Source organism: Algoriphagus sediminis (genome assembly GCF_030403435.1).
GTDB classification, from domain to species: Bacteria; Bacteroidota; Bacteroidia; order Cytophagales; family Cyclobacteriaceae; genus Algoriphagus; species Algoriphagus sediminis.
The window spans coordinates 1-115,343 of record NZ_JAUEPH010000002.1 but is presented as its reverse complement, the minus strand read 5'-3'; the positions used below and the strand labels follow the sequence as shown (position 1 = coordinate 115,343).

Genomic DNA, 115,343 nt, shown 5'->3' with positions numbered 1-115,343 from the left:
CGTAACATCACATTGGCATATAATCTTCAACCTAGCGTAATAGAGCGGACGCCATTCAGAACAGCCAGAATCTCACTAGCTGCCAATAACATCATTCTTTCTACACCTTGGGATGGGTTTGATCCAGAATCATTCTCAGCCGGTGCAGGTGGAAATGCAGTCGGATTTACAGGTCTGGGCTTCCCTGGAGTACAGAGCTACTTTGTGACTTTGAATTTAGGACTGTAAAACTCTAAACTAACGAACAGATGAAATTCAAAAATAAATTATATACCATACTGGGTGCTGGAATCTTACTTACCACATCCGCTTGTGATTCCTTTCTGGATGTCAATGAAAATCCAAACAGTCCGGAAGATGCTCCTATCTCCGGTCTGCTGACCAATAGCACTTACGAGACATCACTCAATGTGCAGCGTATTGGGAGTACTACCAGTAACTATGTTCAGTATTTAGCTTCTCCGAATCCAGGATCATCTTCAGATACGATGGATCCAGTGAACTTTAGCGGAACATGGTTTAGCCTTTACAATGTCATGACGGATTTGAATGAAATAATCCGAAAGGCAGAAGAATCAGGGGCAAATCATTATCTGGGTGCAGGCCAAATTTTAATGGCTCTGAATCTAGGTATGACAGTGGACATTTTCGGGGATGTACCTTTCTCAGAAAGCTTCAACTTCGAAACAGTTACTCCATCCTATGATAATGATGAAGAATTATACGTGCAAGTAATTTCTCTTTTGGATCAGGGCATTGCCAATCTTCAGGAAGAAACATCTATTTCAATAGGTGCTGATGACTTTATCTATGGAGGAAGCATTGATAACTGGATTAAACTCGGTCATTCGCTTAAAGCTAGATTTTTGCTACATACCAAGGGAACCTCCACTTATAATGAGAATGAGGTTTTGGCGGCGGTAGCTTCCGGGTTTCAGTCCAATGAGGATGATGCTACGGTTACTTTCTTTGAGCAGCGTTTTAATCCATGGGCTCAGGTTGCCATCAACAATGCAAACCTTTTATTAGGTGGATGGATTTCTGAGCAGTTTGTTCAGGCATTGGATGGAACCTCCTATCCTACTGTGGATCCAAGGCTTCCTTTGATGATTGGAACTACTGATGAGGGCGAATTTGTAGGAACAGTGAATGGTGCTGGACGTGGAGACGCTCCTGAGCAAGGTGCACGCTCTACCCTGATTCCAGGACAATACTACACTTCCACGACTTCTCCTCTTTTGATCGCAACTTTTGCGGAGCTAAAGTTCATCGAGGCTGAAGTAGCTTTGTCTTCTGACCCAGGAAGAGCTTATGCTGCTTACCTAGCAGGAATCGAGGCGCATATGGATATGTTAAATGTTTCTGAAGAGGATAAGCAGGCATATCTTGCCGATCCAAGTGTAAGCGTTGGAGCCGGTGCTTTGACCCTGGATGATATCATGAAAGAAAAATGGGTAGCAATGTTCCTGCACCCAGAAACCTGGAATGATGCCCGAAGATTCGATTATGCCTATAAGGATATGACAACCCCTGAGAATTTAAATCCTGATTTGAACGGGAATTATATTCGTAGGCTAGCCTATCCTGATAGCGAAGTAAGCCGAAATGGAGCAAATGTTCCTGAGGTTACTCTGCTAGACAGAATCTGGTGGAATCAATAAATAAACTAAATTCGAAGAAGTCTCCCGCGGTTATTGCGGGAGACTTTTTTATTTTCAGCTATGAAGAAAACTCTTTTTGTCGCGTTTGCTCTTGTGCTTGCATTCAGCTCCTGCAAAGTCCAGAAAATTGAAAAATCCTTTACCAAATCGGAAGTCTTTGATCAAGGACATCTTGGGTTTATGCTAGTGGATCCCGAGAAGGATAAAACTCTGGTGGATATCAATTCTGATAAATATTTTATCCCCGCCTCAAATACCAAACTTTTCACCTTTTACACATCCTATACCATTCTTGGTGATGAATTAGTGAATGGGCTAAACTATGTGGAATCTGGCGATTCACTGATTTTTTGGGGAACGGGTGACCCAAGCCTGCTTCACCCGGATTTAAAAAATGAAGTGGCTTTGGACTTCCTGAAGAATACCCAGAAAGACTTATATCTGCTCGATAATTTCGATCAAGTGGAAGCTTTTGGGCCAGGCTGGTCATGGGATTGGTACAACTATTATTTTGCCACCGAAAGGTCTGCCCTGCCAATTTATGGTAACATAGTTCGCTTCGATAAACCTGAAGAAGGCAAGATTTTCGAAATCATTCCATCCATATTCAAGAGCGCGCTAGAAGCAAACGAACCGGAAGAATGGACTTCCTATGATTTCCGTCGAGATCGTACTACCAATCAGTTCAGCTATAATCTACCCAAAGAATGGACAGGTACTTTTGAAAGGGATATCCCATTCATTACCTCTCCTGAAATGACCGCAGTTTGGTTATCAGAAGAACTTGACAAGCCGGTGATTCTACTTAAAGGTAAAGACGTCCAAAACTACGAACCTATAAAACTTCAGACAGCCGCGGCCGATAGCATCTATGCCCAAATGATGAAAATCAGCGATAATTTCCTCGCTGAGCAGCTTTTGCTTTTGGTCTCTGACCAACTCAATAACTCTCTGAGCACTCGTGATGCCATCGATTATGCTAAGGAAAATTTGCTTGCAGACTTACCGGATGAACCGATTTGGTATGATGGCTCGGGCTTATCAGCCAGGAACATGTTTACTCCTAGGTCTATCATCGCTCTTCTCGACAAGATTCGCGCGGAGGTACCTCTTGAAAAAATAAAAGCCTATTTCCCAGCTGGAGGAGAATCCGGGACGATTCGAAATTGGTATCCTGCCGATGAAGGCCAGCCCCCTTACATTTATGCTAAAACTGGAACCCTCAGCATGTCCAATGCACTCTCAGGTTTCTTACTGACCAAAAGTGGCAAAATCCTTCATTTTTCCTGCCTAATGAATAATTATGCCATCCCCTCCAGCGAATTGAAAACCGAGCTTCAGAAAGCCTTATACTTCATCCACGATAACTATTAAGCCATGCAACTTCGAAAAATCTTCATCCTTATTTGTCTTTTTCTTTCCACTCAGGCCTTCGGCCAAAGCTTTTCCATGGAGGACATCGGAAGCTTCACTTTCCCCTCTGAGCTAAAAGCATCCCACAATGGAGAAATGATCGCCTGGGCTATGTATGAGCAAGGAAAGCGAAATATTTTTATGGCAAAAGCCCCGGACTTTGAACCCGTGAAACTCACTGCATTCAACAACGATGATGGTCAGGAAATATCAGGAATCACCTTCTCAAAAGATGGGAAATGGTTGGCTTTCGTCCGGGGTGGAGATCATGGTGGCTGGAGATACTCTTCCACGGTAAACGCGGACAATCTACCCACTTTACCAAAAGTCGAAATCTGGAAAATAAATCTGGAAAGTAGGAATGTGGAGGTCGTGATAGAAGGTGATGATTTAGTAGCAGGTCCGGGAAGCACAATGGCATTTTTAAAAAACAACAAAGTCTGGACAGTGGACTTTTCAGCGGATAATGATCCTAAGCAGCTTTTCGATATCAAGGGAAATGTCAATGGAATGAGCTTTTCTCCAGATGGTAAAAAGTTGGCTTTTACAGTAAATCGCGATGGCCATCAATTGCTAGGCGTTTATCATGATCAGAACACTCCTATCCAATTCATTTCTCCCTCCTTCCATAGATATTCCAATCCAAAATGGTCACCAGATGGGAGTCAAATTGCTTTTATCAAGACCCTAGGAGGAGAAGGAGCAGCTTTTCCGGTTTTGGAACCAAGACATTCCCCATGGGAAGTATGGCTAGCGGATGCCGCTACTGGCGAAGCAGAAAAACTATGGAAGGCACCTGAAACCCTAAGAGGGTCATTTCGAGGTGGATTTTTTGAGTTGACAAGTGATGAGGAACTCATCTTTGAATCCTATCAAGATGGCTGGCAGCATTTATACAACCTGGATATCGAGACCAAAGAACAGACCCTACTTACCCCCGGTGATTACATGGTGGAGCAGATAAAGCTGAGTCATGACGCCAAGAGAATCGTCTTTTCAGCCAATGCTGGAGAAGAGAAAGAGGACATCGACCGTAGACATATTGGATCTATTGACTTAGAGTCAAAAGAATTGAGCTGGGAAACCTCTGGAGAAGGAATCGAGGCATATCCGGTTGCCCTCGGGGACTCTGATCTGGCTTATTTCTCTGCCACTGCCCAAAGACCTCATTTGGTGACGCTTGAGCTAGGGAACCAAACCAGACTACTACAGGAGAACTTAATCCCCTCCAATTTTCCCATGAAAGATTTGGTCACACCAAAACAGGTTACTTTCACGGCTCCGGATGGAACCACGGTTCATGGACAGCTCTTTGAACCCAAAAATAGTTCTGGAACCAGCCCTGGGGTAGTTTTTGTCCATGGAGGCCCACAGCGACAAATGCTTCTTGGTTGGAGCTATATGGATTATTACTCAAATACGTATGCCATCAATCAGTATTTGGCTTCACAGGGATTTGTGGTGCTTTCGGTGAACTTCCGGTTAGGTATTGGCTATGGATATGAATTTCATAGACCTGCTTATGGCTATTATCAGGGCGCTGTGGAATACCAGGATGTAAAAGCTGGCGCTGAGTATTTAGCGAGTTTAGCTAATGTTGATGGGGACAAAATTGGAATCTATGGAGGAAGTTATGGAGGGTATCTCACTTCTTTGGCGCTCGCCAGAGATTCAGACCTTTTCAAGGTTGGGGTGGACATCCATGGGGTTCATGATATGGATGGCAGATATGATTTTAATGGCAACTATGAGCAGGCTCCTGACCTTGAAAAAGCTAAAGAAATCGCATGGACGTCATCCCCTATTGCTGATTTGGAAAAGTGGACATCCCCTGTCCTATTCATTCATTCTGATGATGATCGAAATGTAAATGTGAGCCAGACCACGAACCTGATCCGTAGATTCGATGAAATGAAAAAGCCCTATGAATTCATCATGATTCCTGGAGATACGCATCACTGGATGAAATGGAAGAATTTGATTCGAGTGGATCAGGCGACCGCGGATTTCCTTAAGCAACACCTGATGGAATAGTGTATTATGCAATTATACATCTCCATTTCTCGGAGTAGCTTCAATCGAAAATTCTCTTTTTTTTATCAAACTGAGATTAAGCAAACCTAATTAGATTGGAAGCAAACTATTAAATATTTTTTCAACTAAATCAATATTTTTAAGTAAGGCGGTGCAAGCCAAAAACCAACAATAGCTGATAATTAAGGTTTTCTTATATCTTATACTTTAGTTATTTGATTAGGATTGCCACTTTTAGTTAAAAATTCTCAAATACCCCCAAAAAATACCCATTGTAGGGTATTTTTTTTTATACATTTAGTTTAACGAAATTCATGATATTAATATTTTAGTAAACAAAACAAACTTTTATGAAAAGATTAAGCGTATCAATTTTTGCATTATTGAGTATTTTTGTAGTAGCTATTTCTTCTTGTGATCTTAATCAAGAAGAACAGCAACCACCTGAGGCAGATCTGGATTTGAGCAAGCTAGATTTGTCGGGCTTAAAGATGGATTTCACCAGAGTCATTGACCTGAATGAGCATTCACTTGAAGATATTGCTGAGGAACTTCAGGATGCACTTACAGAAGTGGATTATGAAGAAATGGCTATGCGAATGGGGTTAGCCGAAAATATGGAAGCCTATCTAGAAATGAGCTTATTGGTGGATGAAAAAGAGAATACTGCTACTCTAATTGTCACAGAGCAATTTCGTGAGAAGTCTGATGAGAATGGTAGAATTTTACAAACAGACAATGAGAAATGTGGCGGTCAGAATGGAGATGGCTGGACAGTTTTAGATAACCGATGCCTCAGTAGCGATTGTGTCGCTGCGGCAATTTTGGCGGGCGCAGATCAATTAGGTGAGCCAGGATCAGGTGAATGTTTGGATTTTAGAGTTGTCGGACTTTTAGCAGGAGCGAGAGTATGTAGGAGGAAGATATCCTGCTAAGTAAAGACTTAACTATAAAAGTCCATTGATTTCAATGGGCTTTTTTTGATCTTATCCCATTCTATTTAAGGGTATGCTGTTTGTCTTTCGGAGTTTCTATGATCCCGAACTTCTAGTGTGCATCAAATTCCTTAAATTCAAGTAAACCCAACAAGAAGAGCTATGAGTGAACTCAAAACAAAAGCCACAAACGCATCTGTTGAAGATTTTCTAAATGCAATAGAGCATCCCACCAGAAAGGCCGATGGATTGAAGCTGCTCGAGATTTTTAAGGAAGAGACTGGAATGGATGCCGTGCTCTGGGGTCCAAGTATCATTGGATTCGGAAGCTATGATTACAAGTACCCGAATGGCAAAACCATGACCTGGTTTCCTGTGGGCTATTCGCCAAGGAAAGCTTCCATCTCACTTTACCTGATGCGTAGTCATGAAGAAATGAAAGATGAGTTGGATAATTTTGGCAAGCACAAAAGAGGAAAAGGCTGTATTTATGTGAATAAACTCGTAGATATTGATGAGTCAGTGCTGCGCAAAATGATTCGTGAGACCTACCAAAAATTAGTCGGTTAATTGAATTCGAAAATCCATATTCTCAATGGGGACGCACTTGGTGACAGATTTCCTGCCACGATCCCTGGTGATAGGATTATTCTGCGGGAATGCCTCTGTTATGGTCCCACCGATCATGAAAATGAGGATGAGCTTTTTGAAAAGCGAGCCATTTTCCTGGAGAAACTAGACCCAGCCTACGATTACAGTTCTTATGTAAGACCAGAACTCAATAAACTAACTGAAATCCCTAATGATTCTGAGGTTTATTGTTGGTTTGAGGAGGATCTGTTTTGTCAGGTAAATTTTTGGTTTAGCGTCCATCAGGTCTCTAAGAGAACCCAAAATATTTCTCTAGTTCTTCCTCACTCGGATCTAATTTATGGCTTTGGAACCCTTGACAGAGATGGTCTGGAAAAAGCTTTTGCAAGAGCTCAAAAATTAAGCGAGTCTGAAATCCAAACCCTATCAAACCTTTGGAAAGCATTTTCCAGAGCTGATGTAAGTTCAGCACTTTCCATATCCAAAACCCAGAGTGAACCTCTCCCATTTCTTCTAGAGTCTGTGTTAGCATGGAAGGATAGCCTGCCATCCAGTGATTCTCAAGGAAAACCCATAGAAGCTATGCTGGAAATTTCGGCAGAGTTCGGAACTGAAGACTTTAGGAAGATCTTCCCTGTATTTCATAAAAGATACCCCATATATGGCTATGGAGATTTGATCGCCCAGGATATTTGGGAAAAGAGGAAGAAATAATCTGAAATTATTTAGTTTTTGAACTAGGGTCAAAATCAATAATTCTGCATCTCATTAATCCTGTCAATCCATTTCACTATTTTCAAAAGATGAATTGGCACGACACCTTTCCTATCTCTGAGTCTAACTCACCCATTTCATATGATTCAGGCATCCTTTGCCTGGGTTCTTGTTTTGCAGAGGTTATGGGTTCAAAACTTTTTGAAAGGAAGTTTAATGCTCTGGTGAATCCTTTTGGCACCATATTCAATCCCATCACCCTCTCGAAAACTCTACTCAATGCATTAGAAAACACCCCTCCGTCTGAGGAAGATTTGATTTCTGAAGCAGACCTTATTTTAAGTTTTGAACACCATTCAACTATTCGTGCGAAAACCCAAAAGGAGATTATTGAACTGATCCAGAGTAAAAACCAGGAATTGAAATCCTTCCTTCAGGATGCTTCTCATTTGATTCTCACCTTTGGTACGGCCTGGGTTTATGAGAAGAAAAAAACAAGAAATATCGTGGCTAATTGTCATAAACAAGCTGCTGACCTCTTCGACAAACGCTTACTTACAATTCATGAAATGACCCAAAGTTTAGAGGCATGCATTTCTAAGATTAAATCAATCAATCCTGAAATTCACATCATTTTGACCGTAAGCCCGGTCAGACATACCAAAGATGGGATTCCTGAAAACCAGCTCAGCAAAAGCCTCCTAAGGGTCCTTTGCGAGGAACTGACCCATAAGTTTCCTAATTCATTGTATTTCCCTGCCTATGAAATCATGATGGATGAGCTCAGAGATTACAGGTTTTATAAGCAGGATAGAATACATCCCAGTGAGGAGGCCGAGGACTATATCTGGTCACGATGGACAGCAGCTTGCATGAGCAAATCAACCTGCAAAAAGATGGCTGAAATTGAAAAAATAAATCTGGAGCTTGCTCATAAACCATTTAATCCTGAGACTGACAGGCACCAGCAATTTTTGAAGAACTTGCTTCAAAAGATGGAACGATTAAACTCGGAATTCGATTTTTCTCAGGAGATCAATTTGGTCAAAAATCAAATACACTTTTAGATTCATGCCTACCAACAGACTAATCAAAAGCCAAAGCCCCTACCTTCTTCAGCATGCCGAAAACCCAGTGGATTGGTACCCCTGGGGTGAAGAGGCTCTCAATCGAGCCAAAGCTGAAAATAAGCCAATTATAGTCTCTATTGGCTACTCCGCTTGTCATTGGTGTCATGTGATGGAGCATGAATCTTTTGAGGATGAAGCTACTGCTCGTCTCATGAATGAGAATTTCATTTGTGTAAAAATAGACCGGGAAGAGCGTCCTGATCTGGATAATATCTACATGGATGCCGTACAAACCATGGGGCTAAATGGAGGTTGGCCGTTAAATGTTTTTCTGATGCCTAATCAGAAACCTTTCTACGGAGGCACCTACTTCCCTAATGATAAGTGGAAAGGACTTTTATCCAATATTGCAGATGCTTTCGCAAAGCATGAAGATCAGCTGGCAGAAAGCGCAGAACAGTTTGCTTCAGCCATCGGCAGAAAGGAAATCGAGAAATACGGTATCACAAGCAATGATGCTGAATTAGACGCTGATGAGCTGACTGAAATCTATTTCAAGCTCAGTGCTCAGTTTGACGAAGAATGGGGTGGAATGAGTCGTATTCCGAAATTCCCTATGCCAAGTATCTGGAATTTTGTCCTGAATTATGGACTTCTTTCCAGATCGAGTGAAGTTCAGGATAAGGCATTTTTCACCCTCACCAAAATAGCTTGGGGAGGCATTTACGACCATCTTAGAGGAGGTTTTGCGAGATATTCGGTGGACGGTGAATGGTTTGCTCCACACTTCGAAAAAATGCTTTATGATAATGGACAGCTGCTTGAGCTTTATGCCAAAGCCTATCAAGTCAGTAAAAACCCATTATTCAAGGAGAAAGTCCTGGAGACCATAGCTTGGCTTTCTAATGAAATGCTCCAGGAAGATGGTGGTTTTCATTCGGCTCAGGATGCTGATAGCGAGGGAGAAGAAGGAAAATTTTATACCTGGAAAATGGATGAAATCAATGCTATTTTACAGGAGGATACAAACCTTGTCTCAAAGCTCTACAACTTAAAAGCTCAAGGCAATTGGGAAGCAGGGGTAAACATTCTTTTTCAAACTGAAAGCTATACAGATGTCTCTGCCGAATTAGGGATGGATGAGGATGAATTTACTCTCAAACTAGCCCAGCAAAAAGCCCAACTTTTAAAAGTTAGAAACAATAGAATCTATCCGGGAAAGGATGACAAAGTACTGAGTGGCTGGAATGCCTGGATGTCAATAGGTCTAATCAGAGCATACCATGCCACAGGAGAAAAAAAGGCACTGGAGCTGGCAGAAAGGAACCTTACTTTTATCAAAGAAAAGATGACAGAGGATGGTCAACTTTATCGCTCATTTAAAAACGGACAAAGGTATACACCTGCTTTCCTTGAAGATTATGCTACCTTGATCAAGGCAAATATAGACCTCTATCAAGCTTTAGGTAAAAACTCATGGATACTTGATGCTCAGGAATTAATGGACTTTTGTATGAATCAATTTTTTGATGAATCTGATGGCTATTTCTTTTTCAACAATCCAAAAAGTGAAAAGCTCATTGCCAATAAAAAAGAACTTTTTGACAATGTGATTCCTGCTTCGAATTCCATCATGGCAGAGAATCTTCACCGTCTCGGATTACTGGCTTACCGGGACGATTGGTCAAAGAGAAGCCTATCCATGCTTCAGGGAATAAAAGACCTGATCGTAAAGGAACCGGGCTTTTTGACCAACTGGGCAAATTTATACCTGAGCAATTTAGTGCCAAGTGCAGAGATAGTCATCATCGGAAAAGGGGCTCAAAAATTAGCTTCAGAAATTTTGGGCTCCGACCAAATGAACTTTGTCATCGCCTGGTCAGAAACTGTCACAAATGAACTCATAATCTTCGATCATAAGGTTCCTGATCAGGATGGAAATGCCTTAATTTATGTTTGCTTCGATCGGGCTTGTCAGAGACCAGTAAAAACCGCTTCGGAGGCTTTGGAACTACTACCCTATCTCGGTTGATTTTTGGAAAGTCTATTTGGAAATCTTGAACCACTGACCCACACCCCGAATAAGTTCGCGGACATCATACTACCTGTGCCCATTCCCAGGATGTTTACTTATGCCATACCCAGGGAATTTTTGGAGCAGATTTCCATCGGCTCCCGAGTGATTGTCCAATTTGGGAAGAAAAAGATCCTAACCGGAATAGTGGGGAAGGTTCATGCAAACCCTCCTTCAGCCTATGAGGCAAAGCCAATTTTTGATGTGCTAGATGAGCAGCCCAGCGTCAACCCTATGCAAATCCAGTTTTGGAGCTGGATGGCTGATTACTACTGTTGTGATCTTGGAGAAGTTATGCATGCGGCATTACCAGCAGGCTTGCGTTTGAGCAGTGAGAGCAGAATCCAGCTAAACCCGGAGTTCGATCCTGAAAACAGCCAATACCCCATCGATCCGCGAGAAAATAAAATTCTGGAGGCTCTCGAAAATGCCGGAGAAATTTCCTATTCGGATTGCGAAGTTATTCTTGAAACCAAAACCATTCTCCCCATTATAAAAAGTCTGGTTGCCAAGGAGGCCATTCTTGTCTTTGAGAAAATCCAGGAAAAGTATACTCCGAAAAAGGTGAGCAGAATTAGAATTCAACAAAAGGTACTCGAGGAAAAAGGAAAGCTTCAGGAAATCTTTGATTCTTTGGGCAAAAGCCCAAAGCAGGAATCTATTCTATTAAAATATCTGCAGGAAGTACCGGTTTTAAATCAACCTGAAAGGAATAATCGGGGTATAGAAAAGTCAAAACTACTGTCGGAAGGAGATTCCCCCAGCTCACTGAAAACACTTATCAAAAACGGGATTTTCGAAGCCTTCGAAGAGATAGTCAGTCGGATTGATTCCATAGAAGCAACCCGTGAATCCGTGGAGCTTTCGAGTGAGCAAAAAAGGGCCCTATCCGAAATCAAGGATCATTTTGAAGACAAGCAAACAGTTTTGCTTCAGGGGATCACTGGAAGCGGCAAAACTGAGATTTATGTAAAGCTAATTCAGGAAGCAATTGAAAGTGGGTCACAAGCTCTGCTCCTACTGCCGGAAATAGCACTGACCACTCAGATCGTATCCAGGCTTAAGCAAGTGTTCGGAGACCGAATGGGAGTTTATCATTCCAAATATTCGGACAATGAACGTGTGGAAGTTTGGAATGGAGTGATTCAGGGGCGGTTTCCATTTGTGGTTGGGGTTCGCTCCTCGCTTTTCCTTCCTTTTGATAGCCTGGGGCTAATCATCGTGGATGAAGAGCACGAGGCAAGCTATAAGCAATTTGACCCTGCACCTCGTTTTCAGGCAAGGGATTCCGCCATCATGCTTTCCTATTTCCATCAGGCAAAGACAATTTTGGGATCTGCCACTCCATCTTTTGAATCCTATTCAAATGCTAGAAACGGGAAATATGGTCATGTGATTTTGGATAAAAGATATAAAGATGCAAAGCTCCCTGATTTTCATCTTTCCAGCCTGAGTGAAGACAAGCGAAAGAACCTACTGAAGCTGGACACCACCAGACTACTTCGCGAAAAAATACAGCAGGCCCTGGACAGTAACCAACAAGTACTGATCTTTCAAAATCGGCGGGGCTACTCTCCATATATCCAATGTGAATCCTGCGGCTGGACCGGTCAATGCATTCAGTGCGATGTGAGCCTGACCTATCACCAATTCACCTCAGAGCTCAGATGTCATTACTGTGGCTACAAAGAAGAGGTGCCAACTGCCTGCCCGCAGTGTGGAAGTGGAGATTTGAAAACTATGGGTATGGGCACGGAGCAAATTGAAGAATCGCTAAGTCTTTTATTTCCAGAGGCCAGGATTGGTAGGATGGATTTGGATACTACCCGCAGCAAACATGGCTACCAAAGAATACTAGATGAATTTGCCCATGGGCACTTGGATATACTGGTGGGAACCCAGATGATTTCCAAGGGGTTGGATTTTGAACGGGTAACGGTAGTCGGTATTTGGGATGGAGACAGAATTCTGAATTTTCCTGATTTCCGTTCGGGAGAGCGGGCTTTTCAGCAAATCACTCAGGTGGCAGGGAGAGCAGGAAGAGGAAACGCAAAGGGTGATGTAATTATTCAATCCAGAAAGCCGGATCAACACATCTATGATCAGATCATCAAGGGAGATTTTGATGAGTTCTACTTGCAGGAAATGCATGACAGAAAGCAATTTTTCTATCCACCCTACGTCAAATTAATCAAAATCACGGCTCGGCACCAAGACTATAAAACGGCGGAACAAGGGGCCATATTCCTGCATAACAAGATGAGTCAGATTGATGCCAAGAAGATTCTTTTGGGACCGGAAAAAGCTTTGATAGGAAAGATAAAAAATCAATATCAGTTCGAAACATTGATCAAGCTGGATCGCTCTGGAGCCATACAGAATCATTTTAAGAAAGAGTTGAGACGAATAATCGACCAGATCAAAATTGACTCTCCCTACAAATCCGTTCGATACGTGATCGATGTGGATCCAAACTAGGGTTTTCCCAAATACTGATTCACTAAAAATCCTCGATGAAAAGTCTATCGTGCTTGAATTTTTTCGGAAAAGCTTCAAAAATATGCATTTTCGTAATGTTGGCAGTTTCAAGTTAGAAACTGATAAGATTATTTACTTAATGCCACTCCCTCTTTAAAATAGGGATAAAAGGGCCGAAAGAAATTGGCACGAATACTATTCAGCATTCGGAGTAATCATATCTAAATAACTGCGTATATTATACTTTCAGGAGATATATACGTAACTTTTTACTTTATCGAGTATGATTTCTTCCCCAATAGAAATTCGGGTATTAGGAAGAAAAATCTTCCTGAAAATGCCCAAAAACGATACTGACATCCATTTTGTGAAAGGCATCTTATATTCCAGATGGAATCAGACTAAGATAGTATGGGAGGTGCCAAACTATCCAGGAAATTTAGAGAAACTAGTTGCTCATTTCGGAGATCGGATTTCTTTGATAACAAAAGACGAGAAGATCATAACAGGGCATACAAACAAGTCAATTGTGGCAAAAAATGAGGTTTTGATAATCAAAACTCAAACCAAAAGACTTAGGCTTCTTTTTGGCTTTATACCAGAGCTGATCAAGCAAGTCAAAACAATCCCCTACGCGAACTGGGACGGGAAAAACAAGTGGTGGACAATCCCTTTTAGCGAACAATTCTTAGAAGAAATCAATCAAGTGGCTGAAAGACTGAACCTAAAAATCATTTATGAAATTGAGACCAAAAAAGAACAAGGAATTAAAAAGCTAAAGTCAAGCGAAACCGCCTTTTATAAATCATGTCCAGCTGACTATGTAAATAAACTAACCGAACTTCGTTACAGTGCAAATACGGCAAAGAGCTATATTCCCCTTTTTGAAGAGTTTATCAATCATTTTCCAACCGAAGATTTAGACACACTGAATGACAAACATGTGATGGAATTTTCAAGATTTCTAGTCACAGAGCGGAAGGTTTCCACCTCTTATCAAAATCAAGCGATCAATGCTATCAAATTTTACTTTGAGAAAGTATTAGGAGGGAAAAGAAAATTGTACTTTGTGGAGCGTCCCAGAAAGGAGCAAGTTCTGCCGACGGTATGCAGCGTAGAAGAAATCCAAAAAATCCTTTCCAGTGTGAAAAACATTAAACACAAGGCTATTTTGAGCGTGATTTATTCTGCTGGTTTAAGAATCAGTGAAGTCATAAATCTTCCCATAAAGGCCATAGATTCAGGTAGAATGCAAATCCATATCAAAAACGCCAAAGGCAACAAAGACAGGTACACTATCCTGTCCAAAAAGGTCTTGGAACTTTTGAGAGTATATTTTAAGAAAGAACAGCCCCATTATTGGCTATTTGAGGGAATGGGAAGTACAAAAGAAAATCCAGTGCAATACTCAACTCGGAGTATTCAAAGTATCTTGAAGGCCGCCTTAAAAAAAGCAGGAATAAAAAAGCATGTGACGGTGCATACCTTACGCCACAGTTTTGCGACCCATTTGCTTGAGAATGGGACTGATCTCAGGTATATTCAGAGTCTTCTTGGGCATAGTAATCCGAAAACCACGGAGATCTACACCCACATCACTACCAAAGGATTTAATCAGATCATCAGTCCCTTGGATAAATTAGATATATAAAAAATATACGCAACCAGTTGCGTATAGCAACTCGTTGTGCCCCATTTGAAGAAAGACAAAATCAAGTCTTGATAACTTGGACTGACCGACCTTTTAATTGGTCTGAACATTAGGTAAATTTGAGAAGCAAAAAGATTTCGACACAATGAAGGTAGAAGAACCAATTGAAGAGATAATAAATGAACTTTACAAGTCTGAATCACAAATGATTAAGGGCGACACCTTTAAGACCCTAAAAACATTTGAAGACGGTAAATTCGACCTCGTAATTACTTCACCTCCCTACAATGTTGGTAAAGAGTACGAGACAAAAAAATCCATAGAGAAGTATTTAGAAGAACAGGAAGCTGTTATTGAAGAACTCGTTCGAGTTACTTCTGAAAAAGGAAGTATCTGTTGGCAGGTAGGAAATTACGTTGACAAGGGTGAGATTTTTCCACTCGACATTTTTTATTACCAAATCTTCAAGAAGCACGGTATGAAATTGCGAAACAGGATTGTTTGGCATTTTGGTCATGGGCTTCATGCGTCCAATAGATTTTCAGGACGTTATGAAACTATTTTGTGGTTTTCAAAAACAGATGACTACATATTCAACCTTGATGATGTAAGAGTTCCTGCAAAGTACCCAGGAAAAAGGCACTTTAAAGGGCCAAACAAAGGAAAACTATCAGGAAATCCGAAAGGAAAGAATCCTTCGGACATTTGGGAAATTGTGATCAAAGATTGGGAGAAAGGACTTTGGGACATTCCGAACGTAAAATCTAATCACCCAGAAAAAACAGAACACCCTTGTCAGTATCCAGTAGAGCTTGTAGAAAGATGCATTTTAGCCCTGACTGACAAGAATAGTTGGGTGCTTGATCCATATGCAGGTGTAGGCTCTGCCATGCTTGCCTCTTTGAAAAATGACCGTAATTCAATTGGAATAGAACGTGAGCCAAAATATGTTTCGACTGCCGAGCAAAGGATAAAAGACTTAAAAGAAGGAACGTTGAAATTACGACCAATCAACAAACCAATTCATAAGCCTAAGGCAAACGATAAAATCGCAAAAATGCCAAAGGAATGGCAGGAAAACTCATTGTTCAACGGTAACGGCAAGCATTAATGAAAATAGCACAGACCTATTCACACCTAAATGGAGAAGAATACTTTATAGTTCACCATAACAAGCTCTACAAAGAAATAAAGTCGGTTATCTCTAACATTGACGCTAGCAAATTCAGGACAAAGGTTAGCAAAGAGAAAACCATGAAAGGCAATAAACTCTTTAGTCCAGTTGACCTCAATAAAGAATTTGACCGTCAATTCCAAAAACTCGGTTGGAGCGAAAGTAGATACTCCTACTATATCACGCTTGACAGGGAACTCATGGACAAGAGTGTTTTAATGCCGACCAAAGAGCAAAAGCAATTTCTGATTGATAACGGTGAAAAATCTCCAATTTTCAGCTACAACCAAACCGACTTTGTAAAGGACAAAATTGCCGTTGAAGTTCAATTTGGTAAGTACTCCTTTGTTGCATATGACCTCTTTGTAAAGCACATGCTATTTTATTCAGGTGGTGTCATAAACCTTGGAATCGAAATCTTACCGACCAAAAAGATGCAGTCTCAAATGTCCTCGGGAGTTGCATATTACGAAGGTGAAGTTTACAACGTAATGAGACAAGGTCGAAACAGTCCACCAGTTCCACTTTTGATTTTGGGAATAGAACCATAAAAAAGAAAAAAAACGGGGCACAACAACGCATATAGTGCATACCCTGCGGGATACGCACCATATGCAAACCGTTGTAACCAATTGACGTAAAGATGACGTTAACTTGACGTAATCAGTAAATATGTTTCCAATTTACATTTGCTGAAACAATAAATAACATTTAAAATGGAAACAAAAAATTTAGCACAAAAGTTAAAAGAATTTAGAACAATCAGAGGAATGTCTCAAGAATATTTGGCTGAAGAATCTAGAGTAAGTTTAAGAACAATCCAAAGAATTGAGAACAACGAATCTGAACCAACTGGAGAAACGGTTAAAAGAATTGCTAATGCTTTAGATGTACAATTAACAGAACTGACGGATTCTAATTTAGTTGCAGAAACAAACGATTTAAAGGCAACCATAATTTATCTAAAAAAGCAACTTTCTAAAACCAAGGAGAAGTCGGAAATCAAAACTTTTGAAAAATTCATCGGACTATTGGATAGATTAAAGGAAAAAGATTTAAGCATCGAACAGAAAAAAGTAATTGAAAGTTATATTCAATATTTGGAACTCGAAAAAATTCCATCGTTCAGTAACGAAATTTACAAGCAGAAACTAACAAAATTTAAAAAACACTTAAAAAACAATTTAGGATTTGTTCCTAAAAACTATTACACAACTTGGACAGCTAGTTTCGGAATTGCATTCGCTACAGCTTTTGCTGTTCAGAGAAATATAGATGTTTACATTAAAATTGGTGTGATTTCTGTTGCTTTATTACTAATTGGAGTTGCAATGATGATAGATTTGAAAATTAAAAGACAAAATCGTTCATTTAGCTTCTAATAACAACTGGTTACAACAACGTGTAAGCGCAATAACGGCTGAATTTCCTAATCGGAAATTCAACTCGTTTTGCTAAATTAGGTGCGTCAGCAGAAAGTACTTGCGCACTTTCCCGTTACTGACGCTTACACAAAACAGTTGTATGCCATGCTGAAAAAGCCGACCGCACAAATAGCACATTTGGTTTTTGCCGACACGCAGACCAACGCAGAAAAACCAAAAGAGCTATTTTTTGCCAACGCTGACTAATAAGAAATTGAAGAATGAAAAATGAAGCTCATGCAAGAATTAAAATAAACCAACTGCTCGAAGAAGCGGGATGGAGATTCTTTGACAATGAGGAAGGGAAAGCAAACATTCTGCTTGAAAACCATGTGAAGATTACCCAAAAGGAAATTGACGCTTGGGGAAATGATTATGAAAAGACTAAAAATGGTTCGCTTGACTTTCTATTAGTTGACACCAACAATAAACCAATTTGCGTATTAGAAGCAAAAAAGGAAAGCCTGCACCCTCTTGTTGCCAAAGAACAGGCAAGAAAATACGCCAAGACCGTTGATGCTCAATATGTGATTTTATCCAATGGCATCGTCCACTACTTTTGGGATGTTACCAAAGGAAATCCAAAACCAATTTACAAGTTTCCTTCACCTTCTGAAATCGGTGCAATTAAAGCATGGAATCCTGACAGAAATGCTTTAGCAAATGAAAAAGTGGCTATTGACTATATCGCTTCCATTCAAATGCCTGACTATGCAGAGCGACCTGAATGGAAAGGAACACCAGAAGCCAGTAAAGACTTTGTTTGGACAAACGGACTTAGATTTTTAAGACACTACCAGCTCAAAGCCATTGAAGCTTTGCAAAAGGCAGTTGCGAATGGTAAAGACCGTTTCCTTTTTGAAATGGCAACAGGAACAGGAAAAACCTTGACTTCTGCTGCTGTAATTCGATTATTTCTAAGAACACAAAACGCAAGGCGTGTTTTGTTTTTGGTTGACCGTTTGGAATTGGAAGACCAAGCTTGGAAAGCATTTACCCAATATCTCAAACCTGATTACAGCACTTTCATTTACAAAGAACATAAAAGCGATTGGCACAAAGCCGACATTGTGGTTACTACCATTCAATCGTTGATGTTCAATGACAAATACCGCTACGATTTTTCGCCAACGGATTTTGACTTGATTATTTCGGACGAGAGCCACCGCTCTATCTCAGGAAACGCCAGAGCGGTTTTTGAATATTTCCATGGCTACAAATTAGGTTTGACAGCAACACCAAGAGATTATCTAAAAGGTGTTGACCCTGAAAAGGTAAAAGAAAACGACCCGAGAGAAATAGAACGAAGAATGTTGCGAGATACCTACTCAACCTTCGGTTGTGAAGGTGGAGACCCAACTTTCCGTTACTCGCTTTTGGATGGTGTGAAAGACGGTTATCTCATCAATCCAAAAGTTTTAGATGCCCGAACTGAAATCACCACTCAATTGCTTTCTGACGAAGGTTATGCAGTTGCAGTAACCACCGAAGAAGGTGAAGAAAATGAAAACTTTGTTTCGCGTGATTTTGAAAAGAAGTTCTTTTCAGAAAAGACAAACAGCGTTTTCTGCCAAACATTTTTAGAAAATGCTTTGCGTGACCCGATAACTAATGAAATTGGTAAGACCATCATTTTTGCAGTGAGTCAAAACCATGCTCGTAAGCTCACAGAAATCCTCAATGAATTTGCTGAACAACTTTATCCAGGCAAATACAATTCTGATTTTGCGGTTCAGGTAACATCCCAAGTTGGTGATGCTCAACAAATGACCATCAATTTTACCAACAACAACTTAAGCGGAAAAACAACTTGGTTAGAAGGTTACAAATCTTGTAAGACAAGAGTTTGCGTAACCGTGGGCATGATGACTACAGGATATGATTGCCCTGATTTACTAAACATCTGCATGATGCGACCAATTTTCAGTCCTGCGGATTTCGTGCAGATAAAAGGTAGAGGTACTCGCAAAAACACCTTTGAATACACTTTCAAAAACGAGCTGAACGAAGAAGAAACCCAAAGACATGAAAAGGAAGTTTTCAAACTCTTTGACTTCTTTGCCAACTGCGAATACTTTGAAGAGAAATTCGACTATGACGAAAAACTAAAACTGCCCAAACCTAAAAAAGGTGGCGGTGAAGGTGGTGGCGGTGGAATCGACATTGATAAATACACCAGTTATCGTCCTGACCCATTGGCAACTTTAAATGAAGAACAGATTGGTTATGAAGGGATGAAGATTGACCGCAAGCTGTTCAAGAAATTTGAAGACCGCATCATCATGGATGACATCATTAAGAAACATGTGGAACTTGGAAATTGGGAGCATGTCGTAAGCCATATCCAACATGAGATTTTCGACAAGCCCGAAGAATACTTTAACCTTGAGAAAATCAGAAAAGCAGCCAAGATTGACCGCAAGGTTTCCATTCGTGAAGTGGTAGAAAAGATTTTTGGAATCATTCCAAAATTCAAATCAAAAGATGAATTGCTCGAAGAAGAGTTTGACAAATTTATTTCCATTTATCCACCTGAGGAAGATGTAAATGTGAGAGCCTTGAAATATTTTTTTAAAGCATATATCGTTGACCAAGATATTCGGAAAATAATTTCTTCAAAAGATTTCCATGCCTTGCAAACACACCCAACACTTACCATTTCTCAATTCAAAGAAGTGGCAGCCAAATACCGTAAAGTGATACCGGTTTACATAAAAGATTACGTGAATTTAGAACGATTCGCTGCTTAAACAATAGAATATATGTTAGATACATCAACAAAAAAAAGAATAGACGATTGTCGAGATATTTTAGTCGGTAAGCTACCTGACCCAAAATCACAAATTGAGCAAATTACCATTGGATTGATTTACAAATTCATGGATGACATGGACAAGGAAGCCATAGAATTAGGTGCTTCGGCAAAGTTCTTTTCAGGTGATTATGAAAAGTACGCTTGGGACAGACTTTTTGATACCAAGGTAACAGCTTCTGAAATGCTAAATCTATATTCTGAAGCTATTGAAAGCATGGAAAAAAATCCAAATATTCCACAATTATTCAGAAACATTTTTAAAAACGCCTATTTACCGTATAAAGACCCAGAAACTTTAAAACTTTTCTTGAAAACTATAGATTTCTTTGAGTATTCTCATAGTGAAAAATTGGGCGATGCTTTTGAGTATTTACTTTCAGTAATGGGCAGTCAAGGTGATGCTGGGCAATTTAGAACACCTCGTCACATAATAGAATTTCTTGTTCAAGTTGTTGAACCAGACAAGAATGACAAAATATTAGACCCTTCTTGCGGTACAGCTGGTTTCCTTGTTTCTGCTTACAAGTTTATTAAAGAACAAAATAAAGATGGTTTTACACCTGATGAGCAAAATAAACTTTTAAAGAATTTTGTTGGGTATGACATCTCACCAGATATGGTTCGTTTAAGCTTAGTTAATCTATACTTGCATGGCTTTATTGACCCTCACATTTTCGAGTATGATACATTGACAGATGAAAGCCGATGGAATGAAAACTACGATACAATTTTAGCTAATCCGCCATTTATGACCCCAAAAGGTGGTATTCGACCTCATAAAAAGTTTACAATAAAAAGTAGCAGGTCGGAAGCTTTATTTGTTGACTATATTATTGAACATATCACACCTAAAGGAAAAGGAGGAATAATAATTCCTGACGGTATTGTCAACAATAGTTCATACACTACATTACGAGAATTATTAATTGACAATGGACTTTACTGTGTTGTTTCACTTCATCAAGATGTGTTTAGACCATACGCAGGTGCAAAAACGTCAATACTCTTTTTTGATAAATCAATTTCTGGTAGAAAAGGAAACATACTTTTTATAGATATCGAAAATGATGGACACCAAAGAGGTTCACAGCGTTACAAAATAGATAAAGATGACTTACCTTTTGCTATTGAATTAATAAAACAATTCAAAACATCAAATAAGGCTCTAGAAGTTAACCCCAAAGATTACGATTTCAACGCGAGAAGCATCAACATTTTTGATTTAGATGAAAAGGTTTATCCACATTACAAGCAAAATCTAACTTTGTTTGCAAATACATATATCTTCAAAAATAGTTCAACTGAATCTGCAAATAGATTGCGTATTAAAGACTTATTCAAAATTGAAAAAGGCACTTTACAAAGCACCAAGGCAGAACCTGGGGAATTCAGATTCATTACGGCATCAGATGAACTACTTACCCATGAAGAATATACTCATGAGTGTGAAGCAATAATTATTGCAGTAGCTGCAGGAGGTTCACTTGGAAAAGTACATTATGCGAATGAAAAATTCATAGCAAGTGATTTATGCTTAATCCTTACCCCAAAAAACAAAAAGACCAATGTACTTTTCTATTCTTATTATTTTAAAAACATTCGGTCACTACTCGTTAAAAGCCTAGCAAAAGGTGTTGGCAAACAATCTATTAATAAAACAGATTTTGAAAATTTTTATATCGATAATTTTAATAAGGATATTCAAAGCGAGATGGGAATTACAATCTTAAATTCAAAGGAGAAGATTATACAACATCAAAAAATAATTAATGAACTTGAGGAAAGTATGATTAATCAAATTGAATTAATAAAGAATGATAACTTATTTGCCAAAATATAAAGTCACACACATTGCCAAGCCGCTTATGCCAACGCTCAATCCAAAGCTTGTCAAAGAGTGTGTCTTTCCCAACGCTGAAAGAAAAAGAAAGCACGGGCATACAACATTGTGTATAAGCAATAGCGGGTGTAGTGCTATTTTGAAACGTAAAACTATAAATCAAAGGTCGGTGCTATCTGACAGTTTAGTGGCTTGAAATCCGCTACTGCTCATACACGAGACCGTTACCCACCATACCTAAAGTCGGTAAAATGAATCACAGCCATAGGTTCTTTTTGTCCTGACTTAAACCACTCGCAAAAGTCCTCAAAACTTAAACCGTCATTATTTGCCAATACTTCCCAATCTATTTTCTTTCCCTCAATTGGAGCAAATACAAAGTTGTCAGGCTGTTCAAGTTTTTCAACGCCAACTCTTTCGAGTCTGCAAATCTCGACTTGCTTTGAGCGGTAAGGCATTTCAGACCAGTACCTAATTGATAGTATTGCTTTTCCCTCGTTAATCTCTTTTGCTCGTTTCTGCCATAGTTCATAATTTGAGCGAATGGTGTGTATCTTTTCACTACCATTAGTGAATAATCGAGATATATTTTCTACAAAGCCAGTTGATTTACCAGCCTTTTCGTGTGTTTTTGGAAACTGCTTTGAAACAGTCAAGACAAAAGTTTTCATTTTTAATTAATGTTTTTCGTTATCAAATCGGTACAGGTGGGTAACAACACCTATACCCCATATTCCGCTATGCTTCATACGGTGCATAGCCAATCCGTTGCAAACCATTTAATCAGCGATAGTGGGATTAATAAGTAAATATTAAAATGTTATGAAATTTAAAAAACTATTTATAATAAGTATGGCAATTCTTAATTGTACATGCTTTACAGTTTTTGCACAAGATGTAAACCTGGGAATAAAAAAACTTCTACCAGAAATACATAAAGCAGTCGACAAAGACGCCAAAAGAGTGCATGAAATATTTAAAGATATTCATCAACATCCTGAATTAGGATTTATGGAGTTTAGAACTGCAGGAATTGTTGCCAAAGAGTTACGTGAACTTGGTTTTGAGGTTAAAACGGAAATAGGAATAACAGGTGTAGTAGGCATTCTCAAAAATGGTGATGGCCCTACCTTTATGTTTCGGGGTGATATGGATGCACTTCCAATTAAAGAAGAAACTGGTTTGTCTTATGCCAGCCAAGAAAAGGTTTACAATTTAGATGGAGTTGAAGTGCCTGTTTCTCATATGTGCGGACACGATGCGCATACTGCATGGACAATTGCGCTGGCTAAGTCTATGGTGAGATTGAAAGACAAATGGTCTGGAACATTGGTTATAGTAGCACAACCGGCAGAAGAGCCAATTGAAGGAGCTATTGCCATGATTAATGATGGTATGTACACAAGGCATAGTGTCCCCAAACCAGATTATTACCTGACATTTCACTCTGGTCCTTTCTCTGTTGGGACAGTGGTTTTAACAGGTGGGCGACTGAATACTGGCTCACAACATATTGATGTGAAATTTCATGGTTCTGGTGGTCATGGTTCATCACCACACCATGCTACGGATCCTATTATTATGGCAGGAATGGCAATTGTGCAATATCAAACTATTGTATCACGTATGGCAGACCCAACTGAAACCTCTGTGCTTACTGTTGGTATGGTTCAAGCAGGTGCTACATACAATGTAATTCCAACAGAAGCGAATCTTAAGCTTAAATTACACTATCCAACAATTGAAGCGGGAGAGAAAATGATTAATGGGATTAAACGAATAAGTGATAATACTGCTAAAACATATGGCATTACTTCGAAAGAAATGATGCCTGAGATTAGTATAAAAGGCTACGCACCGCCAGTTGTAAATTCTGAGGAATGGATAAAACAAATACGAACTGTCCTATCAGAATCTGAAGCTGCTGATAAAATTATTAACGATGAAAGAGTTACTGAGGGTGTTGCGGTTCATGATCTTGAGATTCCTGGCTCAGATGATGCTTTTGTATTAATTGAAGGCATGGAAGCTGTTAAGGGTGCTTATATCGGAATTGGCACTGCAAATGCGGATTTGGTGGCAGCAGCTCGGAGTGAAGGAAAGGAATTTCCATTCTATGCACATGAACCAAATTATATAGTAGATTTAGAAGGTATAACATACGGAACAAAGGTTGCAACAATTATTGCTCTTGATGCATTAGGAAAATAATTAGGATTGATTATTAAAAAAGTGATACTAATTGAACTGTTTTAGATTAAAGGCAAATAAAGGAAAGAATAATTATGATATGAGCAAAAACGGTTTGCAACATTTTGTATAAGTAATGGCAGACGATGTGGTAAATATCGAGGTTTGTAGCCCGCTCAAACAGCGTAACGGTTTGACAGGAATGTACCACGCAATCTGCCACTACTCATACAATTTACCGTTATGGGCAAAACTGAAAAATCGGATTAATGAATAAAAATGACCTTGAAAATAATTTTTCTGCGGTTGTTCAGTTAATTGAACAAGACATTTCTCAAGGTAACTTCCAAACGACTAAAACAGAAGACTTTTTCTTAAGGGTTCTAAGCACCATTTACGACCTACCTTCTCTTCAGAATCTTGCTTATGACAAAGTAAATACTGAAGCAATTGATCTAATTGATCGAAGTCGAAGATTGGGCATTCAAATAACAGCTCAGAAATCAAATGAAAAAGGGAAAATAGACCATACAATAGATGGTACTCTTAAATATTGGAAAAATGAAGGTCTGAATAAGGTATGGATATTCTTCATCACAGAAACAAATTATCTTAAGAAGAATATTGACACCACAAAACCTTATACCTCAATAGATGGAATTGACTTTTATATCAAAACTGTAAACAGACTAATTGGTGATACCAATAAATCACCTCTGGAAAAAAGGCTAAGATTAACAGAGTTATTAAAACAAGAAAGTTCGGGCGAATATTCGGGATTACATTCTTTAAATCTCTTTAGACAAATCAAGAAGGGAGAACCATTCATTTATGACAATTTCTTTAATCATAAAGAATCAATTTACTTAACCGAAAAAGAACTGAAAACCATAAAATACATCACGAAGGGTGTTGAAAATGGATCGCTAAAAGATTATTGCATATTAGGAAATCCTTGTAGTGGTAAAACCACAATAGGCTACTCAATTTGTCAAAAAATACAAACTCGAAAAATATTCTATTTGGATCTTTCCAACCCCAATATTCAAATGGGGTTTTTAAATCAAGATATAACACAAATTTCTCATAACTATTCATTACTCGTCATTGACAACATCCATGAGAACATTGAAATCTTTAAACGATTAAAAGAAAAGGTTGCTGGTCACGCATGGATATCAACTTTATATCTAAGTCGGTACTATAAAACGTTTGATGAATACGACTTGGAGAATATCTATAAATTGATTGAAGGTATTCCGTACTATAGAATTGACAAACACGAAGACTTTAATGAAAAAGTCTCTGGTATAATCAAGAAAAGAATAAATCGACATATAAAATCCGATTCTTCTATAATCTGGAGAAAAGGTGATTTTCGTCAAATACTAAAAAACACCAATAACAACTTACTTAAACTTAATATTGCATTAAGACTCTGGGAGAAAAAAAACAAGGCTGACTCAATAGTCAGTTTGGACAAGATTGATTCTAACAAAATACTTCAACAATTCTATGAAGAACATGAAATAGATGATATCAAGTCAGATGCCTTGTACATTTATACCCTATTGTTTAAAAACGATATTCCTTTTATTCCAATGAGGAATTATGTGAAAGAAAATCGCACCCTACGTGAAAAAGGAATTATACTTCAGTATTTCAACAGTGATTTCACTTTCTTTCCACATAGAGAATATGCCTTACTAATATGGGATTCACTGAATTATATTAATGGAACCCTATCAAATACTGAAAAGTCGAACCTTCTTTTAGATTACATTGAAAAATTTGAAACTGAAGAAAACAGCATAAACATATGTTTGACAATAATTCAACTTAATAAGTCAGTTGATAATGAAATTATTCCTAGTCTAATCAATTCATCAAAAGTAAATCGGATAATATCCGAGGAGATAAGAAATGAGTACTTACATCCTTTTCAGGTAGATCAAATTTTACTAATAGTATTTCAATCATTTGAGCTATTAGAGCGTGAACTAACTTCATCGCTGTTTGAATCGTTTCTTACGTACTATAAGACTAATCACTTAAGCCTTTATGTTTATGATGATTACATGACATATACTCGATTAGAACAATTAAATCAACTTCTATTTAATTGCTCTTTATCCGATACAGTCCATAAAACTCTTAGGGTAAATGAAGTTGCCAACACAAACTCAATTGTTGAATTAACACACAGGATTGGACGAAAAAAGTCTCCAGAAACAGTAAGTCGAATACTTCATTCTTTCGATTTTCCGACTTGGTTAGAAAAGATTAACTCATTAAAAAAGCTATCCAATATTACAAATTCCCTTTCTGAGCTTAATAAATCAACAGAAACAAGGAAGTTGTTAATAGGCTTAATTCGCAATATAGACTGGGATAAACTAATTGATAAATCAGTACAATTGAAGACTGATCAATTTTGTAAATCAGTTAGAGAACTTCAAAAAATTGATTACGCTATTGGAACATCTATTTCTAAAAAAATATTTTTTAAAGCAGTCGAAAACAATTTCATAGATAGTAATCTGGATAAAGCAGAGTTATCAGAATACTGCAAATCCGTGTCAGACCTTTCCAAATTAAATCCTGATTACGTAAAAAAAAGAATTTCAACTGACTTTAGAAACGGTCTAATCAAGACGAAATTCCTAAATGAGAACAGCGTTTCAAATTTTACTGCAAGAGCAATTGAAATTAGAAAACTGTTCAACAATACTCATGAATACTTTTCTATAATAGCTGAAATAACATCAACTGACAGATTTAAAAAGAGACTTAATTCAGTTAGTGACTTGAATCACCTACTGATTTATTACGAGTTTCAAAAGACATATCTTAGCTATTCTTCCTCTGAAATAGTATCATACACAAAAGACAGAATATTAGACCTTATTACTAGAAATAGTAATACACTTCAAGTACTTTCTAACCCAAAGATTCTCAACCTTGAAGAAATTACAAGTGGTCTAATAAAAAACGTCAAGCCTAGTGATATTCAATTGTTCTTTACCGAAAATAAGTTTACTTATTCAGAAGATTTATTTCGTGTTTTAACTTCAATTAACAAAGCTTTTACTATTGACCTTTTTCAAAAGGTAAGTAATAGCGTAGTTCAAAAAGCTTTACAACATAAAGAGCTAAACTTTAGTCAGGCTTTAGAAGATCTAAACAAACTAAAAAACAAACTTTACAAGGACGAATCTTTGAATTGCAATTCAAAAATTTCTACAATACTTGATCAATATTTAGTCAGTCACATAGCTTCTGAAAGCAGTTATAATAAACTAGGTATTACGGACTATATCAAAGGTTTCTATTATGGCTGGCTAATGTCTCCTTCGGTAATCAAAAAGCATTGTGAAACTGAGCTTAAAAATAGACTCAATACCGAATCGTATAAGGTCTTTAATATCTCACCCCTTTTTCAGTCGATTAGGTTTCTTTCTAAATCAACTGACAATTACTACGAATCAGACATTACCAGTTTTCTAAACCGAAACAAGCATAATATAATTGACACCATTAAGAATGAAGATATTGACAAAACTTTGTCAGCTCTTTCCGAATTACGACAGATTGCAGCTTATTCAAATTTTATAACTGACATTCTTTTGAATTCAAAGAAAGCTGTTATTACAAAAATGAGACAGAAGAAAAAGGAAAGAATATATCAAGCTAAACTGCTTCCAGATTTGCGGAAATTAGCAAATGAAAAGACAAATTCAATCATACGTGAACTGGAAAAAAGCCCATAACAACACCTATGACACCATGTCGTGTCAGTGGGTTACGATAGGTTTGTGGTTACTTGATAGCCCGCGAATTCTTTGAATTCGCACAGTGTGAAAAAGAAATTACTATGCGAATTCAAAGAATTCGCTACTTAGATAAACGAAACTAAATACGAACTAAAACACGCCACGGTGCATAGCCAGAGCGTTGTGTGTCATAAAAACAGAAAGCAGTGAGATTTAAAGGTCAGGAGTTTGAGAATTGGTCGGAGTACTTTCGGTGGCTGTTTTCGACTGACGGACGGTTTAATCCGCCAAAGACTACGACCAAAAATCAAGCGAACATAGAGACTTATACATTCCAAGACGATACGATCCAAACGGAAATCGTGGTTACTTTCTTAAAGAAGAACGGCAAGTTAATCCATTATGAAATCATTAATCCATTGACTATTGGCTATACCGCATATCAAAAGAAATCAAGCCAGTATTTTGAACAAGGTCATTTCGCAGACCCTCCTGAATACGGTGATCCAGGCCTCGATTTTGACTTGAGAAACTTAAAAGGAATAGATAAAGAATTGAATGCGGGATTAGATGGTCAAGAGGTTCAATATATTGGTGAAGGAAAAATAATTAAGTCAACAGTAAAGCTATCAAAGTTCGCTTCGGAATACACTTATAGATTCGATGATAAAGGCTTTTTTAAACGACTCGGAGAAAAATTGCGTGGAATAGACGAAGAAACAGAATTGGTTAAAAAGACTATTGACTTGAGAGACATATTTAACGGAATTAACAGAGAAAACCATAAACTTTGAGAACAGCAGGTGATAGAGAAAATAGCAGAAAGGAACAAATGACTAATGTATTTGGTCTAATTATCCTTTTGTCTATGGGTCTCATTTTTCTTTATGTCTTCTATAGACTTGACAACTCTAAAACTGTAGCCAATTATCTTGACGTTGGTTCAGGAAACTTAAGATTTATAGCTTTTGTTGGAATTCTGAAATATGGAATCCTGATTGTTGGGACTGCATTGACAATAATGACACCCATATTTCTAATCAAAAAAATGAAAACCCCACACAACAATACCTAAGAAAACATGCCCTTCGGGACACGTTTCTTAGCTTAGGCGTTACAACCTCTCCATTTTCCACTAAAACCTAATCCAAATTCTCCATAAAATCGATCACATCATCATAGCCCTGAGACCAGGTCCAGAAAAATTGCGTGATCATGGGGATATGCTTCTTTTTCTTATAGAGTGATACCTCCACATCGGCATTTAAGGAGTCAGCTTTTTCCATAAATCGATCTACCGTATAATCAATCCCCGGATAAGTGTTCTCCCCTTTCAATACCAAGATCGGAGGTTCATCCCCATCCAGGGCATAAATACTGCTGTACTCCTCCCACACCTCTGGATCTTCAGTGAAGGTTTTGTAATACTTATCCCCTTCTCCTGTGCCCTTAGTGACTTCAAAAAACCAGGGCATATCCACTCCTCCCGGATCATTGAGAATAGCAGCTGCAATAGGATTCTCGATTCCGAGTGAATCCCAAATATCATTTTTCATGGTAACCAAGGAAGCTAAATGAGCCCCTGCTGAGTGGCCACTAGCCACAATCCTATTGGGGTCACCTCCATACTCCTGGATATTATATTTGGTCCATAAAATAGCTTCAACCGCAGATTTCTCCATTTCCTGAATTTGGTACTCCGGAGAAAGTGGATAATCTGCGATGACCACCACCAGATCCCTGCGCGCCAGACGCCTTCCTAAAAACCCATAGGTTTCCTTCTTTCCACTCTCCCAGCTTCCACCATAAAAGAAAACCAAGACGGGGAGATTGTCTGCGAATTTGGGAGCGAAGACATTCAATTCCTTTTTGGGGAGTTTTAAATCCAGGATTTTACTTGTGTATTGAATGTCTTTCTCCTGCTTAACAGCTTTGAAGGCGCAGCCGCCTGTGAAAATCAGAAGAGCTAACAGAAGTGATGGGGCTTTCATGAGTTGAACTTTCATAGAATAATCAAAACCTGGTTCGAATGTTCAGCGACCTTCGACACGAACCCAGAAAAAGGTTAATACCCAAAAATGATAAATATCAACTTAATTCCTCCCTTAAATGCTTTAATTTAAACCAACCAAAGCAAATGAAGTGAGTAAAAAAATAAGCCATTTTCTGGTTCTAGGTCTGATCATCTCAAGCCTATGCTTCTGGAGTTGCTCAGGATCTGAAGAAGAAAGTATACAGCCAAATAAAGGAACCATCACTGAATCAGTTTATGCATCAGGTAGAGTCAAGGCAGTCAATCAATATCAAGCCTTCACTTCCGCATCTGGTCCGATTCAGGAGATTTTTGTAGAAGAAGGAGATTCTGTCAGAATCGGTGATCCCATTCTAGCGGTCTTTTCTGAGAGAGAAAAACTGAGCAGAGAAAATGCCGAATTAGCCAGGGCATATGCAGATCAACAGGCGAACGAAAGTAAACTTCGGGATCTACAGCTGAATACCGACTTTGCGAAAAGCAAAATGCAAAATGATTCGATGCTTTATGCTCGTCAGAAGCGGCTTTATGATCAAAATATAGGCTCGGCGGTGGAATTTGAGCAAAGACAGCTGGCGTATGAAAACTCCAAAACCTTGTATGAAACTGCTTTGCTGAAGTATGAGGATTTGAAAAAAGACATAGAATTCAATGAGAAAAGTGCCCAGAAAAATCTTGCCATCAGCAGGGTGTTGGAAAGTGAATACGTGCTGAAAAGTAAAGTCAATGGAAGAGTCTATGCTTTGCTAAAAGAGAAAGGAGAAATGGTAACGCCTCAGACTCCACTTGCCGTTTTGGGCAGCGCGGATGAATTCATCCTTGAACTTGAAGTAGATGAATATGACATTTCAAAGGTGAAAACAGGTCAAGAAGTTATCGTAACCATGGATAGTTATAAAGAAGAGACTTTCCAGGCAATGGTTTCAAAAATCTATCCTTTGATGAATGAGGCTACTAAAACTTTTACTCTCGAAGCCCTTTTTACCCGAGCGCCTGAAGTTCTCTATCCCAATCTCAGCTTGGAAGCAAATATCATCCTAGCCATAAAGGAAGATGCCCTCATTATCCCAAGAACGTATTTGATAAATGATGAATACGTCTTGTCTGAAGATGGAGATTCTATACAGGTCAATGTAGGAATCAAGAACTATGAATATGCTGAAATACTCCAGGGCTTGGACGAAAACACCACGCTGGTAAAACGTGGTCAATGAGCTGGAAACTGATCATAGAGATTGCCCAGGCTTTAATGCTTGCCAGGATGAAACAAACCCTCATTGCTGCCATCGGGGTGACCTTTAGTATCACCATGTTTGTCTCTCTCCTGGGTTTTATGAATGGATTGAATACTCTTTTGGATGGATTAATCCTGAACAGAACACCACATGTTCGCTTTTATAATCAAATTAAACCCAATCCTAATCAGCCGATTGATCAGGTTATTGATCCAGAATCAACATGGAATGTGATACGGTCGATCAAGCCGAGTAATTCACGCTTGTCAATTTATAATTCAGAATCCATCATCAAAACTCTTGAAGGAGATTCAAGAGTGAAAGGAATCAGTACCAAGGTTTCTGCGCAAGTTTTCTATAATGTAGGAAGTATCGATCTAAATGGCTTGGTGAATGGTATAAATCCCGAAAAGGAAACTGAGCTTTTCTTTTTTGATGATTATGTAACCACCGGTAATCCATTGGATTTAAACCAAAGCAACAGTATAATTCTCGGGAAAGGGGTAGCTGATCGAATTCTCGCGGATATAGGAGATGTGATTCAAGTGACCACAGCACAGGGAAGTCAGTTGCGGCTAAAGGTTGTGGGCTATTATCAATCTGGATTGGCCGATTTTGATAATGTAAATAGCTTTGCCTCCATCTCTACCGTCCAAAAAATGCTTGGTGAGTCAAATTCTTATCTCACAGATATACAGGTGAAACTTTGGGATTTTAATGGGGCTCCCGAATTTGCGAATGACTACAGGGATATTTTTGGAATAGAGGCAGATGATATCCAAACGGTTAATGCACAATTTGAAACAGGTTCGAGTATCCGTTCTCTTATTAGCTATGCCGTTGGAATCACTCTCCTTGTGGTTTCTGGCTTTGGGATTTATAATATCCTGAACATGATGATTTATGAAAAGCTGGACACCATCGCTATTCTTAAAGCCATCGGCTTCAATAGCAGCGATGTAAAAAGAATTTTCATTAGCATTGCTCTGACTATTGGGATTCTTGGAGGGGCCATAGGATTGATTTTAGGCTATGTGACCTGTCTGGGAATAGACCAGGTTCCTTTCGAGACAGAAGCTTTGCCAACGGTTAAAACCTTCCCTGTAGATTATAATCCCAAGTATTATAGCATAGGCGGAATATTCAGTGTGATCACCACTTACTTGGCTGGATATTTCCCTGCCAGAAAAGCCAGTGGTGTAGACCCTGTAGATATCATCAGAGGAAAATGACGAATCCGAAACCAGTCCTTGAGGCAAGAAATATCGATAAGTATTTTTACAATCCTAAGAAGGTTCAGGTACTTAAGAAGGTGAACTTTGTGATCAACCGGGGTGAATTTGTGTCTGTTGTGGGTAAAAGCGGCTGTGGCAAATCCACTTTACTTTATATCCTATCGACCATGGATACGGACTATGATGGGGAGCTATTGATCGATGAGGAATCCATTAGCGGAAAACCCCAAAATCAGCTGGCTAGGCTTCGAAATGAGAAAATAGGCTTTGTATTTCAGTTCCACTATCTACTGAATGAATTTTCTGTTTTGGAAAATGTCCTGATACCAGGTTTAAAGCTTGGCAAATACTCCCGTGAAGAACTGGAACATCGGGCGATGGAAAAATTGAAGATTTTCGAGATGGAAGACCATGCCCTGAAAAAAGCCAATCAACTTTCTGGAGGGCAAAAGCAGCGTGTAGCCGTAGCCAGGGCCTTGATTAACGACCCATTAATCATCATGGGTGATGAACCCACAGGCAATCTGGACAAGAAAAACTCAGATATCGTTTTTGAGGAGTTTAAAAAATTAGCCAAGGAATTTGGTCAGACCATGCTAATCGTGACCCATGATCCGGAATTCGCAGAGGGTACAGATCGAACTATAGAAATGGAAGATGGAAGGGTGATTTAAATTTAAACTGCATACTGCATACTAAACAGTCGGTTCCTGCTGACTCAGACAGTGAAAAGATCCCAAGCCCCAGATGATATCCGTACTGTCAATTCCAATCACTCTCCTTCCCGGAAAACAGTCTGAAAGGATATCTAAAGCCTTTTGATCGTTTTTATCGCGGAATGTAGGTACGATGACCACCTCAATTCCTATATAGAAATTAGCGTAGGACGCGGGAAGTCGCTGGTCTTCCCAAATCACAGGACTTGGCATAGGAAGCTCCACGATATTGAGTTGCTTGCCATTTTCCAGACGCATTTTCTTTAGCATTGTTAAATTTTCAGCTAAGATCTCGTGGTTTTCATCGGCCTTATTTTCTTCCACCACGGTCACCACGGTATCTTCATTCACAAAACGCGTGATGTCATCAATATGCCCATCGGTATCATCTCCGATAATGCCATCCCCTACCCAAAGAATATGCTGCACTCCGTAATAATCACAAAGGTATTTTTCGATCTGTGCTTGGTTGAGATGTGGATTTCGGTTTTTATTGAGTAAGCAAGCGGTGGAAGTCAGGAGTGTTCCTTTTCCATTAAACTCAACCGAACCGCCTTCCATGACGATACCCGGCTTAAAGCAGGGAAGGTTTAGCTTTTCGGCTATTCGGATGGGAATCTGATTATCCAAATCATAAGGAGGATACTTATCTCCCCAGGCATTGTAGTTCCACTTGACGATGGCTTTTTTTTGTGCTGCTTTGGGATTGATCACAAAGGCAGGACCATGATCCCGACACCAGGCATCATTGGTTGGAAAGAAATGAAAATGGACTTTGCTTAAATCCACCCCTGCTTTTTCCAGATTTGCTACCGCAAAGCTTTTCATGGCTTCATCGGCCACGTTGATATTTACTTTCTGCCCTTTAGCTACTTCTCGGATAAACTGGGAGTAGGGCGCAAAAACCTTCTCAATTTTGCCCGGCCAGGACTCTTCTTTATGAGGCCAAGACAACCACATGGATTCTTGAGGAGCAAATTCCGCTGGAAAGTAATAGCCTAATTCCGCTGGAGTTGATGCTCCAGATCGAGCCAGTTCGAATACATCAGCCATACTTAATCCTCGTCCAGGTAGCGTTTGGTTATTGGCTCATAACTATCTATTCGGCGATCCCGAAGGAAAGGCCAGTGAGTTCTGTAGCGATCTGAGCCATCCAGGTCAATTTCTTCCACATGAATTTCCTCCTCCAGGTGGGAAGCCTTGTAGGTCACCCGACCGAAAGCATTGGCAACAAAACTTCCTCCCCAAAACTGCATATCGCCTTCCACTCCTGTTCTGTTTACAGAAATGACCGGAACTCCATTTGCGACAGCATGTGAACGTTGGATAGTTTGCCAGGCTCCATATTGCTCGTCATTGGTGAGCTGGTCCTGATCCTTGTGCCAGCCGATGGCGGTAGGGTAAACCAGAAAATCCGCTCCTTTTAAAGCAGTTATCCTTGCCGCTTCCGGGTACCATTGATCCCAGCAGATCAAAACACCTACTTTTCCAAATCGAGTTTGAAAAACCTTGTAACCCAAGTCTCCGGGAGTGAAATAAAATTTTTCAAAATAGCCGGGATCGTCTGGAATATGCATTTTCCTGTATTTCCCAAGATAGGAACCGTCGGCATCCAGAACAGCTGTGGTATTATGATAGAGACCCTCCGCCCTTTTCTCAAAAAGTGAAGCCACGATCACCACTCCAAGTTCCTTAGCCAATGCTCCCATACTTTCCGTGCTAGGACCGGGAATAGCCTCCGCCAACTTGAAATTTTCGTAATCCTCCACATCACAGAAATAAAGGGATCTGAATAACTCCTGAAGGACAACAACCTGCGCACCCTTGGCGGCAGCCTTTCTGATACCGGCTTCAGTCTTTTGTATATTCTTAGCCACATCTTTGCTGCAGCTTAATTGAACAAGGCCGACTTTTAACATTTTGGAATTCATGGTGTAAAGATAATTGATCTCTAGGATTGCTATCTCCTACCCATTCGTTTTTATCAACAAAATCCCTGAGATACAGACCTAATTTTTATATTTAAGAAAATCCAAGCACATGAAATCAACCTTATTAGTTTTTCTCACCTTTCTCAGCTTTCAGCTTTTTGCCCAATCCAAAATAGAGGATCAACTGCATGGTCACAGCTTCCGCTTCATCGGCCCTGAGGGCAATCGAGCTATCGCGGTCATTGCCGAAGCGAATAATCCCCAGGTTGCCTATATAGGAGCTGCTTCTGGTGGACTTTGGAAGACTGAAGATATGGGCATCAGTTGGAACCCTATCTTCGATGAGCAGAGTGTTTCTTCTGTAGCGGCCATTGATTTGGCACCCTCTGATCCTCAACAAGTTTGGGTGGGTACAGGAGAAACTTTTGTAATCAGACCTGCACATGCGATGGGAAATGGCATCTATTTTTCTCCTGATGCCGGAAAAACCTGGGAACATAAAGGCTTGGAAAAGACAGGAAGAATCGGTCGGGTGATCGTACATCCAGATGATCCCAACACCGTTTTTGCAGGTGCTTTAGGCCACACCTATGGTCCCCAGAAAGAGAGAGGAGTGTATAGAACGAGGGATGGCGGTGAAACCTGGGAACAGGTTTTGTTTATCGATGAGGGGACAGGAGTTTCCGATATGGCGATAGACCCTGAAAACCCAGACATCATTTATGCTGCCATGTGGTCGGTGCATATCAATACCTGGGGACTGAACTCAGGAGGAGAAGGAAGCGGAATTTATAAGTCTATCGACGGTGGAGATACTTGGGAACCTTTGAATAAATATGGCTTGCCCTTTGGAGCTGAGCGTCCAGTCGGAAAAACTTCAGTGGATGTGTCACGAAGTAATCCGAATATCATTTATGCACTTTTTGAGGCAGAAAGCCCAGAAGTTTGGAGATCAGAGGATAAGGGCATGAGTTGGACTCTGATGAGCCAGGAGCACGACTGGAATGAGCGTGCCCCGTACTATACACGGCTTAGGGTGAATACCGGAGATCCAGATGAAATTTATTCAATGACCGTAAGGTTTACTCATTCACTGGACGGTGGCAAAACCCGTAACCCTAATCCACCTCGAGGTGGGGGCGATAATCATGACATCTGGATAAACCCAACTAATCCGGATCACTATATGGTGGCTCACGATGGTGGGGTCAGTATTACTTATAATCATGGCAAATCCTTCCAGCGAGTAGTCTTGCCCATTGCCCAAATGTATCATGTGGCGGTAGATGATCAGATTCCATACAATGTGTACGGAAACCGTCAGGATGGATGGTCTTATATGGGTCCTAGTAATTCCCTCGCAGGGTACATTCCCTTAGGTCTTTGGAAAGGTGTGGGAGGTTGTGAATCTGGCTTCGCAAAGCCTGATCCCAGAGACAATAACATTATCTGGTCGGGATGTTATGATGGGGGTCTAGACAGGCATGATTTGCGAACAGGACATTCCCGGGACGTCCGGGTATGGCCAGAGGCTGGCTATGGCTGGGCTCCCGCTGATATGAAATATAGATGGCACTGGAATTTTCCATTGAGCCACTCTCACCATACTCCGGGACGAGTCTTTGTAGGTTCTCAGTTTGTGCATATGACAGATGATGGAGGACAAAGCTGGCAGGTGATTTCTCCTGATTTGACGCTAAACTTAAAATCCCATCAACAAAATTCGGGTGGGGTAGCCATCGACAACCTAATGACTTTCGATGGTGCAACGCTATTTGCCATAGAAGAATCCAAATTCGAAGCTGGTGTGATTTGGGTAGGAACCAATGACGGTCAGGTTCAAATTACCAAAGATGGTGGAGAAAACTGGGAAAATCTTACGAGCAATATTCCTGACCTTCCAGAGTGGGGTACCATCGCTAATATCGAACCTTCCAGATATGATAAGGCTACGGCCTACATCACCGTGGACTTACATCAGATGGGAGATTTTGACCCATACATTTTTAAAACCACAGACTATGGGCAAAGCTGGACCAAAATCTCCAATGGCATTCCAAAGTCCGAATCTTCATTCGTGCATGTGGTTAAAGAAGATCCCAAGCGTGAGGGAATGCTCTACGTAGGTGTGGACAATGGGGTTTTTATCAGTCATGATGATGGAGACACCTGGAATCAAATCAAGTTAAACCTTCCTCCTGCACCGGTTTATTGGCTTGAGATACAAGAGCGTTTTGATGATTTGGTGGTAGGCACTTATGGTCGTGGATACTATATTCTGGATGATCTTTCTGCTATTCGAGGTCTGGACCAGAAAAAGACACTTGCCTTCTATGATGTCAGGGATGCCTGGAGATTCAATAACAAGGAAAACATCAAGACAGATGGAGTAAGTTTTAATTCAGGAAGAAACCCTAGCTATGGGGCTAGCCTAAATTACTTCATCCCCAAAGGTACCGATGGAACTGCCAAAATAGAAATTCATGATGTTCATGGGGAACTGGTCAGGAGCATGGAAGTAAAAATAGAGGATGGGGCAAATCGCGCTCAATGGGATCTACGCTATGAGCCTACCTACACCCCAAAACTTCGAGTAGCTCCTCCTGGAAGACCTTGGGTTCAGCTAAACGGGGAAGGATGGAGACCGCTGGTGCAGTGGGATCTTGATCTGATGGCGGGGCAATTTGGACCCAGAGTGGTACCTGGGATATACGAAGCCTCCTTGATTTTAAGCGATGAAGAAGGAAATGTTTTAGAACGAACTTCTACTGAATTCGAGGTACTTAAAGATCCACACGCGGAGGGATCCCTGAAAGACATCAGAGCTCAGGTAGCTTTTTCCCTTCAACTTCGAGATGCGATGAATCTTGCGGTCAGCAATATAAATACAGTAGAAGTTCTTAGGTCTGAGTTGGAAGCTATAATTTCTGAAGGGTCCAATAATGCGACCACCAAAGAAGCAATTCGATTAAAAGAAGCGGCAGAAGAAATCGCAAATAAACTTTATGATATCCAACTGACTGGAGCTCGCGAAGATGCCTTTCGCTCCCCAATCAAGCTATATGGACGGCTAAGTGCCCTTGCCTCAGACATCAATTCCAGTGGAATCGACTTCAGACCAACGGATCAGCAAGGAGAGGTTTATGAAGTTTTAGATGAGAGACTACAGGCAGCTATTAAGCAGTTTGATGAACTCATTAATACTGATATTGAAAAGTTTAACAAAGCTCTTCAGCAGCAGAATAGAAAGATTGACTTAGAAGGGACTGGTGGGGAAGAATAAAATGTGATTGGTCAACCCATCAAGATGGCTTTACCATCAATAAGCCTTAACTTATAGGAAATCAGACACCTATGGCAAAAAATAAATGGATCTCATTTCAAAAATTGACGGACAGGTTTCGGACCACCAAAAAGGCTACAGCCAAGCAAACTAAATCCTACCAGATTCCTGGTGTTTATGTAGAAGAGATCTCTAATCTCCCCAAATCCATAGCGCAAGTTGAGACAGCTGTACCGGCTTTTATAGGCTATACCGAAAAGACCGAAATACAAAACGGTCAAAACTTGACCACCAAAAGGATTAATTCTCTTTTTGAGTATGAATTATATTTTGGCTCTTCTCCCAAGGAAAGTGGCATTAGCATAGACGCCACTAACCACGATGACCCTACGGTGGACTTTCATTCTCCATCAAAGTATCTGATGCATTATGCCATGCAGTCATTTTTTGCAAATGGTGGCGGTTCCTGCTTCGTAGTCTCTTGCGGCATTTACAGTGATGGGGTGATCAATTATCAGGATCTGGAATCAGCACTTCTGAAGACATCTGCCATCGATGAAATCACTCTGCTAGTTATCCCTGAAGCTATAAATCTTGATAACCCTCAAAAGCATGCCGATCTGATCAACCGAAGTCTTTTAGAATGTAGCAAGCTGAAAGACCGATTTTCAATTTGTGATGTGTATACCCATGGTGGTAGTTACTCCGATGACATAAGTTTATTCAGAAACAAGGTAAGTGGTGCAGGCAGACTAAAATATGGGGCAGCTTATTACCCTTTTCTGGAAATGAGCTTAAATAAATCATTTGACCCGGCGAAAATAACCGTAACCACCAGTGCAGGCGAAACTTCTATGGCCTCCATCGAAAGTGAAAGTCCCTACTTGTACCAAAGTATCAAATCTAAAATTGAGCGTATGCCTGTATTGATGCCTCCCTCTCCGGCAGTCGCGGGACAATACACCTCCGTGGATATGAGCAGAGGGGTTTGGAAAGCTCCTGCAAATGTCTCCCTGAATCAGGTGATCAAGCCAAGTGTTTCAATAAATGATACCCAACAGGGAAGTATGAATATCGATCCGGTTTCAGGAAAGTCTATCAATGCGATTAGATCATTTAGCGGACAGGGAGTGCTAATCTGGGGTGCAAGGACACTGGATGGAAATAGTAATGAATGGCGCTATGTGCCTGTTGTAAGGCTTTTTATGATGGTAGAAGAATCCATTAAAAAGGGACTGGAGCAAGTGGTTTTTGAACCGAATAATAACAACACCTGGGTCACGGTTAAATCTATGATTGAGAATTATTTAACCATGTTATGGAAACAAGGAGGAATTATGGGAGCTACACCAAATGATGCATATTTCGTGAAGGTCGGTCTAGGTAGCACCATGACTCCAGATGATATTCTTGAGGGTAGGATGATCATTGAAATTGGTATGGCTGTGGTCAGACCAGCGGAATTTATTGTTTTCTCTGTTTTACAGAAGATGAAATCTCCTTGATATACTTTACATTTCCAGTATTTACACCAGGTATATCTTCCAAAATCCAGCCCATTATAGAACCGCCTAGACTCAAAAAAACATCCGTCTCCCACCCCAAAAATCCATCATTCTAAAATTAATAGGATTTAAAAGTCCCATTACCTACTTTTTATCCGATTCAGACCATTAAACTCAAAATCATGAAAAAACACCTACTTCTCACACTTATGATGCTACTTAGCATGGCTCATCTGGGATGGGCCCAAGAAGCCCTCTTTAGTGCCAGGAATATTATATCTCCGGAAATTAATCCCGATAACACGGTAAACTTCCGACTCTTTGCACCCAATGCAGAAACAGTTGAAATCACCGGTGATTTCCTTCCTACAGAAAAAATGGAAACGCCTATGGGGGAAATGGATGGGCCTGGCAAGGCAGAATTAACCAAGGATGAAAACGGGCTCTGGACATTCACCTCAGATAATCTGGGACCGGAACTTTATAATTACGCCTTTATTATTGACGGCTTTCGTACGAATGATCCTAACAATCCCTTTTTAATCCGGGACGTCGCCAGCTCAACCAATATTTTTATCATCGGTGGTGGTCATGCAGACTTATTCAAAACCAATGATATTCCTCATGGGTCTGTGACGCGCAGATGGTATGATTCTCCTGGATTGGATATGGATCGACGAATCACCATTTATACCCCTCCCGGATATGAGTCTTCCAGCGAGAGCTACCCGGTACTTTATCTCCTACATGGTGCTGGCGGAGATGAAGAAGCATGGATTTCTCTTGGGCGTACCGCCCAAATCATGGATAATCTGATAGCTCAGGGGAAAGCGAAACCCATGATTGTGGTGATGCCTAATGGAAATGTGATTCAGGATGGCGCACCCGGAGAAGGAAGCAAAAACTTCTATAAGCCCCAATTCATGATTCCAAAAACCATGGATGGAACTTACGAGGGGTCTTTTGAAGATATTATCAGTTTCGTAGAAAGTAATTACAGAGTTAAGGCGAATAAAGCCAACAGAGCAATTGCAGGTTTATCCATGGGCGGATTCCACACCATTCATATTTCACGTTACTATCCTAATACCTTTGATTATATGGGTGCCTTTTCAGCTGCGATCATGCCGAGGGAAGATGCTACCGCAAAAGTCTATAGCGACTTCGATGAGACTTTGAAAACGCAAATGGACAATGGATATGAGCTCTATTGGATTGCCATAGGCAAAACAGATTTTCTCTATGATGCCAATCAGGAGTTCCTGGCAAAGCTAGATTCCATGAATATGCCTCATGAGTACGTAGAAAGTGAGGGAGGTCATACCTGGAGAAACTGGAGGGTTTATCTCACACAGTTTGCCCCAAGATTATTTCAATAAAACTCAGCCCCGGGAACAAAACCCGGGGTTATTTTTTCATCAGCCCAAAAACTGACCTAAAGCAGATGGCTGCTGGAGGAGCCAACCGGTCAGACTGTACCGAGGTTTATTCGATGCCAAAACCGCATGAGGAACGTCTGCACTTTTGAACATCACACAGCGGGCTTCCAGAGGTTCTACTAACACAGTACTTCCATCTTCTCTGAAAATCTCAAGCTCTCCCCCATCCCCTTTCTGCCAATCCTTATTCAGATAGATCACCATGCTAATTGTCCGGTTGCTTCTATTGTTGAACTGATCCAGATGCTTGTCGTAATGCCCTCCTTTCGGGTAATGTGCCAAATGGAATTCGTATCCCGATAAGCCCAGGTAGCAATAGCGATTGTAGATAAACATGGTCTCATCGACCAAATTCCAGAGCTCCTCCAGTTCTATATCTCTTTTTCTATCAAGCCAGTAGGTGTAATCTCCGCGAATGTCAGGTCTAACCATATTATCCGCCAGTGCGCCTATTCCAGCTTTGGTGAAGTTATCCAGATGAGAGCGGAAAAATGATTGAATGATATTTAGCCTTTCCGGGCCTAAAAAATGATCTACAACGACGTAATTTTTTTCGGCCAGCTCATCCATCCAGGAGAGCCAGTCCTCAAGCTCATGGCAGTTTTTCAATTCATTTCAAATAGTCGGCAAATATAGATGTTTCCGAAGTAGAATAATTGAAATTTTAACCTTGGGACTTTGTGGTAAACAAAAAAGGAGCACTAGGCTCCTTTTAACTTCACTAATATTGCTGGTTTAGTCTTCAGTTGAAGTTTGATTTTCTTTATTCACCCAATCCAGAATGAAAGTCCCTGTTCTTCCAATGATAAAAGTAAGGATACCAAACAGAGGAGAAAGAAGTGCAACTTTTAACCCGCCTGCCAGCATGGCTGGTGGAATATCCCCTGCTGCCTCTATGGCATCAAAGGCTTGTATTAACCCTAGCACTGCATTGAATAAACCTATGACAAGTCCAAGTAGTGCTACTTGTTTGGCAAGAGATTTAAATTTTTCAAAGGAGATCTGATTCGATTTCATGTGCTTCCCAGCCAAAGCGATAAATACAATGGCTAGAATAAGACAAACCAAGACAAGAGTCATCCCAAAAGGCCCTCCTTCTCTGAATCGATTTATGATTGCGAAAGTAGAGGCAATAGAGTTTAGCTGGGTGGCGATTGTGAATATCATAGTTTTTAATTTTGATTATTCACCGAAGAAAAGGCAAAAGTTCTAGGCATATTATTCAATGCGATGGCCGACCGATTAAGTAGGTAAGATTGCATATTTAGCGGTGCTTTTGAAATTCAAAGTAGCTTATTTGTTGAGAAGGCCGCTAAATCGGTTGTTCACCGATTATTCTTTGTGAATCTTATTTTTTAGCTAATATTTAAGCATTCATGAATATTAAAAAACTTGGAAAGGTCTTACTCATCGAGTTTATCAAGCAAGCTCTGCTTTGCGTAGGTATTCTTCTGTTTTTTACTTTCTACTTTGGGATCACTCTTTCGAACCTAGCACCATCCTTCACATTTGGCCTCTTCCTTCTTCCGGTCACTTTCGTCACGGCAAATATCTTTAGTAAAAAGCTTATTCCTAATTATTTGATTAAAGAAAAATATGGATTGTTTGCATTGTACACGGTTTATGCCCTGGTGATTTCAATGTTTTTCATTGTGATTTCCTGTTTTTATGCTTTGGTTTTTTCTCAGGCCATTCCAGATTGGGACCGGGAGTTTTTAGCTACTAAAAATCTCTATCTGATCATGATTGGTGTTTACATGGTAATTTTGGTTGTATCCCTTTTCGCTGTCTATCGAGAGGGATATCAGATTAGTCTGAAAAACAAGGAACTTCAATATGCTTTGCTGGATGGGGAGCTGCAGCTAAAAAAGGAAGAGCTCTCCTACCTGAAAATGCAGATTCATCCTCATTTCCTTTTTAATACCTTAAATACCATTTATGGTTCGGCTATTGCCAAAAAACAGAATACCCCAGACTTGATTCTGAAACTTTCTAACCTCTTGGATTACATTCTGTATCAAACCAAAAAGTCTTTGGTTTCCCTTGAGGATGAAATCAATCATCTGAAAGATTACATGGCATTGGAAGAGTTAAGACATGGAGAAAAAATGGAGGTAGTTACGAGTTTCCCTGAGGGAACAAAACATGTAATGGTTCCTCCAATGCTTTTGCTTCCTTTTTTGGAAAATAGCTTCAAACATGGAAAGGTTTCAGGCAAAAAGTCTTTCATTGATCTTAAAATTCAGACTTGGGAAAACAGGATAGATTTCTCCATTAAAAACTCATTTGAGAAGAAGGAAAAGGACAGTAACTCGCAATCTTCTGGAATAGGCTTATCGAATATTCGAAAGAGGCTTGAAATGCTTTATCCGGAAGCCTATGAACTCGAGATCACGGAGAATGAGGGTATCTTTAGGGTACTGCTTTCCCTGCAAACAAATAAAATCAAAAAACATGAATTGCCTGATCGTAGATGACGAACCTATAGCCCAGAATATTCTAAAGGACTTCGTTTCCCGGCTGGATTTTCTGAACCTGGTCAAGACTTGTTCTGACGCGAATGAGGCGTTTAATTGTATTCAGAATAATTCCGTGGATCTTGTTTTTCTGGATATCAATATGCCCGGAATTGATGGAATGGCACTGGCCAAGATTATCCCTAAAGAGATTCATGTAATTTTCACTACTGCCTATCGGGAATTTGCCATAGAGGGCTTTGATCTCCAAGCCGCAGATTACCTGCTTAAACCCATTGCTTTTGACCGTTTTTTAAAGGCAGTTTCGAAAGTTAAAGCCGAGCAATCTTCTCCCTCAGACCGGGATTCCGATTTTATTTTTGTACGCCAGGACCGGAAAATGGAAAAGGTGGCTTTTGATGAAATCAGCTATGTGGAAAGCTACTCGGACTATCTGAAAATTCATTTGCGTGAAAGAACATTGATTGTCCGGGAAAGTATGAACAACTTTTTCCAGAAGCTTCCGCAAAGTAAGTTTATCCGTTTCCATCGCTCCTTTATTGGAAGGCTGGGAGCTATCGAATCCTATACCCATGAATTCATCCAGATAGACGGCAAAGCGCTGACGATCAGCCGATCTTTCAAGAATGAGGTACTCGAAAGATTAGGCCAATTCGAATAAGTAACTGGAGGATAAATAATGGATTAGAATGGCCAGGAATCCTGAAGTTTCTCGCCTTTTGCCATCTTATTCAATTCATCTTCCGTCATCAGGCATTCATCCAGCTCTTTCAGGATTGATTCCTGATCCAGAAATTGACCAATCAACACAAGTTCATTCATTCGATCCCCGAATTTTTTATCCCATCTGGATTCGATCCATTTTTGATTATCCAAGTAGGACGCATATCGAATTCTTTGCTGAAATGGCATGGAAGCCCACCATACACCCGCTGGTTCAGCTTTAAGACTTCCTCCTGCCTGCGACCAGGAAATAGCTTCATTCATTCTAGAACCCAAATAAAAAAGCCCTTTGCTACGTATGATGCTTGCTGGCCAACTCGACTGAATGTAATTCCAGAATCTGTCAGGATGAAATGGTCGCTTATCTTTAAAAACAAAGCTACTTATACCGTATTCCTCCGTTTCAGGAGTATGCTCTTTTTCTAACTCCTCCATCCATGCTTCAGATGCCGACTCCAAATCTTCATCGTATAAACCTGTATTTAGGATTTCTTTGAGGTCCACATTTCCCTTTTCTGTCCTAATTACTTTAGCCCTGGGATTCAATTTTTGAAGTATCGCTTCCAACTCCTCAGCATGCTCTTTTGAGACCATGTCCACTTTATTCAAGAGGATCACATTGGCAAATTCAATTTGATCAGTCAGAAGATTCACGATGGATCGGGTGTCCTCAAGATCATCATTCATCCCTCTTGATACGATAGTATCCGGGCTTCCAAAATCCTTGTAAAAGTTAAAAGCATCCACTACAGTGACCAAAGTATCAAGTTGGCTCACATCTCCTAGGATGGCCTTCTCATTCTCATCTACAAACGTGAATGTTTGTGCAACAGGAAGCGGTTCTGAAATTCCAGAGCTCTCAATAAGCAAGTAGTCAAACCTGCCTTCCTGAGCCAATTTACGCACCTCAATCATCAGGTCCTCTCGAAGAGTACAACAGATACAGCCGTTACTCATTTCGACCAGCTTTTCTTCCGTTTTAGAAAGGGTATTGCCTTGCTCGATGAGTTGAGCATCAACATTGACTGCCCCCATGTCATTGACTATTACAGCCACTTTTAATCCTTCTTTATTATGAAGAACATGATTTAAGAGGGTGGTCTTTCCTGCTCCAAGAAAACCACTAAGTACAGTAACGGGTAGTTTTTTCATGTATTTAGTCTAGTTCAGCTTCTTTAATGATGAAGGTCATTTCCTCTACATTGTCTGCATTGAGCTCCAAAATGCCCCTAACGGTGACGATTTCATCTAATTTCAATCGTCTTGGTTTTTCTTTAGTATAAACCACAGCCACCGATTCAGGGCCAGCGGCTCCGCAAAAAAAGCACTCTGCCATGGGATATTTGGATAGAATTATTATGTCATTTCTCTCGAGATCGAGAGGAATGTGAAAACCTTTGAGCTCTACTTCCTTACCCTCCAGTGCAATCAATTCATCAGTAAACTCTGGGTAATAGAAATACATACCAAAGTCTCTATTTAGCTTTTCCTTGAACGGCACCTGCTGAAAAAGTGCCCAAAGATTCTTCTCCTCAGGCACGGCAGACCAAGCGATATGAAAAATTAAGCTGGAAAGTAGGGCTAGTGTAAGTGTGGAAAACTGTCTCACGCTAAGAAAACTTAATAAGTTGCAATATTGTTGCATTTTTACGCAATAATCAACCAGGTCCCGGATTATTTTCTATTGGATTTCTATTCCCTTTTCATTTGGGCCTTTATCAAAATTTAACCACTCCTAAAAAAAACTTTGGCGGGCACGCTTCAGTGCTTAATTTCAAAATATCCTAAAAACCCCCAACATGAAAATTAGAACCCTTATTGTGCTCTTAGTTTTGAGCTTCAGCTCCATTCAAGCACAGGAACTCACTAGTGAACTACTTAATGGCCTCCCTCTGAGGAATATCGGACCTGCTACTATGAGTGGTAGAATTGTGGACCTAGCTGTTTTGGAATCTGATCCATATACTTTTTATGCTGCCACAGCCACGGGTGGCGTATGGAGAACTACTGATAATGGAATCACCTTCGAGCCTGTTTTTGAAAATGAGGGTACTCATTCAGTTGGTGCGATTGCCTTAAATCAAAATCACCCAAACATTATCTGGGTAGGAACTGGTGAGCGGGCTAACCGCCAAAGTTCATCTTGGGGAGATGGGGTGTATAAATCTACCGATGGTGGTAAAAGCTGGAAAAATATGGGTTTGAAAGACTCACACCATATTGGAAGAATTGCCCTCCACCCTACGGACTCGCTCGTGGCTTATGTAGCAGCCATGGGACATCTCTGGGGGCCAAATGAAGAACGTGGATTATACAAGACCGAAGATGGTGGTGAGACTTGGGAGAGATTAATATATGTGGATGAAGACACGGGTGTAGTTGATGTAGCCATGGATCCTACTGATCCGAATATTCTCTATGCAGCTACTTACCAAAGGCGAAGGAGACCCTATGGCTTTCATGGTGGAGGTCCTGGAAGCGGACTCCACAAATCTACAGATGGTGGAGAGACATGGAAAGAATTGACAAATGGATTGCCGGAAGGAGATTATGGGCGTATAGGAATTTCAATTTATAGAAATAATCCTGAGGTGGTCTTTATTTCACTTGAACAAGGTTTCCAATACAACGCCTCCACAGCCTATAATGAAAGAAGAGCCGGGCTTTATCGAAGCAAAGATAAAGGTGAGAGTTGGGAATTGATGAGTGACTGGAATCCTCGGCCCATGTACGCCTCGCAGCCTTTGGTGGATCCCAGCGACGAGTCCAGGATTTATATGATGAATCAATACAGCTATTCCAGTGATAGTGGAAGGACTTTTACTTCTCCCAGACAATCTCTACATGGAGATGATAGGATTCTTTGGGTTAACCCAAATGACTCAAGGCATGTGATCAAAGGTGACGACGGAGGCATAGGGATTTCCTATGACCGAGGATTAAAATGGCTATGGGTAAGTAATCTTCCCGTGAGTCAGTATTACCGAGTGGCTGTCGATGATGCCAAACCTTACAATGTTTACGGAGGGCTTCAGGACAATGGTAGTTGGGTCGGTCCTAGTGAAACGTATCGATATGGAGGAATCATTAATTCTGACTGGAAAAAGCTCGGAGGTGGTGATGGTTTCTTGAACCTACCGGATAGAAATGATGCTGATGTAGTTTACACAGAATCACAGTACCTGGGTTTATCGAGATTAGACATGAACACGGGTCAGAGACAAAGCATTCGTCCCGGAGATCCAAATGGTAGAATCGGCCCCAGACGGAATTGGGATGCCTGGGGACCTGGGCTTCCTGAGCCAGAACTTGGTAATGCTATGGCACCAGGAAACTGGGATGGGCCTTTTTTCCTTTCTCATCATGATGATAACACAATTTATGCTGGCACAAATATCCTTTGGAAAAGCACTGATAAAGGGGCTACCTGGACATCACTGGGAGACTTGACCACAAAAGTCAATAGAAGAGAGTTGCTAATCATGGGACAAAGAGCGGACGAAAATACTGCTTCTCTCGATGATGGAATTCCCTATTACCCAACCTTAACGGCAATAGCGGAAGACTTACATAAACCAGGAGTGCTATACGTAGGAACAGATGATGGACTTCTTCAAGTATCATGGGATGACGGTCAGACTTGGAATGATGTTACTTCTGAATTAACTGGCCTTCCAAAAGAAACCTGGATCAATACCATTGAGCCTTCTTCCCATCAAGAAGGAAGAGCTTATGTGGCCATTAATAATTATCGAAATGATGATTTTACCAATTACGTGTATCGGACAGATGATTATGGGAAAACCTGGACTTCTATCGTTGGGGACTTACCGGAGGATCGTGTGGCAAGAACCTTAAGAGAAGATCCAAAAAATCCGAATTTACTCTACTTAGGTACTGAGCTTGGACTATTTGTGACTATAGATGGTGGAGAAAATTGGACTGAACTTAAAAGTAATATGCCAACGCTTCCTTTCAATGACCTGGTCATTCATCCAAGAGATAATGACCTAATTCTCGCCTCACATGGTAGAGGTGTTTGGATTTTGGATCATTTGAATTCCCTTCAGGAAATGACTTCTGAAACCCTGAGCAAGGAAGCCGCATTATTTTCCATAGCCGATGCAGAAATCATCAATTACACCCGGGAAGGAGCTCACACTGGTGACATGTACTATCGGGGCGAAAACCCAGACTTTGGGGCTGCGATAGACTATTTTCTTCAGGACTCGGTTGCTTCAGACAATATTTCTCTTGGAATTTATGATGCATCAGGAAAGCTCATCAGCGAGATAGATCCAAAAAATGAATCAGGACTTCATCGCATCATGTGGAACTTAAGATATGACGTGAAACAAGCAGGCTCAGGCAGATCTAGAATCCAAGGGCCTTATGTTTTACCTGGATTATACACTGCAAAACTGCAAGTGGATGAACAAAGCTTTTCTCAGGTTTTTAGGGTTTCTGATGACCCCCGACTTGAGGTAGCAATTGATGTGAGAAGAGAATGGACTGAATCTCAATGGAAGGTGCTGGAGCTTTATTCTAAAGTTAGTTCCGATCGATCAGACGTACAGAAATTAAACTCTCAGCTTTCAGAGCTAAAGGAGAAAAATGTGGAATACGATGAAGAAGTGGCAGAGCCCTTGAAAGAATCAGCCAGAAAATATGCCGAGCTTAATAGTCGTATCCGAACCCTCTATTCTCAAATCGGAAATTACATAGGACCTTGGACCGGTGATCAGCAGTCCCAATTTGATTATTATTCCTCTATGGTGGAAGTTCTTAAAGCAGAAAAAGAAGAAGTTCTTTCGGACGTAGTTCCGAAAATTAATAGAAAGCTAAAAAAGGAAAATCGCCTTAGTCTGGAGAAATAGACTTTGAAGATAAAAAGGTGCCCCGTCATTGACCTGACGGGGCTTTTTTTGTCACCTTATCTTAGATTTTATTAAATTGGAATAAATAGTTTGTCTGAAAATTTGACTCTCACACATCATGGCTACCACCCCCGAACACGACGAAAAAATTGCAAAATTGACTTTTGCCGGAGTTTATCCACACTATCTAACCAAGATTGAAAAGAAAGGAAGAACCAAGGACGAACTACATGAGGTGATCGAATGGCTCACAGGTTTTGATGATAAAAAACTGAAAGAGCTAATCGACAAAAAAGTAACCTTCAAAGACTTTTTTGAACAGGCGGATCTGAACCCGAATTCAGAACAAATAAAAGGGGTCATCTGCGGCTATAGAATTGAGGAAATAATCACTCCTTTAACTCGCCAAGCCAGATATCTGGATAAGTTGGTAGATGAATTGGCGAAGGGAAGAAAAATGGAAAAAATCCTTCGCCAGCCTTTGAAAGCCTGATTTGGCTTTAGTCTAGAATTGACTTCCCCTGATTGGAGAGCTTTTTTACAAGCGATCAAAAAGGATTGAAATTATTGTGTAGCCGTAGAATCAAGAACTGCTTTTTCCAACATATCGTAGGTAATTTTAAAGGTAGGATAAGCTCCAATATTTTCCGGAGCCTTTTGATCTCCTCTTTGAACTTTGATTCGATTATCAGGCCCTTCTGATTCCAGAAAATCAATCACCTTATCAATCATAGATTGAATTCTGGCATCTCGAATGCTATCTACATTTTGATCTTTGGTGAGCTCCATTATTGCGTCGGTCACAGAAATAGAATCTTTACCTGTCTGCTTTCGAACATACTTTTCAAACTCCTCAGTCTGCTTCGTGTAGTCCCTCCTCTTAGAGTTAAATTCTTCCCCAACCATGTTTACAGCTATAGCTTCAGTGAATAGTCTCTCATCGACGAAATAATCCATCGTTATTGCAAGCCCTTCTTTTTGCCTTTCAAGATCAAGTAGCTTTTCTAGCTGTCGATATTGCTTGTTATTCGGGATAGTATCAGAAAAGGTAAACTCCATCTCTTCTAACTCCTTTGGGTCACCCCCTACTAATCCAACCAAAAAATCGACAGGAGCCAATACCGTTTTATCAATCACATTTTTAAACGTATCCCAAACGATCTTACCCACACTAATAGATGGGTCGTTTAGATCTCCTCGCACAGGAATGTCTAATTCTACATCTCCATTCCTGTCGGTTAGTAAGAAAAAGGCAAACTTTAAAGGAATGCTGTATAAACCAGCATCACTAGTCTCCAGAGTAGCTCCCCTTACGATAAGCTTGTTTTCACTTTCTATCTGCCCCTCTACAATTTTGGTCTGACAATAGTAGTACATGTCTCCAGTCACCGTACTGTGACCCATGTAATATTCAGTGTAGATATTTAGGTCAGGCAAAAGAAAATTCTCGACCGCAATATCAAGTGAAAGATTATTAAAATCCTGGGGATTAATGTCAACTGCGGCGGTTAGATTTCCTCTGTCATTCAGAAGCATAGTTGAATTGATCGTAAATCTCTCCGAATTACTGTCAATGTCCTTTGTATCAAATTCGATATTACTCAGTTTATAATTGAAAGGCTGCCCGGTAAGATTATCACTGTAATCAAGTCTTCCATTTCTTAAGATAAACTCATCTATGCTATAAGATAGACTTTGTCCTCCCAAAGTATCAGCTGTGACATCTGATCCAGAATCACTGGATTCCAATTCATCTTCCAGCATAAAAATTTTATAGAAATTATTGGTATTCGAATCCAACTGGAAATAAGTGTAGGAATCAATTATCTCAATGCTATTGATATGATAAACTGCGTTGTAGCTATCCAGATTATCAGCAATGAACCTGCTTTCTTTTGCTCCCAGGAAAACCCGGTCTGTTGTATCTCTCATTTCGAAGTCGAAGGCTTTGGCATCCACCGCAGCAACAACCTTTTGATATTCATTAATATTGCCGGCCAAATGAACTTTAGCATCTACATATCCATCGAAGGAATTAATCAAAGCATATTCTCGTACGTACTCGTAAAAAGGATCTAAATACAATTTTTTTACCTCGACATCCGTGTCAAAGTCACCTGATTTGGGATCGAAATTAAAATTAGCCTCAAAGGAACCTCCACGATCCATAGCGAAAGCTATGTCCGCTGAGCTCTTTTCAGTTTGGTCCCAAGAAATCATCGGAACAAAGAAATCAATACCAGGGATATCATTCACTTTGCCTACAGTACGATTGTCAAAAATGAGATGAGCCCCTTTCAACTGAATTTTGGAAATTTCATATTTGAACTCAGTCTCCTCTTCTTCGGACTCCACGTCTAAAGTGTCAGTGTTTGTATGAAAGTCAATTAAATCGTCAAAATTAAAGCCGGACTCATCCATAATGATTTGCGTGAAAAGTCCTTTGATGTAAAACTGCTCGATTACCTTCTCGTCCTGGAAATATCTAAGAGGATCCAAATCTAGTATCAAGGTGTCGAAAGACACGAAAACATCCTCTTGGCTATCTTCAAACATCTTGAAATCAAATGCCTTAACTGTGCTAGTGAAATAGTTGTACTTCAGTTTTTCAAGCTCAATCTGTCTTCCAATAAGCTCGGGACTATTTTTTACCAAATAAGACCGAATGATGGAAGGCGTAAAAATTAGGATTAAGAGAAAAAGAAGTCCAAGACCTATGAGTATGTATTTAACTAAACCTCGCATCAGATTTAAGCTTTTTTTTAAAAAAATGGATTGCTTTTTTAAATGAGGTTAAAGCTATTGGAATTTTAGCATTTCTTTTTCCTTTTTAAGGGTAATTTAAAGCCTAATTCTATCCTAAATTACAAACATGGATCTATTTACCATAGCAACTATTCTAATTGTTCTATCCGCAGGCTTTGCCTTTATTAATACCAAATACCTCAAGCTGCCCTTCACGATCGGCTTGATGCTCATTGCCATACTTTTCACTCTTGGCATAACTATCCTGGGAAATTTCAGCCCTTATATAATGGATCAGGCCAATCTTCTGATCAAATCCATAGACTTTGAGACCATCCTACTGGATGTGATGCTGAGTTTTCTACTCTTTGCCGGTGCACTACACACCAAACTGGATGCTTTAAAACGACAGCGAGGCCCCATAGCCCTTTTTGCCACCATGGGGGTGGTCGTCTCCACTTTTTTAATTGGAACTTTGATGTTTTACATTTTCTCCACTTTTGGTCACCCCATTGATTACATCTATTGCTTACTCTTCGGTGCCCTGATTTCGCCGACAGACCCCATTGCTGTTTTAGGAATTTTGAAGGAAGCCAACGCCCCAAAAAAACTCGAAACAAAAATCGTGGGAGAATCTCTTTTCAATGATGGGGTGGGCGTAGTAGTTTTCCTGGTCATCTTTCAGATCGCCAGACAAGGTCTCGATGCAGTCACCCCAGGTGATGTGGCCATTCTATTCTTGGAAGAAGTGGTCGGAGGAATTGGCCTTGGTTTGATCGCTGGTTATTTGACCTTCCGATTGATGAAAGTCATCGATCATTATGAGACCGAAGTGATTTTGACTTTAGCCCTGGTCATGGGACTTTCAGTGCTGGCTCATTTACTTCATGTTTCCGGGCCACTGGCGGTGGTGGTTGCAGGTATTTTTATCGGTAATAAATCTCCGGAGATTGCCTGGTCCAAAACCACACAAGGATACGTGGATAAATTCTGGGAACTTGTTGATGTGCTATTAAACGCAGTCCTTTTTGTTTTGATCGGACTTGAATTACTGATCATCACGGTAAATTCTGAATATATTATGTTTGGTTTAATAGCCATTCCAGTTGCACTTTTTTCCAGATATTTAGCCTTAGCCGGACCTGTAGCGCTCTTCAGAAAGAAACTTGAATTTATTCCCAAAACAACCATAATCATGACTTGGGGAGGTATTCGTGGTGGTATTTCCATAGCCCTGGCTCTTTCACTGGGTGCACAAATGGAGAGAGAACTATTTCTCACCGTCACCTATATCATCGTTATTTTTTCTATTCTGGTTCAGGGTTTGACCATTGGACCTTTGGTCAAAAGAATCGTTTCCGGTTCGGAGGTCAAAGTGGAATAGTGCAACTAGGTCATGAAATCAGAAATCATAATCGCCATTTTAGTTCTCCACTTTCTGATTGGATTTGGGTATTTGTTTTATAAGCTCTTTGGAAAAAGAGGAGATGAGAAATAAAGCCCTGAGTACTCGTTGGTAAAAACTGTTAATTCCATCAATTTCATTTTGCTAATTTCTGATTTTGTATTTACTTTGTTTTTCAAAGTACTTTTAAAATGACAAATCCAGCAGACGATTTACAAGAAATCAAGGCCATGATGGCCAAGAGTACTCGATTCCTTTCCTTAAGTGGTAGCTCCGGAGTACTCATAGGAATTTATGCCAGCATCGCAGCATGGCTCGCTTACACTTGGCTTTACCCGGAAGGCTTTATTGAAGAATTGAACAATTGGTTGAATCCGGAAGACCTCTTCCCAAGATTTCTGATCTTAGCAACAGGCCTCATCGTACTAACTCTCGGAACTGCTTACTTTTTAAGCCGTTTGCGAAGCAAAAAGAATGCTGAGCAAATATGGAGTCCCGCAGGAAGAAGGTTTCTAAGCGCCCTATTTCTTCCCCTTGTAGTAGGTGGTTTGACAATAGTAGCTCAACTCTACGCGGAAAACTACACTTTCATCCCGGGGACCATGCTTATTTTCTACGGATTAGCCCTACTCAACGCCGCTAAGTTTACCGTTGGAACTATCCGAAACCTAGGGATGATCCAGGTTCTTCTAGGTTTATTTTCACACTTTTTTCCTGAACTGGGACTTTTGTTCTGGTGGTTAGGCTTTGGGCTTACCCATATATTCTATGGGGCCATCATGTACTTCAAATACGAGAAATAAATGGCGGCTTCCTACGATAAGGCCTTTGAAAATGTCATTCGTCTGAGGGTGATGTCCATACTCATGGTGAATGAGAGCTATGACTTTAATTCATTTAAGGAGCTCATGGACGTAACGGATGGGAACCTGGCTACTCATTTGAGGAAACTCGAGGAAAAAGGCTTTATCAATGTCAAAAAATCATTCATCGGTCGAAAACCACAAACCAGCTATCGGGTCTCCAAAGAAGGAAAAAAGGCCTTCGAAGCCCATCTCAATTTTCTGGAGCAAGTCATCAATGAAAACAAAAACAACTCTAAATAGCACTATTCACTCAGATTATGGAAAGCGAAATCATAAAATACAAGGATGATCCAGCCCAACTGGAATCCCTATACAGAAAAGGTAAAAAAGCTTTTGCAAAGGGCTTTCATGAAATTTATCCCCAAATACAAGGTAACCCAATAGCAGAGTTCTGGAAAGCCCGCCTAGATTATAAATCCGAACAAGACGGAATTTCCTGGGGCACTAAAAAGGAATTTAGATTCGTATTGATTTTAGCCCTCCTTGCTGGGCTGTTTGCGAAAACACAGGAAATATTTGCCATAGATGAGGACTTCTTCTATCCTAGAAATTTGGCATTTATCGCCTTCCCAGCAGTGACGGCATATTTTGCCTCGAAAAATCAATTAAAATCCAGTTTGATTTGGGGCATAATCTCCGTCACATTGGGTTCACTTATTTATATTAATCTGCTTCCGGATGATCAAAGTAGTGATACTCTTGTTCTTGCCTGTATCCATTTGCCTTTGCTACTCTGGGCCGTGTTGGGATTTTCCTACTCAGGTAATGACTATCGAGACCTGGATAACAGAATGGATTTTCTTCGATTCAATGGGGATGTGATAATAATGGGTGTGGTACTCGGTATTTCTTTTGCTCTAATGTCAGGATTAACGATGGGGTTATTTGAACTAATCGGGATCAATATTGGTGAATTCTATACGAAATATATTGTGGTTTTTGGGCTGGCTTCCATCCCACCCTTGGCAACTCACCTGACTCAAACCAATCCACATCTCGTAAGTAAGGTTTCACCTATCGTTGCCAAGATTTTCAGCCCTCTTATTTTGGTCATGCTTGTGATCTATTTGGGTGCTATAGTTTATTCCGGAAAGGATCCTTATAATGACCGTGAGTTCCTTTTATTATTCAATATGCTCCTGATTGGGGTGCTTGCCTTGATTTTCTTTTCGGTGGCAGAATCTAGCAAAGATTCTAAAGCAAAAGCTGGAAACTGGGTTTTAGGCGGCCTGTCAATTGTCACCATCATCGTGAATTTGGTGGCACTTTCAGCGATTGCTTTTCGAATTACCGAATATGGAATCACTCCAAACCGAATGGCTGTTCTTGGAATCAATGTAATTATGTTAATTCATTTATTTCTAGTTTGTGGAAAGCTGATCAAATTGATCAGAAACCAAACAGAAATAAATGAAGTAGGTCAAACCATTGCCAGGTTTTTACCCGTCTACTTTATTTGGACAGTGATTGTAGTCTTTCTTTTTCCGCTTATCTTTAATTTTCAGTAGTCTAAATATTGGCTCTGAAAAAGCCCAACTAATCGCTCTATCTTGTACCAAACATTAAATTCAGATGAAAGTAAAAACCCATTTAAATGCACTTTTGGTTGCTGCCGCAGCAGCCACAATCCTAGCTTGCGGTAGTCCTGAAAAATCAGAAAAAACTTCAGAAACCATGATGGAGGAATCGCAAGAAGAAGCACGTTTTGGTGGATTAGCTCTTTACACCCTCAGAGATGCCATGAGCGAAGACCCTACAGGTACTCTTCAGAAAGTGGCCGATGCTGGATATGCCTATGTGGAAGCCGCCGGATATGAAAACGGAAAATTTTATGGAATGGAGCCGGTTGAGTTTAAAGAATACCTGGAATCGCTAGGCATGAAAGCAGTCAGTTCACACATGGGAATGGTGACCCTGGAAAATGTAGATCAGCTAATAGAGGATACCAAAGCTGCTGGAATCACCTATTTCGTGATCCCCGTCCCTCCTATGGGCATGTTTACATTTGGTCCAGATGGCATGGGAATGAAAGGAACACCAGAAGAATTGGTGAGCATTCTGAATACTCTAGGGAAAAAATGTAGCGAAGCAGGTCTGGAATTGCTTTATCATAATCATGATTTCGAGTTCATGGAAAATGAAAACGGAGTTATCCTGGCTGATTACATTTTGGAAAATACAGACCCAGCTGAAGTTAATTTCCAGATGGATTTATATTGGGTGACCAAAGCTGGCGCCAAAGCAAATGATTATTTCGCAAAGTATCCCGGTAGAATCAAAGCCTGGCATGTGAAAGACATGAACAGTGAGGGACAGTTTGCTCCAGTTGGCACTGGCCTTATTAACTTCTCCCAAATTCTAGCTGAAAAAGAGAAAGCAGGAATGGAGGTTTATTTTGTAGAACAAGATCAAACCTTCGATCTCGACCCACTCGAAGCCATCAAAATAAGTCATGATGGTTTAAAAACTTTTGGCTTCGAATAGCCGAACTAAAAATTAGATTGAGCAAAGCTCTTGTTTGGTTAAAAATCCAAAATTCAACTTCGCTCAATCTGATTACTTTCTTTGTTTGGCAAAAGAATTATTCTAGCAACAGGGTCAAGTTTCTAAATGTACTATTGTGACCCTTATAGCCATACCCATTCGTGGTCCTGGCCCATGCGGTAAGTACAAAGCTATATGCACAAGACTGAGGCGGTCTCCAGTTTCCTGTGGCAGGAACATTTTTATTTGAGAATCCAGCCCAATTTCCTTTGGAGAGATCATAACCTTCACTGTATATAGAAGTCGCCTGTGAATTGCCGTAGGTGGCTCGGAAACTCACAGACCTGAGATTTCCTTCGGAATCATTTGCTGTGATTTTAAATTTAATGCCATCCGGGCTTGGACCAATATTCTCTATAGCACAAGCAGACACCTCATTGTTGCCATGTCTGATACTCTCAATATTTACATCCGGAACGTGATTATCGATGTAGATAATGACAGAATCAGTGGCTGTTACCACTCTACCCTTATAGAACCTTACGGTAATTTTATACTTACCTGGTAGTAATGCTGTAGTAGGAAACTGAATCAACAAATCATCTATGGAATAATCAGCACTTGGATTCGCTAAAGTATAGGCTCCCTGAAAGGATGCGGCGAAGCTCTCCAATACATAAGTGGATCCATTCCATCGATAATTCGACCAGTTACTGATAAGCTTTTGAGTGGGACCACTGGGAGGATCAATGTAAACTTCATATTTCCTCGCTCCCTGTGACCAAAGCTGAGAAAGCTTTGTCCTATTACCAATGAGATTCAGGGTTCCTCCGAAAGCTGCGTTTTCCACGTGCACATAATAGCCAGAATCCGTAGTGGCTCTACCTGTGGATTGATTTATTTTTGTCTTCGGAATAAGTCCAATCCCACCAATCACCGGACCTAGTTCTCCAGTTGGGATACTAGGTTTTCTACTGAGGATCAATTGACGGAGCTTGGTGAAATCTCGGTAAAAATTACCTGGAAAATCTGTTGTAAACCCTGGGTTAGAAGATTTTACCCTAAAACCAAAATAGGTATAAGGAGGGCTGAATGGCCATGACAGGGCCACATTTATTTCGCTCAGCTCAATCTTAAATTTCCAGATTCTATGGGATGCTGAGGATTCTTCACTTGGCCCAAATTCCTGAATAACTTCAGATGAAGATGAATCAGGAAGAATACCTGTCCATCTTCCCGGTCCTAAATAATACTGCCGGGCGAGCCTGTTAGGTTGATTTGGGTAAAGAGCATAATTGATGTCAGTATTGGCTGTGATTTTCCGGTCACGGTTTTTATCAAAGGACAGCCAGAAGTAATCTCCTGTACCTCGATCATTTCCTGTATCCTGGACTACGTCCAAAGCCAAATACAGATATCGCGCATCATTCTTGGCATAGACAAAGCCACGTGAAAATTTGAGTTTACCTGAATCTGACCAATCACCTGCATTAAAAGGCTTATTGATATCCACAGGTGTTACGGCCCATTCACTCCGCAGCGGAAAGGCAAAGAGTAATGGATTCGTAATCGAAAGTTTTTTGATTCGAGTAGGCATGATGAATAAAAGTTTTGATGAAAAAAGAACAAAAACGAACAGGTCTATAGAAATTAACCTGCAAACAAATCCGATTAAGGACAGAAATACAAAAGGCTCTATAGAATTAATACCTTCTTATTTCCTTGAAAACCAATTAGTTATAATTTAATAAATGAATAGTACAATCAAAAGAAAAAACATGGTTTTTACCTGAAATATCTTAATTTTTGTTAGGTCAAACACTTTTTGAGCTGATTCCAGCTCATTTTTTGCTTCTTGCGAAAAAACCAGCCAAAGCCCATTACATGTTGGAACTGATTGATTTCAGGAAAAGCTACGGATCAGATTTCCATTTAGAGATTGGAGATTTAAATCTAGAAGCCGGGATTCACCTTATTCTAGGAGAAAATGGATCAGGAAAATCCACATTATTAAAAGCTGTGGCTGGGATTCATCCCTTCGAGGGTGAGATAGTTCTCTCCGGGGTTTCCATTTCTAAGGACCCCTTGGAATATCGCAAGTTGATTGGCTTTGCGGAAGCTGAACCATTATTTCCTGATTTCTTAAGTCTGGAAGATCTGATTCAGGTAGTGGTTAAAGCCAAGTCGAGTTCCCCTACTCAGGTTGAGGATCTTAAAGAAACCTTGAAGATTGGCGACTTTTCAAAGCAGGCCATCGGTAGTTACTCCTCGGGAATGCTTAAAAAATCGGCACTCCTTCTGGCCTTCATTGGTGATCCGAAACTGATAATTCTAGACGAAGCCTTCACCACTCTGGACGTTGGCACCCAACAATCTCTCACTAGGCTGATAGAAAGGAAATCCAAAGAAGGCACAAGTTTTCTTCTCACTTCACATCAAAATGAGCCAATCACAGCATTTGATTTTAGCTCCACCATTTCCTTAAACCAAGGAAGAATTATTGAGCATGAAGGAGCTTAGTACATCGGCTTTTGTGAGCCCGTTTTACAGACAATTTCTTGGCTTCTGGGTGTTGCTGTTGGTATTTACTACCGTTTTTATGGAGTATCCACAGCATGTGCTTTTGGCGGAGTTTATCTATAGAAACCCTATTCTTCCCTGGGTCCTTCCTTTGATTTTCCTCAGCTTCTCCACGCTGGTTCTCAGCTTCCAGAAGGAATTACTTCGTAGGTCATCATATACCATCTTTCATCATTTGGGCCTATGGCCCAAAGCTGAATTTCGATCCCATATCTTTCAAGTTTGGATCTCTACTCACGCCTTTTTAATGGTCTATTTGGCTTTCTTGAGCATTTATGGAATCAAGGCTCAGGCCTTTCTTACTGTATCCATATTGTGGTTGGTCATTTTTTTCAGCTTTGTACTCCATCTGAACCAAATCAAAAAAACTCTTTCAAAACCAATTAAAGAAAAGCTTTTCTCAAGACCATTCAAAAGGCTGACTCTTCCTCCTTTCAGTTGGCTAATGGTACAGCTAAAGGAAAAAAGACCCCTCCTCCTTCTTTCGACCAAGGGACTTAGTCTCATCCTGTTAAGCGGCTTTTTCACCTCTTATGCTACCGGAAGATATGATATAAGATGGCTACTATTTGCTGGTTTGATTGCCGCTTATTTCCATTTACCCATTTTGATGGAACGGATGAAAATGGAAGGCACTAGCATGAATTGGTTTAAATCCTTGCCTTCTCATCCGTGGAGAAAATCGAGGGATCATATCCTAGGATTAGGCTTAATTCTAGCGCCCGAAATCCTGATGATTTTCTGGAGAGGAATTGAGGTACTTAGTGCTTTTGAGGTCGTTTATTTGGCAATTTATATGCTTTCTCTTGTTCTGGGACTTCTCGGATTACTGAAATGGATTAGGCTCAAAAGCTTTGATCAGAGAATATTGATACCAGCATTTTTCATAGTCTTCATTACTATCATTTTCTACTTTCATCCGCTTTACATATCCATAGTAAGCTTTTGCCTCTTTGTCTTTATGATGAGACATGCCTATGAACAATAAAACCCTGCAGTAAGGAAACCGCAGGGCTAAGATTTTCGACTGAAGCAAATACTATTTCGTCGGAAGAACCTTTGAACTCACCTCTCCAAAACCTACTCTCATTTCATCTTTCTCCGCAAATCCTTTCATGATCACAGTATCGCCATCTTCGATGAATTTCCTCTCCTCTCCCGTTTCAAGCTTAATCGGTTTGGTTCCTTTCCAGGCAAGTTCCAACATAGATCCATAAGAATCCTCAGTAGCTCCGGAAATAGTCCCTGAAGCCATCATATCTCCTACATTAATGTTGCATCCATTTACCGTATGATGGGCTAGCTGTTGGGCTACGGACCAATACATAAACTTGAAGTTCGATTGACACACTTTGGAAGGCCCTTTATCATCGGGCGCAATATAAACTTCCAAGTTTAGATCGTAATTCCCTTCTCCTTCGAATTTTAAGTAGTCAAGTACCTCAGGCGTTTGCTCAGGGCCTTTGACTTTGAAAGGTTCCAAAGCTTCGGTGGTTACCACCCATGGAGAAATAGATGATGCAAAACTCTTTCCCAAGAAAGGTCCAAGAGGAACATATTCCCATGCCTGGATGTCCCGGGCGGACCAATCATTAAAGAGAACAAAGCCGAAAATGTACTCCTCAGCATCTTTCGTAGAGATAGAATCTCCCATCTTGGTCTCTTTCCCAGTAATAAAAGCCATTTCTAATTCGAAGTCTAACCTACGACTTGGCCCGAACTGAGGAAGTTCCATATTGGGATCTTTGAACTGGCCTTTTGGCCTGAATATAGGAGTGCCTGATGGAATAATGGAAGAGGCTCTTCCATGATAGCCTACAGGAATATGCCTCCAATTGGGTAGTAGGGCATTTTCAGGATCCCGGAACATTTTCCCTACATTGGTCGCATGCTCTATGCTACTGTAAAAATCTGTATAGTCTCCTACTTTTACAGGCATTAGCATCTCGGCTTCCTTCCGGTTTACCATGACCTTTCCACGAATGGAATGATCCCGCAATTCTTCATTGTCAGCCAAAAGCAATTCCTGTACCCGCTCCCTTACTTTTCTTGTTTTGGGCTTGCCAAGAGCAATAAAATCATTTAATGTTTCCTTCTGGAAAATTCCCTCCGGCAAAAACATATCAGAAAAGAACCCAGCTTCCTCAAGCACACTTAAATCAACAATTTTGACTCCGATAGCTATGCCGATCCTTGGTGAAAGCCGCTTATTTTTAAAGATCCCGAAAGGCAAATTGTAGATAGAAAAATCCGAGTTTTTGGGTACCTCGACCCAGGTTTCAAGTTTAGTAGTTGGCGTTTCGCTCATAAGTTTTTGTTCTTAAGGAAGGGCAAATTTAGAACTTCAAAATGATTTCAAAAGGATTAATCAAACTGATCAAAAAATGATTTTGTAAGCAACGAAATATGAACCTTTTCTAATTAGCTTTTAACAAGGGTGAAAATCTCATGAAAAATTGGATGGAGAATCATTATATTCGATTTCAACTATTCCCTTATCTATGAAATCAAATATTAAAGCTTTTCTTTTCTTTTCAATCTTCCTGCTTAGCCTCAGCCTTTCTGCGCAGGAAAAATCTCTCATCGACCAGCTTGAGGAGATAGCTATCGTGGACCAAAAGGTCATGATGCCCATGCGCGATGGTGTACGATTAGCAACAGATATTTATCGTCCAAAAGAGGAAGGAAAATACCCGATCGTTTTTAGTAGAACACCTTACAACTTCAACACCTGGGGCAATGGCGAAATGAATACGAGAACCTTACGATCGGCCCTGGATTGGGTCAAAAAAGGCTATGCTTATGTAGTTCAAAATGAAAGAGGTAGATATTTTTCCGAGGGTGAATGGGATATTTTGGGAGTACCACTGACTGATGGTTACGATGCTATCGATTGGATGACTAATCAGCCCTGGTCAAACGGGAAAGTTGGTACTTTGGGCTGTAGCTCCACAGCAGAGTGGCAAATGGCAGTTGCGTCTTTAGATCACCCTGGTCTTGCAGCTTTGGTTCCCCAAGGCTTCGGCGCAGGAGTCGGTCGAATTGGTGATTTTTATGAACAAGGAAACTGGTATCGTGGGGGTGCTGGACAGATGCTTTTCACAAATTGGCTTTACAGCGTTCAGCATGATCCAATGAGGCCTCGTCTTCCAGAAGGAATAGAGCAAGAAGACCTTTTAAGAATTCAACGATTTTATGATATGTCTCCGGAGTATCCCCGAATCGATTCCAAATCAGCTTTGAGCCATCTTCCCATACAGGATATAATCCGAAATGTAAAAGGGCCAAAAGGAATCTATGAAGAAATGATCACCCGAAAACCAAATGATCCAAAATGGTATGAAGGTGGATTGTATCATGATGACATGCCGTTTGACAAGCCAAGTTTCTGGTTCGTTTCCTGGTTTGACGTATCATCGGGACCAAATATTGCACTTTTCAATCATGTGAGAGAGAATGCCGTTTCGCAATTGGCTAGGGATAATCAGTATTTGGTAATAGCCCCTGTTTTGCATTGCTCGTACACTCGTGCAACTGAAAATACAATGATTGGCGATCTGAGTGTTGGTGATGCCAGGCTGAATTACGATGAGATGATCACTGCCTGGTTTGATAAGTGGCTCAAGGATCAAAGCAGCGATACAGTGGAAGAACTTCCCAGGGTTCAATATTACACCATGGGTTCGAATGAATGGCAAAGCTCTGATGTTTGGCCACCGGCAGAGGCTGAAATGACTCCTATGTATTTACATTCTGAAGGAAATGCCAATACCAGACTAGGAGATGGAGTTTTATCCCCTGAAAAACCCACGAAAGATACACCGGATACCTTCAAATATGATCCAATGAATCCGGTGGAATCCTATGGTGGTAATGTCTGCTGCACAGGAAATGCGGTAGTTGGTGGGTCATTCGATCAAAGCCAAATGGAAATGAGAAATGATATTTTAGTCTATACCTCGGATCCCCTTGAAGAGGGTATAGAAGTATCTGGGTTTATTGAAAGCTATCTTTACCTCTCTTCAGACGTGAAAGATACCGATGTGACTATTAAGCTTATCGATGTTCATCCTGACGGCAAAGCTTATAACCTGGATGAAACGATCCAAAGAGTACGATATCGGGAAGGTTATGATAAAGAAGTATGGATGGAAGAAGGAGAAGTGTATGAAGTTAAAATGACTCCTATGAGTACCTCAAACTTCTTCAAGAAAGGACATAGAATCCGGATTGAAGTCAGTAGCTCTAACTTCCCAAGGTTTGATAGAAACCTTAATACGGGAGGAAATATATATGATGAGACTGAAGCCTTGGTGGCCACAAATTCTATTCATCATGGAAAGAATTATTTGAGCAGGATCGTTCTACCCATCATTAAGAATTAAACAAAAATAAATTTAAGAGGGCTGAGGCCCTCTTTTTTATGAGAAGGAATTTAGGGTAATAAGCCATCCAAAATCAGCAAAAACCCCTAATTTTACCTGCTAATTCCAAAATCATCAGCATGTCTCTAGCAAGCAAATACGACCCAAAAGACACCGAAGCTAAATGGTATTCCTACTGGTTGGAAAACAAACTTTTTTCCTCTAAAGTCGATCCTGAAAAAGAGCCATATACCATAGTCATTCCTCCACCCAATGTGACTGGCGTCTTGCATATGGGACATATGTTAAATAATACCATTCAGGATGTTCTGATTCGAAGAGCAAGAATGCAGGGAAAGAATGCCTGCTGGGTTCCTGGTACGGATCATGCCTCTATTGCCACAGAGGCAAAAGTGGTGAACATGCTGAAGGATCAAGGAATTGATAAGAAATCTCTGACTAGGGAAGAGTTTTTAAATCACGCTTGGGAATGGAAAGAAAAATATGGAGGAATTATCCTCGAACAGCTTAAAAAGCTTGGAGCTTCCTGTGACTGGGATCGCACAGCATTTACTATGGATCCAGGGCTGAGCAAAGCTGTCATCGATGTTTTTGTTGATCTGTATGAAAAGGGGAAAATCTATCGTGGTATCCGAATGGTAAATTGGGATCCGCAAGGAAAAACAGCCCTGTCAGATGATGAGGTAATCACAAAAGAAGTAGCCTCGAAGCTTTATTATATCCACTATAAAATTGAAGGGTCAGAAAATGAGCATTTGACTATAGCCACCACTAGGCCTGAGACGATTATGGCAGATGTGGCCATTTGCATCAACCCAAATGATCCCAGGTTTAGCCACCTCAAGGGTAAAAAGGCCCTAGTCCCTTTGATTAATCGAAGCATTCCGATCATAGAAGATGAGTATGTAGATATAGAGTTTGGGACCGGATGTCTAAAGGTCACCCCAGCTCACGACATCAATGACTATGAGCTAGGCATCAAGCACAAACTGGAGGTAATTGACATTCTCAATGACGATGGTACACTTAATGAAAAGGCTCAAATTCTGGTTGGAGAGGATCGCTTTGTTGCCCGCAAAATGATTGCGAAAAAACTGAAGGAAGTGGATCAACTTGAAAAGATCGAAGATTACACCTCAAATGTCGGCCACTCAGAGCGGACTGATGCAGTGATCGAGCCAAAGCTTTCACTACAGTGGTTTCTGAAAATGGATGAAATCACCAAGCCAGCCTTCAGCTCTGTGATGGAGGATGTCATCCAGCTTCATCCACCCAAGTTCAAAAACATGTATAGAGTTTGGATGGAAAACGTTCGTGATTGGTGTATTTCCAGGCAGCTTTGGTGGGGACATCAAATTCCGGCCTATCATCTTCCAAATGGTGAGTTTGTGGTGGCAAAATCAAAAGAAGAGGCTCTAAAGAAGGCTCAGGAACTAGACTCCACTTTGACTTTAGATGACTTAACTCAAGATGAAGACGTATTGGACACCTGGTTTAGCTCTTGGCTTTGGCCTATCTCCGTATTCGACCCAGAAGTTTTTGCCACAGGCAAACCGAATGAAGAGCTGAAGTACTATTATCCTACCAATGATCTGGTGACTGCCCCGGAAATTCTATTTTTCTGGGTGGCCAGAATGATCGTTGCCGGATATGAATACATGGGCGAAAAACCATTCAAAAATGTATACCTCACCGGTATCGTAAGAGATAAGCTGGGGAGAAAGATGTCAAAAAGTCTAGGGAATTCTCCAGATCCTTTGGAACTCATCGCCCAATATGGTGCAGATGGAGTCAGAACAGGTATGCTTTTCTCCTCCCCTGCCGGAAACGATCTTCCATATGATGACAAGCTCGTGGAACAAGGAAGAAATTTTGCCAACAAAATCTGGAACGCCTTCAGATTGGTGAAAGGCTGGGAAGTTGATTCCAATTTGGACGGTGCGGCCAATTCTTCATCAATTCATTGGTTTGAAAACCGCTTCAATCAGGCTTTGGCAGAGATAAATGATCACTTCGAGAAGTTCAGGATTTCTGATGCCTTGATGGTCACCTATAAATTGGTTTGGGGTGATTTCTGTTCCTGGTACCTAGAGATGATTAAGCCAGAATATCAGCATCCTATTGATCAAACCACTCACGACAAAACTCTTGAGCTATTTGAAGATGTTCTGAGGCTCTTACACCCGTTTATGCCATTTATCTCGGAAGAGCTTTGGCACCAAATCAAAGAAAGATCAGTTGAAGAATCCCTGATTTTGGCCGAATGGCCAGTCCAAAGAGATTTTGATGAGGCAATCATTAAAGAAGCTGCCCAGGTATTTGAAGTGATTTCCCAGGTGAGAAATTTAAGAGCATCAAAAGGGATGTCACCCAAGGAAGCTTTAGACCTAACCATCAAGGCTAAGGATGAGAAGCTTTACAGTAGATTTGAGAGTGTACTTAATAAACTCGGAAATCTGAGCTCACTTAGCTTCGGAGATTCAGTTGAAAATGCCATGAGCTTCGTGGTCAAATCTGATGAATGCTTTGTGCCGATGGGCGATTCCATCAATGTGGAAGAGGAAAAGGCGAATATTCAGAAAGAGCTGGATTATACACGTGGGTTCCTTAATTCCGTACTGAAAAAGCTCAGCAATGAGCGCTTCGTTTCAGGGGCACCAGAGCAAGTGGTGGCCAACGAAAAGAAAAAGCAGGCCGATGCGGAAGCAAAAATCAAAGCATTAGAGGAGAGCTTAGCCAAGCTAGGCTGAAAATCGTCTTGGCCCTAAAATTCGATTGGAGAGGCGTAAATAGAAGTGAGATCAAACACCTTTCGACTCCGCTCAAGGTCATAGCAAAGTTGTCGATTCGAGCGGAGTCGAGAATGATTTGAATATGGGGCTCAATGAGTTCTGAGCACCCAATCTTTTAAGCAATTGAAAGCCCCTTATAACTCACGAATCATAAGGTCCTTGAAGATCACTCCTTGACCTTCGCTTTGAAGGCCGATGTACCCGGAGGTTAATGGTTTCCCATCAATTTTGACTTTTGGATCAAATCCATTGGCCACTCCTCCGCCTATTTGCGGGGAGGTGTAAGTGAGCACAGTGTCTCCATTCACGAGGTGATGAACAATTGAATCTGCATAAACAATTAGCTCAGCCTTGACCCATTCATTCCATTTAAAGGTTTCTGAAGATGAATTTATGCAGTGCCGTGGATCGATTTTTCCATTCAGCTTAATATCCGTCCCCGGTGAACACATGTTTCCGGTGGGTCGGTTTTCTCCTTCATTCTCCTCAGCAAGCATTTGATATTCGACTGATATAGGCCAATCCTGTTCCTTGAGGATGGTTTCAGGGGCCTGGGAATGAAACATCACTCCAGAGTTTCTATATGTGTAATCAGGTGCATCTTTAAGCCATTGATCCGTGAAGCGATATTCCCATTTTAGATGAAAGGATGAAAATGGCTTCTTATAAAACAGATGGCCATAGCGAGTCCCAAATTCATCATAATCGGAATAATCCACCGCGATGGTCCCATCAATGACACGAAAGGTGTTTTGGTAATTATCTCCCACTTCGTGATGAAAGAGTTTTGGTACCCAACCATCCAAATTTTCTCCGTTGAAAATGGAAATCCAATTTTCATTCCTATCCATTTCAACATTGAAAAAGCCTGTAAAAAGGATAAAAATTGAGATGATTAAGAGATGGAAATAAGTCACTCCTGAAGATATAAAAATTGCTGGGAAATTACTTACAATGAGATTAAGTCAAAATCAGCCGGGTTTTAAGTGAATTTGAAAAGGTATTTTTCATGTCCAAATATCTCTAAAAACCCGTTACTTTGACAAATCAAATAACTAAGTGAATTAATGAGTTTAAATCTAACCCTGATCAATGTCACTTACCTTATTTCGGTAATTGTGGGACTTATTGTGGGTTTAGTTACATTAACTTATGGGGTAAAAAAAGGAAAACCAAATGCTCTTTTAGGAGCCTCCTTCATATTTCTATCTCTGGCGATTTTCATAGTTTTCCTAATTGATTCTAAGTTGATGCCTTATTTCCCTAACTGGTATAGAACTGGGAATCTTTTTGGGCTCATTTATGCCCCCCTGCCTTATTTATATTTCAGACACACCCTATTCCCTGGAAAGTTCAAAGCATGGCAGCTTCTTCACTTTCTCGCAGCCTTTCTCTTTTTCATAGACTATTTACCAATTTTTGTTCTTTCAGCCGCAGGGAAAATTGATTTGATAAACGCAGAGATTATGGATCCTACAATTTTTGTAGAGTTCAGCCAGAGCCGAGTTTTCCCAGCTTCTTTTTACACACCTTTCAGAACCATACTGCTTAATATATATTGGGTATTCAGTGCATTAACCTTTAGGAAATTCCTAAAAATCTCAGAGTTCAAGCCTAACCAAAAACCTCTAAGGACCTGGATCCAAGGATATTTAGCCCTGCTGACTCTACTCTTCGTACCATTTTATTTTACTTTTCTCGTTTCAGATTCCACAACTATTTTCAGGTTAATTCACTTTTCTGCAGCCATTCTTCTTTTAGTCTCTGCCGTTTACTTATTATTCTTCCCTTCCATTCTATATGGTATTTCCGATCAGATGGATAACTCCTTGATAGTGCAGAAAAAAGATGCTTCTCCCAAAGATCTACTTGATAGAGAAAAGGTTCAGGAAATAGAAAAGGCTCTAATGAGAAAAATAGACTTAGACCAAGTACATTTGATTCAAGGATACACTGCCCAGGATTTAGCTAAGGATACAGGGTTTCCTTATTATGTTTTGACCTCATACCTTAATCAAAATCTAGAGATGAAATTCACAGATTTCATCAATAAGAAGCGAATTGAATATGCCTTAGATTTATTGAATTCAAAAGAGTCCAGCAGTTATACCTTAGAAGCAATCGGTAACCGAAGTGGCTTTAAAAATCGAAATTCTTTTTCCTCTGCATTCAAAAAAGTGACTGGAAAAACTCCTTCTTCCTATCTTCGCTCAAAATCAACTACAGCCTAAAGCAGTAAATTTGATAAGAATTCAGGCCAAAATCCTTCGAATCTTGGCAGCAACAAATTATCCCAAGGCATTGATGATAAATTTTTACCTACTTTTATTTGATTTTATTAATTTCAATCATAAACATTTTCAATAGCGTATCACGAGTCGTTATTTAATTCAAAATCTATTTTTAATGAAAAAAATTTTCAAAATGACATCAGTTCATTTAGGACTGATAACGTTCTGCGGGGTCATGCTTGGTTTACTATCCATAGAGGCCTCTGCTCAAGAGAAACCCAATATTCTGGTAATATGGGGAGACGATGTGGGACAAAGCAACATCTCTGCTTATACCCGTGGTATCATGGGTTATCAAACCCCTAACATTGACAGAATTGCGAATGAAGGCTTGATTTTTACGGATTATTACGGCGAGCAGAGCTGTACTGCAGGAAGATCCAGTTTTATCATGGGCCAAAGTGTATTCAGAACAGGCCTTTCCAAAGTGGGATTGCCAGGTGCTGAACTCGGAATGCAGGTTGAAGATCCAACTATTGCTGTGTTTATGAAGGATCTGGGTTATGCCACTGGCCAATTTGGAAAAAATCACTTGGGAGACAAGGATGAAATGCTCCCTACCAATCATGGTTTTGATGAATTCCTTGGAAACCTCTATCACCTGAATGCAGAAGAGGAGCCTGAGAATGAAGATTATCCTGGGGATATGGTGATGCCAAATGGCAAAACCTTTCGAGAAAATTATGGACCAAGAGGAGTAATCAAATCGTCCGCAGATGGCTCTATCGAAGATACGGGACCATTGACTAAGAAAAGAATGGAAACGGTGGATGACGAAACCGTGGCTGCAGCTATAGACTTTATTAGAAGACAGGAGGACGCAGGAGTGCCTTGGTTTGTTTGGTGGTCCGGTACCAGGATGCACTTCCGAACTCACGTAAAAGAAGAGCTAAGAGGAATTTCAGGTCAGGATGAGTATGCTGATGGAATGGTAGAGCACGACATGCATATTGGACAATTTCTAGATGTGCTTGATGAATTGGGTATTGCAGATAATACCTTGGTATTTTATAGTACTGACAATGGTCCTCATATGAATACTTGGCCAGATGCTGCTATGACTCCTTTCCGAGGCGAGAAAAATACCAACTGGGAAGGTGGCTGGAGAGTTCCAGCTATGGTAAGATTTCCAGGTGTAATTCCAGCGGGATCTGTCAGTAATGGAATTGTCCACCATATGGATTGGCTTCCAACTTTGGCGGCAATAGCCGGAAAAGATGATGTAAAAGAAGATCTACTTGATGGTTACACTTCTTCAGCCCTAGGAAGATATTACAAAATCCACTTAGATGGTTATAACCAGTTAGAACATTTCAAAGATCCACAGAATGTTCCGAGTGCCAGAAATGAAATATTCTATTTCACAGATGATGGAGACCTGTCAGCATTGAGATATAATGACTGGAAAATGATTTTTCTTGAACAAAAGGTTTATACTACTCTAGAGGCTTGGGCGAATCCTTTTACCGAGTTAAGGGTGCCTTTGATATTTAATCTACGGAGAGACCCTTATGAAAGAGCTCAGTTGACCTCAAACACCTATTATGACTGGTTAATTGATCGAGTTTATTTGTTGGTTCCTGCTCAAGAATATGTCGGGAAGTTTCTACAGACCTTCCAAGAATATCCTCCAAGGCAAAAAGCTGCAAGCTTCTCCCTTGAGCAAGTCATGGAAAAACTTCAAGTAGGACAAGGAAGTTAAGCCGAGACTTTTCTCAAAATCACAAAAAACCACCAGAATTCTGGTGGTTTTTATTTTACTCATGTAAGACCAATTAATGACTCCAGTTGTAAGTATCTATCTTTTCTAAGCAGGCTTTCAACAGGGCTATAGAATTAGCTATATCCCTTTTATGCGCCATTTCAATGACTTGGTGCAGATGTCGTGTAGGAATAGAAATAGCCCCCGCTATCGCGCCCTGCTTACCCATTCTTTGGACACCCGCAGTATCAGTTCCACCCGCAGTTAAAATTTCAGGCTGCCAGGAAATTTTATCAGCATCCGCTGTTTTCTTCATAAACTCCACCATACGGTAATCACAAATCGTAGATGCGTCCATGATTTTTATAGCTGTACCTTTCCCTAATTCGGTGACTTTTTCATGAGCTTGTGCTCCAGGCACATCAAATGCAATTGTGGTATCCAAAGCAATCCCAAAATCCGGATTAATTCCATGGGCAGCCACATTAGCACCCCGGATTCCGACTTCCTCCTGAACGGTGAAAGTTGCATACACATCATATGGAGGATTTTCTAGCTTTTTCAGTGTTTCAATCAAAATGAAAACAGCTACCCTATTGTCAATAGATTTACAGTTCACGCAGTCACCCATCTCAACCAGTTCACGCTCACGAGTCACGGGATCTCCTACTGTCACAAACTTCTCCACCTCTTCTTTACTCATGCCGAGATCGATGAAAAAATCGGTAGTCTTAGGAAGCTTACTTCTCTCTTCCTGACTCATCACGTGAATGGGTTTACTACCCATTACTCCTATCAGATCTTTCTTCCCATGTACGATTACCCTCTGTGCGGTGAGAGTTTTTGGGTCAAAGCCGCCCAAGGTATGAAACCTCAAGAAGCCATTGTCATCAATATGGGTGACGATAAATCCAATCTCATCAAGATGAGCTGCCACCATGACCCTTTTTCCATCGTGGTTGTTCTTCCCCTTTTTTAAGGCAATAACATTTCCAAGGTTATCCGTTTTAACTTCATCAACAAGAAGAGTAACTTCTTTAATAACAAGATCTCGAACTCGTTTCTCAAAGCCAGGAGCACCAGCAATTTCACATACCTGTTTTAGCAGGGATACATTGATTGACATAGAAAATATTTTGTTTAAAAAGGAAGCAGCTCTTAGTAAGCTCGAATGGTCTTACCTTCCATGAAATTCACGAAAGATCGATTTACCACTCGGGTACCACCCACGGTAGGGTAATTGCCAGTGAAATACCAGTCTCCTAGGTGATTTGGAATGCATTTATTTAGGTCTTCCACAGTTTGGAAGATAACTTTTACCTCTGCATTGATTTCAGGAGTAGTTACTATTTCGGCAACCTTATCTGAAATCTCCTCATAGGTAAACTGGTCGTAAACCTTCTTCACATAGTTTTCACGATTGGATGGATCAGCCATACAAAGCTCATAAATTTCATCTAGACGGTTTTCAATTTTTCGCTCTTTCATTAAGGCCAAAGCCGCTCTAAAGGCTATAAATTGACGCATCATGGACATATCAATACCATAGCAATCAGGGAATCTGATTTGAGGTGCAGAAGAAACGATAATTATTTTCTTGGGTTTTAATTGATCCAAAGTGGTGAGAATACTCTTCTCCAATGTGGTCCCTCTTACTATACTATCATCAATCACCACAAGAGTATCCACTCCAGGTTTGATGACCTCATAGGTGGTATCATACACGCTCGATACCATCATATCTCTATCGTCATCATTGGTGATAAACGTCCGGAGTTTCACATCTTTACTCACCAGCTTTTCCACCCTAGGCCTAAACCCAAGCAATTCTTCGGGATCACCCAAATGAGGTTTTCCTTCCACAAAAACTTCTCTCCTTTTACTGGATAAATAATCTTCCAGTCCCTGAAGCATACCAAGGAATGAGGTCTCAGCAGTATTTGGGATGTAGGAAAAGACTGTGTTTTTAAGATCAAAATCTATGGCCTTCAGAATCTGAGGTACCAGAGCTTTTCCGAGTTCTTTTCTTTCCTGATAGATATCCGGATCCGTTCCTCTGGAGAAATATATCCTTTCAAAAGAACAGGACTTCTTTTCTCTCGCTGGCATTACCTCCGCCTGCTCAAAAGAAGCGTCTTTATTGATCACCAAGGCATGACCGGGTTTGATCTCTTCGATGGCATTGAAATCAATTCCAAAGGCAGATTTAATGGCTGGTTTTTCAGAAGCCACCACGATCACCTCATCATCAGCATAGTAATAGGCTGGCCGTATTCCGGAAGGATCACGAACCACAAAGGAAGAACCATTTCCAATCAAGCCTGCCATGGCATATCCTCCATCAAAATCTCTACAAGACCTTCTCAGGATTCTAGCCACATTTAATTCGTCCTCGATAAGGTGAGTAATCTCCTCGTTTTGGAATTGATGCTTATACTTATCGAAAATTCTTTGGTTCTCTTCGTCTAGGAAATGGCCGATTTTCTCCATTACCGTAACCGTATCTGTCTTTTCTTTGGGGTGCTGGCCTAGTTCTACCAGCTTTCCAAACAACTCCTCCACATTGGTCATGTTAAAGTTTCCCGCCATGACCAGGTTTCTACTTCTCCAGTTGTTTTGTTTTAGGAAGGGATGGCAAGTTTCTATGCTGTTTTGACCGTGAGTCCCATACCTTAAATGTCCCAGCCAAACTTCACCGGAAAAAGCGATATTTTCCTTGAGCCATTCCCCATCAGCCAGTCCATCTACTCCTCCAAGCTTCTTGGCCTTCTTATACTTTTTATTAATTTTTTCGAAAATGTAGTTGACCGCTGAAGGATCTACGGAACGATATCTACTGATATATCGAGTTCCCGGTTTCGTATCGATTTTAACATTGGCGACACCTGCACCATCCTGTCCTCGATTGATTTGCTTTTGCATGAGGACATAAAGTCGACTCGCTGCATAATTGGGTGTTTTGTACTTGTCGATGTAGTATTGTAAAGGCTTCCTGAGCCTGATCATTGCAATTCCACATTCGTGCTTGATGGCATCACTCATATCGACTAGATCAAAGGTTAATTTGAGTCCACAAAGTTAGTGTAAGTTAAAAGATTATTCGACCCAAAAAAGTTCGAATCCAGCCTTTTCTTTTAAATTTTTGACAAAGCACAAATCATAACAGACATAGTAATTGCACAAACACCTTTATCTCTCTTAATTCCCTGTTATTGAATAATTTAAAATTTCAAATAGGTATAACCTTCAGGAACGTAAGTGGTGATTGTAGTCAATGCAGAAAGTGCCACCTGAACATCCGGCCAAAGGTCTTCAGAGTCAAGGTTTCTTGCGATCAAGGACTGCCCACAAACGTAAATCTCAGCCCCTGCCGCTTTAAGCGCATCATAGACCTCCAAATTCGGATTGTCAGTCTGATATCTTTCCTGATAATTTTCATCATTCAAAAGGGAAAAAGCAGCTCCCCCATGAACCACCACCTTTACATGTAGATTTTCCTTGGGAACTCCTGCCAATCCATGAAGATTCATCATTCTGGCGATATTATCCACCCACCTATTGACTTGAGCTGGGCTATTTGCAGCTGAGGTTAGGTCGACAATGATTTTATATTCGCGATTAGGATCTGGTCTCTCAGTTGCGTTCTCGATTTCATAAATACCACCATGTCCTTTGACGATAGGGTATTGAGCTGATTGGGAATATGCTTGCAGAGCGATTAAGCAAAGAAAAATTGGGAGGATTAGTAGTTTTTTCATTCTTCTGGATTTTAAGAATGAAAAGCTAGGCAAAATCATTTCTTTCTCAAATCTTCAATTCTGCTTTTTTCAGTATTCAAGTAGTTTAACTCCTGCTCCAGGTCATTTGGCCTTTCAAAGGAATCCGATTTCACATACTTTTTGTATCGTTCTATTTCATCAAGAGCCTTTTCAAAATATCCCAATCGCTTAAAAACATCGATGCGTATGGACCTCGCCCACAAATTCCCAGCACTCAATTCAATAGCCTTGGAAGCCAGATCAAGTGCTACCCCATAATTTTCTCCATTGAAAAAATAATAATCTGCACCAGCTGCATACCAATCAGCATTTTGACTTTTGCCGCTGATAAGTTGGGACTCGATAAATTTGTCCATTTCTTTAGCCGTACTGGTCTCCACCAGGAAGCTCACCTGTTTATTGGCCCATGAGATGAAGATCTGGGCATTATCCGGAATAATATCTATGTCGATCGTGAGAGTTTCATAAAAGCGACCCGAATTCTGATTGATCAAGGGGTATCTCAAGACATCCTTGGCAGGGTCGTAGTCATAGCTACCATAAAGTTCTGTATCGCTGTTCAGAATCAGTATCCAAGACTCTTTATTCGGAATCGTGAAAATAGAATACTTCCCAGCCTTCACCGATTGACCTCCAATTTTCACCTCACGATCAAAACGGATTTTCGTGGCATAGCCAGCTCCTGTTCTCCAGACCTCTCCCCAAGGCACCAACTCACCAAATATCTCTCTCCCCCTAACGGATGGCCTCTCATACTCGATTTCTATGGTCGTATTCCCAACTATCTGAGAAATATCTCCTTTTGGACTTCTGGATGGGAAAGGGTAATCATAATCCTGAGCAAATATCTGATTTTCATAAAAAATGAAAACTGAAAGAATCAAGGTACATATGAAGAGTTTTTGCATAGTTATTTTTCTGAAAATGGTTTGATCAATTACCTAATACGTAAATAACACAAAAAAAGCTCTTCAGAATTCTGAAGAGCTTTTGTGCGCACGAGAAGATTCGAACTTCCACACCCATAGGGCACCACCCCCTCAAGATGGCGTGTCTACCAGTTTCACCACGTGCGCGGTTAGGGTCAGCAAAAGTAGAAAGTCAGCCTATTCTGTGCAAACCTTCTGAGGTACTTTTGCCTGAATTTTTGAATTATCCGTAAACTTTCTTTTCAGCAGATAGCAAGGTGTTATATAATAACGAAGCTATAGTCATGGGCCCAACTCCACCAGGAACCGGTGTGATCGCAGAAGCAATTGGTTCTACTTCGTCAAACTTTACATCACCCAATAATTTGAACCCTGATTTCTTACTGGAATCCGGAACTCTGTGGATTCCTACATCAATCACCACCGCGCCAGGCTTCACCATATCAGCCGTTACGAATTCAGCTTTGCCAAGGGCCACAATCAAGATATCCGCTGAACGAGCAATTTCGGGAAGGTTTTGAGTTCGACTATGAGTAAGAGTCACTGTGGCATTTCCGGGATAACCGTTTCTTGCCATCAGAATACTCATCGGACTTCCTACAATATGGCTTCTGCCGATGACCACACAGTGCTTTCCGGAAGTTTCAATTTCATATCTCTTCAAGAGCTCCACAATCCCATAAGGTGTAGCAGCTACATAGGCCGGCCAGTTTAAAGCCATCCGGCCCACATTTGATGGTGTAAAGCCATCGACATCCTTCTCAGGCTTGATTTTATTGGTAACCTTCTCTACAGAAATATGCTTGGGAAGCGGAAGCTGAACAATGAGCCCATCGATATCCGGGTTTTCATTGATCTCTTCTACTGTTTTTAAAAGCTCCTCTTCGGAAATTGTTTCCTCAAGCCTCACTAAGGTGGATTCAAAACCTACATATTCACAGGCCTTGACCTTAGCACCTACATAGGTCTGACTCGCTCCGTCATTTCCTACCAGAATAGCTGCCAAATGAGGTGTTTTACCACCTTCGGCTTTGATCTCCAAAACTCTAGCTTTTATTTCCTCTTTGATTTCTGCCGAGGTTTTTTTTCCGTCGATTATTGTAGGCATTAGTTTATAGGTTTGGGAACTTCGAAATTCATCATTCTAAGTTCATCATTCGATATTTAGTTCTTATTTCGTTCAGCTGTTTCTATGCTTTTGACAAAAATTGAAATTAACTGATTGCATTCATCCAGTAGTTTTTCGTTTCTTTTATTCTCAGTGGTCAAATTTGATTTAGCAATAATCTTTAGTGCGACCCTACTTTCTCTGAGCTCTTTCAGAACGATTTTTATTTTATGGATAAAGTCTCTTCGTGACTCTCCAGATTGAGCCTCTCCGTAGTTCAAGGCTGGTGAAGTTCCGCTTCTCAATAGTTGGCTTCCCACATGATTTCCAGCCTTAGAACTCACTAAAGTATCTGTAAAGGAAATGATTTCAGAAGCAAAATCAATTAGTCTTTCTTCAAGATCATATTTCCTCTCCATAATTGGTCAGTTTTAAAATCTACTTACTTCATTATTCAAAATTCAATATTCAGAATTCGAAATTGAAACTGAATGTCGAATGATGAATAAAGAACATCGAATGTCGAAGAAATGAATTCCTAAATTAATCCAACTTCAAAACCGCCATAAATGCCTCTTGTGGCACTTCGACGTTTCCAACTTGTCTCATTCGCTTTTTACCTTTTTTCTGCTTTTCTAGAAGCTTGCGCTTACGAGAAATATCACCACCATAACACTTGGCAATCACATTCTTACGTAGGGCTTTGACAGTTTCTCTTGCAATAACCTTGTTCCCTATCGCCGCTTGAATCGCAATTTCAAACATCTGCCTTGGCACCAGCTCCTTAAGCTTTTCGCAAAGCCTTTTTCCCCATTCGTAGGCCTTGTCCCTATGAACTACAGCGGACAGGGCATCTACTGGATCTCCGTTGAGCATAATGTCCAAACGAACCATATTTGATGGCTGATAGCCCTTTAATTCGTAGTCTAGAGAGGCATAACCTCGGGAAATGGTCTTTAACTTATCAAAGAAATCAAAAACAATTTCAGCAAGAGGCATATCAAAGGTTAGCTCCACACGGTCTGCTGTGAGGTAAACCTGATTTTTGATTTGCCCACGCTTTTCCATACATAATTGAATGACTGGACCTACATAATCAGCGGCGGTAATGATCGAAGCCTTTACAAATGGTTCTTCAATGTGCTTGAATTTATTTGGATCAGGCATATCAGATGGAGCATTGATGACCTGATACGTATCATCGGTCATCAGGGCTCGGAACTGTACCGAAGGAACCGTAGTGATCACCGTCATATCAAATTCACGCTCCAGTCTTTCCTGAACGATTTCCATGTGAAGCATTCCAAGGAATCCACAACGGAAACCAAATCCAAGAGCAGCAGATGTTTCAGGTTCCCAAACAAGAGAAGCATCATTTAGCTGAAGCTTTTCCATGGAAGCCCTCAGCTCTTCATAATCCGTTGTTTCTACAGGATAAATCCCCGCGAAGACCATTGGTTTTACGTTTTCAAAACCCTGAATGGCTTTGTCACAAGGGCGCTTCAAATGAGTTATTGTATCACCTACCTTTACTTCTTTGGCCACCTTAACCCCAGAAATGAGATAGCCAACATCTCCCGCAGACATGGTTTGTTGGGGTATTTGGTTGATTCCCAAAATACCTATCTCATCCGCATCGTATTCTTTACCAGTATTAACAAATTTGATTTTATCGCCTTTGCTCAGAGAGCCATTAAATATCCTGAAGATTACTTCTACTCCACGGAAAGAATTATACACGGAGTCAAAAATCATTGCCTGTAGCGGGGCATCCGCATCTCCAACAGGTGCTGGAATTTTTTCAACCACTGCATTCAGAATATCCTCAATACCAAGACCTTCTTTGCCGGAGGCCAAAATAATATCCTCCCGTTCACAACCAATCAAGTCGATCACCTCATCGGCAGCCGCCTCAGGGTCAGCACCGGGTAAATCGATTTTATTTAAAACAGGAATGATTTCAAGGTCATGCCCCATAGCCAAATATAAATTGGATATAGTCTGAGCTTCAACACCTTGCGAAGCATCTACGATCAAAAGTGCTCCTTCACAAGCAGCGATGGATCGGGAAACCTCATATGAAAAGTCAACGTGTCCCGGAGTATCAATCAGGTTCAAAGTATACTCCTCACCCTGATAAGTATATTTCATCTGAATGGCATGAGATTTTATCGTAATCCCTCTCTCCCGCTCTAAATCCATGTCATCCAACAACTGATTCTGCATCTCCCGATCAGATACCGTATCGGTAAACTGCAACAACCTATCCGCCAACGTACTCTTCCCATGATCAATATGGGCGATGATACAGAAGTTCCTTATATTTTTCATATTCATTTCGGCCGCAAAACTAGTAAATAAAGCCCAGATAATGAGAATATATCATAGCCTCTTTACTTCCTTCATAAGATCATATTTTTAATATTCTCTTACAGCTGGATAATCATTTGTTTACCTTTACGGTTTTAAAATCACCTATGAAATCTGTAGCGGAAAGCAAGAAATCAGAGAACATCGCTGAGTACATCGTTTACATGTACCAAATGGAGGATCTGATTCGATCTTATCAGGGAAATATGACAGAAATCAATGAATTTGTCGTGAAGAAGTACCCTGTGGATGAAGCTGAAAAAAAAGAGATCTTTTCCTGGTTTTTAAATCTTGTAGGCCAAATGGAGGATCAGGGAATCATGAAAAAAGGCCACTTGAATTCCTTAAATGAATTAGTGGAAAAACTAGCCACTATTCATTGGGATATGCTTAAAAAAGACTCGGGGTATTTTAAAATTTATAACTCCGCAAAACCTCATATCATCCAATCGGTGATGGAAGCGGAAGGCCAAAATTTGGGAAACGAGATTCAAATTTGCCTGAACGGGGTTTATGGACTTTTGCTTTGTAGATTATTGGGCAAAAAGGTAACTGATGAGCAATTAGAGTCGGCCAAAGCTTTTGGGGAGGTGTTGAGTATGCTTAGCTATTATTACCGAGTGGGTGATTCCCTCCCAGAAAATTAATCAGGCCTCAAAAAACTCCCACACACTTTTGTATCCCCCTACTTTCTCCACATAGGATAAAAGCCTATCGAAGAAAGAACTTACTGCCAAAGTACCAGAGTCACCGATCAAAACCAGTTTTCTCTTTGCCCGGGTCAGAGCCACATTCATTCTTCGCTCTTCAGCCAAAAATCCTATTTCTCCATCCTCATTAGAACGAGTAAGGGAAATCACCATAAAATCTCTTTCCTGACCCTGAAAGCCATCCACGGTGTCTATGGTAATCATCTCTGAAAAAGCCTTGAGATTTGGGAAATCATAGCCCTCAAAAATCAGGCTTTTTAGCATTCGAACCTGAGCCCCATAGGGAGCGATCAGGCCGATGGTCCAATTATTTTCTTTAAAGGTTCCGATTCCGATTTCAAGGATAAGACGGTTCAAATGCTCACAAGTAAACCTTGCTTCCTGAGCATTAAATGTACTTAAGGTTTCCTCTTCTTTTTGCTCGGCAAAGGATGCGCCAGCCGTATCTATCCACTCAAATACATGTTGACCTTGGATAGGGTGGAGATTTGTGTTTGGTGCTGCCTGAAGTTTATTTCCATAAAACACTTCATTAGAGAAACCCATGATGATTTCAGGCATCCTGTATTGAAGCTCCAGCATTTTTGCAGAATCCGGATTTCGAGTGATCGCTTTCTCAAATAGGGTTTCAGCCAGACCTTCTTTTGCTGCCGCAAATGATTTAATGGTGGGTGGAAGTTGAAAATGGTCTCCCGCGAAAACAACTTTCTTAGCTTTCATAATAGGAATCCATGTTGCAGCCTCAAGCCCCTGGGCTGCTTCATCAATGAAAACCACGTCAAAGGTCAAGCCCTTCAGGGGAAAGGAAGAGGCACCGACAAGAGTAGTGGCAAATACTTTTGTCGATTGTAAAATATCATATTGAATATACTCTTCCAGAGATTTGGCGGCCTCTCTACACCTTGAAACCTCAGCATACATCAATTTCCTCTGTGCTCTCTCCTGAGGTCCGAAATTCCTTTTGTACTGCTTTGCAAGAGACAAATACTGGTTAGTTTCTTTACGGAGCTTTTTTAAATCACGGTAGCTCTCATGCAGAACCTCCTTGGCATCTAGGGTTTGATTGAGAATTTTCTCCTCCACTCTGGCAGGATGGCCAATTCGGGTAGTTTCTATTCCCTGATCCACCAGCTTTTCTACCAGAAGATCTACTGCAGCATTGCTCGGTGCACAAACGATTACAGATTCTTTTCTCATAACCGAATCCTTAATCGCTTGAACCAGAGTGGTGGTTTTACCCGTACCCGGTGGACCGTGAACTACTGCCACATCCCTTGCTGATGCTATCAAGTCACAAGCTTCATTTTGAGAAAAATTCAATTCTTTTTCAGGATGAAATTCTACTTTAGAAAAACTTGCCTTTGCATCGCCAAGTAAAACATCCTTAAGCTCTGCAAGTCTTCGGTTTTCTCCTTTGATCAGCTGTTTCATAGCAAACTCCATCTCCCGGTAGCTCGCCTCATCAAATAACAAATCCACTCCAAGACGATTTTTCTCCATCCATTCAGGCAATTCATCGGTCTGAAGAGTAAGAATCATGGTGTTTTTTCTGACCTGGTTTACAACGGCCTTTATCCGATTATCCTGACTCTGAAAGGATTCATGTGTGCTGAAGAAGGAAACCGACTTCCCTGAGCCAAAGGATGAGCTCTGGTCTAAATTTAAACGCTCGATCTCCACAATCAGCCGCTCTCCCATCCCGATCTTGCTTTTTTTCAAATTAACCGGGTGCCAAGTGATCCCTTGCTTTTTCCTTTCAGCTATACTGGTATTCATGAACTTAGCCTTGTACTGAGCCAGATCTTCCTGCCACTCCTTTTTCAGAAGTTTTAACCCTCGTTTTAATTCTTCGGTAACCTTATCCATCTTTTGTGAACTTGGGCATGAAACTAAGCAGGATGAACTTAGTTTCGTACATTTAAATCGTAAAATGAATTACCTAGCACACGCCTTTCTTTCTTTTGACCAAGAACAAGTTCTCGTAGGGAATTTCATAGGCGATTTTGTAAAGGGAAATAGCCTTGATTCATATCCAGAAGGGATTCAGGTGGGTGTTTTTTTGCACCGAAGAATAGATGCGTATACAGATTCTCATCCCTTAGTAAAAGCGGGGCAAAGCTATCTAAAGCCACATTTTGGCAGGTACTCCACTGTAATCACGGATATATTCTTCGATTATTACTTAGCGAATAATTGGTCAAAGTATTCTGCCGAGCCACTCGAAAAATTCATCGATCGAACTTATCGGACTATGCATAAGTATCGAGAGCTATTGCCTGAGCGATTCATGGGAATGTTTCATTACATGAGCAAGCAAAATTGGCTTTTGCAATACGCAAAAATTGAAGGCATGCAAAGCTCCTTAACCGGACTTTCTAAGCGCACCCGTTTTGATTCTAAGATGGAACAGGCGCATTTATATTTACTGGAATTTGAAGCTGAATTTGAAGTTATTTTTCTGGCCTTTTTTGAAGATTTGATCAGCTTTGCAAAGCGAAAACTAAAAGAAATTGAATTAGAATATGGTTGTCATTAAACCGAAAATATCCACCTACTTCTCATTAAGTCTTGTTGTTGTTTTTTTGATCGCAGGATTGGTCTTCATCCTTAGAGATTTTGCTTACAAGGGGAGTTTTGGACTTTGGTTTTATCTGGTTGCCTGCACCATCATTACCGTGGTTCTTCTTATGCTATTAGTGAAAATGCTGGCTGGATTTCGGTTTATTTCTGCCGGTAAAGACAAAATTGAAGTGAGACTTCCATTAAGAGGCTATAAGAAAGTCTATCATGTTAAAGATATTCTGGCGTGGGAGGAAGAGACAATCACAGCCAATAAAAAGGAATTCCGACAGGTGACGGTTGCTTTTTCAGATCAGCAATCCATTTCGATTTCAAACCATGAACATGAATCCTATAATGGCTTTGTGGAATACCTAAAAAAGAAAGCTGCCAGAAAAAAGGTGAAAAATAAAAAAGCCTGATTTCTCAGGCCTTTATCTATCGTTGGTTTCGAAAATGCTTATCGTATAATTTGATGCTTTCCTGAATAATTCCGAGGGCATCTTCCTTTCCCAAAAAGTCTTCGACCTTCACCTCTTTATTTTCAAGTTTTTTATAGTCCTCGAAAAACCGATGAACCTCTTTCATCAAGTGTGGTGGAAGCTCATCAATGTCATTGACATAGTTTACGGATTGATCACCAGCCGCTACCGCTATAATTTTGTCATCTGCTTCACCTCCATCAACCATACGCATTACACCTATCACTTTGGCTTCAACCAGAGTCATGGATGGAATATCAATTTGAGAAATAATCAGAATATCCAAAGGATCATGATCCTCACAATAAGTCTGCGGTATGAAACCATAATTTGCAGGATAGTGAACTGCAGAAAAGAGTACCCTATCCAGCATGAGCATCCCGGATTTCTTATGAAGTTCATATTTACCTTTACTCCCTTTTGGTATTTCCACAACCCCCATTACAGTTTCAGGAGCGTCTTTACCAATGTTTACATCATGCCATGGATTTATCATAATATTTCAATTATAAAAAGTGATTAGTCTTTTTTTAAGTTACAAAGGAATCAGGAATTCTCAGGTTTCATACTGGGTAGAGTAACACTTACTTTGGTACTATCGCCAAGTTTGGAATCAATATTTATCTGTCCTCCGAGCTGAACCACAGCCTCACGGACCATATATAAACCTAATCCAGTACCTACATTATGCTGTGCTGCTCTGGTGAAAAGATTAAAAACGTCCTGAATATATTTATCATCAATTCCGATTCCATTGTCCTCGATCAAAATGGATGCACCTTCATCACTTGTTTCAATGTCTATTTTGATGATTTTTACCTCCCGGTCCTTTGCCTGAAACTGCACTGAGTTACTGAAGAGATTATTTAAAATAACTCTGATTTTGGAGTCGTCTGAAAAAAAATCATGTTCCTGATTAATATGAACTGAAATCTCAAAACCCTCAAGGTCAAATTTCTCGCGGTAAGCCTTCATTTGCTGGGCCATGATCTCATTGAAGTTGATCGAACTCACTTTATGATCAATTTTGGTTGACCGATAAAAATCCAGCATTTTGAAAATATAGTCGTCGAGCTTACCTGTTGAACTCTCTATCATATCGAAATATTCTAGAGTCTTAGGATTATCAAGTTCCATCTTTGCCAGCTTCGCAACACCAGAAATACTCATCAGCGGGCCTCGAAGCTCATGGGATAAACTGTAAACAAACTTATTCATCTCTGAGTGGAGCTTCTCAAGCTTTTCGCTCTTTTCCTTGAGCTCTTTTCTCATGAAGAATAGATCCGCTGCGTTTTTTATAGAATTCTTGATTTGTTCGATATTCCAGGGTTTATCGATAAATCTATAGACTTCACCCTTATTAATAGCGTCGATTACACTGCTTATATCTGAATAACCAGTGAGTAGGATTCGAATTGGGTCAGGGTTAATTTTGACCATCTTCTCAAAAAATTCTGTGCCGGTCATACCCGGCATTCTTTGATCGGCGATGACCACGTGAATCTCCTTTTCTCCAGCTATTTTGAGCCCTTCCAAACCATCCAGAGCGGTAAAAACATTGAATTCTCTCCTTAAGGTTGCCCTAAATGACTTGAGGTTATTATCCTCGTCGTCAATGTAAAGTACATTAATATTACTCCTCATTCTTGCGACTATTTTGATTGATAGGAAGAGTTATTGAAAAAGTAGTTCCCACTCCAAGTTCGGAATTTACTTCTAAAGTTCCATGGTGATTTTCAATGATTGAATAAACAATAGAAAGACCTAGACCTGTGCCCTTGCCCACAGCCTTAGTTGTGAAGAAGGGTTCAAACACCTTATCTTTCACAGATTCTGGCATTCCAGGCCCATTATCTTCGATTTCTATGGTCACTGTTTCAAGATTGGCATGAGATCTCAAAGTAATTTTGGGGTCCTGAATCTCATCAATATGGTCAGAAAGAGCATGAATGGCATTATTGATGATATTCATAAATACCTGATTAATCTTACCGGCCAGGCACTCCACAAGTGGTAATTCTCCAAACTCCCGAACTACTCTGATTTTGCTCGGCATAGAGCTATTTAAAAGGATGATAGTACTATTTATTCCGTCATGTAAATCCACTTTCTTGACGTCTTGCTCATCCACCCTAGAGAATAATCGAAGTCCTTTGACGATATCAACCGTACGTTTGGCACCATCTTCCATCCCTTTGAGTAACTGGTCTACCTCATCTAAAACATAGTCTAGCTCCAGATCTTCCTCTAATTGTTGGGCTTCTTTTATGGCATCTTCATCAAAGTGCTTTTTACCATTTTCGCGGTAGAATTCGATTATCTCTAAAATGTCAGCGATATCCCTTTTCAAAGGGGAAATATTGGAGCTTACAAAGTTGATGGGGTTATTAATTTCATGGGCAATTCCTGCGGTAAGTTGACCCAAAGAAGCCATTTTTTCCTGATTGACAAGCTGACTCTGAGTGTCCTGAAGATTTCTCAAAGCATGTTCTAGTTCTTCTGTCCTGAGCTGTACTTTTTCTTCCAACATGGTGTTTTGTTCCATGATGAGCTTCTCGTTTTCAGCGAGGACTTTTAACCTCTCTGATTGTTCCTTGTCTTTTTCCTTTTTCAGGATATTAATCTTGTCAGCCAGTGCAAAAGATAGAAGTACTACTTCTAAAGCAGAGCCAAAGGGCATAATGTAAGCCGTGAGATCATTAGTTGGGAGAACTCCCATTTCACTAAAGACAAAGAGAAAGATCCCAATCATAAAGACTGACCAGGCCAGCAAATAAAAACGTGCAGGTCTGTAACCAGCCTTCAGAACCATCACTGCTACGAACAGAACGAAGAAAACGACAATGGCCTGTGTAACCAGAAGAGTCTGATAGCTAATAGTTATGGAAAAGAAAAAAGCATTTACAAGGATGAAACCATAAACCAAATAGATGAACCAAAACCCAGTGTCTAGCTTTGGAACGAATTTCTTTGTGGAAAGGAACACCCTCAGGAACCAAATTCCTACTATGCTCACCAACGAAGAAAATATAACCCCTGCTTTTAAACTTAGCCAAACAGAATCCTGCCAGATTAATTCTTGTGTATAGCCTAATATGGAGCTTTGGGCAAACCACACCAAGACCGTATGGATCACATAAATCAGGTAAATTTTATCCTGGACAGAGAAATAAAGGAAAAGGTTATAAAAAAGCAGCCCGGCTATGATTCCAGTAAATATCCCAAAAAGGATGTTTTCCCGATTAATAATGGACTCGACGTATTCCAGATTAGAAATGGTGGAAGTGATTATTTTCTTGTTTACACTTTTTACCTCTAGGAAAAGGGATACCTCTTTATTTTGGGGAATATTTATTTCGAAAATTATCGACTTAGATGGAATAGGCCTTGCATCAAAATCTTCTAATCTCCCACCTCTGTAAGTTCCCAGTACTTCTCCCTCCGAAACCACAAAAAGCTGGAGACTATCCAGGGAAGCATTGTTGATATAAAGATATTTTTCTTCTTCATTGGTGTTATTTACCACGTCGTACCTAATCCAGACGATGTCATTATTGATTCCAAAATTCATGGATTCATTTGTGAGGGAAACAAAATCATCTCTCTGAATAGCATCTTTTATGTTAATTTTTTCCTCTTCATCTAGAATGAGATATTGATAACTATCCAGCCTCTGTTGACTGTCCGTAATTTGATTAACTGAAAATAGTTGGACAAAGCTGAAAAAAAGAAGTAGAGCCAAGTGCATTTATTCTTTCCAATTAGGGTTTTCGATCTTCAGATCGTATTCAAAATTAATTTTTCCTTTTGGAGTTTCTTCGAGCCTATTGATTTGCAAATTTTGACGTAAATCCAAGATAAACTCCCTCTCCACTTCAAGAGCCTTTGGTAAATTTTCTACATCCTTAAGCACAGCAAGCGTAGCAACAAGATCCAGTTTAGGGTAGAAGAAGGTTCCTTTATTTCCAATTTTCTCTTCTATTTCAAAGCCTTTTTGCATAGTAGGCTTTAGAGTATACTCGGCACAAAGCGCGAAAAGTGTTTTCACATTAAGTTGGGCGGAAATTACTAAGGATGCCCTTGACAAAAAAATCGCTCCAATTCCATATCCTGAGATAGCACGACTATTCCAAAGCCCCCCAATCTCTCCCGTACCGTCCTTTCTGTACTCAGCTATTAAATCATGTATTCCAGAGTCTACCTGGCTAATGGCACCTTCGAGAGGTAGTAAATAGTCTTCATGAGAAATATGGATTCGCAAACCACTCACTACCTTATTCGAGCTTTTCTCTGTTACGGTGATCACAAAAACAAAAGGGTTGAACATCCAGTCGTTATTTGAGGAAGTAACTTTGGTGACCCCATAATCCTTTAAAACATTTGCATGCCCTTCTATGAACTTTTTGCAAAGTTCAGGTTCATCCACGGCTCGAAATGCTTTAAATGAAAACATAATTTTTACAGAACAATTAAACTATCTGTGACCTTTCTTCGGTAAGCTCGAATACTAGGCTGACCGGCATCATTGACTCTGAACATGAACAATTCATTCTTTTCATTTTCAGAATCAAATATTGAATTAAGGGATTTTTTTAAGTCTTTTATGCTTTCTGCTTCGGTTTCAGTAAATCCATGATCTTTAATTTTTTCCACTCTGTGGAAAATAAATAGGCAGGCAGTCACCGGCTGAAAACTGTACCCGTCAAGATTTGCCTTAAGCCAAATTCTCTGTAAAACTCTCCCGGCCTTAAGGAAGGTATCTGGGTCGTATTTTAATCCTCGGAGTAAAAAGAGCGCAGAAGACGTCATTAAGGTCTGATGAGAAATTTTGGTAAGACCATAACCCATTAAAAACTTCTTAAAAAATCGAATCGTCCTCGGGTCTTTTAACAAACCCATGGCAGCTCTCTCCGCAGCCGAAAGCTCAAGTGTAGCTATATCTATACCATCCAAAGTTTCTTTAGCTTCTTTTTCTGACCAGCGAACTTCGTGGACAAAATCTTTTAACCCTTGTTCATGAAAAAGTCTTAAGCGGTCCATTTCACCTATCACTTTGGATAGTTTATTCAGGTCTTCTTCCTGTTCTTTAAAATCAAGAAAAAGTCCCTCCTCTTCTGCCATTTCTGAATAGACTTTGAGGACATCCTTCGGAAGAAATTGTTTCTTGGTATTTTTTCTATTGGTATTTCTGAGTTCTATGGCATCTACCAATTCTTCATAAGGTGTCTTAATCGGAAGTTTTTGCTTTCCTATGAATCGAACGCTGGCAATTAAATCCTCATCAAATTCCTTGATCTGCTGGATTATTTCTAGCTCAATACCAGCTTTGGCGGAAGCCAATCTCAAGTTTTCAAGGGCAGCTCCAAATGCAATCAAGGACCCGGAACCGTTAAAATCAAGCATGGAATGGCTACGAACCTTATCATGAAAGAGGTGAAGCACTCCCTTTGAATCAAAAACCCAAATCCAAGGCTGAACATTTCCACCCGATGGGGCTGTATTTGCCTTTTCCAGCAGGTCATAAAGTTCTTGTTCCGTTAGAAAATAGGATGAAGGCAAAACATTTCTGGGAAGATTATGCCTGGGATCTGCTGACTTTGGCGAATCGCTGCTATCAATCTCCAAATCGGAATTTTCATGCAAGGCTATAATTTCATCCAAATCCACATAAAACCGACCAGATTTTACTGATTCGTTTAAAAGAACTCTTCTTCCGATATGAGCAATGGTCGCTCCTCCCAAAAATACAGCTGAAGCCAACTGAGGCCAGGTCGAAATAGTCTCTCCAATTTCCAAAAGCGAGGCTTTCATTCTGGGAGAGAGTGTCTCGACTCCTGTGATTTTTAATCCCACCCCTACTTTTTGGGGGTTAGTCAGACCACTTAATTCTTTCCTTGAAACACCCTCTAAATAGCCATGTAAAATTTCTCTCTCAGGTTCCACATCGAAGCGCTCTACATCCACCATTCCCCTGTCTGAAGTCTCCATCATCACAGGTATTCCAAAATGCTTGGCACGTTCTCTAGCCAGAATTTTTACATCGAGGCTATCGCATTCGTCAACCAAAAGATCTAACTGACCATCTGCGGTTAGGAAAGAATCAATATTATCCTCCGTGATCCCATCTTCATAAATAGTCAATTTGAGGTAAGGATCGATTTCTGAAATTTCCCGTGCAGCAATTACCGTTTTTGCTCTGCCCAAATCAGGCACTCCTGCTTTTATCCTGTTAAGATTACTCAGTTCCAGATGGTCAAAATCTGCAAGTCGCATTTCGCCACAGCTTCGCTCCAGAGCCATCACCAAGGCGATACTCTGCCCCACAGAAAGTCCTATTATTCCGACCTTCTTTTCCCTTAGTATCGCTTGTTCTTCGTGGGTTATTTTATAGTTATTCCTCTGAGTCCTCACCCTGATGAAATCCTCCTCAGGGAGCAGACGAGTCACAATATTTTTCCAAGGGTAGTAAACCCAATTGCCATAGGAGTCTCGATCAGTATTTTGAAAAAAGGATTGTATCTCCTGTTCAAGTTCTTCTTCTTTAAAAATCCTTTGCGGAGTAAGCGCTTTTATCAATTCTCCAACCTGATGATCCAGACTGTCCACAACTTCAAGATAGGGTATAGACTTCCATTCGTCCATCCTTATTGGGACTTTCGGATCACTCGCAGCTATTATAAAAGGAAGCATTCGATCTTTAAGATCAAATTTCTGGGTAATGGGCATGCATTAGAAAGGGTGATACTATGCAAGGGTAAATATAAAACTTTCAACTAATAACAACTAAAAAAGGCTTGGATTTAGGTCTAAATGCAGCTCTTCTTCAGGGATTTTTTGATACCAATCATTGCTTTTTGCATTTTTCAAAAAAAAAAAGATACTTTTAAATTAAAGTAACTTTTTGAACGGCCCTGTATTAAAACTTAATGAGCGATTCCAAAACAGAAAAAATTAGAATACTCTACGTCGATGATGAAGAAAATAATCTTCAAGCCTTCAAAGCGACTTTCAGAAGAGATTACAAAATTCTCCTAGCTATAAGTGCCAAGGAGGCCAAGGATGTCCTCAGTGAGAATGAGATTGATATAATCATCACTGATCAACGTATGCCAGAGGAGACAGGTGTGGAATTTCTAGAATCAATTATACCTGATTATCCTAATCCCATTCGAATTCTCCTAACAGGATACACTGATATTCAGGCAGTTATAGACGCGATTAACAAGGGACAGGTTTATCATTATTTGACCAAACCCTGGGAAGAAGATTATTTAAGAACGGTTATCAAAAACGCTTTCGAGGTTTATTCCCTTAGACGTGAAAACGAACGACTTACCTCAGCCCTGATCAAATCCAATGAGCAGCTGGAGTTTCTTCTTCGACAAAACCTTTTGTCTTAGTACCTGGCAGCCAAAAGTAGTTGTAACTCTTTATGCTGAATTCCAAACTTCCTTGCCAAATGTGCATTCGTTAGACTGCCTCTGTAAGCGTACACTCCTCTGAGGAACCACTTGTAATTAAAGATCATCTCTTCGGCTCCACCGAGCTCGGCCATTTGTAAAATAATGGGAGTGAAAATATTGCTTAAGGAATAAGACCCGGTGTGAGCCACTCTGGAAGCTATGTTAGGAACTGCATAGTGAATTATCCCATGATGCAGGTACGTTGGGTTTTCGTGGGTGGTGGGTACTGCGGTTTCAATACATCCTCCCTGATCTATTCCTACATCTATTATGATGCTACCATGTATCATATTGGCTACCATTTCTTCCGTAACCACAATTTTATTTCTCCCTTTTTCGGCCCTCAGGGCTCCAATCACCACATCAGCTTCAGCCAGAGCATTCGTTAGGTTAAAATTATCAATGGTGGATGTGTGGACCTGCTGCCCGAGTAGCTGCCTAATTCTTCTAAGCTTGTAAATATGATTGTCAAATATTTTGATATTAGCCCCCAGTCCAAGAGCTGTTCTAGCAGCATACTCTGCAACCGTCCCTGCCCCAATGATGACTACTTGAGTGGGAGGAACCCCGGTTACACCACCGAGTATCAGGCCCTTACCATCATTTACGCTGGAAAGATATTCTGCTGCTATCAGCATCACTGTACTTCCTGCTATCTCCGACATTGCCCTGACTACAGGCATTCCTCCAACTTTGTCCTCCAAAAATTCAAAGGCCAAAGCGGTGATCTTCTTATCATTGAGCCTATTAATGAATTCAGAAGTCTGTTTCGAAAGTTGCAGAGAAGAGATGAGACAGCTCCCCATGGACATCTGACCTATTTCCTCCACCGAAGGAGGATCAATTTTTAAAACAACCTGAGCTTCAAATGCCTCCTTTGAATTATAAACTATTCGAGCACCAGCATCAGAAAAGTCTTGATCTGAAAATTTTGCTGCCAGACCTGCACCGGCCTCCACAAGAACAGTTAAGCCGTTATTACTTAAAATGCCGATAGATTCTGGTGTCAACACCACACGCTTTTCCGAATTCGATTTCTCCTTCGGAATTCCAATAGTGATACTTTTTTTACCCTTCTTAACTACAGCGGGTGATTCTTTGGTGAGCATCTCCGTGGATTCGACAATATCTACTTTTCTACTCATCATTAATTCTTTCTACGGTAATTTTGCGGGATGTGGCTCCTTCCATCTCCAAGGTGATTTTTAGAAATTTATCGGGTAGAAATTCAGCTACTTTTCCAGCCCATTCTACCCAGCATCGGTTTCCACTATAAAAATACTCTTCTATTCCGATATCCAAAGCTTCTGCCGGATCTACAATACGATAAAAATCAAAATGATAGATGATTTCACCTGATTCAGAATCATATTCATTTACTATACCGAACGTTGGGCTGCTAACAGGACTGTTAACCCCTAATTTTTGTGCGAGTGCCTTAATAAGAGTAGTTTTTCCTGCCCCCATTTCACCCTCAAAAATCCAGATTTTTTCCTCAAAGGCATTCTCAATTAAACCGCTTGCAAGGTTGTGAATTTGGGACAATTCAAAAGAAAAACCGGAGTCAAAATTCATTATTTGGGTCCAAGGTGAACAAGTGGGATGATCATTTCTTCCAAGGAGACACCTCCATGCTGAAAGGTATCCTTGTAGAAGTTGACATAATAATTGTAATTATTGGGGTATGCAAAGAAATAATCTTCAACAGCAAAAACGAAAGCCGATGAAACATTCATTTTTGGCAATCTGGCTTCCTCTGGATGTTTGATTTCAAAGACCTTGCCTTCTTCGAAATTGAGATTTTTGCCTTGCTTGTAGCGAAGATTTGTGGTGACTTTTTTATCCCCAATTATTCTGTATGGACGATTCACCCTCTTAGTTCCATGATCAGTGGTCACAATCACTTCAGCCCCTGCATACTGAATTCTTTTGAAAAGTTCGATAAGAGACGAGTGTTCAAACCAGCTCTTTGTCAAGGAACGATAAGCTGACTCATCTGGTGCCAATTCCCGGATCATCTTCATGTCCGTTCTGGCATGTGACATCATATCCACGAAATTGTAAACCAATACATTCAGATCATTTTGCAGAAGGTTATGAAAATTATCTAAAACAGCTTTGCCCTGATGGGCCTGGATTATCTTGTGATATGAAGCCCTGCCCTTGACCCGGTTTTTCTCCATATTAATTTTGAGCCATTCTTCTTCATGATTGTTTTTTCCTTCTTCAGAGTCCTCATTTTCCCACAGATCTGGATGAAATCTTGCCATATCCATAGGCATCATACCACTAAAAAGTGCATTCCTAGCATAAGCCGTGGTAGTTGGTAAAATACTATAATAGGTTTCTTTCTCGTCTATATTAAAATAGGGCATCAATAAGCCTTCTATGTCCTCCCATTGATCCAAACGAAGATTATCAATCACCACAAGAAATAGAGGTTTACCCTCTTTCACTTTCGGGAAAACTTTTTCCTTTAACACCTGGTGAGAGAGAAGCGGCCTATCGGGATTGGATTCCTTCATCCAGCTGAGATACTCCTCCTTAATAAATCTGGCAAAAGCACTATTCGCTTCCACCTTCTGAGTCTCCAGCACTTCCTGCATATTTTTATTCTCTGTAGAATCAATCTGTATCTCCCAGTAGTTCAGCTTTTTATAAATATTCGCCCAATCTTCATGATCTTCCGCATCACCGAAGGACATACTGATATTCATAAAGTCCTGCTGGTAATTCATGGTGGTCTTCTCATCGATAAGCTGACGGTTTTGGAGAATTTTTTTAATTGAAAGAAGGATCTGGCTAGGATTGATAGGCTTAATCAAATAGTCCGCTATCTTCCCACCTATGGCATCATCCATTATTTGTTCTTCCTCACTTTTGGTAATCATGACCACAGGAATCTGGGGTTTGATCTGTTTGATTTGCTGGAGGGTCTCCAAACCGGTCATTCCTGGCATCATTTCATCCAAAAAAACCACATCAAAATTTCTTTTTTCTACCTCCTCGATTGCATCCACCCCGGAGTTTGTTGTGGTTATTTCATAGCCTTTTTGTTCTAGAAAAAGTATATGAGGTTTTAGCAAATCGATTTCATCGTCTGCCCAGAGTATGTGATAGGTTTGAGACATGTGGCTTTCTGTTTCTTTTGAAATTATAGTTACTTTTGAATGTAATCAAATACGGCCTCGTTGAAAAGCCATAAAATTTTAAATGATCCTGTTTACGGATTTATTACTATACCCAGTGAGCTGATTTTTGCTATCATTGATCACCCATTTTTCCAAAGACTTAGAAGGATCAAACAGCTTGGGCTCACCGATTTTGTCTATCCAGGTGCTCTTCACACACGATTTCATCATGCGATCGGAGCCATGCACCTTATGAGCATCACCTTGGATCAACTTCGCAACAAGGGCACTGAAATCTCTGATGAGGAGTACGAAGCCACTTTGATTGCAATCCTATTACACGATATTGGTCACGGTCCGTTCTCCCATGCTTTGGAATTTAGCCTTCTTTATGAAGTTCCCCACGAAAAGCTGTCCATACTAGCCATGGAATATTTGAATGACCAATTTGATGGAAAATTGGATTTAGCATTGAAAATTTTTAAAAATCAATATGATAGAAAATTTTTCAATCAACTTGTTTCCAGTCAGTTAGATATTGATAGATTAGATTATCTCCAACGTGACTGCTTTTTCACTGGGGTGTCAGAGGGTACTATTGGAGCGGATAGAATCATTAAAATGATGGCTGTGAAAAATGATCAGGTTGTAATCGAGGAGAAGGGAATTTATTCCATAGAGAATTTTCTTTCGGCTAGAAGACTGATGTATTGGCAGGTTTATTTGCACAAAACCACAGTAAGTGCAGAAAAAATGCTAATCCAATTAATTCGCAGAGCAAAGCGTCTAGTCAATGAAGGTTCCGATCTCAGAATTAGTCCTAACTTCGATTTTCTTCTCAAGAACCAATTGGGAATACCGGAATTAGAGTCGAATACTGACTTACTTGAGAAGTTCTTTGAGTTAGACGATTTCGATATTTGGGGCGGGGTGAAACAATGGAAGAATCATGAAGATTATATACTAAGATCCATTTCCAGGATGTTTTTGGAGAGAAGACTATTCAAGGTGAAATTAACAAATACGCCTTTTTCTGATGAGGAAATAAACCAACTAAAGAAAGAGGTTATAGAGAATCTGGGAATAAGTGAAACGGACTTGAGCTATTTCTTTTCATGGGGTAAAGTGAGTAATTATGGCTATCTGCCGGAGGATCGGATTTATATTTTGACCAAAAGCGGCAATGTCATCGATTTGGCTGATGCAGCAGATTTACCGAATATTCAAATAATGAGCAAAAACGTAGAAAAGAGCTACGTATGCTATGCTAGATCACTTAACTAATTTAATTTCAAAAATTTATGGAGTTTTCATTAGGACAGATTGCGGAAATGCTAGGTGGTAAGGTAGAGGGAGACGCAACATTAAAAGTCAGCCGACTGGATAAAATCCAAGAAGGCCAGGAAGGTGGAATTAGCTTTTTAGCAAATGAAAAATACAGCTCTCATCTGTACGAAACCCAGGCTACCGCCGTAATCATCAATGAAGGATTTGAACCTTCTAAAAAGCACTCTACCAATCTTATCCGTGTCAAAGATGCATATGCAGCATTTACTCAGCTTTTGGAAGCCTACGACTCATTCAAAAAAAGTGAGGTTTCAGGAGTGGAAGAACCTTCATTTATGCATGAAAGCTCTAAAATCGGCAATCGAAACTATCGTGGTGCTTTTTCTTATATCGGGAAAAACTGCAAGATTGGAAATAATGTAAAGATTCATCCACAGGCCTACATTGGTGATAATGTAACAATTGGTGATAACTGTATCATTTATTCCGGAGCTAGAATCATGAGTGATTCAGTAATTGGGAATCGTTGTCATATTCATCCCGGAGCAATCATAGGTTCAGACGGTTTTGGTTTTGCACCGCTTGCCGATGGTACTTATAAAGATATCCCCCAGATAGGTAATGTTATTTTAGAGGATAATGTAAGTATTGGTGCAAATTCAACAATAGACTGTGCCACCATGGGTTCCACCATAATAAAATCAGGTACGAAAATCGACAATTTGGTTCAGGTAGCCCATAATGTGGAAATCGGGGAGAACACTGTAGTTGCTGCACAAGCTGGTATTTCTGGTTCCAGCAAACTCGGAAAAAACTGCATCCTTGCAGGTAAGGCAGGTATTGTAGGACACTTAACTATCGCGGACCAAACTACAGTTGGTGCCAATACAGGTATTACCAAATCCATTTCAAAGCCAGGACAAACTTTCTTGGGATATATGGGAATGGAGATTAAGGCTTACCTTAAATCATATGCTCTTTTTAAAAAGCTAGACGCCATGGATTCACGAATCAAAGAACTTGAAAAAAAGTCGTAAATTTGCGGTCATTTCAGAAGTAAAACTTGTCGGAATCCTTCTCGGAAAGAAGAAAAGTCTCCACAAAAAATGAAAGTAAAACAACATACTATTAAGAAGCAGGTAGAACTATCAGGTGTAGGATTACACACTGGTGTGATATCAAATATGACCTTCTTGCCTGCCCCACCAAATCATGGTGTTAAGTTTCAGCGGATTGATCTGGAAGGAAGACCAACTGTTGATGCAGATTGTGATCTGGTGGTAGATGTATCCAGAGGAACAACCCTAGAACAGAACGGGGCCAGAGTTTACACTGTTGAACACGTACTTGCCGCCTTGGTCGGTTTAGAAGTTGATAATGTTTTGATTCAGTTAGACGGTCCAGAGCCTCCAATTATGGATGGTTCTTCCATTCAGTTCATCGAAGTCTTAGAAGAAGCTGGCTTCGAGGAGCAAAATGCACTACGAAGATTTTTTGAAGTCCAGGAAAGCATCCAATATAAGGACTCCTCAAGAGAGGTAGAAATGGTAGCTCTTCCAACGGACAACTATAGAGTGACCGTCATGGTGGACTACAATTCACCTGTTCTCGGAAGTCAGCATGCCTCCATTACCGATATCAGTCAGTTTAAATCAGAAATTGCCTCTTGTCGGACCTTCTGTTTTCTACACGAGTTAGAAATGCTCTACAACTCCAACCTTATCAAAGGTGGAGATCTGAATAACGCCATTGTTGTGGTGGATCGTGTTGTGGAAGAGAAAGAATTGGCTCACCTCGCCAAAATGTTTAACAAACAAAAGGTCGAGGTAAAGAAAGAAGGCATTTTGAATAATGTAGATCTACGTTATAGAAATGAACCCGCTAGACATAAACTTCTGGATGTAGTGGGAGACTTAGCTTTGGTCGGAAGACCAATGAAGGCTCAAATTCTAGCTGCCAGACCAGGGCATGCAGCCAATGTGGCTTTTGCCAAAAAGCTGAAGAGAGCCATGGAAAAGTCCAGCACATCCCATATTCCATATTACGATCCAAAGTTACCTCCAGTCATGGATATCAACCAGATCAGTAATATCCTTCCACACAGATATCCATTCCAGCTTTTAGATAAAGTGATATACCTGGATGAAAAAGTGGTAGCAGGAGTGAAGAATGTAACCATGAATGAACCATTTTTCATGGGGCATTTCCCTGGAAATCCGGTAATGCCGGGAGTTTTACAGGTGGAGGCTATGGCTCAAACTGGAGGGATTTTGGTCTTGAGTACCGTAGATGATCCTGAAAATTATTGGACCTATTTTCTTGGAATAGAAAGCTGTAAATTCAGGAAAATGGTCTTTCCAGGAGATACTCTTATTTTTAAGTGTGAATTACTTGCACCTATCCGTCGTGGCATCGCAAAAATGCGCGGAGAAGCTTACGTTGGAAGCACATTGGTTTGTGAGGCAGTAATGACCGCAAGCATAACCAGAAAAGAATCATGATCCATCCAATGGCTTCCGTAGACCCAACGGCAAAATTGGGAAAGAACGTAACTGTGGATCCTTTTACCATGATCCACGAGGATGTGGTAATTGGAGATAACTCTTGGATAGGTCCAAATGTAACCATCTTTCCCGGGGCCCAGATCGGCAAGAATTGTAAGATCTTTCCTGGAAGTGTGATTGCCGGCATTCCTCAGGATTTAAAATTTAAAGGAGAGGAATCCACAGTTATAATTGGGGACAATACTACAGTCCGAGAATGTGTAACTATTAGCCGGGGAACAGTGGATAAGCAGACTACCATAATTGGTAGTGACTGTTTACTGATGGCATATGTGCACGTAGCCCATGATTGTGCTATCGGAAGTCATGTCATTGTAGCAAATTCAGTTCAAATCGCCGGGCATGTTTCTATAGATGACTGGGCGATAATCGGAGGCTCCAGTGCTGTACATCAATTCGTTAGAATTGGAATGCATTCTATGGTTTCAGGAGGTTCACTGGTACGAAAAGATGTTCCTCCATTTACCAAAGCTGCAAGAGAGCCATTGTCCTATGCCGGGGTTAATTCTCTGGGATTACGTCGCAGAGGCTTTTCCAGTGAGACCATAGCACATGTTCAGGAAGTATATCGATACCTCTTTTTGAACAGCATGAATAATAGCAAAGCACTTGAAGAAATAGAGGTAAACTTACCTGCGACCAAAGAAAGAGATGAAATCCTCAATTTTATTCGCTCTTCTGAAAGAGGCGTAATGAAAGGCTACATCAATTAAAATGTTTTCATTACGGGCTGAAGGAATTTCCAAGAGGTTTCAATACGAATGGGTTTTTCGGAATTTAGATATTCATCTAAACCTAGGTGAAAGTCTAGCCATAACCGGAGGAAATGGATCAGGAAAATCTACACTTATCAAAACCATAACCGGTGCCATTCCCTTAACCGATGGAAAATTAGAAATCACCCAAAATGGTCAAGATATTCCAGCTGATGACTGGTTTAATTTTTTGACCATTTCGGCTCCTTACCTGGAGCTTCCTGAAGAATTCACTTTGCAAGAATTGCTTAATTTCCATTTTAAATTTAAGAAGCTATACAGAAATATCAGTACGGATGAGATTTTGGATAAAATTTATCTAAGGGACCAAAAAGATAAACAGATCAACCAATTCTCCTCAGGTATGAAACAGCGAGTAAAATTGGGCTTGTCTGTTTTTTCTGATGTTCCAATGGTTTTCTTAGATGAACCCACTTCCAACCTTGACAAAAAAGGTATAGAATGGTATCAAAATATTATACCAGAGTACTTAAATGATCGTATAGTATTCGTGGCTTCAAATGATGAAAGAGAGTACACTTTCTGCAAACAAACTATGAGACTAGAAGATTATAAGTAATCTTCACTTTGAACTTCACCACTATTAATTAATTTTACCGCACACAATTAAAGTATATGAAATCATTAATCACTCGGTTTTTCGTTTTGGCAGTTGTAGTTGGAGTAATTTCTTCATGTGGAGGAGATGAGCCAAACCCTACTCCCCCACCTCCTTCCCCAGAGCAGGAAGCAGTTGAGAAGCTTACAGGACCAGATGGATCTCAGGCTTGGGGTCTTCAAAATGGAGGTAGTGTAACCCGAGATGGAACAGCCGTGACGGACCTTTATGATGGATTCAGGCTGACATTAAATGCCGGTACATCCAGAACTTACACTTCTGCAAATAATAATGACCTTTTCGACAATAGCGGAAACTGGTCATTTACTGATGGTACATTTTCGAAATTTGAATTAACAGGAAGTGCTCCAGCATCCGGAAGAGAAATCACCTTTACTCAAACCGCAGATAATCTCAGGCTGGATTTCAATATCCCTGCTCCAGGAGCTAGAATCAATGGGGTGTTTGCTATAGCAGGTAGCTATACATTCAACCTTACTAGAAATTAAGTTTTGCAAAAGCAAAATAAAAAAGGAGCCGCGTGGCTCCTTTTTTATTTTAAACGCACCAAGGTCACGCCAGCTCCTCCCCGATCTGCATGTTCATCCTCTATGCGTTCTACGGTATTCATATTTCGAAGAAGGTTGCGGGTGATATCCTTTAATGTACCATTCCCCTTTCCGTGTACAATCCGCAAATTCTGAACCCCATGCATATAGCCTTTGTCTATAAAACTTTCGATTAGGTGAATAACCTCCTCACTTCTTTTCCCTCTTAAATCCAAACTTGGTGAAAAATCCGCAACGCTTAAGGTTGAGCCCAAACCTCTTCCCGAGGAAATGGATCGCTTATCTTTTTTCGCCTCTGAGTTAGAGATTCTCTCCAGACGATTAATTTTCACCGTTGACTTAAGCTCCCCAATAGAGATTAAGGCTTCTTTCGGACCGAAAGAAATTACTTCTCCTATAGTTCCACTACCTTTGACCCTAACCCAGTCCCCCTCTGAAATAGCCCCGCCCAGTGGTTTAATTTTCTCAGATTTAACAACAGGTTTTTCAGGTTTCACTGTAGCTTTAAACTCCTCTAGTTCCTTGCGGACCTTTTGAGTCTCAGCTTTGTCAGCCTTTTTCTCTTTTATCTCCCGAATCGTCTTTTCAATTTTTCGATTCGCCTGATCTAAAATATGTTTGGCTTCTTGTTTGGCCTCCTGAACGTATCTCTTTTTAGTGCTTTCAAGGGTTTCTTTAAGATCATTGTATTCCTTCAGCCTTGTTTTGAGAAGCTTATCTTTTGAGGTTACCTCTGCCAAGAGCTTAGAATACTTATTCTTGTCATTCTCCAATTCGGTGAGTAAGCGGTCATATTGCACTCGCTTATCCCCTATTTTTTCTTTTGCCTCCTGCAAAATCTCTTTTCGTATACCAATTTTGGAGGCAATCTCCAAAGCAAAAGAAGATCCCGGTTTACCAATATCTAATTCATACATCGGCTCCAGCTTTCTCACGTCATAGCGCATGGCTCCATTGACCATACCTTGATGTTTATCAGCCACCTGCTTCAGGTTGCCATAGTGAGTGGTAACCACACCAAAGGCTCCAGATTTATTCAGTGAAAGTAAGATGGCTTCGGCTATGGCACCACCAAACTGAGGTTCTGTCCCTGTACCAAATTCATCAATAAAAAGTATGGTCTTTTTATCTGCAAAATTACTGAAGTGCTTCATGCTCATCAAATGTGAACTATAAGTACTCAGATCATTTTCTAGATTTTGTTCATCACCAATATCAATGAAGAAATTGGTGAAAAGGCTGCTACTAGAATCTGGATGGACCGGAATCATCAATCCGCACTGAAGCATGTATTGGAGCAGAGCTACAGTTTTCAAGGAAACTGACTTTCCTCCTGCATTCGGGCCCGATATAACCAGGAGTCGGGTATTCCCCTCCAATTCTATATCTAAGGGAACAATTTTCTTACCCTGGGCCTGTAATGCAAGCTCCAAAATCGGATGTCTGGCCTTATAAAACTTGAGCTGCCGATTACGCTTAATTTCTGGACGACTTGCCTCAACCTTTAGAGCAAATTTTGCCTTGGCACGTATAAAATCTGTCAGTCCCAGATAATTGGTTGCTTTGCGCAAAGCTGGAATAGCGGGTCTTAACTGGTCAGTAAGCTGAGTGAGAATTCGAATGACTTCTCTTCTCTCCATGTGCTGGAGATCCCGGATTTCATTATTGATATCCAAAGCTTCCTCTGGCTCCATAAAGACAGTTTGCCCAGTGGCCGACTCATCATGAATAAACCCTCTTAACTTTCGCTTATTTTCCGCAGCAACGGGAATTACTAAGCGACCTCCACGAATAGTAATTCCAGAATCTTCCGGGGTCAGTCCTTTCGCCTTGGATTCTTTAAAAATCCGCTCCATCACCTTTCGGAGCCTACCTTCCTCATAGATCAGCTGATTTCTTATGAGTTGAAGTTCTCTGGATGCATTATTCTTCAGTTTACCTTTATCATCAATTACACGCTCGATTTCTTTCAAAAGGTTTAGATCCAAATCCAGCAATAAGCCCAGCAAGTCGGAAAGTACAGGATACTCATCTTGAAACTTTTGAAAAAAAGTAATACAACCTTTAAGCGTGGCTAAGGATAGTTTAATTTCCTGAAATTCTTCCTCATCCAAATAGGCTCCTTCCAGTTTAGCCTTCTCCAAAAAAGGAGTCAAATCTGTGTAATTCGAGCTTGGAAAATTCTCACCGCTTATCAGAATTTTGGTGAATTCTTGGGTCTGATCAAGAAGTTTATTCACCAGCTTATGGTCTGAAGAAAAAGATAGCTTATCGACATAGCTTTGGCCAAGGGCCGAAGAGCAAAGCTCCTTTAAAAGGGCTTTTATTTTGATGAAATTTATTTTCTGTTCAACCGAACGGGGGTAAATCATTGATTCTCTTGTTGTGATTTATACAAAGCCTGTTTCTTGGATAGTGAATCCACCACCCGTCCATAGATTTCATCTATTTCTGCCGGATACTGGAGATAATACAACATGCTCTGGGTGAAAACAGAATCTGTGATTTCATGTTTGGTGAAAACATCTTTTTCTAGCAAAGTGTACATTACCCCTGAAGAGTCGTATGAGACCGGTAGGGAGCTAGAAATTCCTTCAGCAATGTGGATATCTATCAAGACGTTAACCATTTCGTCTTCATTCAAGATGAATTCGGGCTTTTCTTGATCCGAACAACCCGTGAGGAGAATAGTGAATAAGATGAATAGCTTTAGATTTTTCACATCGCAAAATTAGGCTTTTTTAACTGAAATTGTCCGTGCCGTATTTATAAGGAAGATTTTAAAATTCATGTGGTCTCTTTAACTTAGGCGGTCAAATTCAATCCTGAATGAACCAACTCTTCAAAAAGCTACGCAAGTACGAAATAATGATCCGGAAGGTGGCCAATAACCACCTCCAGGGTGATTATAAATCGATTTTCAAAGGAGCTGGTTTGGAGTTTGATGATCTCCGCCCTTATCAATACGGAGATGATATCAGAACGATAGAATGGAAGGTTTCTGCTAAAGGCCATGGGACTTTTGTCAAGACCTTTAAAGAAGATAAGGACCAGTGTGTATACTTTCTTTTAGATATCTCTGGAAGTCAAGACATTGGAGAAGTAGGACATAAAAAGATTGATCAGGGAAAGATTGTTGCTGGAGTACTTACACTTGCTGCAATCTTCGAAGGTAGCCAGACTGGATTGATCAGCTACTCCGATCAAAAAGAAGCCCTGGTATTTCCGGGAAAAGGAATGAAGCAAGGGGTAAGAATGATCAGAGCACTTTTTGATCATGAAAATAAGTCCTTAAAGACTGATCTCAACTCCATGTTTACCTTCGCCCTGAACCTTATTAAAAAAAGAAGTATAATTATCGTGATTTCAGATTTTATCGACGAAGATTACGAAAGACCTTTCAAGGCATTGGCAGAAAAGCATGATGTGGTAGCTGTGCAGCTGACAGACCCAAGAGAATCGGCATTACCTTCCCTTGGCATTATTCCCGTTTTTGATAAAGAAAGAGGAAAGACCACTTGGGTGAATACGGCTTTCGGGTCTTTTTCAAAGAAAATCACCGACACATTTACCAGCGAAAGAGAAAGACTCAAAGATATTTGCAAAAAAAATCAGATTAACTATCTCAGCATAGACACTACGCAGGATATCGTTCTTCCCCTGATTGAATTATTCAGAATTCGAAATAAAAGCATGAAACGTGGCTAGGATTCTCACTTTAACCTTCCTGCTTTTAATTTCCTTTTCCAATTTTGCCCAGCAGGTAAAAGTGGAAGGATATTTCCTTCAAGACTCGGCGATGCTAGGTGAAAGAACCGGGTATGTTTTAAAGGCAGAATATCCCGAATCATTCCAGATTCTTTTTCCAGATTCCAGTTTTAATTTTGGTGATCAGGTTTTACTTGAGAAGCAGGTCTTCGCCACGAGCACCAGCGAGGGAACTACATTGGATAGTGCTGTCTATTATATCTCGAATTTTTCTTTGGATTCGAGTATCTATGTGGCCTTACCAGTTTATGAAATTCTGCCTTATGATAGTATTGCCCATTATCCTCTGGAAGATGAGCTAAAGCTCAAACTTACATTGGACAGTATCCCTGAGGAACTTCAGTTTAAGCAAAACAATGTGTACCAGCCACTGGAAAAGGAAATAAACTGGATAATCATTTCCATTTGGCTCGGAATACTCTTCATAGTTCTAGCCATTATTTATTTCCTATTTGGAAATCGAATCAGGAAGTTCTTTGCCCAAAGGAATCAAAGAAATAAGTGGAAGAGATTTGAGAAATTATGGGAGCAAAAGATTGAGGAACTTTTGGAGAAACCCAGTATTGAGCTTGCGGATGACACCATAGGACTTTGGAAATCTTACATGGCAGATCTCACCAATGAGCCCTATCAGGAATGGACATCCAGTGAGATCAGTGAGAAAATGGAGGATAAAAAGGTCTTTGATGCACTGCGGGGGATAGATTTAATTATTTATGCAGGACAAAATACCGAAAGCCAGGAATCAACGACTTATCTGAAAGAAATTGCACAAAAGACTTTCAGGGAAAAATTAATGAAAATCAAGAATGAGCGAACAGTTTAAAGAATTCTTCAGCTGGTCTTGGTTCTCACCTGAGACCCTTCAAAGCTTCCAATGGGAAAATGCCTGGGCATTGAATCTACTGTGGTTGATTCCTCTGCTGCTTTTGATTCGGAAGTTTGTAAAATTCCTCAAAAATCCGGTTCTGGAACTTTCACTTCCAAAACGGGTCAGGAAAGCTAATCCCTGGGTGCTTTTGAGGATTATCCCATCTCTGTTTTTCTTTGTGAGCCTCCTACTGATTATTATTGCCATTGCCCGGCCGCAAAGAAGCAATGAACGGGTGGAACGATTTACTGAAGGAATTGACATAATGCTGGTCATGGATATTTCAGAATCTATGGACCTGCAGGACTTCACACCCAATCGACTTGAGGCAGCAAAAAATACTGCAAATGACTTCATCAATGGTCGATTTGGAGATAGAATAGGAATGGTGGTTTTTGCGGGAGAGGCTTATTCCTTAGCACCCTTGACTAATGATTATGAACTTTTGACGGATCTCATTTCTGAGATTTCTTTTGATATGATGGAGGCTAAGGGAACTGCGATAGGCTCTGCTCTGGCTTCTGCCACAAATCGAATGAAGGAATCAGAATCTGTATCGAAGGTAATCATTTTACTCAGTGACGGAGAAAGCAATGCAGGGAATGTAGACCCGCTTTTCGCGGCAAACCTAGCAGCTGCTTTGGAAATAAAAATCTACACCATTGCCGTAGGCAAAGACGGTATGGTACCCTATGGAACAGATTTTTTCGGCAGACCACAAATGGTTGAGAGTTATCTGGATGAAACCACACTTCGTGAAATCGCCAGAATTGGAAATGGCGAATTTTTCAGAGCTTCTGATGGCGGTGCCCTGCAAAATATTTTTGATCGGATCGATACCCTGGAAAAGGCAGAGATCGAAGAAAATCGGTTTAAGGAAACCTCTGATTACTATAGAGTTTATCTGTTTTGGGCGATTATCGCATTCTTTGGATGGTTTGCTCTGAAAAATTCCTTCCTCAATAATTTCCTTCTAGACTAACTCATAGTCTTAGGTCAATTCTAATTTCAGGCTGACTTTTATCAGTTTTTCGACCCATAATTGACAGGAGATACATCTGCCTATTAGGCCAATTTTGAACCATATGATGGATTCAAAAAAAGAAAGACTAATTCAGAAGTATAACTCCCCGGTTCCAAGATATACCAGCTATCCTACGGTGCCTTTTTGGGAAAACCAGCTTGATTTGGATAGTTGGGAGGAATTGGTGAAAAAAGCTTTTCATATGTATGGAGAAGAGGAAGGGATCACCCTGTATATTCATTTTCCATTTTGTGAAAGCCTTTGTACTTACTGTGGATGCAATAAATACATAACTAAAAATCATTCGATAGAGACACCTTACATCAAGGCGGTAAAGAAAGAGTGGAAGTCCTATTTGACTCGATTTGGCTCTAAACCCTTGCTGAAAGGAATTCACCTTGGCGGAGGCACTCCAACTTTTTTCTCACCGGAATCCCTCCATTCCCTTTTAAATGAAATCATCTCAGATTGCTATGTTGATGGTAATAGGGAATTTAGCTTTGAGGGACACCCAAATAATACAACTGAAGAGCATTTAGCAACCTTACATAGTCTCGGTTTTGATCGGGTAAGTTTTGGAATCCAGGATTTCGACCTGAAAGTTCAGCAGGCCATTCACAGGGTACAGCCATTTGAGACAGTGGTGCAGATCACCGAGGCAGCACGAAGAATTGGATACACTTCAATTAATTTTGACCTGATCTATGGATTGCCTCACCAGAATAAGGAAACCCTAAGTCAAACCTTCGGAAAGGTGATGGATCTGAAGCCTGAACGAATTGCATTTTACAGTTATGCCCATCTTCCATCCCTTTTTAAAGCTCAAAAAAGCTTTGAGCAATTTTTACCCAATGAAAATGATAAACGGGCTTTGTACGAACTCGGAAAAGACATCCTAACAAAGTCAGGTTATGAGGAAGTTGGAATGGATCATTTTGCCCTGCCAGAAGATCCGCTTTGCAAGGCAAAATCAGAAGGTAGTTTACATAGGAACTTCATGGGCTACACCACTTCACCCAGTAAACTTATGATTGGGTTAGGAGCCACAAGCATCAGTGATATTCATCTTGGGTTCGCCCAAAATGAAAAAGGTCATAAGGAGTATATTCGGAAGATTAATGAAGGTTCGGATTACTTGGTTAGAAGCCATGAAAACAGCGCTTCTGACCTTATCGCCAAAGAATTCATTCTTGATTTAATTTGTCATCAAGAAGCTAGAATAGATAGTGAAATTTGGAATCGTCTGCCCGAATTAAACCGAAGAAAACTGGCAGAAATGCAAGAAGAGGAACTGATTTCAATAAAGGATCAAATCATTAAAGTGAGTGATTTTGGGATGACCTTCATTAGAAACATTTGCTTTCAGTTTGATCTAAAAATGCTTGAAGCTCCTCAGGCAAAATCAACTTTCAGTAAGTCCATTTAGTCTTCACTACACATGGTGATTTCAACCGTTTGATTTCCATAATCAAAGGCTTGAATTTGTGGGCTTCCATGAAACCCAAGACCTAATCCTCTGAAGACAAAAAGAATTCCAATAATCAATCCTAAATAAGGAATTGCTCTTTGGAATTTCAGCCGTAAAGGAACAGAAAGGATGGTTCCGGATAGCATCAAAAATAAGAGCATCGGAATAGTGCCCAAACCAAAAAAGAACATGTAAGCCGCTCCAATCAATGGGTCTTGGAGGCCAAGGGCAGCAACCAGAGCCATATAAACCATTCCACATGGTAACAGTCCATTAAACACTCCACTAGTGAAAAAGGCTGACATACTCCCCGCCTTAAGCCCACTACCCAATCTTCGCTTAATCCAAGCGACTGCAGAAGACAGGGCCGGAATAGTGAGGAATCGGTCTGCCTTTTTATAGCTCAAAGAAAAGGCAACGATAGTAATCCCAATTGCAATAGAAACTCCCTGCTGAACTCCTGCCAGTGAAAGAGAAAAACCTAATAATCCGATAATCAGACCAAGAATAGAATAAGTTAAGGCTCTCCCTAGGTTATAAATAATTTTTTTCCACAGGAATGTTTTCGATGAAGAACCACCGACCGCCATAGCAATAGGTCCACACATCCCAATACAATGGAATGATCCCAGGAAACCTAATACGACTGCAGTCCAAAGCATCAAATACTAATTTTCTTCTCCTCGTATAATTCTACTCCATTTTCCTGCCAGCGAAGCTGAACCCGCCAATAACCCCTTTTAAGCTCGGCCACTGAAACGGATGTCCTTGTATCCGTTTCCACTTGAAAATCAATTTGCTGATCGAGTGTCTCATCGGAAGGTCGAAAGAGCTCAAGATTAGCTTCAGTTCCCTTCGGTAAATCAAAAAGCAAGGTCTTACTTTGACCATCGAATTCGATTACTTGACGATCCAACTGATTTGCAAAAGTCTCCCGATCAATCTGATTTTGATAATCAATCTCCTGCGCGTAATAGTCATCGGTCACCAATTCTATTCCAGTCATCCTTACTGAAATGACTACCATAGTCATAATGATCGCTACAAAACCCACAATGGCTAAAACTATTCCATGTCCCCAATTCATTTTCTTCTTTATTTTTCGCTTTGGCTCAAAGGAGCCATAAAACTTGTTTCGATTTTATCAATTTCTTCATTTTCATGCTTCAAAGAAATCTCAACATTTTCCTGTGTCTTTGATATTTGGTTTTGATCCTTCACAAGGAAAAACCTTCCCTCAAACTTAGACTGAGGCTCTAAAACCCAATTTTGATCTCCAAGCATTTCCAACTTCATCCCATCGGCCAGTGGCTCCAGCGAGACTTCCTGAGGTTCGAAGGTCTTATTGATTAGAGTGATTTCGTAGAGATTTGAAACCGTTCCATCATCACGCATTTGATAAGTCATTCCCGGGAAACGGGTGACGGTGCCTTGTAGAATATCCCGTGTAGCTATCAGCGTAATAAACGCGGCAACAAGAATAGTCAAAACTACCATATAGCCTTTTACCCGTCCTGTCAAAAGCTTTTGAACACCCTCTTGGATACTGTTTTCAGAAGCGTAACGAATCAGTCCTTTTGGTCTTTCGACTTTTACCATTACCTCATCGCAGGCATCTATGCAAGCAGTACAGTTTACACATTCCATCTGTACCCCATTCCGAATATCAATTCCTGTAGGGCAGACCTGCACACAAAGGTTGCAATCAATGCAATCACCCTTAGAATCATTTTGGAGCTCATTTTTTCGTATTGGACCTCTGGGCTCTCCGCGTACATAGTCGTACATGACATTAATGGAGTTATTATCCAAAAGTACCCCCTGAAGACGGCCATAAGGACAGACAACCAAACAAGCTTGCTCCCTGAACCAAGTAAACACAAACATGAAGATTCCTGAGAAAGCAACCAAGCCTATAAAACCCGCCATATTTGCTGTAGGTGGTTGAGTAACAATTTCCTTAACCTGATCAACCCCAATTAGGTAAGCCATTACCAGATGGCCTATCAATAGAGAAAAGACCGCGAATATTAGAGTCTTGCTTCCTTTCTTAAGGATTTTCTCCTGATCCCATGGCTTAGCATTCAACACCCTTTGCTGATTAGCATCTCCCTCAATCCAATACTCGATTTTTCTAAAAACCATCTCCATAAACAACGTCTGAGGACAAGCCCAACCGCACCAAACACGCCCAAAAACAACCGTAAAGAGGATGACAAAAACAAAGAAAATCAACAATAGGAAAATAAGTAAATGAGTGTCTTGAGGCCAAAATGGGGCGCCAAAGATGATGAACTTCCTTTCAAAAATATTGAAAAGCATGTAAGGTCTTCCATCGATCCTGATGAAAGGCCCTGCAAATAGAATTGCCAAAAGAACCCATGACAGATAGGTTCTGTATTTGTAGAAAATACCAGAAACTTTCTTTGGATAAACCCAATTTCGCTTACCATCCTCCTGAACTGTTGCAAGAGAATCTCTAAAAGTTTCTGGGTTAAGATGTGGATTTTTCTTTGCCATTTTGAATAGGGAAAAAGGCCGGAAAAATTTTTCCGGCCATAATTTTATTCTACTTCTGCAGTTTCAGAGACGGCAGTGCTGTCAGAGGTAGTTTCCTCAGTCAAGTCTTCAGGTACATATAATTCACCTTGGGGATCCTTTGGAGCAGCCGGTGTGGTTCCCCTCATTGCAAAAATGTAGCTTGATACCTGCTGCATCTCTTCTGGGCTTAGCTGATCTTCCCAAGGGACCATTCCTTTTTCAATGACTCCATATTTGACTACGGTGAAAATATCAGAGATTGAACCACCATGAATCCAGTAGTCATCTGTAAGATTTGGACCTACTCCACCGCCACCATCCTGAGCATGACAAGCTGCACAATTTGCCTCGAATATGGTCTTACCACCAGTCATACTGGTACTTGACTCGTCAAATACAACTGTACTTTCGTCTATGCTAGCCAGCATATTTGCATTTCTTTCTTCAGCTGCAATGGCTTCCAGCCTAAGCTCCTCTTCATACTCCTCAATACCGGTTTTTCCTATACCCAATACAGTGTAGTTCGTGAAATAAACCACAGCAAAAACAATTGTTCCGATGAATACATATTGTAGCCAAGGAGGCATGAAATTATCCAATTCATGAATACCATCGTAGGAGTGGTCAGCCATAAGTTTGGCCTCTTCTGCTTCTCCGTAGGCCTCATCCACCTTACCTGTTACAAACTTCTCCTTAAAAGACTCCCACCAGCTCGGTTCATTCGCATATTCAGGATTCTCCTTCTTGAACACTGCCGTCATAAATGACATTAAGTAGATCATTTGGAAGAGTAAGAGAACAATCACAATGACCAAAACGCCTAATACCGACATTAAAATCAGCTGATCTGAACTTAAGTCTGTATAACTGAAACTTGGCTCCGATGCTTCCTGACCAAAGGAATTGGTCACGAAAGCAAGTGCAAAAATAACTAGGGTTAAAAGCTTCTTTTTCATTGCTGCTGGGAGGTTAAATTTTCGTCTTCATCAATAGGCAAATTTTCCATATGCTCAATATGGCTCTTTGGTACACGAAGTACCCATACAAACATTCCTAGAAAGAATGCTACAAATATGACAAGGGAAATCACTGGATAGATTTCTATGTTCTCGATTGATCTTAATACTTCTTTATACATAGCCTTGTCAATTATTGGTTATCAGCTGTAGGAGCTTTAATATCTGTACCCAATCTCTGGAGATAAGCAATCAATGCTACTATTTCCGTATTCGGCATCACTTCAATTCCTGCGTCTTTCAAATTAGCGACCACCTCCCGAGCTTGAGTTTCCAGTTCTGCCACGGCTTCTTCGTCATATCCCTCTGGATAAGGGACTCCAAGACTTTGAAGGGTTCTGATCTTCGCCGGAAGATCTGAGTAATCATTCTCATTAGTGGCCATCCAAGGATACGGAGGCATTAATGATCCCGGAGACATACTTCTAGGGTCCGTCATGTGGAAATAATGCCAGCTGTCTGGGTATTTTCCTCCTTCTCGATGAAGGTCCGGACCTGTTCGCTTTGAGCCCCAAAGAAATGGTCTGTCATAGACGAATTCACCTGCTTTGGAGTATTCCCCATATCGCTCAGTCTCAAACCTGAACGGACGAATCATCTGGGAATGACATCCCACACAACCATTCTCTATATAAATATCTCTACCCTCGAGCTCAAGTGGTGTATATGGTTTCACTGAACTGATGGTAGGAACATTTGATTTCACCAAAATAGTCGGGATGATCTCAATCGCACCACCTATCAAAATTGCGACAGTAGCAAGAACGGTGAAGAAAACAGGCTTTCTTTCCCATGCTCTGTGCCAAAACTCTCCTTTAGGATTGTAGTTTTTAGCCAAAGCAGGAGCGGAATCCTCTTCAGTTTCCTGGAAGCTTCCCTGTGCAGCTGTCTTCACCAAATTATAACACATCACAATAGCACCACCCAAGTAAAGTAGACCACCAAAGGCTCTAATCATGTACATCGGAACAATCTGAACGACAGTCTCAAGGAAGTTACCGTAAGACAATCTTCCCATTTCGTCAAATTCTCTTAGCATGAAGAATTGGGTCAAAGCAGCAACATACAGTGGAAGGGCATAGAAAATAATCCCCAAAGTCCCCATCCAAAAGTGGGTGTTAGCAAGTTTGGTGGAATAGATTTTTGTCTTCCACATCTTTGGCCAAAGCCAATAAAGCATACCAAAAGTCAGGAATCCATTCCATCCTAATCCACCGATGTGTACGTGACCTACGATCCAGTCCGTGTAGTGAGCGATGGCATTCACGTTTTTAAGTGAAAGCATGGGTCCTTCGAAAGTGGCCATACCGTATGCGGTAATAGCAACTACCATGAATTTCAAAACAGGATCTGTCCTAACCTTATCCCATGCTCCTCTAAGTGTTAAAAGTCCATTCACCATACCTCCCCATGAGGGAGCAATCAGCATTACAGAAAATGCCACTCCCAGAACCTGTGCCCATTCAGGAAGTGAAGTGTATAAAAGGTGGTGAGGGCCAGCCCACATGTAAATAAATATCAGGGCCCAAAAGTGGATAATGGATAGCTTGTATGAATATACAGGCCTATTTGCCGCTTTAGGCAAATAATAATACATCAGCCCAAGAAAGGGAGTAGTTAAGAAAAATGCCACCGCATTATGTCCATACCACCACTGGACTAGTGCATCCTGAACCCCTGCATATGCTGAATAACTTTTAAATAATCCAACTGGAAGAGCGAGTGAATTGAAGATGTGCAAGACCGCTACCGTAACGAATGAAGCCAGATAAAACCAAATGGCAACATACATGTGACGCTCTCTTCTCTTCAGCACAGTGCCAATCATATTAGCACCAAAAGCTACCCAAACAAGTGCAATGGCAATATCAATTGGCCATTCAAGCTCGGCATACTCCTTTGAGGTAGTCAATCCAAGTGGAAGTGTTAAAGCCGCCGATAGGATAATCAATTGCCATCCCCAAAAATGGAAATAGCTTAGCGCTTTGTTCCACATGGGAGTTTTTAGCAATCGTGGCATGGAGTAATAAACCCCAGCAAAGATCGCATTTCCCACAAAGGCAAAAATCACAGCATTTGTGTGTAAGGGCCGGATTCTTCCGAAAGTGGTATACGGATTTCCCAGGTTTGCTTCTGGCAGAAACAACTGGGTAGCCGCAATCACTCCGACGAGCATCCCAACAACGCCCCAAATCATAGTTGCAGCTCCAAAATACTTGACAATTTTATTGTCGTATTCGAACCGCTCCAAAGTAGAATCATTCATAGGACTAGGTTTTTTTTGGTTGGTCTTTTTTTACTTTTTGTTTGTGTTCATTATCAAATAAAATTCGAATGGCTGGCGTGTGATTGTCATCAAACTGTCCCCCTTTATTCGCACGGAAAAAGAGAAGCAGAAAGCTCACTGCCAGTACCAGACTTATCGCTATCAATAGAAAAATAACTTCCATTTCAATTCGATTTAATTTTAAAGAGCCCCTGTTTCCAGGCGATCACATTTGTTGAAAGAGTGGTAAACAATACCACTGAAATACTACTAAGAGGCATAAGAATGGCACAGAAAACAGGGCTCAAAAGACCCTGAACGGCAAAGCTTATTCCTACAATATTGTAGATGAAGCTTAAGGCAAAGCTTGCCTTAATTACATTTTTGGTAGACCGTGAGAAAGCCAGAAACTGCGGAATGATCCCGAATGACCGTGCATCCAAGATCCCATCACTAGCTGGTGAAAAATGGCTGATTTCATCCGTCAGGGCTATCCCTACATAACTTTCCTGCAAAGCACCCGCATCATTCAGGCCATCACCGACCATGATTGATTTTGACCCATGGGTTTTCAATTCCCCCATATGATTCAATTTATCCTTAGGACTTTGGTTAAAATGGAACTCAGAAATTCCAGGAAGCTTCTCCTTAAGTTTTTTGCGCTCATGAGAATGATCTCCTGATAGTAGGTGAATTTCACATTCCTGACTAAGCTCTTCCACCACGGATTCTGCCTCTTTCCGAAGACCAGATTGAATTTCAAAATAGCCAATTAGAATGTCCTCTACGGTAAAGCAAACCAAATTGCCTTTCAGTGATTCTTTCCCAATAACCTTTTCAGTAAACTCCTCAGAACCGAGTCTAAATTGCTGGCCAAGAAATCTGGCCTCGAGACCCTTGCCACGTTTTTCTTCTATAGAGTCCAAACCGAACTTTTCTATAGGGCCTAGCCATTGGTTGATTCTATTGCTCAATGGGTGGGTAGAGTACTCCACCATGGATTTGAGAATTCTCCTGCTTTGAATACTCAGTTCTTCTCCATGATATTGAATGCTTGCCTTTGCAGTATCTGTAAGAGTTCCGGTCTTATCAAAAACGAAGGTATCTGACTCAGCCATTCGCTCGATGACTCCTGCATTCTTTAGATAAAGCCTGTTTCGTCCAAATATTCTCAAAGTATTTCCAAGAGTAAATGGAGTAGACATGGCCAAAGCACAAGGACAGGCCACAATTAAAACCGAAACAAAGGCCTTTACCCCAATTCCAAAATCTGTAAAAGACCAAAAAATGAGCGCAGCAAAAGCAATTGAAAGCACTGACCGAGTAAAAACAGCACTTATTTTATTCGATAATGGCACTAGACCAGAATCTTTGGACTTTTCAAAAGAGTCATTGTTCCAAAGATCTGTTAGATAACCCTGGGATGGCGATTTTTGTACCGTCATTTTAACCTGATCACCTTTGAGCCTGCCTCCTGCATAAATCAACTCTCCTTTAGAAATTTTTACAGGAACTTCCTCGCCGGTGACAAAGCTGTAGTCGATATAACACTGATTATCTAATAAAATACAGTCGGCTGGGATCAATTCTTCATCTCTTACCAAGAGAATGTCGCCCACACTTACCTTAGTCAAAGGAATCACTTCTTCGGTATCCTTTTTAAACCGAGTTACCGAAACTGGAAAATAAGCTTTGTAATCCCTATCAAATTCAAGCGTAGCAAAGGTTTTTTGCTGGTAAATTTTTCCTAGCAAAAGGAAGAATAATAATCCTCCCAGACTATCCATATAGCCTGCCTCCTGATGAATAAAAATCTCCCAAAGGGAATAAAGGAAAAGAGCGATAATCCCCATTACGATGGGGACATCCATATTTATCTTTTTCCTTTTTAAAGAATTCCATGCAGAATTATAATAGTCCACTGCAGCATAGAAAACTATTGGAAGAGAGAGTAATACATTTAGGTAGTTAAATACACTTTGGAAGTTTTCATCCAGCAACTCTCTTTCAGAAAAGTACTCTGGAAGACTGAAAAGCATCATATTTCCAAAGCAAAAACCTGCTACCGCTAACCTATTAATGGTCTTTTTATCTGCCTTTGGCCTTTCTTTTTTACCAAGATCAGAAAGATTTATCCGAGGTTCATATCCGAGGCTAGAAAGTAACACCACCAGTTCCTTCAGGGAAAGTCGGTCATTACTAATCCGGATTTGAACTTTTTTCTTTACGAAATCAACCCTGCTTGAAATAACTCCCTGATTGATGTGATTTAAATTCTCTAGAAGCCAAATACAGGAAGCACAATGAATTAAAGGGATATGGAAGGTGTAATGTGTTTCAGTTTCGTTTTTAAAATCCAGAAGCTTCTGTTCGATCTCTGGATCATTTAGATAGTCAAAGCGATTTGCTCTTGCAGACTTTGCTTTTTGACTTTCACCTGGAAACTCTTCGATCTGATAATAATTACAAAGATCATTCTCTGATAAAACTTCATAGACAAGCTTACAGCCCTGACAGCAAAAATCCTTCTCTTCAAATCGAATTCGCTCGTCTTCACAGGATTCCCCACAGTGATAACATTTAGCTTCAACTATATTTGGATTCTCTCTTCTCATCTATCTCCTGCCCTTTTTCTTAGCTCCTGATATTTATTTTTCTGATAAATCTCACTTATTCAAATAATTACATCGTAAGGAAAAATGATAGCTTATCACTCCACATTTCTCCTTTATAAAAATGAAAAAGAACTTTGGCCAGATCGGCTTGGTAGTTCTTTGTGGTGACAAAGAGTGTACAATCTTTTTTCACGGCGTAGGACCAAAAATCACCAATTCGTTGGAAGTTGAACTTGATAAAACTCGTCTCTCTTGTATGCTTTGAGATTAATTGGATGATCTCTCTCTCTTCTTTGATTTTTGACTTGGGGATAAAGGAGGGAGAGATAATAGTAGCCCTTGACTGTCCAATGAGATTTTTAAAAAGGTTTATAAATTCTTTAATCACCCGAGAAGATTGAGGAGTCCCGTCATAGTGAAAAAGCAAATGTTGGGTTGAAAACTGCTTTACATGAAGTAAAACAGGAATAGTACAAACTTCATTTTCTAATGGCTTTGGAAGAGGGTGATCGTGAAGCCATTCCAAGGTTCTATTCAGATCCACAGTGATTAAGCTAGGGTTCCTTCCTTGGTAGCAATCTTTATTATCGTTCCCTCCAGGCAAAAAAGTAGGTTCCAGTACTTTGCAGTAGGTTTCCTTCAGAAGGACTACTGGTAATTCAAATTGGGAAACATAGCTTGGTTGGACCTGCATGAGAAACTATTTTACTCAAAACTAGTCCTGGAATCGTTTTCAGTGGTTGACCAAAGCTTGGTAGAAAACTGATAAAAGTCATTTAATAGGCTAAGTACTTTATAAAATGCCTTATAAAAGAAAAAGCCCCATGGGATGACCAAAGGGCTTTAGAATAAAGTGGCGGCGACCTACTCTCCCGGGTGTAACCCCAGTACCATCGGCGCTGCAGGGCT

General features: G+C 40.4%; 94 protein-coding genes and 1 tRNA gene (1 of these 95 running past the window's edge). 56 read left to right on the top strand and 39 right to left on the bottom strand.

Going from position 1 to position 115,343, the window contains the following annotated elements:
* The 17 genes from QVH07_RS03730 to QVH07_RS03650 form a co-directional block, all read left to right on the top strand.
* Positions 1–228 carry the final stretch of a SusC/RagA family TonB-linked outer membrane protein gene (locus QVH07_RS03730; RefSeq protein WP_289998803.1) on the top strand. Its footprint begins 2,859 nt before the window's first position, so the window shows 228 of its 3,087 coding nt (coding positions 2,860–3,087); its start codon lies beyond the left edge, outside the window; it ends in the stop codon at positions 226–228.
* 20 nt (positions 229–248) lie between these two features.
* Complete coding sequence (locus tag QVH07_RS03725) at positions 249–1,661, top strand: SusD/RagB family nutrient-binding outer membrane lipoprotein (RefSeq protein ID WP_289998802.1); 1,413 nt, start codon at positions 249–251, stop codon at positions 1,659–1,661.
* Between the two features lie 60 nt (positions 1,662–1,721).
* The gene (locus tag QVH07_RS03720) at positions 1,722–3,035 is read left to right on the top strand and encodes a D-alanyl-D-alanine carboxypeptidase (RefSeq protein ID WP_289998801.1); all 1,314 of its coding nucleotides are present in this window, start codon (positions 1,722–1,724) and stop codon (positions 3,033–3,035) included.
* A gap of 3 nt (positions 3,036–3,038) precedes the next feature.
* Positions 3,039–5,108, top strand: coding sequence for a S9 family peptidase (locus tag QVH07_RS03715; protein WP_289998800.1), 2,070 nt, complete (start codon positions 3,039–3,041; stop codon positions 5,106–5,108).
* A 350-nt stretch (positions 5,109–5,458) separates the two neighbouring features.
* A complete protein-coding gene (locus QVH07_RS03710; protein ID WP_289998799.1) occupies positions 5,459–6,043 on the top strand; it encodes a hypothetical protein in 585 nt (194 codons plus the stop codon).
* A gap of 162 nt (positions 6,044–6,205) precedes the next feature.
* Entirely contained in the window at positions 6,206–6,613 is a 408-nt protein-coding gene (locus tag QVH07_RS03705) for a DUF1801 domain-containing protein (RefSeq protein ID WP_289998798.1), read from the top strand.
* Positions 6,614–7,348, top strand: coding sequence for a DUF1835 domain-containing protein (locus QVH07_RS03700; RefSeq protein ID WP_289998797.1), 735 nt, complete (start codon positions 6,614–6,616; stop codon positions 7,346–7,348).
* Between the two features lie 89 nt (positions 7,349–7,437).
* Positions 7,438–8,415, top strand: a complete 978-nt coding sequence (locus QVH07_RS03695; RefSeq protein ID WP_289998796.1) for a GSCFA domain-containing protein — start codon at positions 7,438–7,440, stop codon at positions 8,413–8,415.
* 4 nt (positions 8,416–8,419) lie between these two features.
* Positions 8,420–10,450 carry a thioredoxin domain-containing protein gene (locus tag QVH07_RS03690; RefSeq protein ID WP_289998795.1) on the top strand — a complete coding sequence of 677 codons (2,031 nt, stop codon included), beginning with the start codon at positions 8,420–8,422 and terminating at the stop codon, positions 10,448–10,450.
* Positions 10,451–10,453: 3 nt separating this feature from the next.
* Positions 10,454–12,970, top strand: coding sequence for a replication restart helicase PriA (priA, locus tag QVH07_RS03685; protein ID WP_289998794.1), 2,517 nt, complete (start codon positions 10,454–10,456; stop codon positions 12,968–12,970).
* Positions 12,971–13,253: 283 nt separating this feature from the next.
* Positions 13,254–14,621, top strand: a complete 1,368-nt coding sequence (locus QVH07_RS03680; RefSeq protein ID WP_289998793.1) for a tyrosine-type recombinase/integrase — start codon at positions 13,254–13,256, stop codon at positions 14,619–14,621.
* A 145-nt stretch (positions 14,622–14,766) separates the two neighbouring features.
* The gene (locus tag QVH07_RS03675; protein WP_289998792.1) at positions 14,767–15,732 is read left to right on the top strand and encodes a DNA-methyltransferase; all 966 of its coding nucleotides are present in this window, start codon (positions 14,767–14,769) and stop codon (positions 15,730–15,732) included.
* Entirely contained in the window at positions 15,732–16,346 is a 615-nt protein-coding gene (locus QVH07_RS03670) for a BglII/BstYI family type II restriction endonuclease (protein ID WP_289998791.1), read from the top strand. Before QVH07_RS03675 ends, QVH07_RS03670 begins: the two co-directional genes overlap by 1 nt.
* A gap of 165 nt (positions 16,347–16,511) precedes the next feature.
* Positions 16,512–17,177 carry a helix-turn-helix domain-containing protein gene (locus QVH07_RS03665; RefSeq protein ID WP_289998790.1) on the top strand — a complete coding sequence of 222 codons (666 nt, stop codon included), beginning with the start codon at positions 16,512–16,514 and terminating at the stop codon, positions 17,175–17,177.
* Positions 17,178–17,258: 81 nt separating this feature from the next.
* Positions 17,259–17,426: a hypothetical protein gene (locus QVH07_RS03660; RefSeq protein WP_289998789.1), complete on the top strand. Its 168-nt coding sequence runs from the start codon at positions 17,259–17,261 to the stop codon at positions 17,424–17,426.
* Positions 17,427–17,440: 14 nt separating this feature from the next.
* Complete coding sequence (locus QVH07_RS03655) at positions 17,441–19,969, top strand: DEAD/DEAH box helicase family protein (protein WP_289998788.1); 2,529 nt, start codon at positions 17,441–17,443, stop codon at positions 19,967–19,969.
* A 12-nt stretch (positions 19,970–19,981) separates the two neighbouring features.
* The gene (locus tag QVH07_RS03650) at positions 19,982–21,874 is read left to right on the top strand and encodes an N-6 DNA methylase (protein WP_289998787.1); all 1,893 of its coding nucleotides are present in this window, start codon (positions 19,982–19,984) and stop codon (positions 21,872–21,874) included.
* A 224-nt stretch (positions 21,875–22,098) separates the two neighbouring features.
* On the opposite strand, the gene QVH07_RS03645 is transcribed toward QVH07_RS03650, so the two are convergent.
* Positions 22,099–22,545 carry a hypothetical protein gene (locus QVH07_RS03645; protein ID WP_289998786.1) on the bottom strand — a complete coding sequence of 149 codons (447 nt, stop codon included), beginning with the start codon at positions 22,543–22,545 and terminating at the stop codon, positions 22,099–22,101.
* A 151-nt stretch (positions 22,546–22,696) separates the two neighbouring features.
* Here QVH07_RS03645 and QVH07_RS03640 point away from each other — a divergent pair, with 151 nt between their 5' ends.
* The 4 genes from QVH07_RS03640 to QVH07_RS03625 all read left to right on the top strand — a co-directional run bounded on the left by QVH07_RS03640 (position 22,697) and on the right by QVH07_RS03625 (position 28,912).
* Positions 22,697–24,085 carry an amidohydrolase gene (locus QVH07_RS03640; protein ID WP_289998785.1) on the top strand — a complete coding sequence of 463 codons (1,389 nt, stop codon included), beginning with the start codon at positions 22,697–22,699 and terminating at the stop codon, positions 24,083–24,085.
* A gap of 248 nt (positions 24,086–24,333) precedes the next feature.
* Positions 24,334–27,834, top strand: coding sequence for an SMEK domain-containing protein (locus QVH07_RS03635; RefSeq protein WP_289998784.1), 3,501 nt, complete (start codon positions 24,334–24,336; stop codon positions 27,832–27,834).
* A 209-nt stretch (positions 27,835–28,043) separates the two neighbouring features.
* Entirely contained in the window at positions 28,044–28,631 is a 588-nt protein-coding gene (locus tag QVH07_RS03630; protein WP_289998783.1) for a hypothetical protein, read from the top strand.
* Positions 28,628–28,912 carry a hypothetical protein gene (locus QVH07_RS03625; protein WP_289998782.1) on the top strand — a complete coding sequence of 95 codons (285 nt, stop codon included), beginning with the start codon at positions 28,628–28,630 and terminating at the stop codon, positions 28,910–28,912. Before QVH07_RS03630 ends, QVH07_RS03625 begins: the two co-directional genes overlap by 4 nt.
* 67 nt (positions 28,913–28,979) lie before the next feature.
* Here QVH07_RS03625 and QVH07_RS03620 read toward each other — a convergent pair whose 3' ends face one another.
* Positions 28,980–29,828 carry an alpha/beta hydrolase gene (locus QVH07_RS03620; RefSeq protein WP_289998781.1) on the bottom strand — a complete coding sequence of 283 codons (849 nt, stop codon included), beginning with the start codon at positions 29,826–29,828 and terminating at the stop codon, positions 28,980–28,982.
* Between the two features lie 151 nt (positions 29,829–29,979).
* On the opposite strand from QVH07_RS03620, the gene QVH07_RS03615 reads away from it, so the two are divergent.
* The 3 genes from QVH07_RS03615 to QVH07_RS03605 are packed head-to-tail and all read left to right on the top strand — an operon-like array spanning position 29,980 to position 33,013.
* On the top strand, positions 29,980–31,083 hold the full coding sequence (locus QVH07_RS03615) for an efflux RND transporter periplasmic adaptor subunit (protein WP_289998780.1): 1,104 nt from the start codon (positions 29,980–29,982) through the stop codon (positions 31,081–31,083).
* The gene (locus QVH07_RS03610) at positions 31,080–32,336 is read left to right on the top strand and encodes an ABC transporter permease (RefSeq protein WP_289998779.1); all 1,257 of its coding nucleotides are present in this window, start codon (positions 31,080–31,082) and stop codon (positions 32,334–32,336) included. Before QVH07_RS03615 ends, QVH07_RS03610 begins: the two co-directional genes overlap by 4 nt.
* Positions 32,333–33,013 carry an ABC transporter ATP-binding protein gene (locus QVH07_RS03605; protein WP_289998778.1) on the top strand — a complete coding sequence of 227 codons (681 nt, stop codon included), beginning with the start codon at positions 32,333–32,335 and terminating at the stop codon, positions 33,011–33,013. The genes QVH07_RS03610 and QVH07_RS03605 overlap by 4 nt, the downstream gene beginning before the upstream one ends.
* 21 nt (positions 33,014–33,034) lie before the next feature.
* Here QVH07_RS03605 and QVH07_RS03600 read toward each other — a convergent pair whose 3' ends face one another.
* Together QVH07_RS03600 and QVH07_RS03595 are read right to left on the bottom strand one after the other, a co-directional pair.
* Positions 33,035–34,108: an agmatine deiminase family protein gene (locus QVH07_RS03600; RefSeq protein ID WP_289998777.1), complete on the bottom strand. Its 1,074-nt coding sequence runs from the start codon at positions 34,106–34,108 to the stop codon at positions 33,035–33,037.
* A 2-nt stretch (positions 34,109–34,110) separates the two neighbouring features.
* Positions 34,111–34,986, bottom strand: a complete 876-nt coding sequence (locus QVH07_RS03595; protein ID WP_289998776.1) for a carbon-nitrogen hydrolase — start codon at positions 34,984–34,986, stop codon at positions 34,111–34,113.
* 109 nt (positions 34,987–35,095) lie between these two features.
* Between QVH07_RS03595 and QVH07_RS03590 the strand changes: the two genes are divergently transcribed.
* The 3 genes from QVH07_RS03590 to QVH07_RS03580 all read left to right on the top strand — a co-directional run bounded on the left by QVH07_RS03590 (position 35,096) and on the right by QVH07_RS03580 (position 41,153).
* Entirely contained in the window at positions 35,096–38,269 is a 3,174-nt protein-coding gene (locus QVH07_RS03590; RefSeq protein WP_289998775.1) for a WD40/YVTN/BNR-like repeat-containing protein, read from the top strand.
* Positions 38,270–38,340: 71 nt separating this feature from the next.
* The gene (locus QVH07_RS03585; RefSeq protein ID WP_289998774.1) at positions 38,341–39,774 is read left to right on the top strand and encodes a phage tail sheath family protein; all 1,434 of its coding nucleotides are present in this window, start codon (positions 38,341–38,343) and stop codon (positions 39,772–39,774) included.
* A gap of 182 nt (positions 39,775–39,956) precedes the next feature.
* Positions 39,957–41,153, top strand: a complete 1,197-nt coding sequence (locus tag QVH07_RS03580) for an esterase (protein ID WP_289998773.1) — start codon at positions 39,957–39,959, stop codon at positions 41,151–41,153.
* Positions 41,154–41,192: 39 nt separating this feature from the next.
* On the opposite strand, the gene QVH07_RS03575 is transcribed toward QVH07_RS03580, so the two are convergent.
* Together QVH07_RS03575 and QVH07_RS03570 are read right to left on the bottom strand one after the other, a co-directional pair.
* Positions 41,193–41,822, bottom strand: coding sequence for a 2OG-Fe(II) oxygenase (locus QVH07_RS03575; RefSeq protein WP_289998772.1), 630 nt, complete (start codon positions 41,820–41,822; stop codon positions 41,193–41,195).
* Positions 41,823–41,948: 126 nt separating this feature from the next.
* A complete protein-coding gene (locus QVH07_RS03570) occupies positions 41,949–42,380 on the bottom strand; it encodes a MotA/TolQ/ExbB proton channel family protein (protein ID WP_289998771.1) in 432 nt (143 codons plus the stop codon).
* Positions 42,381–42,589: 209 nt separating this feature from the next.
* On the opposite strand from QVH07_RS03570, the gene QVH07_RS03565 reads away from it, so the two are divergent.
* Positions 42,590–43,690: a sensor histidine kinase gene (locus QVH07_RS03565; RefSeq protein ID WP_289998770.1), complete on the top strand. Its 1,101-nt coding sequence runs from the start codon at positions 42,590–42,592 to the stop codon at positions 43,688–43,690.
* Positions 43,668–44,351 (top strand): LytR/AlgR family response regulator transcription factor, encoded by a 684-nt coding sequence (locus QVH07_RS03560; protein WP_289998769.1) that lies wholly within the window; start codon positions 43,668–43,670, stop codon positions 44,349–44,351. The genes QVH07_RS03565 and QVH07_RS03560 overlap by 23 nt, the downstream gene beginning before the upstream one ends.
* 23 nt (positions 44,352–44,374) lie before the next feature.
* On the opposite strand, the gene QVH07_RS03555 is transcribed toward QVH07_RS03560, so the two are convergent.
* Both QVH07_RS03555 and QVH07_RS03550 read right to left on the bottom strand, forming a co-directional pair.
* The gene (locus QVH07_RS03555; protein ID WP_289998768.1) at positions 44,375–45,565 is read right to left on the bottom strand and encodes a GTP-binding protein; all 1,191 of its coding nucleotides are present in this window, start codon (positions 45,563–45,565) and stop codon (positions 44,375–44,377) included.
* Between the two features lie 4 nt (positions 45,566–45,569).
* The gene (locus tag QVH07_RS03550; protein ID WP_289998767.1) at positions 45,570–46,022 is read right to left on the bottom strand and encodes a hypothetical protein; all 453 of its coding nucleotides are present in this window, start codon (positions 46,020–46,022) and stop codon (positions 45,570–45,572) included.
* A gap of 190 nt (positions 46,023–46,212) precedes the next feature.
* On the opposite strand from QVH07_RS03550, the gene QVH07_RS03545 reads away from it, so the two are divergent.
* The gene (locus tag QVH07_RS03545; protein WP_289998766.1) at positions 46,213–49,290 is read left to right on the top strand and encodes a VPS10 domain-containing protein; all 3,078 of its coding nucleotides are present in this window, start codon (positions 46,213–46,215) and stop codon (positions 49,288–49,290) included.
* 118 nt (positions 49,291–49,408) lie between these two features.
* Positions 49,409–49,783: a DUF2200 domain-containing protein gene (locus tag QVH07_RS03540; protein ID WP_289998765.1), complete on the top strand. Its 375-nt coding sequence runs from the start codon at positions 49,409–49,411 to the stop codon at positions 49,781–49,783.
* A gap of 71 nt (positions 49,784–49,854) precedes the next feature.
* Here QVH07_RS03540 and QVH07_RS03535 read toward each other — a convergent pair whose 3' ends face one another.
* Entirely contained in the window at positions 49,855–52,035 is a 2,181-nt protein-coding gene (locus QVH07_RS03535; RefSeq protein WP_289998764.1) for a DUF748 domain-containing protein, read from the bottom strand.
* 127 nt (positions 52,036–52,162) lie between these two features.
* Between QVH07_RS03535 and QVH07_RS03530 the strand changes: the two genes are divergently transcribed.
* The 5 genes from QVH07_RS03530 (at position 52,163) to QVH07_RS03510 (ending at position 56,790) form a co-directional block, all read left to right on the top strand.
* Positions 52,163–53,419, top strand: a complete 1,257-nt coding sequence (locus tag QVH07_RS03530; RefSeq protein WP_289998763.1) for a cation:proton antiporter — start codon at positions 52,163–52,165, stop codon at positions 53,417–53,419.
* A gap of 212 nt (positions 53,420–53,631) precedes the next feature.
* Positions 53,632–54,243, top strand: a complete 612-nt coding sequence (locus tag QVH07_RS03525; protein WP_289998762.1) for a hypothetical protein — start codon at positions 53,632–53,634, stop codon at positions 54,241–54,243.
* Positions 54,244–54,546: a winged helix-turn-helix domain-containing protein gene (locus QVH07_RS03520; protein ID WP_289998761.1), complete on the top strand. Its 303-nt coding sequence runs from the start codon at positions 54,244–54,246 to the stop codon at positions 54,544–54,546.
* 17 nt (positions 54,547–54,563) lie between these two features.
* Positions 54,564–55,814 (top strand): DUF4153 domain-containing protein, encoded by a 1,251-nt coding sequence (locus tag QVH07_RS03515; protein ID WP_289998760.1) that lies wholly within the window; start codon positions 54,564–54,566, stop codon positions 55,812–55,814.
* A gap of 64 nt (positions 55,815–55,878) precedes the next feature.
* Complete coding sequence (locus QVH07_RS03510; RefSeq protein ID WP_289998759.1) at positions 55,879–56,790, top strand: sugar phosphate isomerase/epimerase family protein; 912 nt, start codon at positions 55,879–55,881, stop codon at positions 56,788–56,790.
* Positions 56,791–56,887: 97 nt separating this feature from the next.
* Here QVH07_RS03510 and QVH07_RS03505 read toward each other — a convergent pair whose 3' ends face one another.
* Positions 56,888–58,387, bottom strand: a complete 1,500-nt coding sequence (locus QVH07_RS03505) for a hypothetical protein (RefSeq protein ID WP_289998758.1) — start codon at positions 58,385–58,387, stop codon at positions 56,888–56,890.
* Between the two features lie 209 nt (positions 58,388–58,596).
* Here QVH07_RS03505 and QVH07_RS03500 point away from each other — a divergent pair, with 209 nt between their 5' ends.
* Both QVH07_RS03500 and QVH07_RS03495 read left to right on the top strand, forming a co-directional pair.
* Positions 58,597–59,310 carry an ATP-binding cassette domain-containing protein gene (locus QVH07_RS03500; protein WP_289998757.1) on the top strand — a complete coding sequence of 238 codons (714 nt, stop codon included), beginning with the start codon at positions 58,597–58,599 and terminating at the stop codon, positions 59,308–59,310.
* Positions 59,297–60,358, top strand: coding sequence for a hypothetical protein (locus QVH07_RS03495; protein ID WP_289998756.1), 1,062 nt, complete (start codon positions 59,297–59,299; stop codon positions 60,356–60,358). Before QVH07_RS03500 ends, QVH07_RS03495 begins: the two co-directional genes overlap by 14 nt.
* 51 nt (positions 60,359–60,409) lie before the next feature.
* Here the strand turns inward: QVH07_RS03495 and fahA are convergent, their stop codons facing one another.
* Positions 60,410–61,678 carry a fumarylacetoacetase gene (gene fahA, locus QVH07_RS03490; protein WP_289998755.1) on the bottom strand — a complete coding sequence of 423 codons (1,269 nt, stop codon included), beginning with the start codon at positions 61,676–61,678 and terminating at the stop codon, positions 60,410–60,412.
* Between the two features lie 193 nt (positions 61,679–61,871).
* Here fahA and QVH07_RS03485 point away from each other — a divergent pair, with 193 nt between their 5' ends.
* Positions 61,872–63,755 (top strand): CocE/NonD family hydrolase, encoded by a 1,884-nt coding sequence (locus tag QVH07_RS03485; protein WP_289998754.1) that lies wholly within the window; start codon positions 61,872–61,874, stop codon positions 63,753–63,755.
* Between the two features lie 119 nt (positions 63,756–63,874).
* The gene (locus QVH07_RS03480; protein ID WP_289998753.1) at positions 63,875–66,505 is read left to right on the top strand and encodes a valine--tRNA ligase; all 2,631 of its coding nucleotides are present in this window, start codon (positions 63,875–63,877) and stop codon (positions 66,503–66,505) included.
* 176 nt (positions 66,506–66,681) lie between these two features.
* Here QVH07_RS03480 and QVH07_RS03475 read toward each other — a convergent pair whose 3' ends face one another.
* Positions 66,682–67,398: a 3-keto-disaccharide hydrolase gene (locus QVH07_RS03475; protein ID WP_289998752.1), complete on the bottom strand. Its 717-nt coding sequence runs from the start codon at positions 67,396–67,398 to the stop codon at positions 66,682–66,684.
* A gap of 216 nt (positions 67,399–67,614) precedes the next feature.
* Between QVH07_RS03475 and QVH07_RS03470 the strand changes: the two genes are divergently transcribed.
* On the top strand, positions 67,615–68,778 hold the full coding sequence (locus QVH07_RS03470) for a helix-turn-helix domain-containing protein (protein WP_289998751.1): 1,164 nt from the start codon (positions 67,615–67,617) through the stop codon (positions 68,776–68,778).
* 175 nt (positions 68,779–68,953) lie between these two features.
* Positions 68,954–70,540: an arylsulfatase gene (locus tag QVH07_RS03465; protein ID WP_289998750.1), complete on the top strand. Its 1,587-nt coding sequence runs from the start codon at positions 68,954–68,956 to the stop codon at positions 70,538–70,540.
* A gap of 73 nt (positions 70,541–70,613) precedes the next feature.
* Here QVH07_RS03465 and QVH07_RS03460 read toward each other — a convergent pair whose 3' ends face one another.
* The 8 genes from QVH07_RS03460 to lepA form a co-directional block, all read right to left on the bottom strand.
* Positions 70,614–71,666, bottom strand: coding sequence for a M42 family metallopeptidase (locus tag QVH07_RS03460; RefSeq protein WP_289998749.1), 1,053 nt, complete (start codon positions 71,664–71,666; stop codon positions 70,614–70,616).
* 32 nt (positions 71,667–71,698) lie between these two features.
* Positions 71,699–73,582, bottom strand: coding sequence for an amidophosphoribosyltransferase (locus QVH07_RS03455; protein ID WP_289998748.1), 1,884 nt, complete (start codon positions 73,580–73,582; stop codon positions 71,699–71,701).
* Between the two features lie 179 nt (positions 73,583–73,761).
* On the bottom strand, positions 73,762–74,298 hold the full coding sequence (locus tag QVH07_RS03450) for a DsrE family protein (protein WP_289998747.1): 537 nt from the start codon (positions 74,296–74,298) through the stop codon (positions 73,762–73,764).
* A 35-nt stretch (positions 74,299–74,333) separates the two neighbouring features.
* Positions 74,334–75,227 carry a DUF2911 domain-containing protein gene (locus QVH07_RS03445; protein ID WP_289998746.1) on the bottom strand — a complete coding sequence of 298 codons (894 nt, stop codon included), beginning with the start codon at positions 75,225–75,227 and terminating at the stop codon, positions 74,334–74,336.
* Between the two features lie 85 nt (positions 75,228–75,312).
* Positions 75,313–75,395: transfer RNA gene (locus QVH07_RS03440), tRNA-Leu, on the bottom strand.
* 76 nt (positions 75,396–75,471) lie between these two features.
* Positions 75,472–76,356: a bifunctional 5,10-methylenetetrahydrofolate dehydrogenase/5,10-methenyltetrahydrofolate cyclohydrolase gene (locus tag QVH07_RS03435; protein WP_289998745.1), complete on the bottom strand. Its 885-nt coding sequence runs from the start codon at positions 76,354–76,356 to the stop codon at positions 75,472–75,474.
* Positions 76,357–76,412: 56 nt separating this feature from the next.
* Entirely contained in the window at positions 76,413–76,775 is a 363-nt protein-coding gene (locus QVH07_RS03430; protein WP_289998744.1) for a four helix bundle protein, read from the bottom strand.
* A gap of 124 nt (positions 76,776–76,899) precedes the next feature.
* On the bottom strand, positions 76,900–78,687 hold the full coding sequence (gene lepA, locus QVH07_RS03425) for a translation elongation factor 4 (RefSeq protein WP_289998743.1): 1,788 nt from the start codon (positions 78,685–78,687) through the stop codon (positions 76,900–76,902).
* A gap of 146 nt (positions 78,688–78,833) precedes the next feature.
* On the opposite strand from lepA, the gene QVH07_RS03420 reads away from it, so the two are divergent.
* Complete coding sequence (locus QVH07_RS03420) at positions 78,834–79,373, top strand: DUF4924 family protein (protein WP_289998742.1); 540 nt, start codon at positions 78,834–78,836, stop codon at positions 79,371–79,373.
* On the opposite strand, the gene QVH07_RS03415 is transcribed toward QVH07_RS03420, so the two are convergent.
* On the bottom strand, positions 79,374–81,302 hold the full coding sequence (locus tag QVH07_RS03415; protein WP_289998741.1) for an AAA domain-containing protein: 1,929 nt from the start codon (positions 81,300–81,302) through the stop codon (positions 79,374–79,376).
* 64 nt (positions 81,303–81,366) lie between these two features.
* Here QVH07_RS03415 and QVH07_RS03410 point away from each other — a divergent pair, with 64 nt between their 5' ends.
* Together QVH07_RS03410 and QVH07_RS03405 are read left to right on the top strand one after the other, a co-directional pair.
* Positions 81,367–81,972, top strand: coding sequence for an acyl carrier protein phosphodiesterase (locus tag QVH07_RS03410; protein WP_289998740.1), 606 nt, complete (start codon positions 81,367–81,369; stop codon positions 81,970–81,972).
* Positions 81,959–82,417: a hypothetical protein gene (locus tag QVH07_RS03405; protein ID WP_289998739.1), complete on the top strand. Its 459-nt coding sequence runs from the start codon at positions 81,959–81,961 to the stop codon at positions 82,415–82,417. Before QVH07_RS03410 ends, QVH07_RS03405 begins: the two co-directional genes overlap by 14 nt.
* Before the next feature lie 16 nt (positions 82,418–82,433).
* On the opposite strand, the gene QVH07_RS03400 is transcribed toward QVH07_RS03405, so the two are convergent.
* The 5 genes from QVH07_RS03400 to QVH07_RS03380 are packed head-to-tail and all read right to left on the bottom strand — an operon-like array spanning position 82,434 to position 89,203.
* Positions 82,434–82,973: an inorganic diphosphatase gene (locus tag QVH07_RS03400; RefSeq protein WP_289998738.1), complete on the bottom strand. Its 540-nt coding sequence runs from the start codon at positions 82,971–82,973 to the stop codon at positions 82,434–82,436.
* Between the two features lie 50 nt (positions 82,974–83,023).
* Positions 83,024–84,121: a hybrid sensor histidine kinase/response regulator gene (locus QVH07_RS03395; RefSeq protein ID WP_289998737.1), complete on the bottom strand. Its 1,098-nt coding sequence runs from the start codon at positions 84,119–84,121 to the stop codon at positions 83,024–83,026.
* A complete protein-coding gene (locus QVH07_RS03390; protein WP_289998736.1) occupies positions 84,111–86,225 on the bottom strand; it encodes a sensor histidine kinase in 2,115 nt (704 codons plus the stop codon). The genes QVH07_RS03395 and QVH07_RS03390 overlap by 11 nt, the downstream gene beginning before the upstream one ends.
* Positions 86,226–86,930: a hypothetical protein gene (locus QVH07_RS03385; RefSeq protein ID WP_289998735.1), complete on the bottom strand. Its 705-nt coding sequence runs from the start codon at positions 86,928–86,930 to the stop codon at positions 86,226–86,228. It lies immediately after the preceding gene.
* A 5-nt stretch (positions 86,931–86,935) separates the two neighbouring features.
* Positions 86,936–89,203, bottom strand: a complete 2,268-nt coding sequence (locus tag QVH07_RS03380; protein WP_289998734.1) for an Rv1355c family protein — start codon at positions 89,201–89,203, stop codon at positions 86,936–86,938.
* A 200-nt stretch (positions 89,204–89,403) separates the two neighbouring features.
* Here QVH07_RS03380 and QVH07_RS03375 point away from each other — a divergent pair, with 200 nt between their 5' ends.
* The gene (locus tag QVH07_RS03375; RefSeq protein ID WP_289998733.1) at positions 89,404–89,877 is read left to right on the top strand and encodes a response regulator; all 474 of its coding nucleotides are present in this window, start codon (positions 89,404–89,406) and stop codon (positions 89,875–89,877) included.
* Here the strand turns inward: QVH07_RS03375 and QVH07_RS03370 are convergent.
* Genes QVH07_RS03370 through porX form a run of 3 tightly spaced genes read right to left on the bottom strand, consistent with a single transcriptional unit; the run spans position 89,874 to position 93,071 of the window.
* The gene (locus QVH07_RS03370) at positions 89,874–91,049 is read right to left on the bottom strand and encodes an alanine dehydrogenase (protein ID WP_435367055.1); all 1,176 of its coding nucleotides are present in this window, start codon (positions 91,047–91,049) and stop codon (positions 89,874–89,876) included. The genes QVH07_RS03375 and QVH07_RS03370 overlap by 4 nt on opposite strands.
* 28 nt (positions 91,050–91,077) lie before the next feature.
* Positions 91,078–91,515 carry a tRNA (adenosine(37)-N6)-threonylcarbamoyltransferase complex ATPase subunit type 1 TsaE gene (gene tsaE / locus QVH07_RS03365; protein WP_289998731.1) on the bottom strand — a complete coding sequence of 146 codons (438 nt, stop codon included), beginning with the start codon at positions 91,513–91,515 and terminating at the stop codon, positions 91,078–91,080.
* A complete protein-coding gene (gene porX, locus QVH07_RS03360) occupies positions 91,515–93,071 on the bottom strand; it encodes a T9SS response regulator signal transducer PorX (RefSeq protein WP_289998730.1) in 1,557 nt (518 codons plus the stop codon). Before porX ends, tsaE begins: the two co-directional genes overlap by 1 nt.
* A 60-nt stretch (positions 93,072–93,131) precedes the next feature.
* On the opposite strand from porX, the gene QVH07_RS03355 reads away from it, so the two are divergent.
* From QVH07_RS03355 to QVH07_RS03330, 6 genes are all read left to right on the top strand, one after another.
* Complete coding sequence (locus tag QVH07_RS03355) at positions 93,132–94,355, top strand: HD domain-containing protein (RefSeq protein ID WP_289998729.1); 1,224 nt, start codon at positions 93,132–93,134, stop codon at positions 94,353–94,355.
* A gap of 17 nt (positions 94,356–94,372) precedes the next feature.
* Positions 94,373–95,395 carry a UDP-3-O-(3-hydroxymyristoyl)glucosamine N-acyltransferase gene (gene lpxD, locus QVH07_RS03350; RefSeq protein WP_289998728.1) on the top strand — a complete coding sequence of 341 codons (1,023 nt, stop codon included), beginning with the start codon at positions 94,373–94,375 and terminating at the stop codon, positions 95,393–95,395.
* 69 nt (positions 95,396–95,464) lie between these two features.
* Complete coding sequence (locus QVH07_RS03345) at positions 95,465–96,859, top strand: bifunctional UDP-3-O-[3-hydroxymyristoyl] N-acetylglucosamine deacetylase/3-hydroxyacyl-ACP dehydratase (protein ID WP_289998727.1); 1,395 nt, start codon at positions 95,465–95,467, stop codon at positions 96,857–96,859.
* Positions 96,856–97,635 (top strand): acyl-ACP--UDP-N-acetylglucosamine O-acyltransferase, encoded by a 780-nt coding sequence (gene lpxA / locus QVH07_RS03340; protein ID WP_289998726.1) that lies wholly within the window; start codon positions 96,856–96,858, stop codon positions 97,633–97,635. The genes QVH07_RS03345 and lpxA overlap by 4 nt, the downstream gene beginning before the upstream one ends.
* 1 nt (position 97,636) lies before the next feature.
* Positions 97,637–98,257: an ABC transporter ATP-binding protein gene (locus QVH07_RS03335; RefSeq protein ID WP_289998725.1), complete on the top strand. Its 621-nt coding sequence runs from the start codon at positions 97,637–97,639 to the stop codon at positions 98,255–98,257.
* Positions 98,258–98,313: 56 nt separating this feature from the next.
* Entirely contained in the window at positions 98,314–98,805 is a 492-nt protein-coding gene (locus tag QVH07_RS03330) for a hypothetical protein (protein WP_289998724.1), read from the top strand.
* A gap of 44 nt (positions 98,806–98,849) precedes the next feature.
* On the opposite strand, the gene QVH07_RS03325 is transcribed toward QVH07_RS03330, so the two are convergent.
* Both QVH07_RS03325 and QVH07_RS03320 read right to left on the bottom strand, forming a co-directional pair.
* Positions 98,850–101,237, bottom strand: a complete 2,388-nt coding sequence (locus QVH07_RS03325) for an endonuclease MutS2 (RefSeq protein WP_289998723.1) — start codon at positions 101,235–101,237, stop codon at positions 98,850–98,852.
* Positions 101,234–101,587, bottom strand: coding sequence for a DUF4296 domain-containing protein (locus QVH07_RS03320; protein WP_289998722.1), 354 nt, complete (start codon positions 101,585–101,587; stop codon positions 101,234–101,236). The genes QVH07_RS03325 and QVH07_RS03320 overlap by 4 nt, the downstream gene beginning before the upstream one ends.
* A 107-nt stretch (positions 101,588–101,694) precedes the next feature.
* On the opposite strand from QVH07_RS03320, the gene QVH07_RS03315 reads away from it, so the two are divergent.
* The 4 genes from QVH07_RS03315 (at position 101,695) to hemN (ending at position 105,954) form a co-directional block, all read left to right on the top strand.
* Positions 101,695–102,573, top strand: coding sequence for a DUF58 domain-containing protein (locus QVH07_RS03315; protein WP_289998721.1), 879 nt, complete (start codon positions 101,695–101,697; stop codon positions 102,571–102,573).
* Positions 102,566–103,459, top strand: a complete 894-nt coding sequence (locus QVH07_RS03310) for a hypothetical protein (protein ID WP_289998720.1) — start codon at positions 102,566–102,568, stop codon at positions 103,457–103,459. The genes QVH07_RS03315 and QVH07_RS03310 overlap by 8 nt, the downstream gene beginning before the upstream one ends.
* The gene (locus tag QVH07_RS03305) at positions 103,443–104,486 is read left to right on the top strand and encodes a VWA domain-containing protein (RefSeq protein WP_289998719.1); all 1,044 of its coding nucleotides are present in this window, start codon (positions 103,443–103,445) and stop codon (positions 104,484–104,486) included. Before QVH07_RS03310 ends, QVH07_RS03305 begins: the two co-directional genes overlap by 17 nt.
* 103 nt (positions 104,487–104,589) lie before the next feature.
* Positions 104,590–105,954, top strand: coding sequence for an oxygen-independent coproporphyrinogen III oxidase (gene hemN, locus QVH07_RS03300; RefSeq protein WP_289998718.1), 1,365 nt, complete (start codon positions 104,590–104,592; stop codon positions 105,952–105,954).
* Here hemN and QVH07_RS03295 read toward each other — a convergent pair.
* From QVH07_RS03295 to QVH07_RS03255, 8 genes are all read right to left on the bottom strand, one after another.
* On the bottom strand, positions 105,951–106,658 hold the full coding sequence (locus QVH07_RS03295) for a sulfite exporter TauE/SafE family protein (protein WP_289998717.1): 708 nt from the start codon (positions 106,656–106,658) through the stop codon (positions 105,951–105,953). The two genes, hemN and QVH07_RS03295, sit on opposite strands and share 4 nt — an antisense overlap.
* Positions 106,658–107,083, bottom strand: a complete 426-nt coding sequence (locus QVH07_RS03290) for a FixH family protein (protein WP_289998716.1) — start codon at positions 107,081–107,083, stop codon at positions 106,658–106,660. The genes QVH07_RS03295 and QVH07_RS03290 overlap by 1 nt, the downstream gene beginning before the upstream one ends.
* Positions 107,084–107,091: 8 nt before the next feature.
* Complete coding sequence (gene ccoG, locus QVH07_RS03285; RefSeq protein WP_289998715.1) at positions 107,092–108,516, bottom strand: cytochrome c oxidase accessory protein CcoG; 1,425 nt, start codon at positions 108,514–108,516, stop codon at positions 107,092–107,094.
* Between the two features lie 44 nt (positions 108,517–108,560).
* Entirely contained in the window at positions 108,561–109,493 is a 933-nt protein-coding gene (locus QVH07_RS03280; RefSeq protein ID WP_289998714.1) for a cbb3-type cytochrome c oxidase N-terminal domain-containing protein, read from the bottom strand.
* Between the two features lie 193 nt (positions 109,494–109,686).
* Positions 109,687–111,819 carry a cytochrome-c oxidase, cbb3-type subunit I gene (gene ccoN / locus QVH07_RS03270; protein WP_289998712.1) on the bottom strand — a complete coding sequence of 711 codons (2,133 nt, stop codon included), beginning with the start codon at positions 111,817–111,819 and terminating at the stop codon, positions 109,687–109,689.
* Positions 111,820–111,823: 4 nt separating this feature from the next.
* Positions 111,824–112,003, bottom strand: coding sequence for a cbb3-type cytochrome oxidase assembly protein CcoS (gene ccoS, locus QVH07_RS03265; protein WP_289998711.1), 180 nt, complete (start codon positions 112,001–112,003; stop codon positions 111,824–111,826).
* 1 nt (position 112,004) lies between these two features.
* The gene (locus QVH07_RS03260; RefSeq protein WP_289998710.1) at positions 112,005–114,434 is read right to left on the bottom strand and encodes a heavy metal translocating P-type ATPase; all 2,430 of its coding nucleotides are present in this window, start codon (positions 114,432–114,434) and stop codon (positions 112,005–112,007) included.
* Positions 114,435–114,501: 67 nt separating this feature from the next.
* A complete protein-coding gene (locus QVH07_RS03255; protein ID WP_289998709.1) occupies positions 114,502–115,128 on the bottom strand; it encodes a hypothetical protein in 627 nt (208 codons plus the stop codon).
* Positions 115,129–115,343: the final 215 nt, after the last annotated feature.

Bases quoted from the DNA above. Each gene is read 5' to 3' on its own strand.
- QVH07_RS03690 (WP_289998795.1), top strand. From the start codon at position 8,420: ATGCCTACCAACAGACTAATCAAAAGCCAAAGCCCCTACCTTCTTCAG.
- QVH07_RS03445 (WP_289998746.1), bottom strand. From the start codon at position 75,227: ATGCAAAAACTCTTCATATGTACCTTGATTCTTTCAGTTTTCATTTTT.
- QVH07_RS03390 (WP_289998736.1), bottom strand. From the start codon at position 86,225: ATGCACTTGGCTCTACTTCTTTTTTTCAGCTTTGTCCAACTATTTTCA.
- QVH07_RS03485 (WP_289998754.1), top strand. From the start codon at position 61,872: ATGAAATCAAATATTAAAGCTTTTCTTTTCTTTTCAATCTTCCTGCTT.
- QVH07_RS03675 (WP_289998792.1), top strand. From the start codon at position 14,767: ATGAAGGTAGAAGAACCAATTGAAGAGATAATAAATGAACTTTACAAG.
- ccoN (WP_289998712.1), bottom strand. From the start codon at position 111,819: ATGAATGATTCTACTTTGGAGCGGTTCGAATACGACAATAAAATTGTC.
- QVH07_RS03515 (WP_289998760.1), top strand. From the start codon at position 54,564: ATGGAAAGCGAAATCATAAAATACAAGGATGATCCAGCCCAACTGGAA.
- QVH07_RS03680 (WP_289998793.1), top strand. From the start codon at position 13,254: ATGATTTCTTCCCCAATAGAAATTCGGGTATTAGGAAGAAAAATCTTC.
- QVH07_RS03470 (WP_289998751.1), top strand. From the start codon at position 67,615: ATGAGTTTAAATCTAACCCTGATCAATGTCACTTACCTTATTTCGGTA.
- QVH07_RS03505 (WP_289998758.1), bottom strand. From the start codon at position 58,387: ATGCCTACTCGAATCAAAAAACTTTCGATTACGAATCCATTACTCTTT.
- QVH07_RS03590 (WP_289998775.1), top strand. From the start codon at position 35,096: ATGAAATCAACCTTATTAGTTTTTCTCACCTTTCTCAGCTTTCAGCTT.
- QVH07_RS03565 (WP_289998770.1), top strand. From the start codon at position 42,590: ATGAATATTAAAAAACTTGGAAAGGTCTTACTCATCGAGTTTATCAAG.
- QVH07_RS03600 (WP_289998777.1), bottom strand. From the start codon at position 34,108: ATGGCTGATGTATTCGAACTGGCTCGATCTGGAGCATCAACTCCAGCG.
- QVH07_RS03330 (WP_289998724.1), top strand. From the start codon at position 98,314: ATGAAATCATTAATCACTCGGTTTTTCGTTTTGGCAGTTGTAGTTGGA.
- QVH07_RS03560 (WP_289998769.1), top strand. From the start codon at position 43,668: ATGAATTGCCTGATCGTAGATGACGAACCTATAGCCCAGAATATTCTA.
- QVH07_RS03580 (WP_289998773.1), top strand. From the start codon at position 39,957: ATGAAAAAACACCTACTTCTCACACTTATGATGCTACTTAGCATGGCT.
- QVH07_RS03280 (WP_289998714.1), bottom strand. From the start codon at position 109,493: ATGAAAAAGAAGCTTTTAACCCTAGTTATTTTTGCACTTGCTTTCGTG.
- lpxD (WP_289998728.1), top strand. From the start codon at position 94,373: ATGGAGTTTTCATTAGGACAGATTGCGGAAATGCTAGGTGGTAAGGTA.
- QVH07_RS03670 (WP_289998791.1), top strand. From the start codon at position 15,732: ATGAAAATAGCACAGACCTATTCACACCTAAATGGAGAAGAATACTTT.
- QVH07_RS03535 (WP_289998764.1), bottom strand. From the start codon at position 52,035: ATGCGAGGTTTAGTTAAATACATACTCATAGGTCTTGGACTTCTTTTT.
- QVH07_RS03465 (WP_289998750.1), top strand. From the start codon at position 68,954: ATGAAAAAAATTTTCAAAATGACATCAGTTCATTTAGGACTGATAACG.
- QVH07_RS03650 (WP_289998787.1), top strand. From the start codon at position 19,982: ATGTTAGATACATCAACAAAAAAAAGAATAGACGATTGTCGAGATATT.
- QVH07_RS03260 (WP_289998710.1), bottom strand. From the start codon at position 114,434: ATGAGAAGAGAGAATCCAAATATAGTTGAAGCTAAATGTTATCACTGT.
- QVH07_RS03480 (WP_289998753.1), top strand. From the start codon at position 63,875: ATGTCTCTAGCAAGCAAATACGACCCAAAAGACACCGAAGCTAAATGG.
- QVH07_RS03645 (WP_289998786.1), bottom strand. From the start codon at position 22,545: ATGAAAACTTTTGTCTTGACTGTTTCAAAGCAGTTTCCAAAAACACAC.
- QVH07_RS03525 (WP_289998762.1), top strand. From the start codon at position 53,632: ATGACAAATCCAGCAGACGATTTACAAGAAATCAAGGCCATGATGGCC.
- QVH07_RS03705 (WP_289998798.1), top strand. From the start codon at position 6,206: ATGAGTGAACTCAAAACAAAAGCCACAAACGCATCTGTTGAAGATTTT.
- ccoS (WP_289998711.1), bottom strand. From the start codon at position 112,003: ATGGAAGTTATTTTTCTATTGATAGCGATAAGTCTGGTACTGGCAGTG.
- QVH07_RS03455 (WP_289998748.1), bottom strand. From the start codon at position 73,582: ATGAGTGATGCCATCAAGCACGAATGTGGAATTGCAATGATCAGGCTC.
- QVH07_RS03710 (WP_289998799.1), top strand. From the start codon at position 5,459: ATGAAAAGATTAAGCGTATCAATTTTTGCATTATTGAGTATTTTTGTA.
- QVH07_RS03255 (WP_289998709.1), bottom strand. From the start codon at position 115,128: ATGCAGGTCCAACCAAGCTATGTTTCCCAATTTGAATTACCAGTAGTC.
- QVH07_RS03555 (WP_289998768.1), bottom strand. From the start codon at position 45,565: ATGAAAAAACTACCCGTTACTGTACTTAGTGGTTTTCTTGGAGCAGGA.
- QVH07_RS03640 (WP_289998785.1), top strand. From the start codon at position 22,697: ATGAAATTTAAAAAACTATTTATAATAAGTATGGCAATTCTTAATTGT.
- QVH07_RS03435 (WP_289998745.1), bottom strand. From the start codon at position 76,356: ATGCCTACAATAATCGACGGAAAAAAAACCTCGGCAGAAATCAAAGAG.
- hemN (WP_289998718.1), top strand. From the start codon at position 104,590: ATGATGGATTCAAAAAAAGAAAGACTAATTCAGAAGTATAACTCCCCG.
- QVH07_RS03720 (WP_289998801.1), top strand. From the start codon at position 1,722: ATGAAGAAAACTCTTTTTGTCGCGTTTGCTCTTGTGCTTGCATTCAGC.
- QVH07_RS03545 (WP_289998766.1), top strand. From the start codon at position 46,213: ATGAAAATTAGAACCCTTATTGTGCTCTTAGTTTTGAGCTTCAGCTCC.
- fahA (WP_289998755.1), bottom strand. From the start codon at position 61,678: ATGAGCGAAACGCCAACTACTAAACTTGAAACCTGGGTCGAGGTACCC.
- QVH07_RS03610 (WP_289998779.1), top strand. From the start codon at position 31,080: ATGAGCTGGAAACTGATCATAGAGATTGCCCAGGCTTTAATGCTTGCC.
- QVH07_RS03400 (WP_289998738.1), bottom strand. From the start codon at position 82,973: ATGATAAATCCATGGCATGATGTAAACATTGGTAAAGACGCTCCTGAA.
- QVH07_RS03715 (WP_289998800.1), top strand. From the start codon at position 3,039: ATGCAACTTCGAAAAATCTTCATCCTTATTTGTCTTTTTCTTTCCACT.
- QVH07_RS03295 (WP_289998717.1), bottom strand. From the start codon at position 106,658: ATGCTTTGGACTGCAGTCGTATTAGGTTTCCTGGGATCATTCCATTGT.
- QVH07_RS03695 (WP_289998796.1), top strand. From the start codon at position 7,438: ATGAATTGGCACGACACCTTTCCTATCTCTGAGTCTAACTCACCCATT.
- porX (WP_289998730.1), bottom strand. From the start codon at position 93,071: ATGTCTCAAACCTATCACATACTCTGGGCAGACGATGAAATCGATTTG.
- QVH07_RS03450 (WP_289998747.1), bottom strand. From the start codon at position 74,298: ATGAAAAAACTACTAATCCTCCCAATTTTTCTTTGCTTAATCGCTCTG.
- QVH07_RS03415 (WP_289998741.1), bottom strand. From the start codon at position 81,302: ATGGATAAGGTTACCGAAGAATTAAAACGAGGGTTAAAACTTCTGAAA.
- QVH07_RS03430 (WP_289998744.1), bottom strand. From the start codon at position 76,775: ATGGAGAGGAAATATGATCTTGAAGAAAGACTAATTGATTTTGCTTCT.
- lpxA (WP_289998726.1), top strand. From the start codon at position 96,856: ATGATCCATCCAATGGCTTCCGTAGACCCAACGGCAAAATTGGGAAAG.
- QVH07_RS03725 (WP_289998802.1), top strand. From the start codon at position 249: ATGAAATTCAAAAATAAATTATATACCATACTGGGTGCTGGAATCTTA.
- QVH07_RS03335 (WP_289998725.1), top strand. From the start codon at position 97,637: ATGTTTTCATTACGGGCTGAAGGAATTTCCAAGAGGTTTCAATACGAA.
- QVH07_RS03420 (WP_289998742.1), top strand. From the start codon at position 78,834: ATGAAATCTGTAGCGGAAAGCAAGAAATCAGAGAACATCGCTGAGTAC.
- QVH07_RS03530 (WP_289998763.1), top strand. From the start codon at position 52,163: ATGGATCTATTTACCATAGCAACTATTCTAATTGTTCTATCCGCAGGC.
- QVH07_RS03665 (WP_289998790.1), top strand. From the start codon at position 16,512: ATGGAAACAAAAAATTTAGCACAAAAGTTAAAAGAATTTAGAACAATC.
- QVH07_RS03585 (WP_289998774.1), top strand. From the start codon at position 38,341: ATGGCAAAAAATAAATGGATCTCATTTCAAAAATTGACGGACAGGTTT.
- QVH07_RS03540 (WP_289998765.1), top strand. From the start codon at position 49,409: ATGGCTACCACCCCCGAACACGACGAAAAAATTGCAAAATTGACTTTT.
- QVH07_RS03370 (WP_435367055.1), bottom strand. From the start codon at position 91,049: ATGCTCACCAAAGAATCACCCGCTGTAGTTAAGAAGGGTAAAAAAAGT.
- QVH07_RS03635 (WP_289998784.1), top strand. From the start codon at position 24,334: ATGAATAAAAATGACCTTGAAAATAATTTTTCTGCGGTTGTTCAGTTA.
- QVH07_RS03315 (WP_289998721.1), top strand. From the start codon at position 101,695: ATGAACCAACTCTTCAAAAAGCTACGCAAGTACGAAATAATGATCCGG.
- QVH07_RS03605 (WP_289998778.1), top strand. From the start codon at position 32,333: ATGACGAATCCGAAACCAGTCCTTGAGGCAAGAAATATCGATAAGTAT.
- tsaE (WP_289998731.1), bottom strand. From the start codon at position 91,515: ATGAATTTTGACTCCGGTTTTTCTTTTGAATTGTCCCAAATTCACAAC.
- lepA (WP_289998743.1), bottom strand. From the start codon at position 78,687: ATGAAAAATATAAGGAACTTCTGTATCATCGCCCATATTGATCATGGG.
- QVH07_RS03570 (WP_289998771.1), bottom strand. From the start codon at position 42,380: ATGATATTCACAATCGCCACCCAGCTAAACTCTATTGCCTCTACTTTC.
- QVH07_RS03475 (WP_289998752.1), bottom strand. From the start codon at position 67,398: ATGGATAGGAATGAAAATTGGATTTCCATTTTCAACGGAGAAAATTTG.
- QVH07_RS03325 (WP_289998723.1), bottom strand. From the start codon at position 101,237: ATGATTTACCCCCGTTCGGTTGAACAGAAAATAAATTTCATCAAAATA.
- QVH07_RS03345 (WP_289998727.1), top strand. From the start codon at position 95,465: ATGAAAGTAAAACAACATACTATTAAGAAGCAGGTAGAACTATCAGGT.
- QVH07_RS03410 (WP_289998740.1), top strand. From the start codon at position 81,367: ATGAATTACCTAGCACACGCCTTTCTTTCTTTTGACCAAGAACAAGTT.
- QVH07_RS03520 (WP_289998761.1), top strand. From the start codon at position 54,244: ATGGCGGCTTCCTACGATAAGGCCTTTGAAAATGTCATTCGTCTGAGG.
- QVH07_RS03395 (WP_289998737.1), bottom strand. From the start codon at position 84,121: ATGAGGAGTAATATTAATGTACTTTACATTGACGACGAGGATAATAAC.
- QVH07_RS03460 (WP_289998749.1), bottom strand. From the start codon at position 71,666: ATGTCAATCAATGTATCCCTGCTAAAACAGGTATGTGAAATTGCTGGT.
- QVH07_RS03655 (WP_289998788.1), top strand. From the start codon at position 17,441: ATGAAAAATGAAGCTCATGCAAGAATTAAAATAAACCAACTGCTCGAA.
- QVH07_RS03305 (WP_289998719.1), top strand. From the start codon at position 103,443: ATGAGCGAACAGTTTAAAGAATTCTTCAGCTGGTCTTGGTTCTCACCT.
- QVH07_RS03620 (WP_289998781.1), bottom strand. From the start codon at position 29,828: ATGAAAGCCCCATCACTTCTGTTAGCTCTTCTGATTTTCACAGGCGGC.
- QVH07_RS03385 (WP_289998735.1), bottom strand. From the start codon at position 86,930: ATGTTTTCATTTAAAGCATTTCGAGCCGTGGATGAACCTGAACTTTGC.
- QVH07_RS03405 (WP_289998739.1), top strand. From the start codon at position 81,959: ATGGTTGTCATTAAACCGAAAATATCCACCTACTTCTCATTAAGTCTT.
- QVH07_RS03510 (WP_289998759.1), top strand. From the start codon at position 55,879: ATGAAAGTAAAAACCCATTTAAATGCACTTTTGGTTGCTGCCGCAGCA.
- QVH07_RS03290 (WP_289998716.1), bottom strand. From the start codon at position 107,083: ATGAATTGGGGACATGGAATAGTTTTAGCCATTGTGGGTTTTGTAGCG.
- QVH07_RS03595 (WP_289998776.1), bottom strand. From the start codon at position 34,986: ATGAATTCCAAAATGTTAAAAGTCGGCCTTGTTCAATTAAGCTGCAGC.
- QVH07_RS03380 (WP_289998734.1), bottom strand. From the start codon at position 89,203: ATGCCCATTACCCAGAAATTTGATCTTAAAGATCGAATGCTTCCTTTT.
- QVH07_RS03375 (WP_289998733.1), top strand. From the start codon at position 89,404: ATGAGCGATTCCAAAACAGAAAAAATTAGAATACTCTACGTCGATGAT.
- QVH07_RS03495 (WP_289998756.1), top strand. From the start codon at position 59,297: ATGAAGGAGCTTAGTACATCGGCTTTTGTGAGCCCGTTTTACAGACAA.
- ccoG (WP_289998715.1), bottom strand. From the start codon at position 108,516: ATGGCAAAGAAAAATCCACATCTTAACCCAGAAACTTTTAGAGATTCT.